Here is a 115,343-nt window from a genome sequence, read left to right as displayed (position 1 = left end):
TCATCAGGCGGATAGGCTTCCAGCCGAACTCATCCAGTACACTTATTGCCTCACGCTTCTTTCCCTGGTAGTAAACATCTCCCGCTCCAATCAGAGGGAGGAAAAGATTAGCAAGCGGAGCCAGGTCACCCGATGCGCCGAGAGAACCACGATCGCAAACGATAGGGATAATATCATTGTTGAAAAAGTCGATAATACGCTGAACCGTTATCACCTGCACGCCACTATATCCAAGAGACAGGGCATGCGCCTTGAGCAGCAGCATCAGTTTGACAATGACCGGAGATATCTCTTCGCCCACGCTACAAGCATGCGATTTTACAAGATTCTCCTGCAAACGGGTAAGTTCATCGGGAGATATATTCTTGTTGCAGAGCGAACCGAAACCTGTGGTAATACCGTACATCGGCGTTTTCTGCGACTTGATTTTTTCATCGAGGTAATCGCGGCATTTCTGTATACGGTCTTTGGCTTCCGGAGCCAATTCCAGTTTCAGATTTTTGTTTATGATTTGCTCCAGTATCTCGAAGGTTAGTTCACCCGAGCCGATATAATAGACATTCTTCATAGGTTTTACAGTGTTTTATTTACCTTTTCCAGCAAGGCTTGTTCTTTAGCTACAGCCGCCTTTTCCAACCGGCCGCATTCTTCTCTCATACGTGCGACATACTCTTCATCTTTCAATGCGGAGAGATTTATCTTCACGTTCAGTATCGCGCTTAGTACAGCCGTGCGTGCAGTCATCATACTCACGCAAGCATCTGTTATAGCATTCTGGTTGCCATGTTCGGCAACTTCCTCTATAATCTCCATTATAGCAAAAGCTTTACGTGCAACATCCATAGGCACTTCGGCAGCTATCGTAGTAGTAGCCTGTATTTGTTTGCTACGCTCGTCCTTTTCCTCATCAGTTTCTTTCGGAAGTTTGAATGCAGCAAAGACCTGGTCGTAGGCATCCGAATCGGCATCTATATCATGGATAAAAAGAGCGCGATAGTTGTTTGCCGATGCTGCAAGCTTCTTCATCATCTCTTCTTTATCTTCATACTTCTTCTTGCCAATGGTAAGGTTAGCAACCATTTCGGCAAGGGCTGCCGAAATCGCGGCATTCAATGCGGCAATACTACCTCCTCCGGGAACAGGATCATTGCCGGCGGTTTGGGAAAGGAATTCTTTAACTGATAGATTTACAAGCATGGTATCATTTATTTAGTTTGTTTAATATTTCGCTAACTCTGTTATGCACCCTTTCCGGGTATCGCATTTTGTTATAATAAGATGGATTATCTATTAATAGGATCAACTCTGCTATTTCGGAATCACCCAATTCATTTATATTTTGAATATCGATATTTTCATCCTTAATTTTTTTATGGATATAATAATTCAGGCATTCTTCCTGTGTTGCGTATTTCTCTACCATCGTTATAATCGGTATTATATCCCAAGCCTTTGTATAAAAAGGATATAATCCTGCATATACAAGTTCTCGGCAAGCACAATAACGATTCTCTCCGGCCTGATGATTTATAAAATGCATCCATGATTTTGGCTCTAAAGAATGAGGATGAATTATATTGTATATTGTATAAAACTTTTCAGGGAGTTGAGGACTATTTTTTATCTCGGAAATGAATTTTTCCCTTTCTGATTTATCTATAATGAAAAAACCTCTGAAATGAAAAAAGAAGAACAGACCAGTAATAAAAATTACTGATATCAAACAAAATATTTTTATTCCCTTTTTCAAATTAATAAATTATGAAACGACAACATTTCCTTTTTTTATTACTTTCTCTACAATATTCATCCCTATGTGATAAGGCAAAAACTTATATGACGGATATTCCAGAATAACCAGATCGCCTTGCTTGCCAACATCTATACTGCCGGTTTTATCAGCCCTTCCCACTGCTGCCGCTCCGTTTATGGTTAAGGCTGTTACAGCTTCTTCGGGAGATAGCTGCATATAGATACAAGCCAGTGCAAAGAGTAACGGAATAGAGTTCGTAAAACTGCTTCCCGGATTGAGGTCGGTAGCCAAAGCCACTGCACAAGCGGAGTCTATCATATAACGTCCCCGCGCATAATGTTCTTTTAGAGAAAATGCGGTACATGGAAGCAATGTAGCCACTACTCCGCTCTCTGCCAAATCCCCGATTCCATTATCCGAGGCTTGTAGCAGATGGTCGGCAGAAAGGGCTTTCAACTCGGCTGCGAGTTCCGCACCGCCCAGAGTGACAATCTCATCGGCATGTATTTTCAGTTTAAAACCCAGATTGCGGGCTGCAATAAGATATCTGCGTGACTGCTCTATATCAAATACATTTTTTTCACAAAAGATGTCGCAGCATTCAGCAAGGTCTTTTGCCTTTACTTCGGGCATTACGTCTTCAATCATATAGTCAAGGAAGTCGTTCTCCCGTCCTTTATATTCCGCAGGAGTAGCGTGCGCCCCCATAAAGGTGCTGACAATATCCACGGCATGTTCTTCATTCAGCGATTTCATGACTTCAAGTTGCTTCAACTCGGCTGCTTTATTCATACCGTATCCGCTCTTTCCTTCAACGGTAGTGACACCCATTGCCAGCATACTGTTGAGACGTTTCCGGCCTGAATCTTTTAATTCATCGAACGAAGCATTGCGCGTCGCTGTCATCGTGTTGTGAATACCACCTCCGCGCTCCATAATAGACATATAACTGTCGCCACGCATACGCCACGAGAATTCTTCTTCGCGGTATCCACCGAATACGAAATGGGTATGGGAATCCACAAATCCGGGAAGTACAGCCTTGCCCGTAGCGTCAACTACTTCATGGTCGGGAAAATCGGATAGAGGCGGACAATTGGCATCCTTTCCCACATAGGTGATAATGCCGCCGGTAATGATAACCGTTCCGTTCTCTATCACTGAAAGATCGGACATCTCCTTTCCTTTCTTTGCTGAAAATCCGCTACAAGTAACTAGTTGCGCTGCGTTCTTTATAATAATATTCCCCTGCTTCATTTTGAATCTTTAAATTTTGAAACATGAATTGAAAATCGGCATAAGCCAAATCTTTAAATCCTACTTTATTCCATCAGATGGGTTTCCAATACCTGCTTTGTAGAAAAGCCTTCCAAACCAAGGTAATAGGCAGCCGTATCTATCAGCGCATCCATAGGAACAAGGCCGATAATCTCTGCCCCTACAATGGTTACTCCGTAGCGGTTAGCCTCGATGCGTACCAACTCGTGTGCACGATAGATAGCTGTCTTCGTAAAATCGGTTAGGTTCATCGATACCTGTACAATACCCCTGTCGGTAAGCTCCACACCCATCGCCTTACAGAATCGAAGTCCACCACCGAGGAAACGTACTTTTTTGGCAATGGCATCGGCTATTTCCAGCTTATCTGTATTCAGGTTCACATTGTATGCTACTAACGGCATGCGTGCGCCTATAACGGTTGCTCCGGCAGTAGGATGCGGCTGTGCAGGGCCGAAATCAGGTCTCCATTCAGCCAATTGCATTTTATCTTTCAAGCCTTCAAATTCACCTTTGCGGATAGTAGCCAGGTTTTCGCGATGTGGCGCAGATGCAGCTTTCTCATACAGATAAACGGGCAGGTTGTATTTGTCGGATACTTCTTTGGATACTTCTTTGGATAGATTAATCGTCTCTTCCATCGACACATTGCGAATAGGGATAAACGGTACTACATCCACCGCACCCATACGTGGATGCTGCCCTTTGTGATGGTTAAGGTCGATAATTTCTACGGCAATGCCGATAGCTTCTATTATAGCTTTCTTTAAAGCTTCGGGTTCACCTACTACGGTTACTACCATACGGTTATGGTCTTTATCTGTACTGTAATCGAGTAGCTTTACACCTTCTTTTGCTCGGAAAGCATTCGCTATCTTTTCTACTTTTTCCAAATCGCGCCCTTCGCTGAAATTGGGCACGCATTCTACGATTTTGTTAGTGCTCATGGTATGTTGTTTTTATCCTTTAGGTTCTTTCCCCAATTTCTCATAATCATCCCTTGTCATTATAACAAGCAATTCATTCTCGCAGTCCCAGATACTTACATAATATCGGGACATTACAATATGCTGCTTCCAGCCGGCAAACTTCGCATATAGCATCAGTGTGCATATATCGGTAGCTGTGATAAATTCGTCTGTTCCTTCTGCATGAGAATGTACCGAAGCAACAGCCTCCTGCTCATCATCGAACATAATGGGAATAAGGTTGCGATGAAGTTTTTCTTTCTCTATCAGGTTATTATCTTTGTCGAAGACCATCAGGTAATCGTTCCCGAAAAGAACTGTACCCGTTACTTTGGGCGCTGTGAGAGCATATACGATCTTTTCTCCTCCTTTATTTGTGGGGATCAGATTCAGACTGGTATTGTTATAAGCCTTGAATAATGTATCCCGCTGCACTTCTTCGAAAGCTTTTGTGCGGATGGTATATAACTCTTTCTCAAAAGTCTTGAAATCTCTTTCTTTAAAATCTATAGTAGCAGTTTCGACTATACTGATATCGCCAAAAGACACAACACCAAGAACTCTCGGATTATTCCCTTTGGAAAAGACCAGGCATTTGGGTTTATTACCATCCATAAAGGAGAAGTAGCCTCCTATCCGGTGAGGTTCTTTATAGCTTTTGGAAAATATATCTGTTCCACTCCACGCAGCCTTTTCGAGCTGATACAGGTATTTTCCTTCTATAGTGATATCCATGGCCACTTTAGCCAGATCCAGTTGGGAGAAAGAGTTTAGTGAAATAAACAATAATATCAGAGTTACTAGTTTCTTCATTATTTACAAAGTTGCTTTATATATTCATCATCTGCCAGATAAGGCATCGTGATATGGTATCCGTCTTTATGGGATTGATTGAACGATTCGCAGGTTTCTATTGCATTTCCATTCCTTGCCCACGAACGGCGGGCAACACCTCCCATCACATCCCACAACATAGATGAACGAATAATATCGTCAATTCGTTCACTGCCATCGCAAACTAATCCGAATCCTCCGTTTATCGACTTGCCAATTCCGACGCCTCCTCCGTTGTGAAGTGCAACCAGACTCATACCACGGGCAGCATTTCCGGCAAAGCATTGCACAGCCATATCAGCCATTACATTGCTGCCGTCTTTTATATTTGCCGTTTCGCGGAAAGGGGAATCGGTACCGCTTACGTCATGGTGATCTCGACCGAGCATGATAGGGCCTACTTCACCATCGCGTACCAGTTGGTTGAATTTCAGGGCAATATTCATACGCCCTGAAGCATCCTGATAAAGGATACGCGCCTGTGTACCTACTACCAATTGATTTTTCTCCGCATCGCGAATCCAGTCGTAATTGTCTTTATCTTGTCCTCTTCGTGCAGGGTCTATACATTCCATTGCCGCATGGTCGGTCTTTATCAGGTCTTCATGTTTTCCGCTCAGGCACACCCAGCGGAAAGGACCGTATCCGTAATCGAATAATTCGGGACCCATAATATCCTCAACATAAGATGGCCATATAAATCCGTCTTTTTCATCTATACCGTTTTTAGAAATCTCTTTTACCCCGGCATCATATATTGCTTTCATAAAAGAATTACCATAGTCAAAGAAATAGGTACCTCGGTTTACGAGCTTACGGATCACTTCGAAATGGCGTCTTAACGATTCATCCACCAGCTTGCGGAAAGTGTTCCTGTCTTTTTTCAATAAACGTGTACGCTCCTCAAAAGAGATTCCGACAGGACAATATCCCCCTTCGTATGCAGCATGGCAGGATGTCTGGTCGGATAGTAGATCGATGTGTATCTGATTTTTTTGAGCATATTCAAGCAGGTCGACAACGTTGCCAAGATAGGCGATTGAGCAAGACTTACGCTCCCTTTTGGCTTTCTTAGCTAATTTAAAGGTTTCACCCGCATCCAAAACAATATGATGCACCCAACCCTGATTATAACGGGTTTCTATCCGAGAATAATCCACCTCAGCCGTAATAGATACCGCTCCTGCTATATCGGCAGCTTTTGGCTGAGCACCGCTCATACCTCCGAGACCGGAAGATACAAAGAGGTAACCATTCAGGTTTTTGTTCTGCGAAATACCCAGTTTCAACCGTCCGGCATTCAGCAGCGTATTAAATGTACCATGTACAATTCCCTGGGGCCCTATATACATCCATCCGCCAGCAGTCATCTGTCCATAATTAGCAACACCCATCTGTGCGGCAATCTCCCAATCGGCCTGATTATCGAACATGCCGACCATCATAGAATTAGTTATGATAACACGAGGTGCATCCGGTTTCGATTTGAACAAACCTAAAGGGTGTCCCGATTCTATAACGAGGGTTTGCTCCTGCGTCAATATCTCCAGATATTGCTTTATCAGGTGGTACTGCATCCAATTTTGACATACCTGTCCGGTTTCGCCATATGTAACCAGTTCGTAGGGATAAAGAGCTATATCGAAGCACAGATTATTATCTATCATCACCTGAAAAGCCTTTCCTTCTATACAGTTTCCCTTATACTCATCTATTGGCTTCGGATAAATATCTCCTTCAGGACGGTAGCGGTATCCGTATATACGCCCCCGGGTTTTCAATTCTTTCAGAAATTCGGGAGCTATAGTTTCATGAAGTTCATTAGGTATGTATCGTAAAGCATTCTTGAGAGCAATTCTTGTTTGGGCAGGAGTCAGTTTGTATCCCCGGTCGGGAGCACGGCGTATTCCTTCAATGAAAGAAGGATATGCAGGCAGCTGGTTATTGAGTCTGATTTCCATGATTGTTTATTCTATATTGTATTTTTCGAAGATAAGATTTATATTTTTCCCGATGAAAATATTTGATATATTTCTAAGCATGTTTAACGACAATTTTCATAATAAAAAAGCCTCAATTGAATATTTTAATAAAAATGAAGGCTGGTATCAGTAGATACCAGCCTTCAAATATATCAAAACGTCAAAATATCACTTGAGATTTTGTAGATATTCCGAGAGATTTATATCCCTGTCGAGATTCATCTTCTTTCGCAATCTGTATCTGTTTACCTCTACCCCACGTGTAGATATATTCAATAAAGGAGCTATCTCTTTCGTTGAAAGGTTCATATACAAGTAGGCACACAATATTTTATCATTCCGGCTCAGCCCCGGAAAGCGTTCATCCAGTAGCCTGAAGAAATCCTGATGCACAAGGTCGAAATTGGATTTAAATACCTCAAAATCCGTATCATGTTCTATATTGCTATTGATCTGACTTATAAGCCTTACTACCTTTTGTTTTATTATGTTTACTTCTTTCTCTTCATCTATAGATTTTGATATACTCAACGCATTCTTTTTAACATCTTCAAGAATTTCATTTTTACGGATTACATTCAGCATATATCCACTGAGTTCCTGTGTTTTATATCGTAATTCAGTTTTCAAGTTTTCGTTCTGAAGTTCATATATTTCCTGATCTTTCAGCTTGGTTTCCTCTTCATAACGCTTGGTTTGCGCTATCAATTCTTCACCTTTCTGGTATATTATCTTCTTTTGTTTACTTATTGTCTTTTTATACAGAACAAATAAGAAAATGATAATTATCAGGAAATAGAATATATACGCCAAAGAGGATCTATACCATGGGGGGAAAATCATAAAGCTAACAGAAGCTGTATTTGTCGAATCCGCACTCCCGTTTACAAATGCTTTTACTTCAAACACATACTTTCCTTCTGACAAATTGGTATATTCTTTCGATGCGATGGATGACGGCAGGCTCCATTCATCATCGACTCCTTTAAGCCTGTATACATATAGTATGTCCGATGTCTGTGTAAAGTCTGTTGCTGCAAAATTTATCTTTATTGAATTTAAAGAATAAGGCAAAGAAACAAGTGCAGTAGCCTGCCCTGTACTGATAATACTATCATTCCGGCTACTGGAAAGGTTTTTTATATAAGTCTTTATATTTTTTAACTTATAGATATCTTTTGTCAAATCTATCTTTATGAAAGCATTATCTACAGATATAACCGCAGATTTAGAATCGGGCAGATAAACATTCTCGTGATTAATTATCAGTTCATTGGACAGTCCCCAGTTGTATATGGAAGCATTATAACCATTAGGCGAATATTTCCTGAATTTCAGCTTACTGTCTGTCACAAACCATATATTCTTCAGTTTATCTACAAATAAAAACTCATAATACCGGGGACCTTCAAGCATTGATTCGAGTTGTGTATATTTGTCGAAACTATCTGTGATACGGCTATACTGGTAAATTCCATCCAGCCCGCAGATAATAAGATTATTGTCAACCTTCCGGAAAAACAGGTTTTCACTGGTTCTCGAACTACCTAATGTATATTCTTTTCTGTTGGTTATACCATAGAATACAGAATCGAAAGTTATCTTTTCCACTTTCTGTTTATCATTTACTAACCAGAAACTATAAGGATTTTCGTCATCTTCAATGAATCCCCGACTCGAATTGTTAAAATTCTCCACCCTATGCGATGGCGCCCATCTGCCATTCTTTTTCTCTATTATATCCAAGCCGAAATAACTTCCTGCTATCAGTTTATCCTTATCCGGAGCTATCGGATGAGTTTCCCATATCCCGGGTATATTTATCTTATATGTTCCGTTGGCATTTATAACCATAATTCCATTATCCCCGGAGCAGAAGAGAGAATTATCGTATTCCAACATCGACCAGATCTGACCTTCCGATCCCTTTATTAACCGGCAAGTGCCATCCGGTTCAGATTTATACAATCCTTGATTAGTACCCAGATAAAATTCATTTCTGTAAAGGGCCGAACAATATCCGGTGCCGATGGGAGAAACAGTGGCATAAAGGTGGCTTACCGGAGTATTCAGATCTATAAGGCCAATACCTTTGTCGAGCCCCAGCCAAAGATTATTGTCTTTATCGAAAAATGAACTCAGAATAGTATTGTTCTTCAGGCCATTATCAAGATTATAAATTTCTTTAAATCGAGGATTCTTTAAATCGAAAAGCAGAGTTCCGCTCTGGACTGAACCTAACGCAACCACCGAACCGAGTATAGAGGTACTGAACATCTGGTTGGTAGAGATAAAATCATCAGCGACAGAATGTACCCGTTGTATACTATTATTATCCAGTAAATACAGGCCAAATTGTGCAGTAGTCACCAATAACCAATTCTCATATGGAAGAATACTGACTAGCTTATGAGACAATAGAGAAGAAGATGTGGGTAAAAATTCCATCTTATTATCTTTATTCAAAAAAAAGATTCCTTCTGTAGTGCCTATATATAACTTCCCTCCTACTATGCCCGAACAATCTATCTTTTTATCTATAGCTATAGTTCTTATCCCGAGGCCGTCTTTATACATATGTATATGCATATCACTAATGAAATATATAATATTATCGTTCAGTAATATCTTCCACACTTCTCCTGTCCAACCGGTAATTTTTTCTGATAAAGATTTGTATTCCAAAAATCCCATCTGATTAGGTGCAAAGTAGCCAAACTCAGAACTTCCGCCTACAAATATTTTATTATTGACAATTTTTAACGAACGTAAAATCCTGTTCCTGATTGGATATAAAGACCAGTTAACTCCATCAAATTCAAGTAGTCCGTTATTATTCGCACAGTATATCCATCCGTTTTCAGATTGATCTATCATCCAGTTCTGAGGCCCTGCCTCATACTGCCCGCGTTCATAATTAATAACTTTCCGTTTCCATACAGGGTTTGCATAACTATATGCAGACACAAGAAAAGCTATGATTAGAATATATATATATTTCATGTCGATTTAAGATATATGCACAAAAAACCCTATTCCAAATAATTTTTTCAACTATTTGGAATAAGGTTTTCCGATGATGTACAACTCGTATTTACTCTCTCTCTCTCTCTCTCTCTCTCTCTCTCTCTCTCTCTCTCTCTCTCTCTCTAACAAAAAGTATTTAATCGCCAAATTATCAGCAAATAAAATGACAGAACAAAATGTCGTATTATTCAATTTTTGCCTCATTAATATATAAATCGTTATCTGTCAATTTGGTTACACATGTAATCATTATGACTGCCGATAGTCTTATTCAACGCTCAAAATAGTCGTAATTTGCAGTCATTAGCTATTCAAACAGATTTCCTTAAACCACTGTTTGAATACTATCGAATCCAAATATACAATATTAATTGTTAAATAAAACACAAACAACAGAATTATTTACATAACTAACTATCTATCAACAATAAATAAAACAAATGTAGTAGTATTGTAGTATTCATTTATATTCATTTTTGAGTTTTTGATGTATTAAAAAATTATAAAAAAAAATAGAAGGGGAGTATGTTTGCAAGAGATTCTTGAAAAGGCTCTAAAAACTATTAATTAAATCAACCTTAAATTAACAATCATGAAGAGAGAACCCATCTTTTGGAAAATTTTATTCATTCTTCCTCTATTTCTTTTTTCTTCGCTGGCTGTATTCGGACAAACGTCTGAAATAAAAGGAACTGTAACAGATGCAGCTACAGGAGAAACGTTAATCGGTGTATCAGTCTCCGAGAAGGGGACCACAAATGGTACTATGACCGATCTGGACGGTCAGTATTCTATTAAAGTTCCATCCGGAGCTACTTTGATATTTACATATGTCGGATATGTAACTCAGGAAAAGCCCGCTACGGGAGGCACAATAAATGTAGCCTTAAACCTCACTCAGCAGATGCTGGATGAAGTAGTGGTCATCGGATATGGTGTTCAGAAAAAAAGTGTGGTTACAGCCGCAATCAGTAGTGTAAAGTCTTCTGATATTGAAAAACTGACCCCTTCACGTATAGAGAATGTACTGAAAGGCCAAGTATCCGGTGTACAGGTTACGCAAGGCTCAGGACAACCGGGCAGTGGTTCTACTGTCCGCATACGTGGTATCGGTACTACCGGCAACAGTGATCCCCTATACATCGTAGACGGAATGGCCGTAGACGGAGGTATCACTAACCTGAACCCTTCCGATATTGCATCAGTGGAAATACTGAAAGACGGAGCATCGGCTGCTGTATACGGATCGCGTGCAGCGAATGGTGTTGTTCTGATAACGACCAAAACAGGAGTAGCAAGAAAACCTAAGATCAGCTATGACATGAGTTATGGATTCCAAAACCCATGGAAGAAAAAAGCTGTCCTCAACTCGGAACAGTACATGGTACTGGTTAACGAACTGTATTTAAACAACGGAGAAGCCCTACTCTACTCTTCCAAGGATATTGCCGATGCACGGGCAGGACTAACTCCGAATACCGACTGGCAGGAAGAGGTATTCAATAAAGACGCTCCGGTACAAAATCATCAGATCAGTATCTCCGGCGGAAATGACAAACTTTCATATTATCTGTCTTTCGGTTATTTTGACCAGGAGGGTATTATCGGCGGTAACTATAAAGCTTCAAATTACAAACGCTGGAGTGTTCGCAGCAACAACACTTACGAAGTATACAACGCGGAAAAAGAGCGCAGTTTCCTCAATAAATTGAAAATTGGTTCGAACGTTACTTATTCCCGAGGTAAAAAAATAGGGATAGGTACAAACGATGTATTCGGCACAGTATTGGGTAGTGCAACTACTTTACCCCCTAACCTGAGCGTATATCTGTCGGAAGATGACGGAAAAGCATTACTCGAGAAACATCCGTATGCAGTTAAAGCAAAAGACGGCCGTGTATTAACTCCGGCTCCGGCTTACTTCCAGGAAATTCGGAATCCGATTGGTTTGATGTTACGTCCTGACAAGAGCTACGATAATGAAGACAAATTCATCGGAACGTTCTGGGGCGAATTAAATCTGTATAAAGGCTTGACATTCAAAAGCAGTTATGGTTTCGACCTCGCATTCTGGGGCAATGACGGCTACAGATTCCCTTATTATCTATCCGATAACTCGGCTGCATCGAATGAAGACCCTGCCAAATCGGAAGTATGGTCGAGCATGAACCGTGGAGCTACATGGCAGATAGAAAATACGCTGAACTATAACTTCAAAATAGGAGAAGACCACTCCTTCACTATCCTTGCAGGACAATCGGCCCGGGAATACTCTGTACGTGCCGTTAGCGGTAGCGGATATGAGCATATCTCTTACGACCCTTCCATGATGGTGATCGACGCAACGCGTGGTGATGCTACTAAAGGTGGCCGCCGCAGTGGAGGTAGCGCATCCAGCACAACTCTGGCCTCTTATTTCGGACGTTTAGATTATAACTTTGCCGAGCGCTATATGCTTCAGGCAACAGTACGTCGTGATGGTTCCGACAAATTTGGTAGTAATAACAAGTGGGGAACATTCCCATCCTTTTCGGTAGGTTGGAATGTGCTTAACGAACCGTTTATGAAAGATATTACTCCAGACTGGTTCCACAATATGAAGCTGAGAGGCAGCTGGGGTGTCAACGGTAACCAGAGGATCGACGCCTATGCATACATGAGTCTGATGGATGGTGGGCAAAACTACTATTTCGGAGACAATATGTACTATGGTATAAGCAGCGGCCGCCTTCCAAATCCCGACTTAAAATGGGAAGAAAGCAAACAAACCGATATAGGACTCGATCTAGGCTTCCTGAGAAATTCCCTTACACTGACAGTAGACTATTACAAGAAACGCACTGTGGGTATGCTTCGCGAAAAGCCAACTCCCAGCTACGTAGGATTGAAACCTCCTTTCGCCAATTCAGGTACAATGGATAATTCCGGTTGGGAATTTGACGTGAGTTACCGTGGCGAAATACAAGACGTAAACTTTGGTGTAAAAGCGAATGCATCTTATATGAAAAATACATTGGTGGATTACGGTAATGCCAGCGGAGAGAATTCATGGGGAAATGTTGGCGCAGCCGGTGTTGAAAACTTCATCTATCAAAAGAACGGAATGCCTAGCCCGTATTTCTACGGATATCGTACCGATGGAATATTACAGACCCAGGAAGAAGCCGATGAATATAACTTCAAATACGGAGGGAATGCCAAACCGGGTGATGTACGCTTTAAAAACCTCAATGGAGATGATAAAATCGACGATGAAGACAGAGATATGATCGGTAAGCCAAATCCGGACTGGACATTTGGTCTTACTCTCAATGCAGAATGGAAAGGACTCGACTTCTATGCATTCTTCCAGGGAGTTACCGGAAATGAAATTTTCGATATATCAAAACGTTCGGATATTCCGCGACAAAACCTACCGGCATGGATGCTCGACAGATGGACCGGACCTGGTACATCAAACAAGATCCCTCGCCTTGTTGCAGGTGAAGACAACCGTAACTGGCGCGCATCCGACCTGTATATCAAAAACGGCGCATATTGCCGTTTGAAAAATATACAGTTGGGATATACAATTCCGGCATTCATTACACGAAAAGCCGGCATTGACCGCCTTCGTATATATGTAGCGGCCGAGAACCTGCTCACCTTTACCAAGTATGATGGTTTTGACCCTGAAATCGGAGATGGAGATATGGGGGTTGACAAAGGCATCTACCCACAAGCACGTACTATAACATTAGGCGCCAGCATTTCCTTCTAATTAAGAACCATGAAAACAATTACAAATATGAAACATATATTTTCGAAAAAAAGCAAATATACAATGCAACGCATTTGTACATGGGGACTAGGTGCTCTCCTTCTGGCGTTGCCCTCTTGTGGAGAAGACTTCCTTACCGTCTATCCTACAAATCAGGTTGCAGCAGGCGCTCCTGCTACAAAAGACGTGATTGAACAAATGCTCACATCTTCTTATCAGATTCTTTTGATGGATAACTATGCAAACGGGTCCATTGCCAGCGTGACTATTTTCGGAGATTTCCGTTCCGATGACATCTACAAAGGAGGAGGTGATGCTACCGACCAGCCGGCTTACTATTATATGTCACAATATAAAAGCAACTCTGTAGATATACCTACAGGATGGTGGAGCATCTATTATACAGGGCTACAACGTTGCAACAGTACACTGCAAGCCTGTGACAATGCAATAAGCGGATCAGCCGCAGAAATAAGCCGGCTTAGAGCAGAAGCACATACGCTGCGGGCATACTATGTACACCTACTTTGGAAAGCATGGGGTAATATCCCTTATTATGATGTTCCATTGGCGCCCCCTTATCTGGCTCCTCAACTTTCTGCCGACGACGTGTATCAGAAGATTATCGCAGACCTGGATGCCGCCATTAATACAGAAGAGTTGCCAATGAATACTACAGGGGCAAATGCATCACGTATCAACAAAGCAATGGCTATGATGACCAAGGCCCGTGTGGTTATGTATCAGAAAGACCAGACAAAATATGCTCAGGTGCTTGAAGATATGAAAAAGATCATTGGTAGCGGAGAATTCGACCTGATCAAAAAAAGTCCTGACACAAAACTCACTGATAATCCGATAGAATGGATGTTCCTTCGTGAAGGTGAATTTTGTAAAGAATCCATCTTTGAAAGCAATCAACTTTCCGAAGGTAAAACATGGGGAAATTCATGGACTGGATATGGAAGTTATCTGCCCAGGGTAATTTCCGCACGCTCTCTTAAAGATTCGAAAGGCATGTTTGCCTTTGGCTGGGGTTGGTGTCCTGTACAACCTGATGCTTATGCTATTTTCAATGAGGCTGGAGATTATCGTAAAGATGCAAGTGTTATCCAGTGGCCGAGTGGCACATACGAAGCAGGTTATCAAAATACCGGCCTGTTCCTGCGCAAATATACCGCACGTGTGGGATATAACCAGAATACAACGGGAGATGCCGACCTCAATTTCGACAACAACACGCGTATATATCGCTTGGCCGAAACTTACCTGAATGCAGCAGAACTTAGTTTCTACGCAGGAGGCGAAGGAGCGGCAAAACCCTATTTGGACGCCATCCGCGACCGGGCCTTCGGAGATGTGAATCATCGGATACCTGCTACCCTCAACAATATTAAGCTGGAGCGGCGTCGCGAATTATTCGGTGAAGGTAACCGCTTCTGGGATCTTGTACGTTGGGGAAGCGATGAAAAAGGCCGTGATATAAAAACTGTGCTTTCTGTAACCGACGATACATACAAGATGAACCGTACATGGGATGATACAAAAAAATATCTGCCATTGCCTAAAAACGAAATAGATGTAACCAAGGGTACAGAATTTGAGATAAAACAAAATCCCGGATGGGAATAATTATTCAAAATGAGAATCATTATGAAAACATTAAATAATTTCCACATTAAATATAAAAATATGGTGCGCAATATTACCACCGGGATCATAGCCTTGTGCTTTCTCCTTACGGCCTGTTCTCCCCAGGAGGACGACAGCTATAAACTCGGAGGCTCACAGGTAGAGATACCTCAAAACCTAAAGATAACCGCAGTTGACAATGATAATGAAGTAGTTATCACTTTCGACCCTATGACCATAATAGATGGCGATGATGTGCTGGCTGTGCAATTTTCGTCTGCCGAAGCAGGAATTAATTTTACTGTAAAAGATGCCAGTACAACCGTTCTGAAGAAAAAAGTATACCGCAGTGGCGAATACACCCTCTATGTAGCAGCAATAACCCGTGCAGGAACAGGCATACCTCGCGAGATACCATTTACTGTAGCTAAAAACCTGTTATTGGAAACATTAAGTGAGAGTGTATTACCCGAAGTGGTAAAATACAACATTACTGATGCTGCGCATCAGGAAACATTCTACAAGAACGAACTTTATATAGAAAAGAATAGTATAATCACACTTGCCGGAGCTATAGGTAATGAAGATGTTATTGTGAATCTCGATTTCTTCGAAAGAGAGAATGCTACTTCAGCCAAATTTATAGGTGAAAGTGGTGTGTATTCTATCTATTGGAATCCTGTACGCAAGAATGTTATTATCGAGCCTACGATTGCGATAGAAGCGCCTAATTATTATGTGTTTACAGGACCGGGCATCGGTTATCCAACCACTGTGTCATCAGAAGACATCAAAGCGGCCTATGGGGCTGGCGATGGCCGTTACACGACTGAATGGGATCCGGGTAAAAGTATCCGTAGCCGTGTGGTTATGCGTAGTACCGGTGAGAATACATATCAGGCGACTATCTGCATTAATGAAGGTGCAACTTTCAAACCTTTCTCAAATACCAACTGGGGTAATGATGTATTCAAAGCCGAAAATTGTACATTCACAGGTTCCGCTATATTTAAAGATGCAGGCGACTGGTCGCCTAATGGCAATCTGGATAAAAACGCTTATTATCGTATAACTGTGAACTCTTCAACGAAGGCCGTAGATATCAAGAAAGTGAGTGCAACAGGCGAAGTGTTACCGGATGATACAGAAGAACCGTCAAGTCCCGATACACCAATCGTTTCAAGTATCTTTAGCGTAACAAATGCTACAAGCAAAGAAATAGACGGAGAGGCAATCCTATCCATGTTCCATACTTTGAAAAATGGTGATGAATATACTCCTAGCGGAGGATTGGCTAAAGCCTTGTTTAATGTTGATTTCTTTACAAAAACAACAGATGGGAAACTGAAGTTCTTAGGAGAGGATGGTAACTACCGCTTATTATATAACCCTATCCGTAATAATGTAATCATAAGCGCGGAAGAACCTAAACATCCTGAATATATGTTCATATCAGGTGTCGGACTCGGTTATCCTACAAAAGTATCTGCTGCTGTAATCAGCTCGGTTTATCCAGACAAAGGAATCGCAACCCTTGATAACTGGGACTTTAGCAATGCAATGGAATTTATCCTCATGCGAAAGGTAAGCGACAATGTCTATCAGGCTACCGTAATGATGCCTTTCGAGAAAAAATATTGGTGGGACGGAGGACCTTATGCTTCATTCAAAATTTATACAGCTACTGCTGCTGAAGCTGCAAATGAAAAAGGTGCGAAATTCTTCTCCGAAGCAGGGGGTATTACAGGAACTGCTACCGGTATAGTTACAGAAATCCTTGACATTCCGGAAGATAACAATATGGATATTTTTGCAAAATTACCGGCTGCCACATTGCGTATCACAGTTGATATGAATGCAAAATCGATGAAAGTAGACAATATCGTATTACCATAAGTCCACAACTAAATCATTCTTCAGTAAGGTATTGAAAACCTTACTGAAGAATTTTAACCCAATAATAATGAAACATATATTTTTATTCATATCAGCCATTCTATTATGCTCATTATCCGCTTGCGCTAAAGATAATTTCAATGGAGAAGAAGAACCGGAGAAACCCGATGGATATGCTCCTGAAGGCTATAGTCTGGTATGGAGCGATGAGTTCGATAATACTTCCAACGGGCTACCGGATAATAAATGGTGGTTCGAGACCGGAAATAACGGTTGGGGAAATAACGAACCCCAATACTATATCGATAGAGTATTGGGAAATGATACCGTAGCTAAAGTACAGAACGGAATGCTGACCATCACAGCTCATAAACTGACTGTACCACATGAAGGGGCCGATATCATCTCGGCACGTATGAATACAGTAGAATCATGGAAATACGGCTACTTCGAAATGAGGGCTAAAGTACCCGGAGGAAAAGGTACCTGGGCAGCCTTCTGGATGATGCCGAAAAACTTTCAAAGCTGGCCTCTGGACGGAGAAATCGACATTATGGAATATGTAGGCTATCGTCCGGATGTAACACAGGCCTCGGTACACACCAAGGACTACAACCACGTAGCAGGTACAGAAAAAACAGCTACACGCACAGCTCCGGGAGCCGAGCGTAAATTTTATACTTACGGGCTGCTCTGGACAGAAGACAGGATAACAGCCTATATCGACGGTGTCGAATATTTTTCATTTGCCAATGACCATGCGAATAATAAAAACACATGGCCGTTCAATGAACCATTTTATTTAAAATTAAATCTGGCAATAGGCGGCAACTGGGGAGGGCTGGAAGGGATAGACCCTGATATATTCCCTGCCCGCTACGAAGTAGAATATGTCAGAGTATATCAAAAAGCAAAATAAATAATATGAATTATATGATCAACATACCAATCCTGTCGCTTACTATCGCTTCCTTATTTGCATGTAGTGATGGCTCCGAGAATCCCCCGGCTGAAGATCCGAAAGGCGACGTTTCAATGTATGTAACTACCAGCAACCGCTCGCAGGATTTCAAGAAACAGGCTGTGGATTTCAGCGATGAGCAGTCTGCGATGTCTATCACATTGAAACCCACGGAACGTTTTCAGACGATGGACGGGTTCGGAGCTGCCGTAACAGGCTCCAGTGCATTCAACCTATTGAAAATGACAGCTGAGAACCGTAAAAAATTTCTTACAGAGACATTTTCTCCTACAGAGGGAATGGGATACAGTTATATCCGTGTTGCCATCGGTTGTTCCGATTTTTCACTGAGTGAATATACCTGCTGGGACGATAAGGAAGCCGGATTTGGCTTGACTCCGGAAGAAACCGACTATGTCATCCCCGTATTGAAGGAAATAATCGCTATCAACCCTACTATAAAGATACTGGCATCTCCCTGGACTTGTCCCATATGGATGAAAGAACGGGTAGATGATAACCCATGGACAGGCGGACACCTGAAGAAAGAGTATTACGGAGACTATGCTGATTATTTCATTAAATGGATACAGGCATTCAAGGCTCAGGGGATAAATATTACATCCGTTACTCCACAAAACGAACCTTTGAATGATGGCAATTCGGCATCACTCCATATGGACTGGGAAGAAATGGGCGAGTTTGTCAATCTGCATCTTGCACCCAAAATCAAGGCATCGGGACTTGGAACAAAAGTCTATCTGTACGACCACAACTATGACGTAGCTGATTATCCCCTCAACATTTACAAAAGCGGAGTAGATAATGACGTAGTGGCAGGGGCGGCATTCCACGATTACGGAGGGCAGATAGATGCGCTTAACTACGTCCACCAGCAAGCCCCCGGCAAGGAGCTTATCTTTACGGAAACGTCCATTGGCACATGGAACAACGGACAGGATCTCTCCGTTCGCCTGATGGCAGATATGGAATATGTAGCTCTGGGTACAGTAAACCGCTGGTGCAAAGCCGTGATTGTATGGAATCTGATGCTCGACAGTGATATGGAGCCTAATCGTCCGGGAGGTTGCCAGACCTGCTATGGCGCAGTAGACATTTTCAGGGGTAACTTCAAGGACATAAAACGGAATTCGCATTATTATATTATTGGTCATCTGGCTTCAGTAGTGAAGCCGGGAGCTACCCGGATAGGTTCGGAAGGTAATACCGAGTCGGGCATTATCTATTCGGCTTTCGAAAATACCGATGGCACATATGCTCTGGTATTGATGAATAATACCAGCGGGAACAAAAAGATTACGGTAAACAGTGGCTCTAAAAAGTTTACTTACGAAGTTCCTTCAAGAGGTGTAGTATCTTATCGCTGGACAAAATAGAGCCTCTTACAGGCTATCCCTAAAGAAGTAAATTGTAGTAAAAAAAATAAGTTATGAAAGTAAGGAAACTAGGATTATTAGGTGCATTTATCCTGTCCGGGATATTCCCGGCGGGCTATGCCCAGAATAATATTGAAAAACGGGTCGAGGATCTGTTATCCAAGATGACGCTGGAAGAAAAAATAGGGCAAATGAATCAGGTCAGCTTCTTCGCTGTCGATGATAAAGCAATCGCCCAATACAGCGACGATGACATGGATACATTCCTCGTCAGGATGGGTATTGCCGGAGGACAAGGGCAGAAGAAGCCTTCCGAAATGACCAAAGCAGAGAAAATAGCCCTTATCAAGGCCGAAGCAGCCAAGATGCTGGATAATAATATCACCCAGCCGATCAGGGATGGAAAAATAGGCTCATTACTGAATATTACCGATCCGGTGATGGTGAATAGACTGCAAAAGGCAGCGATGGACGAGAGCCGCCTGGGAATACCTATGATTATCGGGCGTGATGTCATACACGGATTCAAGACAATATTCCCTATACCATTGGGACAGGCTGCTTCATTCAATCCGCAACTGGTAGAAGACGGTGCACGCATAGCAGCCATAGAAGCCCGTTCGACAGGTGTAAACTGGACTTTTGCCCCTATGCTCGACATCTCGCGTGATGCCCGTTGGGGACGTATTGCCGAGAGTCTGGGAGAAGACCCTTATCTGGGAGGGCAACTGGGAGCCGCTATGGTAAGGGGCTTTCAGGGCAACGGTAATCTGGGTGATCCTAACGCTATCGCAGCCTGCGTAAAGCATTTTATCGGTTACGGTGCAGCCGAAGGCGGACGTGACTACAATAGCACAAATATACCTCCGCACCTGATGCGCAATATATATCTGCCTCCTTTCCACAATTCCATCAAGGCGGGTGCGGCCACATTAATGACCTCGTTCAACGACAATGACGGAATCCCGGCATCAGGGAACGATTATATTCTGAAAAACATCCTTCGTGACGAATGGAAATTCGATGGTTTCGTTGTATCGGACTGGGCTTCGATAGGCGAAATGATCGCTCACGGGTTTGCCAAGAACGATAAACAGGCTGCCGAAATATCGGCTAATGCCGGTCTGGATATGGAAATGGTAACGGGTGCTTATCTCAAATACCTGCCCGAACTGATAAAAGAAGGTAAAGTGTCGGTAGCGACGGTCGATAATGCAGTCCGCAACATTCTACGCATTAAGTTCAGGATGGGATTGTTCGAAAATCCATACGTAGACACCAACAAGGCTTCTGTAATGTATGCAGATGCACATATGAAGGCCGCAAAACAGGCTGCTGTAGAATCTGCCATATTGCTGAAGAACGATAATAATACATTACCGTTGGCTGAAAGCAAGAAAATAGCGGTTATCGGACCTATGGCAAATGCTCCGCACGACCAACTCGGAACATGGATTTTCGATGGTGATAAGAATCATACAGTAACGCCGATAGGTGCCCTCAAAGGGGATTACAAGCATATCAGGTATGTGTATGAGCCGGCTCTGGACTTTTCGAGGGAGAAGAATACTGCTAATTTTGAGAAAGCAAAGCAGGCTGCAGCCTCTGCCGATGTAGCTGTCGTCTTTCTGGGCGAAGAATCCATCTTGTCAGGAGAGGCTCATTCTCTTTCAAATATAAACCTCATAGGAGTGCAATCAGAACTATTAAAAGCGGTAAAAAGTACTGGAAAACCGGTTGTTTTGGTTATCATGGCAGGTCGCCCTTTGACTATCGAACGCGATCTGCCTTTTGCCGATGCCGTGCTGTTTAATTTCCATCCGGGAACAATGGGTGGCCCTGCCATCTTCGACCTTTTGTTTGGAAAAGCGAACCCGAGCGGTAAACTCCCGGCTACATTTGTCCGCGAAGTGGGGCAGATACCTATGTATTATAATCACAACAGCACAGGACGCCCTGCTCCCGAAAAGGTAATGGGTTTGGACGAAATAGAACTGGAAGCAGGGCAGACTTCTCTGGGAAACACCTCTTTCTATCTGGATTCGGGTAAAGATCCCCTTTATCCGTTCGGATACGGACTCTCTTACAGTACGTTCGAATATTCGGGACTTACTTTGTCTTCGGCTTCTATCCCGATGAACGGAACACTGACCGCGAAAGTGACATTAAAAAATACAAGCAATGTAGATGGTACGGAAGTTGCCCAACTTTATGTTCAGGATATTGTTGGCTCTGTGGTGCGCCCGGTAAGAGAACTGAAAGGATTCCAGCGTGTCGCGTTAAAGGCGGGAGAAAGCAAAATAATAGAATTTAAATTATCGGCAGACGATCTGGCATTCTATGGTCGCGATTTGATTAAAAGAACGGAGGCGGGCGATTTTAATATTTGGATTGGAGGTGACAGTAACGCCTCGCTTAAGAGTACTTTTTCTGTGACAGAATAAAGTGGATTAACAAAAGGCATAGGAACACACATATATTTTTTCATAGTCATTTATCCTATGCCTTTTCTTTCATTAAAATCAAAAAAGTTTATCTATAAGATATAAAAAGCTCTGCCCTTAGTGAATGTTACAGAGCGGGCAAAAGTAACAGGTGTAGAAAAATGAAAAATGTGTTACATATGTCACCTTTTTTTAACAATTTAGGCCTGTTTAAATTTTATTCGTTCTGAAAATGAACGAATAAAGAGATATAACAAAATATTAAAGCAAAAGACCTTTACTTTATGAAAAGACTAATTTACACACTATTACTGCCACTTATACTGGCAGCTTGTCAACCAAAAGAAGCCACGCCGGACAATGCAGAACGCTTTCTCCGTGTAGAGGGGCCAAACCTGGTAAAGCCAAATGGAGAAAAATTTCTTATACAGGGGATTAATCTGGGTAACTGGCTCAATCCTGAAGGCTATATGTTTTTCTTCGGATCGGAAGCAGCCTCTTACAGGACGATAAACGAGGCTTTCTGCGAAATGGTTGGTCCGGATTTTACAAGCCGCTTCTGGAAAGAGTTTAAAAAGAACTATATCACGGAAGATGATATTAAATATATAAAACAGACAGGAATGAACTCCATAAGGATACCGTTCCATTACAAGCTGTTTACCAACGAGGACTATATGGGACTGGATTCTTCACACGACGGGTTCGAACTTATCGACCAGGTAGTGGAATGGTGCCGTCAGCAAAACCTGTATGTCATACTGGATATGCACGACGCTCCGGGCGGACAGACCGGGGACAATATAGATGACAGTTATGGCTTTCCCTGGCTAATGACCGACGAAGGCAGTAAGGCTCAATTTTGCGATATATGGAAAAACGTGGCTTCACACTATGCAAACGACACGATAATTTTAGGATACGACTTATTGAACGAGCCTATCGCACACTACTTTATGGAAGGTAATGCACACCTGAACGATTCACTGGAGCCTCTTTACAAAAGATGCGTGGAAGCAATCCGTACAGTTGACAAAAACCATATTGTCCTTCTTGGCGGTGCGCAGTGGAACGGCAATTTCAGTATATTCAAAGACTCTAAGTTCGACGACAAGCTGATGTATACCTGTCACCGTTACTGGTGCGATACATTACAGGCTAACATTCAGGACTTTGTACAATTCAGGGATAGTGTGAACTTACCTATATATATGGGTGAAACAGGAGAAAACACACATGAGTGGATAGCCGGATGGACCCGCCTGATGGAGCGCAATAACATAGGATGGCACTACTGGCCATATAAGAAAATGGTACCTAACAGTTGTATGGTAACCATACCTAAACCCGAAAATTGGGATCTTATATCGGAATATACCAAACAAGACAGAGCCACTTTTGAGAAGATACGCAAGGTTAGACCAGATCAGGAATTGGTAAAAAAAGCAATGACAGACTTGCTGGAAAATATGAAGTTTAAAAACTGTACCAAAAATGAAGGATATACCCGTGCAATGGGTATGAAACCATAAAATAAAATGAGGTTCTTCACTTAAAGTGATGGGTTCATGTTAGATGAAGATTGGGAAGGGATTGTCTATAGCGTAGGCAATCCCTTTTCTTATGAATATATTTGGAAAAGCTTTATCTATATATAGCTTTTAGCCGTTAACTATTAGCTTATAGCTCTTTGAAGTGTTAGATTTAGGATTTAAAAATTTAATGTTTAAGGATTCAATAATTAGAATGCGTAAAGGCTGTCACCTTTGTTACTTTTTATTGTCCTCTTGCTCTTTCTTGTGCGCCATCGACATGGCTATGGCAGCATATAATGTAAGAAGAGCGGCGATAAGGAGAGTTACTACCCAGCCATTTATATTCATAAACAGAAGGACAGTAGATGCAATCATAAGCAATACGGCGAATATCTGGATATTGAAAAGCCGTTTTCCGCGAAGGCTCTTGCCGGGATATGGAGTAATGACAGTAGTAGCGGCAAAACCGATTACACCTACAACCATTACATATTTGGCAATAGCAGGATCGAAGTAATAAATGATAGCAGCAAGAAGAATAAGGAGAGCCGATATCTGGAAAATGGAGTTCTTTAGTTTTGGATTTATTTTCATCAGTTGATTTATTCTACAAGGAAAACATCCTCATCGGGTTTCTTCATCAGGTAATTCTCCCTGGCAAACTTCTCAATACGGTCTTTATCCGACTGAAGTTCCTGCAATTTTTGCTTATCTTCGATTGTTTTATTGCGATAATGCTCGATCTGGCTGTTAAGTTCCATGATCTTGGCATCGTAACTAAAACGGGCAAAAATGCTGCTCTCGCTTATAAAGAAGCCAAATATAATGATAACCAGAATTATAAGTAGTTGAACTTTTGTATATCTGGATATAAGATAGTTGAATGCTGATTTCAGAATAGCCATACGTTGAAAAGAGATTAAGTCAATACTGTTTGATTAAACTCACATTGCAAAGATATATATTTGTACTTATATTCAAGTATCGATGGAAACAAAAGATAACATAATAAAGAAATACAGGAACTATTTATTGCTGGAAAAGTCTCTTTCGCCCAATTCGATAGATGCATATATGACCGATCTGGATAAGCTTTCCGGCTTTTTGGAAAATGAAGGGTTGAAAGCGGAAGAGATGAAACTCGACGACTTGCAGCAGTTCATCGCCCAGCTTTACGATTTGGGTATCAATGCCCGGTCGGTAGCCCGCATTATATCGGGTATAAAATCATTCTATAATTTTCTGGTCTTAGATGGCTATATGCAGGCAGATCCCACCGAATTACTGGAAACACCCAAGATCGGATTAAAGCTACCGACTGTGCTTTCACTTGACGAAATAGAAAAGCTGATGTCCGTAATTGATCTTTCCACAAAAGAGGGGCAACGCAACAGGGCTATTCTTGAAGTTCTCTATAGCTGTGGCTTGCGAATATCAGAACTTACGAATCTGAAATTCTCTGATCTGTTTTTCGACGAAGGTTTTATAAAGGTGGAGGGGAAAGGTAGCAAGCAACGACTGGTGCCCATCTCTCATACTGCAATAAATGAAATCGGAAAATATCTGTACTACCGAAGGGAAATGGATATAAAGAAAGGATCTGAAGACATCCTCTTCCTAAGCAAGAGAGGAACAGCCATTTCCCGTATCATGGTGTTCCATTTTATAAAGCAATATGCAGATCAGGCCGGAATAAAAAAGACGATTAGTCCCCATACTTTCCGGCATTCATTTGCCACACATTTGCTCGAAGGGGGAGCTAATATACGGGCTATCCAGTTGATGCTGGGCCATGAGAAAATCACGACAACCGAGATATACACCCACATGGACAGAGAATATCTCCGCCAGGAAATAATAGAACATCATCCTCGCAATAAAAAATGAACCTCCAAGGTTATTAATATATTTTTATTATATCTTTGTTCAGATGTTTAATTAATCACAAGCACAATTTTATGAAAAAGAGATTCTTTTCAGTGGCTGCAATAGCTCTTGCAGGAACACTATTATTCAGCTCATGTATTGGTTCATTCAATCTTTCGAAGAAAGTATTGGCATGGAATCAGACTATAGACAATAAGTTCGTTAACGAGGTTGTATTTGTAGCATTATGGATCGTACCGGTGTATGAGGTTTGTATGATGGCCGATATCCTTGTTATCAACTCTATTGAATTCTGGTCGGGTGAAAATCCTGTTGAAGCGGGGATTGTGAAAAAGGTTCAGGGTGAAAACGGGGTTTATACCGTTGAAACACTGGAAAACGGATACAATATCAAGAACGAAGAAGGACAGGAAATGGAACTTGTTTATGACAAGACTACCAATACCTGGAGTGCAGTCGCTAATGGCGAATCAACCAAGGTTCTTAAATTTGAAGACGAAAAGAATGCCATCGTTTATCTTCCAAATGGAAAGGAACAAAAGGTGGAACTTTCCAACGATGGAGTCCTTGCTTTCCGTCAATCTATTGAAAATGCAGTATTCGTTGCAGCAAAATAAGATCGGACAATTATTCTTAAATTATAGCCGCCCCATACTAAGTTGTAGTTGGGGCGGTTTCTTTATCCTTGATATTCTGATTTTTTAATCTCTTTGTGTAATTCCCTTCAGACAGTCTGTCCTGAACGGAGCTGCCGGCAATCCTTCCGAATTGAACAAGTTCACATCGGGATTATTCGACCAGCTGTAACGAACAGATACAGGCTTGGATATATTATCGGAATAGACAATAACCTTATCTCCTTCAATATAAGCCTTAGCCCACACAAACTTATTATCAGTCCCGGCAATGGCAAATCCCTCTATGTAGCCGTATTTACTTGTAGATTTGAGTCCTTTCCCTATATTGTTGAAGCTAATAATTGCCTTATCGCCATCTACCTCCATCGATTTAAACGTCGGGCCGGAATAGATTATGTCTGTTTTACCATAATCTTTATTCAAAGCGTTTAAGGCCAGTCGAAGTCCTACATCCTGCTTATTACGAGGGTGGATATCATTGGCTTCCCCTATATCTGTAATTACTGCCTCACCTGTTTTTGGTAGAGATAAAGTCATACTTTGGGCTTCCCGTAGTTCAGCCCAGTCACTATCCTGAGGCACATCGTCTTTTGCCATAAAATTGGCCAGTTGCACCCAATAGAATGGAAACTCATAGCCCCATTTTGTTCGCCAGTCTGTAATCATATTCGGGAAGAGCGTACGGTAATTATAAGCCTGTCCTGCATTATTCTCTCCCTGATACCAGATAGCACCCTTAATCGGATACTGAATAATCGGATTTATCATTGCATTATAGAGCAAGGATGAGTACATATTCGGAGAAAATTCTACATAGTTGAAGGCCTTATTACTTACCGCTACCTTATACAACCATTCTCCGGCCAAAGGGTATGATTTTCCACCGGCATCCAGAGTAAGGTCTTCAGGTTTTCCATATAAGCCACCGCCACCGGCATTATCCACAATTTTCACTGTTATGATATTTTGCCCTGCTTTAAGGACATTTGCCGGAACTGCGTACGAACGATTGATATTATATCCGTTTGTCTCTCCGACCTTAATCCCGTTTATCCATGTTACATCATTATCATCGATAGGGCCTAGCCGTATTGTTCCGGATTTTCCTTCAACACTCTCCGGAAGTGTAAGAGCGTATCTGAACCATAAAATACCATCTACGGACCCCAGTTCACCATCCCAAAGTTTCGGCACCTGCATTTTCTTCCACGTGCTTGTATTCAGAGTTGGATTGAACCAAGATTCTGCTACCCCCGGGTCATTGAGCATAGCCTGAGTAAATGCTTTTTTCCCCTCTTCGCTTTCTTTAGCAAATTTGTCAAAATCTGTGATATTAAGAGCCTTGTATCGTTCTTTAAAGATATCGCCCAGCTTACTAAAAGATTCGGGACTAGTCCATGTTTCTATATCTGTACCTCCCCACGATGAATTGATTATTCCAATCGGAACATTCAGTTCCTGATACAATTTGCGGGCAAAGAAGTATGCAACAGCTGAAAAATCGCCTACAGTAGCAGGAGAGCACACCTCCCATGAACCCTTGAGATCTGATTTAGGTTTCATATCCAGATCTTTCACAACATTAAATGACCGGATTTCGGGAAAATCGGCATTACTAATCTCTGATTTCGCATTCATTGAGCTTTTTACCTGCCATTCCATATTCGACTGTCCGGAACAGAGCCAAACCTCTCCGATAAGAATATTTTGAAAGGTGATACTATTATTTTTCCCTTTTACCTGCATGGTGTACGGTCCTCCGTGAGACACTGGTGTTAACAATATAGTCCAATTGCCGTTTTTATCGGCTTTTACCTTTTTTTGCTGATCGAGAAAACTTACTTCCACCGTTTCATTCTTATCAGCCCAGCCCCATACCTTTATGGGCTTATCACGTTGAAGCACCATATTGTCTGAAAATATGCGAGGTAGCTTTACTTCTGCATGCAAAACAGAAAAAGTAATGCTAAAAAAACAAATGAGAAAAGTCAGATTTTTTTTCATAATGTAAATTGATATTAGATAATGTAAAATAAGTATTAAATAATTATTTTACCAAATACATAATAAGCATATTTAAAGTAAATTCTGAAAAATATTTGATATCTGTATATATAAAGAATCAGACAAATTATAAAAGGTAATATTTTCAAAGTTAACAATTAGAACTCCGTTATACTTACTACTTATTCCAAAACTTCAAAGAGTTATCAGCTATATCCTATAGATAAAGATATTCAAGAAAGATAAACCTATTTTATATATAATCACCCTCATAGTAATTTTCCAGTCTGGCATATTCTTTCTAATTTTATTCCTGATAATTAAACAGTATGTTACGGGATTTTGCAGCTATAGATTTTGAAACGGCCAACGAGCAAATGTCGAGTGTTTGCAGTGTGGGTATCGTAATTGTCCGGAACGGAATTATCTGTGACCGCTTCTATAGCCTTATACAACCGGAACCAAATTATTATATTTACGGAAACAGCAATGTACATGGCCTTACATATGAGGATACTATAAATGCTGATGTTTTTTCAAAAGTATGGATGCTGATAGAGCCTTTAATTGGAGAATTGCCTTTAGTGGCGCATAATAAAGGATTTGATGAAACTTGCCTGAAAGCCGTATTTAAAACTTACCGGATGGATTATCCGGATTACAGGTTTTATTGTACACTGGCCGCATCGAGGCGTCAACTTCGCCACCTTTCCAACCATCAATTACATACTGTAGCCGAAGATTGCGGATATATACTTACAAATCATCACAATGCACTTGCCGACGCAGAAGCCTGTGCAGAAATTGCGTTACAGTTATTATAAAACCATGCATTTTGTGCATGATGATTATACCTCGAAATGAAAAGCCTAAAAATGTTTTTCATAAAAAGACAAGCTACATTTTTCAAAAAACCGTATATTTGATAAGAACTAACAATTGAATGTATGGTACCAAAATCAGATATGAAGCTGGCAGTCCTTATAGATGCCGATAATATACCCTACTCTAATATAAAAGGTATGCTCGACGAAATAACCAAATTCGGAATACCAACTATCAAACGCATTTATGGCGATTGGACAAAACCCTCTGTCTCGGGATGGAAACAACCCTTGCTCGAACATGCCATAACCCCGATACAACAATATAGCTACACTACAGGAAAAAATGCAACAGATTCTGCCATGATTATAGATGCAATGGACATATTGCATAGCAACAAAGTAGACGGCTTTTGCCTTGTATCCAGCGACAGTGACTTCACCCGCCTGGCCGTGCGATTGAGGGAATCCGGTATGTTCGTACTCGGATTAGGCGAAAAAAAGACTCCTAACCCTTTTATTGTAGCCTGTGACAAATTCATTTACATAGAGATACTTGAGAATTCGGATAATCAGCAGAACGCGCAATCACCGGGAACATCGACAGAAACCAAGAGTACTAATATTGAACCTGTAAACAAGAAACTTATCCAACTACTCAAAAGCACAATACGTGATGTAGCTGATGATGATGGTTGGGCATATCTCGGCGAGGTCGGTAACCTGATCATCAAGAAGCGTCCCGATTTCGACTCACGTAACTATGGCTTCCCAAAACTAACCCCTTTGATAAAATCGCAGAAAAAGATTTTTGAAATAGACGAACGTGATATAGATAAGAGCCGCACAAAGCTCATTTACGTGAAAGTGAAGGAATAAATATTCCTCCAAATTTTTACTGTTTTAATATTGTTGAGTAAAAATTACTGTTTTTATTCAATGGCTCATCGTTTATTTACTTATAATTTGTAACTGTCCTACAGACGAAGTAACATATGATTATCTTGTTAAAATCTGACATATCTGACGCTTTTGACACAGTTTTCAGAATATTAATTTCCGTTTTCTTAATCTGCTAATTTTGAAATTTTCTTCAACTCTCCCATATATTTCAAAGACCTCTTGTATTAGCATATTTACTCATTGACACATTGATCAATCAACCCATTAATGTAATATAGATAATTGGTTAACGAAAAAATACAGGATAAGGAATCTTAGTCGTAAAAATGGAAAACTGACCAAACTTCTAAATGTTATAATACTATAAAATATGTAACAGAATATTTAGACAGCCCCACTTACGGTAATATTTTCCGTATATTGTAAGAAATCAACAAAATATATCAAATTTTTAACATTAAGATGGATAGAGTATTGAAATCATATACTCTCCACAACTTTCTTTCCATTCCTCAGATAGCATCATTATCAGAGGAAATGGTAAGGGATATCGAAGTTGTAGGAAGAGTATTACCATTTAAAACCAACAACTATGTGGTGGATGAACTGATAGATTGGGATAATCTTGACACCGACCCTATTTTTACATTGAACTTCCCAAGGCGGGGCATGCTCGAGAAGAAGCACTACTCAGCAGTAGAAAGGCTTCTGAACGAGCATTCTGATGGAAAAGAACTAAATGAGAAAATACAGCAAATACGATTATCCCTCAACCCTAATCCGGCAGGACAAGAACACAACGTACCTTATCTGGGAGAAATAAAGCTGAAAGGTATTCAGCACAAATATCCCGAGACTGTTTTATTCTTCCCCAGCCAGGGACAGACGTGCCATGCGTATTGTACCTTCTGTTTCCGGTGGCCGCAGTTTTCAGGAATGAGCGGACTGAAATTTGCAATGAAAGAAGCCGACTTACTATTCAAATACCTGCGCCTACACAAGGAAGTCACCGATGTACTATTTACAGGTGGTGATCCCATGATAATGAATGCGTCCACGCTGGAAGCTTATATAAGACCTCTCCTCGAACCGGAATTCGATCATATCCGTACCATCCGTATCGGCACAAAATCTCTGGCATACTGGCCATACAGATATCTGACCGACAAAGACAGTGATGATATTATCCGCCTGTTCGAATTAGTGAACCGTTCGGGTAAGAGTCTTTCTCTTCAGGCGCATTTCAACCATCCGAGAGAGTTGTCTACCGAAGCCGTTAAGCAAGCCATTGCCCGCATTCGCTCGACAGGATCGCAGATACGCACCCAGTCACCTCTCCTGCGCAATATCAATGACAAGCCCGAACTATGGGCCAGGATGTGGCGCAAACAGGTCGATCTGGGATGTATCCCGTATTATATGTTCATTGCACGCGATACCGGATCGAAGCATTACTTCGAATTGCCACTGGAAAAGTGCTGGCAGATATTCCGTCGCGCTTACAGGCAGGTCAGCGGTCTGTGCCGTACCGTAAGAGGTCCCAGCATGAGCGATCATGCAGGAAAGATACAGGTGCTGGGCGTGCAGGAAATAAAGGGAGAGAAAATATTCGTCCTCCGCTTTATACAAGGCAGAAATCCGAAATGGGTGGATATTCCTTTCTTTGCCGAATACGACCCGAAAGCAACATGGTTCAATCAGTTAAAGCCTGCCTTTGGCGAAGAGAAATTCTTCTTTGAAGAAAAACGGGCTAAACTGGAGGATACTAAGCCATTCTTATTCGAATAGCTACTGCATAAATATATAAGGGCAGCTTCCGGTATAATCCGGGAAGCTGCCTTACTTTTATTTCGTTTGTACAGGGTACCTGTTTCCTTTATAGCTTTTGAGCATCGCCCGTGTAGAGCCAATATTCAATTTAGAGTCCAGCCTTACCGGCATACGGTTATTATCATTGGTAATATACACTTTCATGGCTTCTTTCTTATCGCTGAAAGCATCATCCATAATACTCAATGTAAGTCTTATACAGCTATAATTTTTATTATCGTTTGCCTCTACGGTTTCTATTCCCTCATATTCTATCACCATATTCACCTTCTTCTTTCCCGAAATAAAGTCGACTCTAACTGTCTCTCCTTTTTTCATTCCTGAATAATTGAGAGTACGGGCATAATACACAACACTCATCATATCATACATACAGGAGTTAGACGTTAGTGTCTCGTTAAATTTAAAATCACCGTTTTTATGCCTTATCGTATTTATACTTACTTTATCACCTGTATAGGTATATGTGACCTTTTCCTTTGTATAATCTTTCCCTTCCGCCGCATTCTTAATGTAAGCAAGAGGCACTAAATCTTTTGTCAGATAACACGACAAAGTATCACTCAGGCTGAATATTTTCCTTACAGTACCCGTCGACTGAGCCATCAATGTCATCTTAAGGGCATCGGTATTATTATACCTCTCAGCTACAGTCTTCAGTGTAGATATTCCGGCCTTAGTATGTATCAGGCCATATTTGAAGTATAAGTCATAAGTCATTTCTTCACCTGCCTGAAAGTAAATGTTATTTATTTTACACTTACCTTGCCCCTGAGTCTCTATGCTGACTAAAACCAATAACATCAGCACTATTCCTGTAATTCTTTTTACCATACTTTTATTATTTAAACCGATTGGCATTAGTATCCACTGTTCATGTTCTGTCCACTATTGCTTCTCGCCCCATATTGGGAATTATTGCTTCTGCTCGAATTCGGATCGGTCGAATTTCTCGATCGTTCTCTATTCTGCTGATTTTCTTGTTCTTCTTTTTCTTCGAGTTGTTTCCGTCTCGATTCTTTTTCCTGAGGCTTCTGCTTAGTTATTTCCAAAGGTTTCTGTTTCCCTAATGTGGCAGGGTCTATTACCCAGGCTTCATCGTCATAAACCTCTGAGAATGCCCTTATTTTATATTCCTTCGGAGAATAACAAACCATTTCCGGCTGTAAGCCTTTCTGGAAATCACCTGTATCCCATATTCCGTTATTATTGCTGTCGAGTACAATGCGTACATAATATGACCCCGGGTCAAGGTCTCTAAAGACTGCAATATTATCTATGACTCGTGTTTTACGAATTGGTTTATCCGACTTATCTAAAAGTTCCATAAAAGAAGGAATACTATCTATACCCGCAACCCTGATAGCAAGCTGTCCGTACTGATCTTCGGCCTTGACTTTAAATTTCTGGTCGATCTTATTATTCCATAGTCCGTATATACTGTATATAGAAGCCGAGTCTATTTGTATACGGTATTCATTATTATATCCCCATTTATTCCGGATAGTATATTTTCTCGGATTTACACTATCGGCTTCCAGTTGGAACGGAATATCATGATATACAGTATCCCTCAACTGCTGCAATTTTATTTTGTTGGATAAAGTGTCTGTAATAGGCTCCTCAAACAACAACGAAATACTTTTGTATGTATCCCATGTAGAAGAAAGGTTATTCACTATGTTCAGGAAAGTGATCTCAGGCTCGTCGCTTTCTCCTTCCTTTTTCTTTTTTTCTTTCTTCTTATCGTCTTTTACCGGTTTTCGGGTTCTGTCCATAAAGGTCAGGGTATCGGTTACCGGGAGGGATTGATTCAGCGTATCTGTCTTCAGGTAAGTAAGCCGGATAGACAATGTATCTATTGCCATCACCTCTTTATCCTTGATCCAGTATGTAATAGTATCGTTTTTAGGCGTCCTCTCCATTATGAACCAGTCTTTATTTCCATCAAAGTTCAACGGCTCCACCTGAGGCATCTCCGTAGGTGCTCCGAAGAAGAGGGAGAGTTTATTTTGAGTACGCTCATGTTTTTGCAGGAACTGCCGCTGAAAGCCGGATTTGAACGTACGTAATACTATATTGTCCGGCAAAAAGCGAGTATATTGTACTGCCACAACGGTATCTATCACTTTCTTTTCCTTGTCCACATAAGTGGTATCGAAGCGCGAAGCCCTTTCGGATGCCGGCTCTATGATGGTTTCCATAAAAGCAATGGCTTCTGACGGATTATCATATATATAGTCGCGGTTAGAATCATCCAGCGCATACAACTTATATTTGCCGGGAGCAACACCACGAATGGTAAAGTCACCGGATTCATTTGTACGGGAAATGCGTTCAAACTTAGTTTTGGTAAAAGCAGTATCATTCAGGTTAGAATGAAGACCGACATAAATACCCTTTACAGGCTCCAGATTATCTGCCGTCAATACTTTGCCCGATACGGCCATAGAGTCGACCACATCGCCTGTAGAGAAAGAGAAGGAAAAATTCTCTATCGGATTCTTCTCATTGTTATCTACAATAGAATTTGTAAAGTCAATTGTATATGTTGTATTCGGCAATAAAGTGTCCCTAAGCTCCACATTTACTTTTCTGTTTACCGTATTAATAACGGGAAAAGCCTTCTGGGGCGGGGTAATGATTACATTTTCCGAAGGTCTTTCTATGGTAACATTCTCATCAAACTCAATGACTATCTTCCCTTTTTTCACTTGAGTTGCATTAAATCCGGGATTACTACTTACCACCTTAGGGCCTTCCAGATCGTAAGCGCCTCCCGTTGGGGATGCCATATTGGCACAAGCTACTGCAATCAGGGAAATTGCAACTAAAATAAGCGAAAATAAGATATGCCTTTTCAAAAAATGTAACATCTGTTTTTCCAAGTTTTACGCAAAAATACAACGTTTTATACATAAATATGTCTCTAAGGACATAAAATAGCTTAAATCAATCTCCAATCAGAGGCCCCTGACCACGGAAAGCGGAAAAATACATGTGATCTATGCAACCCTCTAAAAGGTAACAAAAGTAACATATATTTCAGCTTTTAGCTGATAGCTATTAGCCGTTAGCTTGGCTATCGCACAAATAACTTTACCATAAATAGAAATACTGTTCTTAAAACTTACTACTTGTTAAAAAGTAACACAGGTAACACATATATCAGCGAACAGTTATCAGTGAACAGTACTCTCGCGCAAGGACGCTAAGTCGCAAAGTTCAATTTACAGCCCATTGTAATATTTTCATTTATTAACTATATTTTGTTAAAATCTGACACATCTGACAACTTTTCTTCTATTTTTTACTTGTGTTTTTTATATTCGTTAACAGTGTATGGTTAAAAAGTAACAAAGGTAACACTGAAAACAATTAATAATTAAGAATGAAAAATTAATAATTAGCTTGTCAGACAGAGTGAAGCATCTCTTTCATAAAAAAGTGACGAACTTAACAGGTTTTACATTCTCTTTGTAGGGGCGAATAAACATTCGCCCGATATTGATTGCGGGCGAATGTTTATTCGCCCCTACAGTTTTCTCAAAAGGTAACAAAGGTTACACCTTTTTCAATTAACTTGTATCTCGTATAATTTTCCGTTCTTCACTTAATTCTTACTACTTATCCCAATACTTCAAAGAACTGTCAGCTAACGGCTACAAGCTATTAGCTATATTCATAGATAAAGTTTTCCCCAAAACTCATAATTTTTTCCTAACTGAATTCGCAAGTATTATCTGGCTTTCATTTCCCATATTGAACAATAAATCAATAATGCTCATATTAGCTACAAATCCGAATTTTTGCTCAAAGACCTGATAATACGGTACAGGTGAGAAATCGGCATCCAACAGTTTCCAATCTTTTTTTGGATGGATCAGTTCTCTGAAATCAGACTCCGTATCCGTAAATTCGGTCTTATAAACCGCCGTATGCTGTATTTGGGGCAGATTTATATCCAACAAATGGAGAATCAGATTATTTAATTCTTCATTATAATCGAGCAGAAAAGAGAACTTTTTATGATAGAATGGATAGAAATCGTCCTGATAATATTCAAAAAAAGGTGTCGAATTATAAGCCGATACAATAGCATTCCAGTGCATATGCTGCCAGTTACCATGCTGGGCAATCCTGATATCTTTCATCAAAGTCTTATCTTTTGATGAATGTTCGACGGGAATAGACAGGGATATTCCACCATTTGCCGAAACAATGGTGCAACGGTTACGATATGTTTGCTTTATATAATTGTCGTTTTGTTCGATAAGAACACGGCCGGCAAGAAGAAACTTGGTATAATACTGAACCGGAGCGAGGTATGCAGAAGAAAGGTATATGCTATTTGATTTCATCGGTCACTTATTTTATAGAAGAGAAACAACGTTCCTTTCTTGTGCCGTTTTCATCCGAACTATACCAAATCAAACTGGCCTTACCTACAATACTACTGAACGGAATGAATCCGATAGACCTTGAATCTGTGGAATGAATGCTGTTATCGGACAACATCCAATAATAACTGTCTTCAAAAGTATATTCCATTTGTTTTATACCATCTATCAACAGTTCTCCTTTCTCTATTCTTACATCTTTTCCTTTCTGCTCCTGCAAAATCATCTGCTTATACATAATAAGGTTATTTTCATCCATATCTATTATTTTCCCTTTAAAGGGAATAAGGAACATATGGCTTATTAGCGTATCTTTTTTGCAGGGAACAAGCGTAAGCGAATCCGATAAACTTTCATTCAGCACAAATGCATCATACTTACTCAAGTGCGTGATTACACTATCACCCTGCGCCGTGCCTACGGGTATAAATATCTGCAACTCCTTAGCTATATCTTCCAGTTCTTTTTTAGCTAGTGCCTTAAAACTGTATTCTTCCATTGTATTCGGGCAGCCCGAATACGGCTTTCCATTGATAATAAACAAGCCATTCTCTACTTGCAGAGAATCTCCGGGCAGAGCGACGCAACGGCTAAGTAAAAAACTCCGCTTATCCAGCGGTTTATCTGTCTCCAGCGGATTATTGAAAAGCACTATATCATCCCTGTCCACACTGCGTGCAAAAAACCTTTTATACGGCGCTTGCAAAGCCGCAGAGTAAGACTTAATCCCGAATATTTTGTCGAAAGTGAACGGGATGCTCAATAAAGTTACCGGCATACGGATACCATAGGCCGTTTTATTTATCAGTATCTTATCACCCTTCAGCAGTGTCATTTCCATTTGTGCGGAAGATACAGAGAATGATTCAAGGAAGAATGTACGCACCAATAAAACAATGAGCAAAGTAACAAGAATTACTTTGCCCAAATAAACGTATATATTTTTCTTTTTTGAAGACATTGAATTAGTTACAGGTTACTTCGCCCTACGGGCTGTTACAAGTTACAAGTCAACAATATTTATCTTTACCCTCCCTGTAAGTCCCCCTGAAGGGATTTAGGGGGACTATTTCGTCTTATTCCCCGATGTAAATAATCTGTTCCAGCGAATCTTACCACTAAACCATCCTTTATCTTTATCCAGAGACAACCATATAAATAATGGTTTACCCACCACATGGTCTTCGGGAACAAATCCCCAGGCACGAGAATCGGCTGAATTGTCACGGTTATCACCCATCATAAAGTAATAGTCGTATTTGAATGTATAAGAATCGGCTTCCTGCCCGTTGATATACACTTTGCCGTCACGGTAGTCAAAATCATTATGTTCATAATTTTTGATGCAACGGATATAAGCCGCGACTTTGTAATCCACATCTGTATCAAATTTTATAGTTTCGCCGCGCTTAGGAATCCACAGTTTAGGAAAGTCTCCCGAATAGCAATCCTGAGTCCATGTAAGAGGATATACATAGTCGCCATTATTAGTATCACGCTTAATCCCCGCTTTTTTCTTAAACTCATTCATTGGGAATACAGCCAGCACAAAGGGTTTTTCCTTTATTTTGCTTACCATTGCTTTTGTCAGTGGGATCTGATACGCAAGCCCGAAACCTCCATTATTGTACTTAAATCCGAGACTGGCCAGTCTCAGGCTGTCTGCACCGTCTATCCCCATGGGATTAAAAGAATATACCATTTTTTGCCCCATACTGTTGGTATACAAATAGTCATCCTCGCTGGCGCCCAATTCTTCAAATATCTTTGGAGCTATCTCAGTACCGTCTGTCTGGATAAAATACAATAGCTGCATATTTTCCGGACTGACAATCGGTTTATCATTTATGTAAACAATATCATTTATAAGTTCTATAGTTTCTCCGGGCAATCCGACACACCGTTTTACATAATTTTCCCGTCTGTCTACAGGTCTGTATACTATATCTCCATATGTCCTTTTATCGCTCCATACTGCATCACGTCCAACCTTTTTAGCTATTGCATAATAATCTGCATTCTGATAATTAAGTGCTACCGTATCTCCGGACGGATAGTTGAACACGACTATATCATTGCGCTCTATGTGCCCTGTACCTGCAAACCGTTTATATTCCAATTGCGGTTTTTCCAGATAGGACTTAAATCCGCCAACAGGAAATGTATGCTGCATCAATGGAAGTGAAAATGGAGTCATCGGAGAACGCGCCCCGTAACTAACTTTACTTACACAAAGGAAGTCTCCGACTAAGAGCGATTTTTCAAGAGACGAAGTCGGTATCTGGTAATTCTGGAAAAAGAATGTATTAATGATCCATACACCTACCAATGCGAAAACAATAGCATCTACCCAGTCGAGCACTTTTCTCACATGCGGATTCTTGGCATTGCGCCATGCTCCCCACGGGATAAATTTCGTAATATAGATATCTATAAAAACGGGGATAAGAATCAATACTCCCCAATAGCCTGTCCAGATAACAAATAAAACACATAATACGCAGGCAAGGATGGCATATATCCATTGCCTTATACCGGGTTTCCGTTTTTGTTGTGCGCTATCTTTTCTCGTGTTATTTTCCATATTCTAAGTAAAAGCAGGTTTACAACCTTATTTTAAAATTTAAGCATATCATTCATTCCCAAAAAGCCTTTTTTACCTTTGGTAAATTCGGCGGCAACGACTGCACCCAAAGCAAATCCTTTCCGGCTTTTCGCATCGTGCTTGATGCTGATAATATCGGCCTCCGACTCATATATTATTTCGTGTATCCCGGGAACTTCGCCTTCACGAATACAATGAATAGCCAGATCTGATTGTTTTTCTTCAACTTCAAGATTCCACCGTTCTTTGCGGCTGATATTTTCAATGACACCTTCTGCAAGCGTTATAGCTGTTCCGCTCGGGGCATCCAGTTTATGAATATGATGTATCTCCTCCATCTTCACATCATAATCCGGATAATTATTCATTATCCGCGCCAGATACTTATTCAATACAAAGAATATATTTACTCCCAGACTATAATTCGATGCGTAAAAGAAAGTCTGTCCGCCTTCCGAACACGCTTTTTTCACTTCATCCATATGCTCGAGCCATCCGGTTGTACCTGCAACCACAGGGACTTGTGCGGCAAAGCATTTCCTATAATTATCTATTGCACTGTCAGGCGTAGAAAATTCAATTGCCACATCAGCACTCTTAAACGCTGGCGAACCGAAATCGTCCGGATTATTTATATCTATGATAGATACAATACTGTGACCTCTCGAAATAGCTATCTTTTCTATTTCATGTCCCATTTTACCATATCCGATGAGAGCTATATTCATATTTGAGTATTTGTTAAATTAATCGATAAAGCCTACAAATATACATAAAAACTTATTTCCATAGGATTTCCCTTTTAATTAATCCTTGATTATAAGCTTTTTTAAGGCCAGAGGCTTACGTGTTTGCCATCTAAGTAAATCGGTCAGAACAAGTTGCAATCCGGCATCCATCTTTAATTTCTAGTTTTCACTTAGTTAAGCCTCTTAACCTAGATACAAACAGTTAGTCGCCCCGATTCCCGATTTCTTACATCGATTAGTTATTGTTAACACTACGAAGCACTCGCTGCATCCTCTGGAAATCAGAAAATCTTTATCCCCAGATCTTTGATTTTCTTTATCTCCTTCACACTCTTCTTCCGAAAAACCAGAGCTGCAATACAAATACCAATAGCCAGACAAAACAATAGCGAAGAGGTAAGAATAAAGTTATATACTGTATTCTGCAACAAGGATGATCCTTCGATATCACTCCCCTCTTCGTATATCCTGATGCAACCAAGCATCGTACGATAGGCATACAACCCGGGAATCATCGTTATACAGGCCGGAAGCGTAAATACAACAGGCGGTGTATGTATGCGATGAGCACAATATATACCGGCAAGCCCGATGAATACAGTTCCGCAAAGTGTAGATGCAACTAAACCATAATCCGATTGCAACAGCGCAAAACGGATACAATGCCCTACTCCTCCCAACAATCCTGCAATAAGCAAAGCTTTTCGGGGAGTCTCGAAAAGAAGGGCAAAACCTATTGCCACAAAAAAGCTCAGAAAAGCATCTCTTACTATATCGACTATCATCTCTAAAAATTATTAATACCTATCAATGACATACTCATAAACATGCCGATCGCTATACATAGCAAAATAAAGCCGCCGAATGCTCCACGCGCAATACCTGTGGGTATATACCCCTCCAGCAAATCTATAATACAATTAATCAACGGGACACCCGGTATCAGAAACAACACGGCTGTTGCTACCGATATATCGGGCGATAAACCACAACCGAACAATACATTCATGCCGGAGATCGTTGTAGTCATAAAAGCAGAACTTACAACGGCAACCATCAGATTAAAACCCTTCTTTACCATTTCCTGGCGCACCGTAAGCCCTATAAGTGACGCAACAAAGGCAAAAGCCCCATCCACCCAGTCGCCTCCGGCAAGCAAACACAAACAACCGCATGCTACCCCTATAAAAACACGTATCAGCCATACAGGATGTTTCGGTGCCACTTTTATCTCATTCAGGCAATTTTCGAGCTCATCCAACGATATTTTATTCTCGAAAAGATCCCATGTCAGCAAACTGGTATTGGTCAACACACCGAAATGTGCCCCGTGATGCCTCATCCGCCTGTTTCCGGTTACTGTATTTTCGGGATTTTCACGATCTGTAACCGTTACTGATACAGCAGTAAAGGTGAGAAGCATCTCCACTTTATAACAAGTCGTTTCGGCAATACGCTGCACATTCCGGTTTATACGTTCACAGTGAGCTCCCGATTCCAGAAGAATTGTACTTACCTCCAAAATCAGATCGGCAAATTTTGTTGCGGACATGCCTTTGTCCTTTGGCCAAACATTTTCCATTTTGTTCGCTTTATAAAATTAATCTGCGGGAGAATAAATAATTCCGTCGATACCTTAAATAGAGATTTCTGTTATGCATACATAACTAAAACAATGCAACTTTGACTGTTACACAAAACCGGCTCTATCCGAACATGAATTTTCACTTCTCCGACTTGCCTCTAATCCTCGAAAGACAAAATCATACTATTACTGGCAGGTCTTCTGACTTACTCTTGCTCCGTGCAGCCTTCCCGATAGACAGTTGTCTGTCGACCAGTGGCATTGGGTATCGCCCGGAACAACATCAATGAATGTTAACTGATGACTGTTAACTGTTCACTGAAAAGAGTTTACAGCAGCGGGTCTGTTCAGGACTTGCACCTGATTCCCTTTTCATTACTTATCCGAAGATGCGGACTTGTAACACCAATAATTGGATACAAAGTTGGAATAAAAAATTGAAATAATAATATATTAAGAAAGTATTTTTTCTGTAACTATCGGTAAATCATCCGGAATAAAGATAAATTAATATTATAAATTAAACTATTTAGAAAACTTTTCAACAATATTAAAAATTTATTTATCTGATAATATGAAACTTAAAATTTATTTTGGAAAACTTCAGCATTATTTTAAGATAAATAAATCTCATTTTTGAAAACCATATAAAAAAAATAATCTACCTTTGTTGTCATATACGGTTCTGAAATAAAATCGGATGAAAAGGGAATCAGGTGTAAGTCCTGAACTATCCCCGTAGCTGTAAATTTCAAGAAAAAGTTAGGCTCTCACGCCACTGATCAACAGACAACTGAATATTGGGAAGGCGCCTAGCAGAGAAATGAGTCAGAAGACCTGCCGTGTATACATTCGTAGCTTTCGGGAGAAAAGCGATAGAATAGAATATGCGGTGACTTTACATCATTAATCTCTCTTCGCCTATTTTGGTCTCTATCCCCGTCAGTTACATTGAAACAATGTATCATTAATTAACAATTGACGACGCGAAAGCGTGTCGAATACTTTCTTTTACTTATAACATAATACAACCATGATCCAGACAGTCGTAAAAAGAGACGGGCGCATCGTCGGCTTCAATGAAGAAAAGATAATGGCAGCCATTCGCAAAGCCATGTTACACACCGAACAAGGAGAAGACTCTTCCCTGATAAGACGCATCACGGATTTTATCTCTTGCCAAGGCAACGAGCAAATGACCGTAGAGCAAATTCAGGACATGGTAGAAGTGGAACTGATGAAAAGTCCACGCAAGGAAGCGGCCAAGAAATATATCGCTTACCGCGACCAACGCAATATTGCCCGAAAAGCCAAGACCCGGGACATGTTTCTCGAAATCATAGAGACCAAATCGAATGATATCACACGCGAAAATGCCAATATGAATGCCGATACCCCGGCAGGAATGATGATGAAATTTGCAAGTGAAACAACCAAGCCTTTTGTCGACGACTACTTGCTGCTACCGGAGGTAAAAGAAGCTGTCCGCCGAAATTATTTACATATTCATGACAAGGATTATTATCCGACCAAAAGCCTCACCTGCGTACAACACCCGCTAGATAAGATACTTCAGCATGGATTCAATGCCGGACATGGCGAATCACGCCCGGCTAAACGTATTGAAACTGCAAGCATGCTCGGCTGTATATCTATGGAAACAGCCCAGAATGAAATGCATGGCGGCCAATCCATCCCTGCGTTCGATTTCTACCTGGCACCTTTTGTCAGACGCAGCTTTATTGAAGAGATAAAAGTGCTGGAACAGATAAATGGTCTTGACTATAAACATCTTTATGAGATTTCGATAGAAGATTATCTATCAAAAGACCTGACCGGGTTGCAGAATGACGAAAGAATTATCCAACATGCCATAAACCGCACAGTGAGCCGCGTACATCAGTCGATGGAAGCCTTCATCCATAACATGAACACCATACACTCCCGGGGAGGCAATCAGGTGGTATTCAGTTCTATTAATTATGGAACGGATACTTCTGCCGAAGGAAGATGCATCATGCGGGAACTGTTAATAAGCACAGATGAAGGCGTGGGCAACGGAGTAACAGCCATTTTCCCCATACAGATATGGAAAAAGAAGCGGGGAGTAAGCTATTTACCAACAGACCGGAATTACGATTTATACCAACTGGCATGCAAGGTGAGCGCACATCGTTTCTTCCCTAACTTCCTGAATCTGGACGCGACATTCAACCAGCATGAAGAATGGAAGGAGAGCGATCCCCGCCGTTTTGAGTACGAGGTGGCAACAATGGGTTGCCGTACCCGCGTATTTGAAAACCGTTTTGGAAAGAAAACATCGGTAGGCAGAGGCAACCTTTCTTTCTCTACACTTAATCTGGTGCGCATTGCTTTGGAATGCAGAAACATAGAAAACGAGAAGGAAAGGATCGACTGCTTTTACAGGAAACTGGATCAGATGCTCGATCTGGCCGCTCTCCAATTGCATCGCCGCTTCGAGTTCCAAAAGACAGCCGCTCCCAAACAGTTTCCTTTGTTAATGTCGGTGCTATGGGAAGGTTGCGAGCAGCTGGCAGGCGAGGATACAATAGAGAAAGTTATCAATCAGGGTACACTCGGCATAGGTTTCATCGGGCTTGCCGAGGCTTTGGTCGCCCTTATAGGCAAGCACCATGGAGAAGATGAAAATGCGCAGAAACTAGGTCTGGAAATGATAACATATATGAGAGACCGGGTAAATGAGTATTCCGATAAATATCAGCACAACTATAGTGTACTGGCGACTCCCGCTGAAGGACTTGCCGGACGGTTTACAAGGCGCGACAAAAAAGATTTCGGACTTATTGAAGGAATTACAGACCGGGAATATTATACAAACTCAAACCATGTACCTGTATATTATTCATGCAGCGCACATCAGAAAGCCAAGATCGAAGCTCCTTATCACGATCTTACACGTGGCGGGCATATATTCTATGTCGAAATGGATGGTGACGCAACTCATAATCCCGAAGCCATTATGACTGTCGTAGATATGATGGACAAATACAATATCGGCTATGCTTCGGTGAACCATAACCGGAACCGTTGCCTGAAATGCGGATACGAAAATGCAGCTACACAAATAAATGAGTGTCCTCGTTGCGGAAGCTTGCAAATAGACCGCCTGCAACGCATAACAGGCTATCTGGTGGGTACTACCGATAGATGGAATAGCGCGAAACTTGCTGAACTTAACGACCGCATCGTCCATGAATAATAATATATCAATACTGGATATCATACACGACACCACCGTAGATGGCCCCGGATTCCGCACGGCCATCTACGCTGCCGGATGCACACACCTTTGCAAAGGATGTCACAATTCCCATTCGTGGAATATCGACAATGGTAAAGGATACTCCATTGATAGCCTACTGGAGGAGGTTAAAGAAGCGGAGTTTGCAAATGTGACTTTTACAGGAGGCGACCCTTTTATGCAAGTAGAAGAATTTACAGAACTGGCCCGACGGATCAAATCTGAAACAGATAAAGATATCTGGTGTTACACCGGGTATATATATGAGCAAATCATAAGGTCAGAAAGGCTATCCCGGATACTTCCCTATATAGATGTACTTGTAGACGGGCGATATGTTGAATCACTGAAAGACGAATCCCTTATCTTCAGAGGCAGCAGCAACCAACGGTTAATCGATGTCGAAAAATCATTAAAAAGTGCAACGGTCGTTATTTGGAATAATCGCCGTATAGAATTATCGCATATACATATGCAAAATAAATTTTCTACTACCAGTCATATAGCTATTTAAGATAAAATAGCTACCTTTGTCACGGTTTTGGTGTCATCCTTTATGTTCTTAAAGGATGGTGAAAAGGGAACCGGGTGAGAATCCCGGGCAGACCCGCTGCTGTAAGCTCTTTTCAGTGAACAGTTAATACTAATCACTGATATTTTTGAACAAAACTTATAGCCACTGATTAACAGCCATCGATCATCAGTTATTTGTTATCATTTTTGTTAACTGTTAACTGCTTACTGTTGACTGAATATTGGGAAGGCAATTCAAAAATGGAGTAAGCCAGAAGACCTGCCAGAATTGATCAATTAAAAAGCTTTCGGGAAATAAGGCTTGAGAACCATAAAAAGATTCTCTCACTACAAGGTGAGGATTTATTATTATTTTTTCTGTTTCCTTAAGTTCCGAGAGCCATGTTTATTCTTTTTTAGAAGAAATTGGGCATGCTTTTTGTGATTTATATATGTGTCCAGTTTTAGATTATTGAAACGCCAAATTGAATTTAAATAATAACAAATGGAAGCATATAAAGATTTTAAAGGAACCAAGTGGAAAGAAAAAATCGAAGTAAATGATTTTATCTTAAAAAATTATACAGAATATACAGGAGATGAATCTTTTCTGGAAGGCGCAACAGAAGCCACTACAAAGCTATGGGATAAGCTAAGCGAAATGTTTAAGGTTGAAAAAGAAAAAGGTGTTTATGACGCTGAAACCCGAATTCCTTCACAGATCGATGCTTATGGCGCAGGCTATATAGACAAGGATCTGGAAAAAATAGTAGGAGTACAGACAGACAAACCTCTCAAAAGAGCCATCTTCCCTAACGGCGGGCTTCGCATGGTACAGCAAAGCCTTGAAGAATACGGCTACAAACTTGATCCGGTTACAACAGAAATATTTTCCAAATATCGTAAAACTCATAACGAAGGTGTATTTTCGGCATATACCGACAGTATCCGCCGTGCCAGAAGCAACGGCTTATTAACAGGCCTGCCCGATGCATACGGACGCGGCCGTATTATCGGTGACTATCGCCGTATTGCACTCTATGGTGTAGACCGGCTGATTGCCGAACGTGAAAAACGTTACAAGGAATGCGATCCTATCGTTATGACAGATGACTTGATCCGTCTTCGCGAGGAATTGAATTCTCAAATTCAGGCACTGAAGGCTTTGAAACGGATGGCTGCTGATTATGGATTTGATATTTCAAATCCCGCAACCAATGCACAGGAAGCTATCCAGTGGACATACTTTGGATATTTGGGTGCCATCAAAGACCAGAATGGCGCAGCAATGAGTCTGGGACGTGTGACCACATTCCTCGATATTTACATCGAACGGGATTTGAAGGAAGGCCTTATCACAGAGAAAGAAGCTCAGGAGATGATCGACCATTTTGTGATGAAACTCCGTATTGTACGCTTCCTGCGTACAAACGAATATAATGAACTATTCTCGGGAGACCCTGTCTGGGTGACCGAATCTATCGGCGGAATGACCAATAACGGGCGCACGATGGTAACCAAAAACAGTTACCGTATGCTACACACCCTCTATAATTTAGGCCCGGCACCGGAGCCGAATCTTACAATCCTGTGGAGCGACCGCTTACCCGAGGCATGGAAAAAATACTGCGCGAAAGTATCTATCGACACATCTTCTCTCCAATACGAAAATGATGACCTTATGCGTCCACAACTGGGAGATGATTATGGTATTGCATGCTGTGTATCGCCAATGCGTATCGGGCACCAGATGCAATTTTTCGGAGCCCGCGCTAATTTACCGAAAGCATTGCTTTATACTATCAATGGAGGCAAAGATGAGAAAACAAAGGCTCAGGTATTGCCTAAGCACTGGGTAGAAAAAATCTCAGGCGAATATCTCGAATTTGATGAAGTATGGGAAAAATTTGACCGTACCCTCGACTGGGTTGCCGAAACTTATGTGAAAGCGCTGAATATTATCCATTATATGCATGATAAGTACTCATATGAGGCTCTCGAAATGGCTCTGCATGATGTAGATATCGTACGTACGCAAGCCTTCGGCGTATCCGGACTTTCTATCATCGCAGACTCGTTTGCCGCAATAAAATACGGAAGAGTGCGTATTGTAAGAGATGCTGACGGAGATGCGGTAGATTACATACAGGAAAAGGACTATGTTCCTTTCGGAAACAATGACGATAATACAGACCAGTTTGCCATAGATATCGTGGAGACATTCATGCAAAAAATCCGTAAGCGCAAAATGTATAAAGACGCGATCCCGACTCAATCGGTATTGACTATCACATCAAATGTCGTGTATGGCAAGAAAACGGGAAACACTCCTGACGGACGCCGCGACGGAACTCCGTTTGCACCGGGCGCTAATCCGATGCACGGACGCGATACCAGAGGGGCAGTAGCATCATTGTCATCGGTAGCCAAACTTCCGTTCGAACATGCAAACGATGGTATATCCTATACATTCGCGATCACTCCAAGTACACTGGGTAAAAACCGGGAGGAAGAGGCTCAGAACCTTGCAGGACTGATGGATGGATATTTCTTGCAAACGGGTCATCACCTGAATGTGAATGTGTTCGACCGTCAACTATTGGTTGATGCGATGGAGCACCCTGAGAAATACCCTCAGTTAACAATACGGGTATCAGGTTACGCGGTTAATTTCACCAAGCTGACTAAAGAACAGCAGCTGGATGTTATTAACAGAACAATCACAACTACTTTTTAAGTCCATATAAATCTAATAAATCAGGCAGTTAGAAATTTTCTGCCTGATTTTCTTCAATATGAAAGGTCATATTCACTCGTTTGAAACATTCGGTACCAAGGACGGGCCGGGCATCCGCTTTGTATTCTTTATGCAGGGTTGCCCTTTGCGTTGCCTGTATTGCCACAATCCTGATACATGGAGGCCAAATGAAGCCAAATATGAGCTGACTCCCCAACAGGCTTTAGATGAAGTAATGAAGGTAAAAGCATTTGTAAAGGGAGGTGTCACCGTTTCGGGTGGGGAGCCGATGATGCAACCGGAATTTGTATTGGAGCTATTCAAACTATGTAAAACCGCAGGGATACATACCGCCATAGATACTTCGGGCTTCCTGTTTAATGACAAGACTAAGGAAGTGCTGTCCTATACCGACCTTGTACTATTAGATATCAAACATATAAATCCGGATAAATATAAAGAATTGACTGCAAGGCCTCTTGAGCCTACCCTCAACTTTATAGAATACCTCGCCGAAGTAAATAAACCGGTCTGGTTAAGGTATGTCCTCGTTCCTCACTTTACAGATAATGAGGACGATTTACATCGGTGGGCACAATATGTAAGCCAGTTCAAGAATGTGGAACGGGTAGATATCCTGCCTTTTCATCAGATGGGAATACATAAATGGGAGCAAATCGGACAAGAATATAAATTAAAGGATATAAACTCTCCATCAAATCAGGAATTGAATAAGGCGGAGGCGATTTTCAAAAGTTATGGACTCAATGTATAACCTCTATTCTTAATTTAAGAGACAAATAATGAAGAACTACAACACTCCGAAAGAAATCACAGTGGAGTTTGCCAATTCAGGTATTTATAAAAGTAATTTACCATTATCTAAATTCAGTCTGATAGCCATACTCGGAGGTGTATTTATCGCTTTCGGCGGATTGCTATCCGTTATGGTCGCAGGAGGAATGCCCGGAGCAGGTGCAGAAAATCCAGGACTAATCAAATTTATTGCCGGAGCGCTCTTCCCCGTTGGACTTATTATAGTATCCATCACCGGAGCAGATTTATTCACCAGTGACTGCACAGCGTTTACACTTCCCTTATTGGAGAGGAGATTAAAGGCTTTTACCTTTGTTAAACTTCTTATCCTTTCTTATCTGTTCAACTTTATAGGTTCCCAGGTAGTTGCCTACCTGCTCTCGTCAGGAATCGGACTATTTGATAAAGACCCCTGGCAACATTACCTGCATCATTACGCAGAAGTGAAAGTAAACCAAGACTTTATGACCGTCTTTATCAAAGGAATCGGTGCTAACTGGCTGGTTTGTCTGGGAATGTGGATGGGATATGCGGCAAAAGATATTATAGGGAAATGTATAGGTATATGGATTCCTGTCATGCTCTTTGTTACCCTGGGCTATGAACACTCCATCGCTAATATGTTCTTTATTCCTGCTGCAATTTATTCGGGTGCGGACATTCTCTGGAGCGATTTTATTCTCCAGAATTTAATTCCTGCTACACTGGGCAACCTTATCGGAGGGGTAGTATTAGTAGGATGTGTTTATTGGTACCTGTACACCAGAGAAAAATGATCTTTAATATATTAAGATAACAGGCCTTTACTTTAAAAAGTAAAGGCCTGCTTGCTATTATTATGATTAACGCTAATCAGTCGATCTTCTTTATAACATTCCTCGCTACCTCTATCTTATATCTCTTTCCTTTCATCTTCTCATCATTAATATTAGACAAAAGTGTTTTCACAGCCGAGGAACGGACTGCAACAAAAGAAATAAAATCCTTAACTTCTATCAGCCCCAGATCTGCTTTATCCAGCTTTCCTTTCTGTAAAAAGAAACCGACAATATCACTTTTATTCAACTTGTTTTTCTTTCCCCCACTCACATAGATTGTTTTGTATTCAGGCCTTCTCGGTAAAGGTTTTCCAGCTTTTAGCTCTAATATATCCGTATTTTCAGGAATGTAGTCCGGAGTTTTATCTTCTTTATACATTATAATATATGCTGTACCGGAAGCATGCATACGAGCTGTACGTCCATTACGATGGACAAATTCACTCTCTTTGGAAGGTAGATGGTAATGAATTACATGTTTCATCTCCGGAATATCCAGTCCTCTGGCGGCTAAGTCAGTTGTGACGAGATAATTCAGACTACCATTTCTAAATTGAATAAGAACTTTTTCCCTATCGTCCTGATCCATCCCTCCGTGATAATATCCGGTCTGTATCCCTTCCTTATTCAATAAATCGCTGATACGTTCGGCTACTTCCCTGTGGTTACAGAATATAAGCGCAGGCTCTGAATCGAGGGAACATATAAGCTGAAACAATGATTCTATCTTGTCTTTTTCCGGCGACAGGACAAGCTTAATAGAAAGAGTATCGTTCTTTTCTTCTTGTGTATAATCAAGAATCGCAGGCGATTCCATCTTTACAAAATCAGGAATTTCCACATCGGATGTCGCAGAAAGCAAGACCCTCTTCTGCAAATTTGGGAATTGGCTGATAATGGCATTCATATCATTCTGAAAACCCAGTTGCAGGGATTTATCGAACTCATCCAATACTAATGTTTTCACAGAACCGGGATTAAAGGATTTCCGCTCCAAATGGTCTTTCAGCCTACCCGGTGTCCCTATAAGTATAGCCGGAGGATTACTCAAATTATTAAGTTCGGTATCAATAGAATGCCCGCCATAACAAACATTCACTTTAAATTTTGTGCCCATCTTTTTCCAGACCTGCTCTATCTGGAGGGCTAATTCACGGGAAGGGACAATAACAAGACATTGCACACTCCTAACATCCTCTTTTAATAACCGGAGAACCGGCATTAAATAAGCAAGTGTTTTCCCTGAGCCCGTAGGGGATAACAGGATTGTATTTTGTTTATTGATAATTGCATCCTGAGCGGCAATTTGCATTTCATTCAGGGCTTCAATTCCCAAATTGGATAATATGCTGTTTGTTTGATCTTTTGTTTTCATTATGCAAAGGTAAGGTATTAACCAATCAATAAAAATTAATGGCATATTTTTCAATACTAAGTATATAGATAAAAAGAAGCAGCCCATCTTGTACGCTTAAGTGGCAAGATGGGCTAAGCTATTTCATTAATATACCTTTCTATTTTCCTTTCAGAAGAAACTCTTCGGCTCTTCCGGGACTCATCAGCTCCCACAATGAAGCTACAACCCATCCCGGAGCAAAGATGTCATTATAGAACCCTTTCCCGTTTTTACCATAATCCCAATTGGTATGCTGCACTACTTCGGGGTAATAACCGACCTTGGCAATACCGCACATATGCCCTTCATATGGAAGCAGTTGCCCCATAGACGAACGTATAACCTTTATAAAGCTTTCGAAACGAGGTTCTTTAAATTCTATTGAGAGCCAGTCTAATACTGAACCGAACTCAAAAATGAATACATCGATATGATTGTTCTCTACAGATACATTACCCCATCCGCGGGTCTTCAATCCGATATCTCCCAGCATTTGACCTTTGGCAAAAGGGACATCCCATATATAGTACCATGACAGCGTGAAATATGCAGCCTTCCGGCATAAACCGGCATAATATTGCCTTTCCTTACCCTCCGAAACAAGTGCTAGATAGTAAGTGGCAGTGGCTGCATACAAGGAAGCCTCCTTATCTTCACAATTGGCATCGAGTGTAGATGAGAAATAATCGGCCTTATCTATCAACTCTGTTTTCAGATATTCGGCTGTCTTTTTCGCACTCTTCAGATAGTTGGCATCACCAAAGTATTTATACGCCATTACCAGCGGAAGGGTTGCCGATGGAGTGCTACCGCCGCTCTTGTCGACAATGCTAAAATCGTCCTTAAATTTACGGGGAAAACTTCCATCTTCATTTTGTAAACGAAGAATCCTGTCTAAAATGGTTTTGATGCGGGCTTCCCATTCCGGATGTTTCCGCCCTTTTTCCTTCTCGTATTGCAGATAGTGAAACATAGCATATATGCCCTCCGACTGCCTGCGTATGCTGAAAACATCTGTTTCCTTTCCTGCATCCTGATCGACATATTCCCTGAAAAAGCCATTCTTAGTAAAACCATGTTCTAAATAGCTCGCAAATACTGAATTGCTATTATTCACCAGATCGGGCCGTCTATTGAGTTCTCCATATTCATAGGCATTGAATGAATTAAGTAATACCCGCCCGATAAATCCGACCTCCGCAATGCCATTCTTCTCACAGGTAGCAACCATAAGATGTGCTCCGGAAGGGAATTTCAGTTCTTTATCACCAACAAAGCTATCGGCAAAATACGAAACTATCGTTTGTTTCATCTTTTCGGGAGTAGAAGAGTATTGAGTATCGAGCGGCTTTGGCTGGTAGGTGTCGTAACTATATTCCCACACCTGCTTCACAAAATCTGAATAATCGGTAGCTTGCCCCATAAACACTTCCCATTCCAAATTGATAGTTTCCCCTTTCTTTATTTCCTGAAAAGCTTCTATAGGCGGAGCTAATGTCAGTTTCCTGATATAGCTTTTAGGAGTTTCCTGAAAAGGATAACCGAACGAAAGATTTGCATTGCTGTTTATTTCTTCAAACCCGGTATAGCCCAGAGAGGTTCTCCCCGAAACAATGACTTCTCCTTCTTTATGGGTAGTCAGAGCATCATACTTGGGAAGATCGATACGTGCTACTGACATATACATGCCGCTCTTTTCATTATAAATACCTGTAAGCGGGGTGCTCAGGCGGTCTTCCCTCACTGTCCAACCAGACGATGTATGGAATGAAGGAGCTTCCTTCGGAGACAGTAAATTGCGGCGGTACCAGAATCCGGGCATCAGAAACTGGCAATCGGAATGTAAATATCCTGTGGATATATTCTGTGAATATTTAAAGTATGTATCTTCATCGGCTGTAATAGAAACTTTGATCCGGATTTTATTATCCGTTTCATTTATTTGTCCCGATATATGTATAGGTAACGATTTGACGGGTTCCATACTATAGTTTCCGTTACCGGTTTCATTCTTCCTTAACTCATAGCTGACAGCAGGGTTACCCGGAACTTTTACGGACAGGCGTGCGTCTAACGTGAAAGGATGATGCGTTGTGGCATAACTTGCACATACAGTCAATAGACTGGTACAGAGAATAAATAATTTTGCTAACATATATCGATTATGAAGTTTGATTCCCCCGATGTCTTTCAAAGGAACTATTAATATTTCTTTTCTTTAAAAACAGGAATCCGGGCAGGTCGTGATGGGGATATGTTTCGCCCGCAGTATAACTTGTATATACAGCCCATAGACCTTTGCGAAAAGTAAATAATCTTGTTGACATAAATATATCAGTATGAAGTTAAATTGCCGGATTCGATTGCCTGCCAGGCCTTTCACGCACTTGCCTTCACAAAAAGCGAGTAAATCCCGTATAGAGTAGCATTATCAGCCGGTTATATTATTTTAATAGTCAGAATTGAAACAGGTATTTTTCAAAATATTTATACAAACAAATTGCCTTACAAAGATGAAAAATAGGGAACAAGCAATGCAACATAATTATTCCAATTGATACAACATTTGTTTCACTCACTCAATCTCTAGGCATCTGCTTCTTACTATTGACAAAATCTTTGGGTAAAATACCAAATTGTTTCTGAAAGCATTTGGCAAAATATGAAGGAGAATTGAATCCGACCAAATAACAGACCTCATTAATACGGCTGTTTCCGGCAAGTAATAATTCGGCCGCTTTTTTCAGGCGTTCGAGACGTAAATATTCATTCGGGTTCATATTCAGGATCCCCTTGATCTTCCTGTAAAAAACGGAGCGGCTCATATGCAGGGTTCCAACCATGTCATCCATATTAAATTCAGGATTATCAATATTGTCAAGTATAATTTCATTCATCTTTTTCAAAAAGTCTTCGTCTGCCTTGGTAAATGCCATGGAGTTGGCCGCCACAAGAGGTGAATTGACAAAAATTTCTTTCAGCTTTATCCGATTATGTATCAGATTAGATGCGCAGGCTCTCAAGTACTCTACCGAGAATGGTTTTTCAATATACATATCAGCACCGGCTTCCAGTCCTTCTATCTTGGACCGGAGATTCGTTTTTGCCGTAAGAAGAATAACGGGTATATGACTATAATCGATATTTGACTTCAATATGCGGCACAATTCAAAACCATCCATATGGGGCATCATAACGTCAGTTATAATCAGATTCACAATGTTAGAATCGAGCACATTTAATGCTTCGTTTCCATCTGTGGCCGTAAATATGGTATATGCCGATAGTTGCTTAACAATAAAAGCAAGCAATTCCGGGTCATCCTCTACAATCAGTATCGCCAATCTGGAAGAAGAATCTTCCGGCTGAACGATAACGGGAAGTGGAAGTGCTTTTTCATCATAAACGGTCATAGGTAATACCAGACAAAAACTGTTGCAATCTGCATAGTCTTCGATATACAGGCTCCCTTGATGAAGTTTTGCTAACGAACGAGATAAGGCCAGCCCGATCCCAGTACCCGGAAGTGGCTTAGAGGTTTCAATATTATTGAGCCTCACAAAAGGCTTAAAAACTTCTTCCCGCATGTCCGGCGAGATGATATTTCCATCATTCTTTATAACCACCCGCAACTCTCTTTTTTCATCATCAACATCCAGTTTTACCTCTATATACGTCTGCGCATATTTCATTGCATTACTGAACAAATTACTGATAATCTTGGTAAATGCTTCCTTATCTATATGAGCAAACAAATCCTTATCCGGCAAGCGGAGTACAAAATTCAAATTCATCTGCTGGGTAGATAGTTTAAATTGCAGATAACAGCCCCGCAAAATATCTGAGATATTACATTCGGTAAAACTAAGCTGAAGTCCTTTACTCTCTATTTTCTGGAAGTCGAGCAGTTGATTTGTCAGATTTAACAGGCGATCTGTATTATGATTCATAATATTCAAATCATCCCTGATCATATCGTCTATATAATCAGTTAAAAGAATATTTTCCAGAGGCCCTTTTATCAGCGTCAGGGGGGTTCGTATTTCATGTGCAACATCGGTAAAAAAACGGATCTTGGCATCGTATATCTCCAATGCTTTCTGTTGTTCAAATTTCTCCATTTCCCTTCGTTCACGCATTGTCGCCCGCTTCCTCATATTATATACAATATAGTAAACAAAGGAGCCAAATATGAGAACATAGAGGACGTATGCCCATGGCGACAAATAAAACGGTGGTAAAATCCTTATAAAAAGGATCTTCTCGTTCTCTATTGAAGGCATTGTCGGGTCAGATATTTTCAACCGAAATACATAATCCCCGTATTTGAGATTAGAATAATTGATCAGCGGGCTTTCTGTCATCAACAGCCAATCCTTATCGAACCCTTCGAGCTTGTACTTTAAAATATTTGTATGAGGAGACAGATAACTCAAGGCAGCTACCCTGAAGCTGAATGAATTTTGTTTCGAGTTGAGAATAAGGCTGTCTGTATAGATAATACTCCGCTGCAAAGGCGATTTCCTCTCCCCTACACTAACTCTTTTGTTATACAATAGAAAATCTGTTATAACAGGAGTCGGCTTATATTTACTTTCGGAAAAATCCTTCGGCTCGAATCTTATAAAACCATCTATACTCCCCATAAAAAGGCTTCCGTCCTCAGACTTAAATCCTGACCTGTAATTGAATTGATTACTCAGAATCCCATCTACCACTGTATAGTTTTTTATAAAATTATCAACCGGATTGAAGCAAATGAGCCCTTTATTAGATGTGATCCAGAAAAGACCTTTGTCGTCTTCTACAATCTGATATATAACATCGTTGGGCAAGCCGTTTCGCTCATCATATCTTATAAAAGTTTCTGTTGACGGATCGAACCGGCAAAAGCCACGGCCTTGTGTGGTGATCCATATCTGGTGACGGCTGTCTTCAAATATACTTGTTACCTTATTATACGGTAAACTCTTCTCATCCGTTTCATTATGCAGGTAGTTTTTCCATTTCTTCTTATTTATATCGTAACAGAAAACCCCATCGGAATAGGTTGCCAACCAGAGATCGCCGTGTCTGTCTTCTTTAATATCATATATGAATTTACCTTTCAGCTCCGGAATTACAAAAAAATCATCAGTCGCCCTGTTATATTTGAGCAGCCCGAATAAAGTGCCCAAATAGATAGTCCCATCAGATGTACGCAGCATGGCAAAAATATTGTCATCGTTCAATGAATTGGAGGTACTTCCTTTATTATAAGATTTTATATGCCCTGTATTTCTGTTTATTACTTTTACTCCTTTCGAGAATGTACCCACCCACAAGTTATCGCCATCGGGCAAAAGGCATTGGACATTGGAAAAGGCTCTGCTGGGTTCAAAAAACGAAATCTTATTTGTCTGTGGATTATAGTTGCTGAGTCCTCCGTCTTCTGTACTGATCCAGATAAGCCCCGATGGGTCTGCGCAAAACTCCCTCACTCTCTTTCCCCGCAGGCCGTTAGAAGTATCCGTAGGATAATATTTGTTGAAATGTGTGTATTGCTTCGGATAATAATTCAGGCCGCCGAAGTATGAACCTATCCAGATACCTTCTTCCCTATCCTTGCACAAACAATAAATAGCATTGTCTGACAAAGAATAGGAATCGTAAAAAGAACTCTCCAGATGCAGGTAATTATTGGTTCGTAAATTATAAATATATATACCCGATTCGGTTCCCAGCCACAACTCATTATCCGAATTTATCATTATATCGCGAATGAAAATCTTCTCGTTGTTATTATCTATCTGCAACAAATCGCGCACCTTCCCGGAAGAAAGGCTCAGTTCCTTAAGGCCTTCTTTTACCGAACCTACATACAAGCAATTATACGCTCCCGGGATAATCTTGAGAATAACGTCGTCGCGAAATACCTTTTCACCATTATCATCTGTAAACTCACGAATGGTTTTCAGATTGTCCTTTGAGTAAAACAGTCCTTCCCCATAGCTTCCCAGCCATAAAACGCCATTTCTGTCTTCCTTAAGGCATTCAATATTAGAGGATATATCATGGCTTTTGAGATCAAAGTTCCTGAGTAAACCCGACTGTACGTCATAACAAAAAATCCCCTGCGATTCGACTGCAATCCAAATGTACGACCCGTTGCCTTCTATCGCCGATATCGTCTTATTAATAACCACTTTATTATCCGCCTGTACCAGGAATTGACTAAATTGCTCTGTATATGGATCATACACATATATACCGGCATCGGTTCCCACCCATATTTTGCCCCTGTTATCTTCATGCAGAACCTTTATATAATTATTACCAATACTGTTTTTGTCGAGAATATCGCGTTTAAATGTGCGAAAAGAAAAGCCATCAAACCGGTTTAATCCATCTTTAGTTCCTACCCATAGAAAACCTGTCCGGTCTTGCAGTATAGCATTCACCGTATTTTGCGAAAGCCCTTCCCGTATTCCGTAATGACTAAAATAATATTGCGTCGATTGAGAAGAAAGACCCGTAATAACAAAGCACAGTGACAAGCAGAGAAAAAACTTCAGAGTATTCAATCTCATAATCCGGTATAGATTATATATTAGCTATTTACATTAATTTCATCCAGACTGAGGCAGATCGGTGAGAAATTTTTCCAATTAGGTGGTCCGGATATTTCTGCGTTTCAAATACAGATTGTTCTAAAAGAGTGATTGGGCCGTTGTCTTTTTCTTTTTTGATTTCTTTCTCTCTTTGCCTTTCATTCAGCCTACAGTATTATGGTATAAAAAATAAGACATGTGTGATAAATAAATTATGTATTTCCACATTATTATTTTCATTTGGTTAACGACATTCACATAAATGACTATATACAAATGTATCGTTATATATTATCCCAAAATGAAAATATCATCCCTTATAATGAAAGTTTCATCCCATACCAACGCCAGTCTATCAACTCTTCAAAATTGAGGGATTGATACATCAATAAACAGGTTAAATTTGATATTACCTTAGATCAACCTTTTATATTTTCACCAGATGCTTTATACAATGAGAGATTATCTTCTTTTATATCTCTCCGGGGACAAGTCTTGAGAAACCGCTTATAAAGTGATAAAAAGCTTATTTCTAGTTTCATTTTTCGGTCTGCCTGTATTACTGGAAATTTGTCAGGACAAAGATATCTATCCGGAGAATAACCATGATATTTCTTTATTAAATTTATAGAACAAATCACAATTTAATATTTCTGGAAAAAGTTTATCTATATAATTCTAACCAATAGCTCTTTGATGTATTGATCAGCAGATTTGCGAATTATCGAATTAGTATATTAACAAATGAATAAAAAGTGTTACGTTTGTTACCTTTTGAAAAAAGCTACAAGTAAACAAGATATAAGATACGAGTTGCTAACGGCTAAAGCTAAAAGCTAAAAACTGTTACCTTTGTTACTTTTTAACTATATAAAGTTAATTAATGCAAAACAGACAGAATAAAAATAATGAAAACGTGTCAGAAGTGTCAGATTTTAACGTTACAATGTTAACCAATGCTAAAAACAGAAGAAAACAACTCCACATTCCAATAATCCTTATATTAAGACAGAATGCTTTTGATATCTATCATTCTTTAGTATCTATTTGAAAACCGGAACTATGCTCATTGAATACGAAGGGGTGCCATTGCCTATTATAGGCCATCCTGCATCGTCCCATTTTACTCTATCCAACATTAAATTGCGCTGGCTACTACCATTGTCGATATAAGCATGATAGAGCATCCAATCTACTCCATTATCATCAGTTATAATCCTTGAATTATGTCCGGGTCCGCCAAATGTAGCATCTCCCCTCACTACAATAGGTTGGTAGTTAGAAGGATTCCACGCGTCGAATGTTTTCATGTCTGTTCCCGCCTTATTCAGATATGGACCTGACAGACTTTCGGATCTTCCGACCATTACTTTATATGAACTGGTCATACCTTCACAACATGCCCCGGTAGATACAAACAAATAGTAGTATTTCCCTCTTTTATGAATATAAGGAGCTTCAAATGATTTACCCGCAATCAGTGTTTTCTTTGTTAAATCTTTCACTGCCATGCCATCTGCCGTTAATTCTATCATGTATATTCCATAGAAGCTGCCCCAGAATAAATAGCGCTTGCCATCTTCTTCGACGAAACAAGGATCGATTGAATTATGAACCCCTATTTCAGTACTGACAAACAATTTTCCATTGGAATTGCCTGCAGGCGGAACAAAAGGTCCTTCAGGTTTATCTGAGACTCCCACGCCGATACCACATGTAGCACCTCCGCTCCACTTAGATATAGCATAATACATCACATATTTTCCATCATAATAATTAATATCCGGAGCCCACATTCCTGTATCGTTCACATCATCATCCGTGAAATCGGGCCTTTTATCAAATACCTCACTTTTACTGCCTCCGATGCGGGGCCAGTTTATCAGATCGGTAGATTTATAGCCCCTCACTCTTCCTGATGTCACATATAGGTAAAACTCTTTTCCTACACGGATAACTGTAGGATCAGCATAACTGCCTACAATGACAGGGTTTGTCAAAATAGCCTGATCTCCTTGTTTTAACGTCACAGTGTATTGTCTCGATGTGCCATCCTCTCCTTCTATACTATATGTGATTGGCTTAGTGAAATCATGCCTGGCGTTTCCGCTTTTTTGCACTACTCCATTTACCTTAACGACCGAACTTTTTTCAGATGTAGTAAATTCGGGCTGTAAAGAGGTAATATCTATATTTGACGGAATTTCATTTTCATTCGAGATTTCCCCGGTTTCAGTATTTATTGCCGGTTGATACTGCTCCATTTGTTTCTCAGGAAAGGTAAATGTCTGAAAACTATTCGATGATTTAGGTTTGGTTATTTTGACCGTATATGACTTTTGCTTAATATCGCCTACATAAAGATCATAGACACATTCCTTCGAAAAGTCATTTTTATTACCTCCGCTTTGCTGAACCTTACCGTTAAGCTTGAGTATCACATCTGCGTTATTAACTTTGAATTCTACTAGTAGTTCTTTAAGATTGACATATGTGGGGAGTTCTTCTCTATTACTGATGACATTATTCACATTATCGACATGAAGTATATGATTAACCGATTTTTGGTCCCATACAGAGAAGTTAGTAATTTCTCCTTCAGTAATTTTATTCTCCGAATCTTTACACGAATATATATGTGATGTGAAAACAATCAGAAACAGCTGATATATAAATATTCTTTTCATAGATTTTTCAATTATAGGCAGTTTATTTAAATCGAACTGAGCAAATCCTAATTTGCAGGATTATTTTTAAACTTATTTTTATAAGAATTAAACTTCTGGAAGTGGGTCTAAAGATACAAGTTATCGGTTCTTAGATTGAGATCGTAGTAGAAGTAATACTGGTATTAGTTTGAACATTCGTGCCTTCATAGGTATCACTTTATAAAATAAACAGATAAGAACATTATATGGGGTTACCAATTGTTTTATAAGTAACCCCATATTACTATATGTACTGTCCTTCTACCATTGGATTTGTTGGTCTTCGTCCGGAATCAATGTATTCAGGTCACGTTGCATGGACAATATCCCTGTTACTGTATATTTAAGCGGAGTACCGGAGATTGTCGTATAGTCTTCAAATGTATAACTCAATCCCAAAGTAATATATATATGCTTCATATATACCTTTGTAGCATCCATTTCTTCTTCTACAGTATAATATGGTTGCCCTTGTACATTTAAGTTTATTTCCGGATTATCCGTATAAATCTCCAGTTTCTTTTTCTGGATATCGATCATCTCATCTGTAAACCTGATAAATATCTTATATAGTTTCCTATCCAGGTAGTCTATATCCCTGATTCCGGCATAAAGAAAGATAGTATTTTCGTCCACTACATAAGTCCTTACCGACGACATATTCAATGCTGTCTCCATATCGGGAGCCAGATATATTTTGTATAAGGTCCCGCTGTATGTACCCGAATAATCATTGAACGGATTAATATGTAACATAGCCCTCTGATAGTACTTATGAGGGTTAGCCTGATAATTGTATGAAGGATCACTCAATATCCTCAAAGGTAATACCCATTTATCAGTCTGGTCCAAATTCCCTAATGTAAACTCAATGGGAACCGTGGTAGTATATTTATCCGCAGGAACGTCTATCGTTTCCGACATGCCATAATAGGTTGTCCCCAATTGTTTAAAATATAGTTCATTACGATGGCCATATGCTTCTTGGTTCAATACAGCCAGCGTATCAGGATCCAGACCGATATGTATAGTCCGGTTTTGAGAGTTCATTGTCGAACCACTGATAATGACGGGAAGATTATAAACCACTTTCCCCTCAGACTTATAGCGTACATACACAGGAGTTACCCCCAGACTGTTAGGAATGGCTTTGAAAGAGGCTGTCTGTATATATTGCTCATCTTTCCATTCATCGTTGCATGATACACAACACATTATTGTGAACATGGCTAAAAACAGATAATATATATATTTCATTTTCTTCGAATTATAAGAGTTATTCAGGATTAGTCCAGCCCGGATTTTGAATCAGTTTCGAGTTGCGTCTCAACTCGGTATGATGAATAGGTAAAAACCACATCTTACGCGCAAATATAGTAGGCAGCGAAGGCACTACGACAGGAGTATGGAAAGCCTCAGGCATATCCTTAGTTGCATATGCATTACATCCGTAAATCTGAGCTGCTTCTTCTACCGGAGCATCCATCCAGCGGCGAAGATCAAAATAACGGTGTCCTTCTGCAAACAATTCAATCTGCCGTTCACGTTTCAGCTTCTCACGAAATTTATCCTGATTGCCATAAACATCTTCTGCATAATCAGGAACTCCGGCACGAATACGAATTGGCTGTATACCTTTCTTTAATTCACTGGTAGTACGGCTTATAAGATGCGTTTTAGTTCCATCCCATGATGGTATATTATATTGTCCACTCAACTCATTCAACGCTTCTGCATAAATTAACAGTATCTCAGCATAACGAATGGCCGGGTCTACCTTTTTTGTAAACCGGGATTTATCATAAGCTGTAGAAGTTGTGTTGCTTATATCATACGGACTTACATATTTTTTGATCCCTATGCCAGTACGCAACCAGTAAGTAGCATTCGTGTACCCATTCCCACTTCCGCGGTAATAAAATACCTGCTTGTTACTCTCTTCATCTTTATCCTTTTCGGCATTCAGCAAATTCCAGGTACATCCGTTGTATGCTACGGATGCGTAGAAACGCGGTTCACGATTCACATATTGTTTTGATACCCCTACGCCTAAAGGACCTAGTTCCGGATAATTGGATAATTCTCCTGAAGTAACCAAGCCTGCTTCACGGGGACGACTATCGTAGCGGCCGGTATATCCCGGCACTGCCCCATACATAGAGTTCATACCCGGACAGTCTGTGCCATCTGCCATATAATAGGCATCGCATTGTTTCTGAGTCATACCATGAGAGCTATATCCTTTCCCATAGAGACGAGGTAACTGGTGAAGGACAAGAGTTGACACATCTTCTCCAGAGCCATTCTGACCACGGGTAAAAATAAGTTCAGGATTCTCATGAGCAAGAACATCTCCATTAAACAAGGCACGATACGATTCGAACGGGTCTATGTTTTTATAGCCATTCGGCCAATCCTGATTTACAAAATTACCATCATTGTAGGGGGTAATAGTGGCCGGATAAGCAATATCGCCACTACTCTTAGAATATGCGAAATACAAGCTATAATGGTTCATATCCATCACATCCTTGGCTGCAGCGGCGGCTTTAGCCCATTTAGACTCATCATAAGTCTCCGGAAGCAGGCGCTTACTTTCTTTGTCTATCAGAGCTGCAGCAACATCAGCCGGAGCTTTCCCATTATATAACGGACTGGCAGCAAATAACAGTACCTTTGCACGGAGCCCCAAAGCTGAACCACGGGTAGGACGAGCTAGCTCTTGTACTGCACGGGAGGTAGTTGGAAGCAGTTCAGCTGCTTTCACCAAATCCCCGATGATATAATCCACACATTCGTCATACGTATTTCTAGCTTGGGCCACTTCATCGTATTCTTTCATATAATCTACTGTTTCATCCGGTATAATAGGCACAGGACCATATAAGCGTAGCATGAACCAATATAAATAAGCTCTTAAGAAATAGGCCTGACCTTTTAAGTCAACAATCTCCGACGCGCTAAATTGTTTGTTTTTATCTATGTTATTCACAAAGATAGAAGCCTGACGGATTCCCCTGTAAGCATTCTGCCAGATATATTGGGTTTCATTATGATCGCCGCTTTCAGAGTAACGACCACTTTTCCATCTCATGTATCCATCCGATTCATCTCCGTAATACATATCGTCAGCAAAATTGAAAGGGATATTTTTTTTACTGGATACATCTTGTAAATAACCATTTCCTAAATAGGAATAAGCCTGAGCCAGCCATTCATTCGTATAGTCTCTGTTCTGGAAGACATCCTCTATAGACATACGTTCATCAAACAGATAATCCGAGTCCAGATAATCCGAGCATCCGCCAAGAGCCAAGCCCAATCCCGTTACTATAGATAAAATTATTATTATTTTCTTCATATGCATTTAATGTTTATAGATTAACTGATATTCCTAATGAAATGGTTTTGCTAAGCGGGTATTTTTTTCCATCAGAACTTCCCATTTCCGGATCCCATAACTTGAATTTGGAAAATGTGAGCAGGTTGGTACCTATAAAGAAAATGCGTACATTACTCATATGCATTTTATTCACTAAAGCCGTAGGAAATGTATAACCGATATCCAGCGTTTTCAGTCGTAAATAAGAGCCGTCTCTGAGCCAATATGTAGAACTTTGGTAATTATTCGAATTAGCACCATAGGTCAGACGTGGATATTCTGCATTCGGATCTTCATTATCGCCTAGTATCCAACGATTCGAGTTAGCCAAATCGCTCAATATATTACCCCACCCGTCACCTAAACTAAACATATGAACGGAAGAGCCTCCGATTTGGAAAGTCGACTTCCCAACTCCCTGGAAATGCATGCTCACATCCAATCCTTTCCACTTGGAAGAAATACCAAACCCATAAGTAAGGTTCGGTTTCGTTGTTGCACCGATAGCAACCCTGTCATTGTCATCAATTCTTCCATCACCATTAATATCCTTGTATTTTATATCACCGGGCATCACATCGCCAAAAGTTTGTGTCGGGCTGTTCCGTATCTCTTCATAATCTTTAAACAACCCCAAAGCAACCAGCCCGCGGGCTTGATTCACACGATGTCCTTTCTGTAGCTTATACCAATAAATAGAGTTTTCCTCATCCCTTTCAATTATCTCATTTTTGCTGTAGGTCATATTGCCACGTAAAGTAAAATCAACATTTCCGGCTTTTTGTTTGAAAACGAAGTTTCCATCAAATCCCCGGGCTTTCACTTCACCTACATTCGCATAAGGATTACTCTCTACGCCTACTGACCATGGGAGATACGCACGTTCCATATAGATGCCCTTACGATGTTCATAGAAATAATCGATTGTTCCAGACAATCTGTTTCCCAAAAAAGAAAGGTCTATTCCGAGATCCTGTTTGGTCGCAATCTCCCAAGAAACATTCGTAGAAGCTATCTCAGAATAATACTTACCGGCATATTCCCTGCTATAGCCGTAGTCTCCAAAGTTATAGGCACTGTTTGCCGTTGTATTAATCGTGTAGAGATAAGGGAAACGAATATCTTTATTGTCCTTTTTACCTAAATTGTCACTACCAGTTTTCCCCCATGAATAACGTACTTTAAACATATCCAACCAGCTGATATCTTTCAAGAAAGGCTCCCCAGCAATATTCCATGCTCCTGAAACAGCAGGAAAGAAACCAAACCTGTGATCTCTGTGGTAATTCTCAGATCCTGTATATCCAAAGTTGAAATCGACAAAATAACGACTCGCCCAATTATAATGGACACGACCGGCCAAACCTTGATTACGACGGGCTATACCTTGTTTAAGATCGTCTCCAATATCTACTGTTTGCGTTTTAGATGCCTGGGTGTATTTTAAAACTCCTCCAATATTATGGTTGTTAAATCTGCGATCGTAACGAAGTTCCCATTCAAAAAATTCATTCCTTTTTCCTCCGGCTCCAGAAGATTGTGTCATAGGAGACTCCTTTACAATCTCATTAAATACAAGATCTCCGTTTATATCCCGCGATTTTTCTGCTTTATGCATTGCAGGATATTTATATCGCCTGATCCAATTACTATTTTCGGTATCATATCCAAATCGTCCGGTAAAGAAGAGGCCTTTCGTAATAAAGTCCAGTTTCTGATCCAGAACCACGCTGGTCTGAATATTATTATCCCAGTTTTCCCTGTATCCGGTCATCGTGGCTTGCACCCATGGATTGAAACGGTCTCCGTTATCATTACCATAGGCAGGTACAAGTCCATTAGAGTACAATATAGGAGCCATGATCGGATTATATCCCATTAATGCTGTCCAGATAGCATCACTTCCTATTCCGGCATCATTTTGCTTGCGCAACGAACCTGAAACACCTACTTTCAACAAGGTAGTTTTTGTAATATCAATATCGACATTCATACGGTAAGTATATTTTCGGAAGTTGGCATTCGTATTATAGTCTTTCAATGACTTATCCACCTTATACATACCTTGCTGATCCTGATAGCTTCCCGAGACAAAATAACGCGCTGTTCTTCCTCCTCCACTCATATTCAACGTAGCACGAGAACTCCAAGATCCATCCCGCAAGAGAACATCCATCCAATCTACATCCGGATACAAATCCGGGTCCAGTCTTAAACGAAATATTTCCAACTCTTCGGGTTGATAGAGGACATCCTGATTACGTGTAGTCTTGGCTTCATTAGCCAGGGATGCATATGTATATCCGTCTGCAAAATCCGGCACCTTAGTAAGCATACTATAGAATCCTTCCAGCTTTGCACTAATATTAATTTTCCCTTCTTTCCCCCGTTTAGTATTGACCAAAATAACACCATTAGCTCCTTTACTACCATAAATAGCTGTAGCAGAAGCGTCTTTCAATACGGTAAAGGACTCTACATCTTCAACACTGACTTCATTTAAATCACGTTCGAAACCGTCGATCAGTACCAATGCCGCATTACTCCCGCCAAACGTAGAAATACTGCGTATCCAAAACTCGGAAGTACTACCTGGCTTACCGGATGTCTGCATTGCCATAATACCCGGTACAACGCCTGCCAGACCATCTGCTATAGATGAGGTCGGATTTGATTTCAGTTCCTCAACATCGACAGTTGTAATAGCCCCGGTCACAGCAATTTTCTTCTGGACTCCTGTTCCGGTAACAACTACTTCGTTAAGTACACTTCTGTCCGACTCCTTCATAACTATATTGACAACACGCTGTTCTTTCACTAATACCTCCGCTTTATCAAAGCCGACATAAGTAAAAACCAGTGTATGGTAGGAAGTCATATTAATCTTATATTTTCCCTCTATATCGGTAATAGTCCCCAATCCCGGCATATTACTTATGGATACACTCACTCCGATCATAGGTTCGTTATTCGTATCGGTCACGATACCTGTTACTTCTATAGTTTGCTGAGCCAAGGCACTGACCGAAAACGTGAGTACCAATATACATGTTAATAAAAAGTTTCTCATATCAATATGTGTCTATCATTTATTATTCTTCATAAGCAACTTTGCGGATACGACGATTATTGGAATCTCCGATATAGAAACATTGTCTTTCTTCATCATATGCTATTCCGGCCGGATAAGCAAAACGGGCATCCAGACGTAGATCACCATCTCTGTATCCACTGGCTTGAGGTGTACCGGCAAATGTGGAGACTCTTCCCTGAGGAGTCATAATACGTACCACATGATTCGCTTTATCACAGAAATAGAAATCATATTCGTCTTCCTGACCTTCGTACTCCGGATTTTTTACAAAGACTCCCTGCTGAGGCTCATTTACACGGGCATAACTACCTACTCCATCTGCATAGCCTGCAGTTTGATCTTTTCCGGCTATCAGATATGGTTCGGTAAAATTTTTGGTCGCCCAATTATAATCGGAACGCATAATATACTGCCTGTTATTCACTATTATATATGCATAGTTCCCCGTAGGATGAATGATAATAAAAATCCTTACCGATGCATTCGGAACCCTGAATATGTTCACACCTTCTTTTGTGCCTACCACACCTCTCCATACCATACCCGTATTATAGAATGCATAATAGTACTCTCCATTTATCGGATGTACAGCAGCAGCTCTGGTTCCACGACCGGCAGCCATTGGAGTCAGGCTTTTAAATCCCGATTCACGGGTGAGCAGATAATTTCCCGGCTGAGTATCATTAGATTGGTCATGTGTAACAATCATATCACCTCCCAACGTCCAGTTAATACAAGGAATTCCATTTTTATTAGGATTAGGTATACCTGTATTGAAAGTGCTTACGTATTTTTTCTCAAAATCAATAAGCCTGCATGATTTATCATAACCGGCTACATACAGATGGTTGTGGTTCAGAGGATCGAATACTAACCACTCCATTTTTTCGAATCCTCCACAATCGTTAAACGGGCCATCCTTTACATCAAACTTCGTATTATTTTCATATGTTTCCCCCAAGAAAGAACTGACAAGCATTTTCTTTTGATAGGCATAATGTTCTCCGGCCTCTGCATAAGCAATCTTTTCTCCACTCTCGTCAACGATACTTACTTCAATATCACCATCGTAAGCTTTCGCAGGGACAATGCAATATAAAGATTGGTGATTAACTCCGATTATCCTTGCATTTTGCCCACCAATAGTAACTTTGATCTTAGAGAGGTCATTCCCAAAGTTTTCACCGTAAATAATCATTTTCTGATTGGCTCCTCCCTCTTTCGGCGCGAAATCAGAGACCACAACAGGCTTCGAAGGATCGAAGGCTTGCGAATCCGTGTCGGATTTATCGTCTTTGCACGATACGCAAAGAACGATCAGCAGCATCAACCAATGCTGAATTTTCATTCTGTTTTTCATTTTCATAAGAATAGGTCTGAATTTAGTTTGTTAAAACATTTCACAATTGTATCCAAAGACAGCATGAGCTGTCTTGTCTGTATGTTTATCGTAAATTAAGTATTTGTTAATTTTCCTTATTCTCTGACTTTTTCCAATTCAATTAAATGGGCGAGACGTATTTCATCGGTATTTCATAGATTGTAATTTATCATTTGTTAACGTCACAAAGGAATGGGAATTTAAATTAGAAAGATGACAGAAAAGTAGCTATAAATAGCACATTTTTCCCATTCATCGTTTTAGACAGAAAATAGGACTAAGAAGGGAGCAAGTATTGCGTTTTCAGCTTCTTATAAATATCAGAAGTGGGAAGGAAGTATGGGTTTGGGTGTAGATAAACTCCGGTTATGAAATAGAAGTAAGTTTATCAGGAAGGAATGATGTGGAATCTCCAATTCGCTAAAAAGAACAATCCTGCCAATAATGATATTGGCAGGATTGTTTATCTAATGTCCTAGATTAAATTTATAACAGTAAATAACGGATGATTACTTAGTTGAAACAACAAGCTCCTTTCCTTCTTTCAATTGTTGGTGCGTAATAAAATAACCATCTATTTTCTTACCGCCATAGCTTATATCGGTAATCTTCTCTCCTGTACCTTTTCTCTTAATGGTAAAATTCTTTCCATCCAGATTAAACACTACCTTGTCAAATAATGGTACAGTGACTATATACTGCGGATCTGCAGGAGAATAGGTATATAGACCAATTGCATTCAGTACATACCACGACGACATTTCACCTGCGTCATCCATGCCGCAGTATGCTAACCGTTCGGGCCCCATACGATATTGTTCGTTCAGTATTTTATTCAGTATTTTTTGTGCTTTTTCCTGTTTATCAATAAAATAATACATATACGGAATACTATGTCCCGGCTGATTACCATGGCAATACTGGCCGATGAATGTAGTCAGATTATGGGCCTCATAGTTTTTCCATGGAATAACAAATAAAGAATCGAGCTTTGTCTCAAAGGCCTCTTTACTTGGGTATAAAGCAATAAATCCTTCAGGATCGTGCAAGGCAAAGAATGTTGACTGCCATCCATTGGCTTCACGGTACATGTATTCATAAAAAGGACGTTCTGGGCTGAAGGGGGTTATCCATTCTCCATTTTCCAGACGGCCGCGCATAAGTTGGGTAGACGGATCGAACAGATGTTTGTAACTATCTGTCCTTTTCATCAGTCTATCATAGTTCTCCTTATCTGCGAGTTCCTTAGCCAGCAATGCCGTAGCATAATCGTCATAAGCATATTCCTGGGTTTTAGTCACAGCCGCTTTAGCTACAGTCTCCAATTTGGGGCCTTTAATATCCATCTCGGATATCCATCCCCGCTCCATATATTCTTTTATATGCGGACGTCCACCCTTACCCTCAACAAAAGCATTGTTGAGAAGTAATTTGTATGCCGCCTGCACATCAAAGTTCCGTATACCTCTCAGATAACTTCCTGTAACAAATGTAGAGGCATGGTCTCCATGAAAGAAACTCGGCATGAACCCTCTGATCTCACCCCGGTCTGTAATAGAGCTGATAACATCGGCTGCAACATCCGGCGAGATCATTCCCAATAAAATCAGTTTATTACGGTAATCATCCCAAAAAGACGGATCACTGTAATAACGGAATCCTTTGTTTACTACTTCACCTCTGCCATTCACAAACTCTCCGTTGACGTCACTCAATAGTATCGGCCACAGGAAAGCACGGTAGAGAGTAGAATAGAATGTTTCCCTCTGTTCACCGGTACCACCCGATACCTGTATTTTCGATAGTAAGGTATCCCATGTATTTGTTGCTTCACTCCTCACCTGGTCAAAATCTTTGGCAAGCATCTCCGCCTCAAGATTCATTCTGGCATTTTCGATACTTACATAAGAAAAACCGACTTTCATCTCCAACGGGTCGTTTATATCCTTATTGTCGAAGAAATTGACAATGCTGACTTCCGTATCACCTTCTTTCAGCTTTTCCACATCTTTTATCTTATGGTTGGTCACAGCATAAAAGTAGAATGTAGGGCCAGTTTGCTGATAGCCTGTAAATACATTGTCTGACGTTTTTTCTATTTTCCAATCTCTTACATGTTCGTTAGAACGAGCCAGGTCTGCCAGCAGCCTTTTGTTCTTCCCTTTTTTATAGGTATATCTATGGAAAGCACATCGCAACGTAGAAGTCACTTCTGCATTTATATCATATTTTTGGAGATATACCTGATAGTAGCCCGGACTGGCCGACTCCTTGTCATGACTGTAAGCCGAGTAATAAGACTTAGGTGCAATCTCCCCGCTAACAGCAACAAGAGGAACATAGCACAAATTCCAATGCCCCTTGCTGGTATGGGCAAAAGCATATATAACCGTATCTTCATACTGGTAACCTGAGCCGCTTCGCCACATGGTGACAGGTGTTACCTGAACCATCGAATTCGGGACCGATGCACCCGGATAAACTTCGGCTCCCCATGCCCTGCGGGTTGGTTTATATCCAAGATCGATACTGTCCCAAAGGGTGGTAGTACCAATAAACGGATTGACATAACCGGTCAGACGTTTTTTACTCTCCTGAGCATAACAGCCAACTACAATCAGCATTATTGCTCCGATAATGATAAACTTATTTCTCTTATACATACTCTTTGATTAAAAACAAGTGAAAACCGAAGATTCTTTAAAGCCTGTTTAATTCTAAAAAAAATCCAAACAGGCTCTTTTACCTCTTACTTTAAAGCGAATCTGTATTTATGCTCTCCTGAGCCTACATTATATTTATTGTCTCCGGCATAAATAGTTGCAGTAGATCCTGCCGGAATTTTCACGGTCATTTCTATATTTTTCCCGTCAGCCTTCCATTCAGAGGATATTTTTCCCCGTACAGAATTATATTCGCCTTTTACCCATTCCAGATCGGCGATGAAATATGGCTTTATAATGATATTTTCGAATCCGGGCCTGGATATATCGTAATTAATTCCTGCCAGATAGCTGGACATCCATGCACTGATATCACCCATAAAGACATGGTTTAACGAAGCGTCGTGGAATTCGGGACTTAACAGCCATGTTTCGGCAAGTGTTGTATAACCCTGAGTCTCTACCCAGTACCCCCATGAGGGAGCTTCTGTTTTGGTTGCCATTTTATAGGCATCTTCCACATAGCCATATTTACTGAGCATGCGAAGAACTGTTTTGCTTCCAAGCAATCCGAAATCAAGGAAATGATTATTCTCCGCCACAATTTTTTGAAGATAATCGGCCACCGCCTGTTCTTTACCTTCCGGAACTATCTCCAGATAAAGAGCTATTGCCTGTGCTGTCTGAGTACCGTTTGCATAAACTGCCGTTTCGGGGTTGAAGAATTTGTCGTTGATTATTTTTTTCAGCGATTCCGCCTTTTCTTTATACATGCTTGCATCTTTGCCCAATATAGTTGCAAAACGTGCCATGAGCATATAATCGAGATAATAATAAAGCGTGGAGGTATAATCATTAGGGGTCTGAGCTTTGTAATATACCCAATCACCTAATCCGAAAGTAAGTAGCCCGTCTTTTTCCTGATTTTTCAGATACTCCAGATAGTTTAGCATTGTAGGATACAACCGTTCGATACAGCGTTTGTCTGCATAATAATCGTATAATGCATTCGGTACGATAAACAGTGCGGCATCCCACACAGGACCCGGCCAATCGCCAAAGCCCCATCCCGATGATGGTATGATACCCGATATACCTCCGTTAGGACGCTGGTTATCGATGAAGTCGTTCATCCATTTCTCATAAAATGTAATACCATCGAAATTGAGAAGAGCCAGATCCATAGCAATATGTGCATCGGCAGTCCATCCATTCTTCTCCCGTTGAGGACAATCGGTAGGTATGCTATGAATATTTCCCCGGTAACTTTGATTGGTTGCAGCCCATATTTTGTTAAGAAGCTTGTTGGAACTGCTGAAATATCCCACTTGCGGTATATCCGTATGCAGGAACAGTCCTGTGATATTATCTTCGGTAAGTGTTACTGGGCGGTCGGTTTTTACTTCTATATACCTGAAACCATGATAGGTAAATTGTGGCGTAAATTCTTCTTGTTTACCAGAGCCTTTCAGTATGAATATATCTGTTTGGAAAACCTCTCCCGGTTTCTCCGGACGATAATAAACATCAATATTGCCCGGTTGCAAGCGGCCATCGTCTTTCAGCAATTCTCCATGCTGTAGAGTAAAGGTTGTCCCTCTTTCTCCTTTTACATTCAGACGGCATACTCCTGCTATATTCTCTTTTAAATCAAAAACAAAGATAGTATCACCAAAGGATTTTAATAATGCAGGCTTTATTTCTTTTGTTATCCGGATCGGTGGCATCTGCTGGGAAACTATTAATGGAGCCGGACTGTCTGTTATTTTAGCTGCTATCCAGTTTTTTTCATCGAAACCTGTATTGTTCCAGCCTTCCTCTTCCAAACGGCCGTCGTATCTGTCACCACTATATATATTATTATAGATATACGGGCCTGTATTGGTCTTCCATGTGTCATCCGAAGCAATTACGTCCGTAGTACCATCTGCATAAGTAATCCTTAATTCGCATAATAAACGAGGACGGCCACGCCAGTCGGCCCTTTCAAAATCCCAAACAGCCTTGCTCTGACAATTATAGAAGCCATTACCTAATACTACGCCTATGGCGTTGCCGCCTCTGTTTATTAATGACGTGATATCGTGAGTCGCATATAATATGCGTTTGTTGTAGTGTGTATATCCGGGGTCCAGATAACTATTGCCTACCCTCTCCCCATTGAGAAACATCTCATAATAAGCAGTTCCTGAAATATAGAGAGTAGCATGGGCTATATTTTTTTCGACTTTGAATTCTTTTCTGAAAAGTGGTGCCGGCTCATATTCTTTATCATGGGTATCGGATATCCAGCGGGCAACCCAGTCGGATTGAGATAGTTTTCCCATGCCGAACATATTGATTGTAGAAATACAAGAGTCTCCCTTATTGCCCCAAACAGTGACGTCCCAATAGTAACGCTGATGTGATTGCAGCTTTTTATCTCCGGTGTATTCTGAAGAAAGAAACTGACCGTTAGTCATTCCGGAATCCCATATATCAGGAGTTCCGGATAGTAATAATGAAGAATCAGTTGCAATTCTGATGCGATACGTTTTCTGGAGGAAGTCTTTAGCATCATTGAGCTTCCAGTTAAACCGCGGTTGAGGTGTATCCAGACCTAACGGGTTATCGAGGTATTCGCATTGGGCACTTGTAATTGATACTGTTGCATCTTTCTGGCAAGAAGCAAATAAAAGTGCTATACATATAGCTAGTATATTCAGATGTATCGACCGGGTATTTGTCATGGTATTTTAGGTCTTCAGTATTTATACAATGAGTGACAGGAGATTTTTCCCGCTCCTGCCACTCTATTCTGTTTATTTAATGCTATTCAGTAGTTCTACTTTCCCCTCATTAATCTGCTTTAAAATCAACTCTCCGAACAGAGTGTTTTGCCAGGCAAACCAAGAACGGGTAAAGTTCTTCGGATCATCCTTGTGAAAGGATTCATGCATAAAACCAGTACCGGCATCGGTATTCATCAACATTTCTATACATGTCTTGATTTCTTCATCGTTGTGGCTGGTAAAAGCCTTCATCATAATACTCATTGGCCAAACCATATCGTAACCAATATGAGGCCCCCCAATTCCTTCTCCGGCCGTACCTTTGAAGAAATAAGGATTGTCTTTGCTCCATACAAATTTCCGCGTATTCTGATAGATAGGATCATTAACATCCACATCTCCTAAATAAGCCAAAGACAAAAGGCTGGGAGCATTAGAGTCGTCCATCAGGTACTGGTTGCCAAATCCATCTACTTCGAAAGCATAGATGGTACCGTATTTCGGGTGATTGTAAGTTGCATATTTCTTCAAGGCTGTTTCTACTTCCTGAGCCAGGTCGCGACATTCCTGAGCCTGTGCGGGACGGTTACTTACCTCGGACAATATCTCGGCAGCTTTTCTGAGCGATGTTACAGCAAAGAAGTTGGAAGGTACCAGAAACTGGAAGGTAGTAGCATCATCAGACGGGCGAAAACAGGAGACAATCAATCCTACAGGATTTACAGGATTACCTAATCCATCATTGTTTAAAGTATCTAACTGGCGTTCGGTTGTCCTTTGGAATTTGTAAGGCCCTACTCCATCTTTACGTTGTTGCTCTTTAAACGTTTTCAGAATATTTGTGATCGCTTGCAACCATTCTTCGTCGAATATACTGGTATCTCCTGTGGTTTTCCAATAGTGATATGCCAGACGAAGAGGATAGCAAAGAGAATCGATTTCCCATTTCCGTTCATGTAACTCCGGCTTCATATCCGTAAGGTCACTCATCCACTGGTGATCGGGATTAGGATCATGTGGATCTATAAAAGCATTGGCATAGGGATCGATTATAATACATTTGAACTGGCGGCGGATAACACCTGCAAGCATAGCCTTCAATTCAGAATCCTGATTTGCCAGTTGTACATAAGGCCAAACCTGTGCTCCCGAGTCGCGTAACCACATCGCATGAATATCACCGGTATAGACCACTGTATCGTCCTTGCCATCTGTTTTTCGGTAACGTACGGTTGTATCCAGCGTATTAGGAAAACAATTTTCGAACATCCAGGCCAACTTTTGGTTGGTGAGCATTTTTTTTACGCGGACAATTTCATTCTCCACCGCGTTCGACTTAAAAAAGCGGTCTTTTTGAGGAGGGCGGTTACTCTTGTATTTATTATCCACATTCAACATATTCTCAATATTCGTATTGTCTTTAGGGAGAGCCAGCGTATGCGAAGCCTGTACTTCCCCAGCCATAGAGAGTGCTGCCACTACACTGCACAATAGTGTAAGCTTTTTCTTTTTCATTTTGCTTGATTTGATTAATTGCTATTAATAAAGTTACTTATATTTTTTCAGATTAGCCATACGCCCGTATATTTCAACCATGGCAGCCTGTGTTAGCAACCATTTTTTTGCATCTTGATTTTTGCCGCTGAAATCTGTACTAAACAAACCGTTCTCATCCCTGGCATTATTCCACGCATAGTCTAAGCTTTTGTCGAATGCCTCGATATATGTTTTATTATTATCCAGATTATATAATTCAATAAATCCTCTTAACATGACTGCAGTAAACCAAACATCACCTTTCTTTATCATACGGAATTTCTCCCCGTCTTTTCCTGTGAAATCCGAAAAGAAATAGTTGTAACAGGCCTGTGCTATGTTTTGCGCTTCGACAAGATATTTTTTGTCATTTGTCAGTTTATATAATAATGCTGCCGATTGCATCATCTGCCCACTATTGTATGCGTATTTGGCTTTGCTTATTTTGCCGTCTAAACTGATATTATCAAAATATAAGTAGTCTGTATCCTGCAAATGGAGTTTAGTCCATTCATATAGTTCTTTTCCCTTATGGAAATAAGCGCTGTCATTTGTCGCCTGAAAAAGCTTAAATGCATACACAGCCCCGGGAGCATTGGAACATGTGTTTTTAGACTCCTTTTTTTGTTCGCACCAGTAAATTCCTCCATTCAGTTTTTCATCGGTTCCGCTTAAAATAAATTCCCATATCAGTTTGGCTTTATCAAGATAAGCAGGTGTCTTAGTCAACATATAGGTATCGGTGAAATCAATCCCCAACCATACATTATCATCATAGAAGCGGTCGGATACAGGAGCCGAACTGATATAAGAAGCATAGGCATAGGGCGTTCTCTTTGTATCGAAATATTCTTCAAGCCCCAGTAATACCTGCTTCTCCAGAATTTCGTGGTATTTGTTCTTATCGCCGGCTTCCATCATTACATTGACGGCAGAGAATGTGCCTGAATAGGGCCAAAGATATGAATATTGATTCGGTCTATTATTTTGTTCATCCGCAGCAAGATAAGTCGCAGTATACTTATTGTCGAAGGGGAAGGTCTCGTGCAATAAATGAGTATCGGGCGCTGAATAGTTTTTATAAAGAGAGTCCAGTGTAACCTGGGCTCTCTCTAAATTTTTATTTCCAGTACCTGTATCATTTACTCTGCCTGCACAACTTATCAGTGTGAAAACACTAAGAGATGAGAGAAGAGCATAGGAAATTCGCATAACGCTAGTTTTATTATGTTTTTATAAAATACCTTTCTTTTGCAGCAAAGCCATAGCTTCGATTGTAGTTGCAGCACTGATTGCTGAACGAAGATCACCCCATACCTCTGTTTCTGACGGTGTTAACCACCATGTATAACTGAATTTAATATCCGGAGTTTTTTGAGTCCCCTTAATCCACAGGTATTCCGCGTTATTTTTGAGGAATGCCACATAGCGGGCTTTATCCGACTGAGAAAGATCGGGGTGCTGAACCAGAATGGTGAAATAACGCACAAATATCCCTTTGAACAGGTTACAGTCATGGCCTCCTCCATCACCTGATTGCTCGCCATAATCCCTCATTATTCCATTTGTCGCATTTATATTATAAGTTATATGGTAATTGGTAATATTAAGTGCATCATTCCAGTATGTCTTATCACCCGTAATATCATATAACTCCAATGCTGCTCCCAGATATGTGCCCACATCGTAAGAATAATCACTATTGGTATCATTTACATTTTCAAATACCCTACCCGAAGAAATTATTGTACGATAATATTTCATCCAGTTATATATCCTTTTGGCCCATTCAAGATCGTTCAGCCCTTCTATTACTTCATCCGGATATTTCTTGTATCTGCGGGCAGCGATAATAGCAGCAGGGCCATTGGCAGGAATTCCTTTACCGTCACCTTTTATATCAGAATCTTTGCGCCATTGAATACCACCTCCTTCATAATCAGTCCATCCTTTGGCAATCCAGTTCCATAAGTCTCTTGAAGATGCTTCGTATCTTGTGTCTCCGGTAGCTTCCAAAGCTCTCATATGAGCTAAGCCATGCCAGCCCATATCATCATAATATTCATTCTCCCAATTATTGCTATACCAGTTTTTTTTTCTTACCCCTTCATACCAATCATAAATAGCCTGCTTGTATTTATTATCATTGGTACGCAGATAAGCATCCACCAGAACATCAAGGCCATGAGCTTCGGGCCAATAGTCGTTCCATGTAACCTGTCCATCATAAGTATTATTGAAGCAATGACTCGTCGTATTCCAATATCTGTTTACAAACGAAGTGGTACTACTATCTACTGCCGCAGTCCAGTTTACTGTATAGAACCCATCCCTTGTTTTTGTTTGTCCATCAATGTAACCATCATCATATTCGACGCAGGACGAGAGAATCAATGCTATGATAAAAGGAATTATATATATTTTTTTCATAAATATAGCTTTTTATTATTTACAAGAGCAGGCAATATACCTGCCCTTGTTTTAATTCTCAATATTTAATTTTTCTTTACAGTATGTGTGTAACTTGCTCCTCCCTGCATGTAAAGGGTAACTGTTACACTTGAATTATCCATTTCTCCGGCAAATTTCCATTTATCATCCCATTGAGTCACATTGTCCAATAGTTTAACATAGTAATATGATGCAGGCGAATTAGAACTTGGACCGCTATCTGTACCATTCAATGTACCAATCTGTCTTGTGCCCTTATCTGTTTCCAATTGGAATTTGTACCGTTCATCCCTACCCCAGCTTTCTTGTTTAAACTCCACATTACCTGTTCCTGACCAAACTCCTAATCCGACATAATTCATATCTATGGTAACCTTATTACTAGGACAGAACCATAATCCCATTTTTGTTATACGGGTCATTGTTGTTCCCTTGTTTGAGAAGTCGAGAGTTATACGATAAATGCCTTTTGTGTCCACTGTTGTGTTTTCACCATTATCTGCATCGGCCAGTTTTCCGGTAGCATCAATGTAATATATTTCCGGTTCGCCCGAAGTTCTGTCAACGAACGTATATGTACCCTGATTGTCAAGTTCTGTATACATTTCAAATTTACCATCACCCAAATTTTGCATTAATATAGCTTTAGACAGATCCGCTCCGTTTTCGGTAGCTTCACCGGTAATATATACATTATCAGGAATAACCTCAAATCCTTCGAGACGTGTTACTACCAACTTGTTCTTTTGTGCACAAACGGCTGAGCTGATTCCACGCCAGGAAACAACCGACCAATAAATTGTACCTGTTTCTCCGGTCGCAATTCCGGCAGCAGAAGATGCCCTGTTTATATCTACATGCGAGATATTAGCATACAGTTCTTTGCCATTGTTATCGGAGGCCAATCTATAAACAGGATTCTGAAGATCAGATTCTTTATAGAATACAACTTCGTATGCAACAAGTTGCCCGTCCTGAGCATGGCTCTGAGACCATTGGAAACGGAATGATGCTCCTTGTTGAGAGCTCAATTGCAGATTCTGATTGTCTACAGGCGCATATAAGTTGTCTACAGGTGTTACGTTCGGGTCATGGTATTCCATATCATCACTTTTGCAGCCAACCATTACAAGTACGGCAGAAAATAAGATAAGAGCTTTATATATTATAGTTTTCATATTATTTTATATTTTAATATTTATTTAAACAGCTTATAACTAATATTAATATCCTGGATTATTCGGCTTAAGGTTTGGATTTATATCCATTTGCGACAATGGTACAGACCATAGATAATCACGGGTATTATTAAATTTATATTCTCCTGCACGCAGATAACCGCCATCTATACTTGAAGAAGAGCCTCCAAACTTAAATCCATGCAGATATCCACTGAGAACCTGATCCCCTATTTTCCAGCGTTTGATATCGAACCAACGCAAACCTTCGAGAGCAAGCTCGACACGCCTTTCATTCCTGATAATGTCCTGCAACTGTTGCTTACTTTTTGCACCAGGATAATCCAGTGCAGCTGCAGTTGTATGCCCGGCCCGTGCACGGATAGGTTTAATAGTCAGCCCCCAGTCTTCCGAACTGATCTTATCTAATTCATTACATGCTTCTGCATACATCAACAGTACATCAGCATAACGAAACATGATGATATTTGTACTGTTTTTCATATTCGCTCCCATGTTCCAGTCATAATACTTGCGTACATAATATCCGGTTTTGGTTTGCAGGTCCAACATTCCTTTGTAAGAATCGCTTGTTCCTGAACCCAGTTTTGTTTTTATAATACTAACAGAGCCATCTTTATTGAGCCACTCATAATTATCGTACACTATCGTTCCCCACAAGCGTGAATCCCTGTTTACATACGGATTGTTTTCATCATATTCAGGGTCTTTATCAGCGCCTTTTACCGGAAGCCCATTCATTGTCAGATAAGAGTCTACCAGTTCCTGTGTAGGATTGTCCGCAGATATTTCTGCATATTTAGAAATCGGAGCCATACCCTTCATGTCGGTCCATGCCTTTAAATCGGGAACATATGTGATATCCAGAATAACCTCCCTGTTATATTCCTCTTCAGGAGTAAAAAGCCTGAAATAGCTTTGCATAGGATCCTTTGAATATTCAAACAACTTGTATTGCCCATACTTATCCTGCTCTTTTATAAGGCGCCCTGCATATAATTTTACCTTTTCGTAATTGTTTTCGTAAAGATATGCCCTTGCCTGAAAAGCACATACGGCACCGAGAGTTATACGTCCGTTTTCAGAAACAGGAAGATTATCGACCTTAGGCAGGTAGCCCCTGTTGAGGATATCTTCGAGTTCGGCATGTATAAACTCCATTACAGTCGCCTTTGATGTACGGCTTATAACATAAGAGTCGTCCAAAGACAGTTCGGAGGTAAAGAAAGGTATATCTCCATAGTAATTAGTCATTCTAAAGTAGATGAAAGCCCTTACAAAACGTATTTCGTCAATCATCCTGTTCTTTGCATTATCACTTAAACCTGGTACCCGGTCTATATTTTTGAGGAATACATGACATGTTTTGATTCCTGCGTACGAATCCTTCCATTCATTTTTGAACAGATCTAAAGAAGGGGTAGCCTGACCTCTGCGTATAGTGCTGGGATCACTTGAACCATAGGTATGAACCATATTATCACTAAGGTATTCATCCCGCCACATGATGCCGGCATTGTACATTTGGTTGTATGCCATATTTACGACCAGCATGGCCTTGGACTCGGATGTCCAGTATTTAGCATCCGTAAATTTATCGCGGGGTTCCCTGTCGAGGTCTTCACAAGAAGAGAATGACAAAATACCTGCGAGTATGGTTGCAATATATAATAAATTTCTCATATTCATATACTTATTTAAAATTCGATGTCAATACCAAATCCGTAATATTTAAGAGTAGGATAATTCCGCCCGCTGTTTGTTCCGCTTCGTCCCATGTTGTTGTCATACTCCGATGATTCGGGGTCGATGAACGAATTTGCAGACAAAGTGAATAAATTCTGAGCATTTACATAAGCTCTGGCTCTACCCAGTCCTATTTTTTGTACGATTTTCTTAGGAATAGTATATCCTATCTGGATATTTTTCAGACGGAGGTATTTTCCATCCAGAATAAAAATATCAGAACCGCGTTTCCAGTTGTTTGCAAAGGAATCCGAAGAATCGTCTGTCAAACGTGGATATCTGGCACCTGTATTTACAGGAGACCATGTATCGAGCTGGTGCTTATACATTACCGGATACCAGGCCCCGCTATGAAACGGTACATAGATATCACCGCGAAGCGCTTGTTTACGCTGGCCTACACCTTGTATCAGCATCGATAGGTCGAACCCTTTATAATCAACATTGTAGGTAAACCCGAAAGAATAGTGAGGGAAACCATCACCCAGGTAAAAACGGTCATCGTCATTTATTATACCATCGCCGTTACGGTCAACAAATTTCAGGTCACCCGGCTGGATATTTTTCACATTATCAGGGATGGCGGAATTTTTGATTTCATCATAGCTTTGGAAGAATCCATCCGTTTTTAATCCGTAGTATGCTCCTAAAGGCAAGCCTGCACGTGTAATATATCCGACATTACCATCGACTGTTTCAATCTGTTCTTGTGGGATATCAGTGACTTTATTTTTTGAGTTTGCTATATTGAATGAAAAATTATGATTGAAGCCTGCGGCACTTAATCTGTAATTCAGGGTAACTTCCCATCCGCGGTTTATCATTGACCCGATATTGACCCATTGCAATTCCGTGCCATACGTACTCGGAGTTATCGGCCTATCGAGCATATCCGTGGTTTTCTGATCGAAATAATCCAGATTAACGGTTAAAGAATTATTTAAGAACGTTAAGTCGGCTCCAATATTGAATGTTTTCACCTTTTCCCATTTCAGGTCAGGGCTGGCTTCTGCAAATCCGGTTCCCGACAGGGCATTATTGTTGAATCCGGCAACGTTTGGATAGGCTGTATATGTTGTAAAATACATATAGTCGGATATTTCCTGATTACCAAGGATACCCCATGAACCACGAATTTTGAGGTCTCCTATCTTGTCCCTGTAAAAGTCCATGAAAGATTCTTCGGATGGACGCCAGCCGAATGAAACGGAAGGAAATGTCCCCCAGCGGTTATCTTTAGGGAAACGGCTCGAGCCATCGGTACGTACAGTTGCTTCTGCATAATATTTATCTGCATAATTGTAATTTACACGGCCGAAAACAGATTGGATTACACGTTCTGTAGTACCATTTACCTCAGTTCTACTATCATTAAATACTGTTTGCGTCTCTCCTTCAGCAATCGGTATTCCCAGGTCGATATCAGTATATTTTGTTTTTACGTCTATTCCCTTGTTATTCAAATACTCCTGCGAAACTCCGGCCATTGCCGTTAGTGTATGTTTGCCAAACTGCTTATTATAATCGAGTAGAAACTGTGCATTTAAGAATGTACCTTTAAACGAATAATTTTCGGTATCGCGGTCTGTATTTTCAGTTCTCGCTATTTCTGAACTATTCTGTTTATAAAGATCATACTGGAGTCTGCGTATAAAACGGGAATTGGATGTCATATCCCAACCGAATACACCTTTGGCTTTAAGGTTATCGATTATCTTAAAGTCTAAACTAACACCGAGATTTACCAAGTCATTATTATGCTTGTTGTAGCCCCCCAATTCGAGAGCAGCGGCAGAATTTGTACTAATAGAACTTTGAATATATCTTCCCGATGCGTCTCTTGGTGCATTGTAATAATATTTCGGTGTACGGGCTGCATCGGCGATTTTGAAACCGGAATTCGCTTCATCCCCTTTTATATCATTTCTTGTATATCCGAGTATTACATTCAACTTCATACGTTTATATTCGGTAGTGAGATTGGTCCGCAGATTGTATCTTTTAATACCATAATCAGGGCCTATGAAGTTACTCCCCTGATTGTAATATCCACCGGAAACCATATATGTGGAATTTGTTGTTCCACCGGAAACACTCACATTGTAGGATTGCTGAAGAGCTGTTTTGAAAATGTAATCCATCATCCATTCAGCATCCTGATGATCTTTCAGGTCCTGAATTTGCTGAGGGCTATAAGCAAGGGAGTTTCCCCCATTTGCTAATGCCAGATTCATCATCGTTGCGTTTTGCCATCCCTCAAGTGGCGTATACAAAATTTCAGGAGATTCGAAACCAACCGATCCGCTAAAACGAACTGTCGGCTTAGCGTTTTTCTCTCCTTGTTTAGTTGTAATCAAAATGACACCACTGGCCGAACGTGATCCGTAAATAGCAGTACTACCGGCATCTTTAAGTACAGATATGTTTGCTACATCGGCTGGATTCAACTTGTTCATATTATCGATATCAGTGATCATACCGTCGATAACAACCAAAGGAGTATTATTTGTCTTGGTTTTAACCCCGCGAATATTTATATTCATCGTGTTGTCATTGGGGTTCATACTCCTCTGCTGGATTACAAGATTGGGTGATGCCCCTTGCAATGCCTGTGTCAGATTTGCAACAGGACGGTTTTCTATTGCTTTGGAAGTTATCTGGTCAACAGCTCCTACAACGTGTCTGCGCGTAGTAGTTCCATACCCGATAACAATTACCTCATCGAGCATTTTAGTATCTTCTTCCATTACAATATTGAAGAATGAGGTACTTCCGGCTTTTACTTCCTGAGTAAGGAATCCAACATACGAAAATACCAGAATATCGTTTTCATTACAATTGATAGTAAAACCACCATCGATATCCGTTACTGTTCCATTGGTTGTACCTTTTACAGTCACACTTACCCCTATCAGAGGTTCTCCCGCTCCATCTTTGATAATACCTTTTACGGCAGCCTGTGTCGATGGCGGAGTAACTAAATTGTCAGTTTGCTTTGCATACACTCCTCCTGTGATTAGGGACAGAACGAATGCCAGCAGCAAGCTAAAAATCAAAGATTCACACTTTTTGCAAGTCATACATGTTTGATTTAATTAATTATTCGATAAAATATTAGATTCTGTAAATAAATAAGATTATCGCTGAGTAAACGATAGAAAGAAACAGGTTAACTCGAACTTTCTTTTTCCATAAATATTAGCCTTTTTAGGATTATTAGATTAATGTGCTTTTTAAAAGTCTACTTTGGTATTTTTAAACTTTAATTAACACAAAAATAGACCCGATAACTTTTTTCTTTATACGAATTTACGACATAAAAATACTGGAAGTTGCTTTGGCGCTTGATTCGTACTTTTTAGTCTCAAATTCGTACTTTCGTGAATGTTAAAGCATTTAGAAGGGGTCTCTATATATCAGTTTTTATACTAAACAATATCTAAAAAGTACTATATTTGTAACACTTTGTGATCTCACTATACAATACTCCTCTCTTACTTTTAAAGATGGACTAGTTCGAAATAAAAGCCAATACCATGAAATACAATTCACAAATAAACAGGCTTGTATTGTTTACAATATCAATAATTTTATCCAACTCTATATGTGCTTACAGCCTCCGGCAATATTCAAGTAAAAACGGGCTTTCCAATAGTGCTATATTATCCATGTATCAGGATAAAGAAGGCCTCATGTGGTTTGGGTCATGCGAAGGTTTAAATATGTTTGATGGTCTAAAGTTTCAGGTCTTTATGCCATCAAATGAAGAGAATATCCTGTCCGGAAATATAATTGAAAGCATTCTTGAGGCAGAAGATAATACACTGTGGATACAAACAAATTACGGATTAGACCGTCTGGACAAACAGCTTAAGACAGTCCGCACCTTTAAGGAATTTAAGGGAAAAAACTGGGTTATTAAAAATACGGCAAACGATATTTTTGTTGTAAAAAATGACAATTACCTTTACTACTATGTAGCAAAAGAAGATAAGTTTCATAACATATATATAGAGGATCTGGTATTCGACGATATACTGCAAATTGTTATTGATAAAGAAAATACCTTATGGGTTTTCATGAAAAACGGTAAATATTTCAGTTACAACATCCATCCGGATGAGAATAGAAAACCAACCCTGGTCAAAAAGAACTATTTTACTAATAAAGAAAATATTATCTGGTGTTTTTATGAGGATGGTATCTTTTATTTTGTAGACGACACCTATGCGTTGTATGAGTTTGACCCGATTTCGAAGAATAAATACTATATACATGATATATCTGCCGAGGTGGTCAAATATGGAGATATATCCTCTATCATCAAGTATAAGGATAACTATTTCATCGGATTCAAAAATAGTGGCTTGATCATACTGCAACACATACCTGAACAAAAAAAACGGTTCTCTATATATGAAGTAGACATAAAATCGGGTATTTTTTGCCTGATGAAAGATAAGTATCAGGATATTGTATGGGTGGGTACCGATGGGCAGGGAGTATATATGTATTATACCGATTCGTATACAATAAAGTCAACATTGTTTCGGGATATCCCCCATAATATAAACAATCCTATAAGGACATTTTATCTCGATGATAAAAATACATTATGGATAGGGACAAAGGGGGACGGGATCGTTTCTCTTGGGGGCTATGATATTGCAACAGGCAGCCAGACTACATCGACTCATTTTCAGACAATGAATAGCCTGTTGAAAGATAACTCAGTGTATACGATAGTGCCCAGCAAAAAAAATATCTTGTGGATAGGAAGTGAAAAAGGAATAAATTATTATTCATATAAAGACAAGAAAATTAAGAATATAGATGTATCCATAGACGGGAAACCGGTACAATATGTTCATTCGATATGCGAATTTAACGACTCCACACTTTGGATAGCAACTGTAGGTGAAGGTATTGTGAAAGCCCGTCTGGGCGGAGACAACGATAATCCGGTGATAAGCAATGAGAAATTGTTTTTGTTTGATGAAGGTAAATTTTCTTCAAACTATTTTTTTACCACATATAAAGAAAACGATTCTATTATCTGGTTTGGAAACAGAGGATACGGCGCTTACAGGATTAATAACCATACTGAAGATGTTGAAACTTTTACCTTCGACCAAAACGATAGGAACCAGACATTGAACGATATTTTTTCAATTCTGAAAAACAAAGACGGCTATTGGTTTGGAACAAGCTACGGGCTAGCCCGGATGTATGATGATGGAAAGAAGCAGACTTTTGATAAAGAGAACGGATTTCCGAATAATGCTATTCACGGTATTCTGCAAGATTATTATAACAACCTGTGGCTAAGTACAAATCAGGGGCTTATCAAATTTAATATAGCACAAAACACATTTCAGACATACCGCCAACACAACGAGTTGGAAGTGACAGAATTTAGTGATGGCGCCTACTTTAAACATGAAAACACAGGTGTCTTATTCTTTGGCGGTATTAACGGATTTGTAACGATTATTGCCAATGAACCGGCAAAAGAGGATTATAGTCCGTCTATACAGTTCAATGGCTTATCCATATTCGGTAAAGAGAATAATATATTCGATTTTTTAGAAACTAACAACGGAGATAAGAATCTGAAACTCAACTACAAACAAAATTTCTTCTCTATATCTTTTACTGCCGTGGATTATATACATGGCAACGATTACACTTACTTCTATAAACTGGACGAATTGAGTACCGACTGGATTGATAACGGCACTTCCAATACAGCAGCATTTACGAATATTTCTCCGGGTAAATATACTCTGTTGGTGAAGTACAGGAATAATATAACCGGGAAGGAAAGCCCTGTACAATTTTTATTTATAGATATAGTCCCTCCCTGGTATCTTACTAATATGGCCTATCTGGTATATGCCATACTTTCCCTTTGCATTCTGTTCATTATCATACGCTTTTCTATCAAATGGTATAAGATGAAAAAGGATAATATTATAGAAAGGCTGAACCGTCAGCAACGTGAGGAAATCTATGAGTCTAAACTTCGCTTCTTTACTAATATTACGCACGAACTATGTACTCCTTTGACTCTGATATATGGCCCATGCGAAAAGATACTTTCCTATAAAAATACAGATAATTATATAAACAAATATGCAACCCTCATTCAGCACAATGCTGAAAAACTAAATGGGCTGATTTCCGAGCTCATCGAATTCAGGCGATTGGAAACAGGTAATAAGACCCTTGAGATAAGGAATCTTTCTGTATCGGAGTTAACCCGTAATATAACAGATTCGTTTACAGAACTAGCTGAAGCTAAAGGCTTCGAATATGAAGTCAGCATTGAAGAAAATGTTTTGTGGAACACCGATTCGGGATGCTTATCCAAGGTTGTAACCAACCTTATTTCAAATGCATTTAAATATACATCTGACAATGGGAAAATAGGTTTTGAGCTATTTGTCAAAGGGAGAAAACTTCATATTGCAGTCTCAAATACGGGAAAAGGCATTAAGAAAGAAGATATAGCCAAGATTTTCGACCGCTATACGATTCTTGACAATTTTGAAGGACTGAATAAGAATAAAGTGTCTCCAAGAAATGGTTTGGGACTGGCGATTTGCCATAATATGGTGAAATTACTTGAAGGTGAGATAAATGTATCCAGCACACCTAATGAAGTGACCGTATTTACGGTAATTCTTCCTGCTTTGGAAGCTACCGACGATTCATCGGCTTACGATAGTACAGAACTAAGCCTCATAGAAGAAACTCTGCCTGTTAATCCGGAAAATTCACCCGTACCAGACGATTATATACTGCCCGGATATGATAAAGAAAAGAGAACAATAATGATTGTAGACGATGATCCGTCTATGCTGTGGTTTGTAACGGAGATTTTTATAGAACAGTATAATGTAATACCCATAAATGATCCGAAGGAAGTAATACCTTGCCTGAAAAAGAACCTTCCCGATCTTATAATTTCGGATATAATGATGCCTGATATCGACGGATTGTCACTAACAGCCTCCATAAAGGCAGATAAACTCCAAAACCATATACCTTTAATTCTTTTGTCGGCTAAAAATACCGAGGAAGACCAGATCAGAGGTATTGATTCGGGTGCTGAAGTATATATCACCAAGCCTTTCAATGTGAAGTATTTGGAAAAAGTAGTTGAGCGGTTAATTAAAAGAAAAGAAGATTTGCAACAGTATTTCTCTTCGGCTTTAAGCTCTTTTGAAGTAAGTGAAGGGAAACTTACGCATGAGGAAGACCGGAGATTCATGGAAAAAGTCTATGAAATAATAGAAACGAATATAGCAAATCCTGATCTTTCTGTAGAGACTATCAGTTCTTCGCTGGGATATAGCACCCGTCAGTTTTATCGAAGACTAAAAGATATTACTCCCAAAAAAACAGTTGATATAATTAAGGAATATAAACTGGATGTGGTAAAAAGGTTGTTGATCAGTACGAATTTATCTGTAGATGAAATTATGGATAGAACAGGCTTTGCTAACAGAGGAAACTTCTTCAAGATATTTTTCCAGAAGTTTGAAACAACTCCTAAAAAATACAGGGAAGAGGTTCGTAAGAACGCAGAAAAATCTAAAGACATATAGGACGAGCCCGGCACTTATTTTTCTGAAAAAGTTTATCTATAGAATTATAGCTGATAGTCTCTCACTGTTGGCTAACAGTTCTTTGACATATTGAACAGATCCCTGCTCCCGAGGGAGGAAAGAAAGAGTGAAAAGTGGAAAATAAAAAGCTGGGAAAGGTGTTACTTTTGTTACCTTTTAGGAATTCATGTAGGGGTAATCCCTCGTGGTTGCCCATTTCTCGGATAACGGGCAGGCACAAGACCTGCCCCTACAAAAATGCAAAACCTGTTACCTTTGTTACCTTTTTTCGTCCTTGCAACAGATTTTTAAACACGGAAAACCAATGGCCAGCGGAGCCCAAAAGGAGTAGTACGGAGTTTTTATAAAGGAGATGCTTCGCTCGGCTCAGCATGACAGGGTATGACGGTTCTCTAAAAGAGAACGGCTAATAGCTGAAATATGTGTTACCTTTGTTACCTTTTTAATTATAAAATTTTCTGCGTTTACCCTAAATTTGTTTCAAGATGTATTTTACATCTACATAGTTGGTCAGCCATACCCCATTATCCGATTGATAAAACAGGATACCATCCTGATACATCTTTCCTGACATAATAGTAAGGATCACAGGCTTACCATGCCTAGCCCCGACCTTTATTGCAGTTTCTTTATCCTTACTCAAATGGACATGCCGGCGGCTACCTTTCACAATACCTTGCTCCATAATGGAAGACAGGAAGCGTGTAGCTGTCCCATGATACAGGTATTCGGGCGGTTCAACAGCAGATAAGCCTAAATCTATATCAATGGAATGCCCCTGATTTGCCCTGATTTTATTCCGCTTTTCATTAAATGAATAACGTTGTTTATCGTTGGTCTCAACAATCTCTATAAGGTCTTCCATCGAAAAATGATAACGGTGCTTTCTGCATTTTTCTATAAGCTCTTTTACATTGGCCCATCCATTTTCGTCAAGCTCTAATTCTATTTTTGCAGGATCATGCCTGAGTACCAGGCTAAGAAATTTACCAATCCGCTTTTTATCTTGTTCTGTCATCTCAATTATATTTTTCTGCCAACTCCTTTAAGTGCTTGCGATAGAACAGGCATTCGGCATCTTCTATGACCTCACTCAGATTGAAGTCTATAGCATATTGCCTGATAAAGTCTTTGACTTGTTCTTTGTTTAACGTTCGCTTATCGCTCAGGTAGTCGGCCATTTTTATTAATAGTTTTTCCTGTTTTTTTAATGTTTTTTCTGCTAGTTCTTCGGCTTTTAGCAGCAGTTCTTTTGCTTCTACATTGACAGTTTCACTGCTATTGTCGAATATCACAGAAGGTGTATTATTCATATTCTCATTACCAAAAAAAGCTCTTGTATTACCCATCCCGCAAATATAAATAGCATAGGTTGCCAATCGGGTAGCTTTCCCCAGATCGGAACTTGAACCGATGGTAACATTCTCTTCTCCAAAGATAATACGTTCTGCAACAAAGCCTCCCAATAATACAGCCAGACGGTTTATAATCTCCTTCTTGGATATATAATTCCATTCGGGACGAGACAGGACAAATCCATCGCTATTACTATCGGCCGTTACCGAAAATATCACTTCGGGTATTGTCTTCATTAATACAGATGAAAGAATTGCATGTCCGCTTTCGTGAACGGCAACAATAGCCTGTTCATCATTTTGTTTCTCCCGGCGTAGTTTGCCTAGTACGAGTGGCTGCTGATCTATTATGTGATGAATTTCCTTATTATCTTTCAGAAAATCAATCTGTAATGCTGTATTATCTTTCAACGAGGCTCCATCATTTATAGTAAACCGAAGCGAATCTGCTTCATATCCATTCAGATAGATTTCGTTCAGTATTTTTCCCAAACGCGTATTCACGATCTGATGAACAGTAGTAAACAATGGACGTGTCCCCTGCGTAGGATAAACTCCCTCTTCGTATATCAACTGCTCTACTTTAGTATCAAACAGCATTTCTATGTTATATGTATCAGCCACTTTTCTTTTCACCTTATCCAGTTCGAGACGGATAATTCCATAAAATGATTGTTCATCGAAAGCCGGATATATGATATGATTGTTTCCCAAACGCGCAATCTGTTCACTGCGAAAACGACTTAGTAAGGCTTGCTTTACTTCTGTAACGGTAATTTCAGTGGACTGGCGATGAAATTCATTTGCACTCATATCGGGATTAAGGTTGTGGCTCATCGTATATACCTCATCCAGATTCCCCATAACAAATATCAATGATTTGGTACAATCCACAGTCTTCGGTTTCAACGATGCTTTATACAAACAGATCAGGTAATCGACTGTCTGATCTCCATCCATTCCATTCAATTTATCCCGAAGATCGCTTTTTGCTATAAACAAATGATCTACCATATCGAAGATTGTATCCAGATCACCATCAGATATAAAGAACGTTTTTTCCTTTTTACCTCTCTTCTCTTCTTGTTTGTTGTGCAGACTAAGCGTTTCTTTATATATCTCAATATTTGCGGTTATGATGCCTTTTTCAACTTCCACCCCTTTATACAAAGCCAGATCGAGCTTCTTTATCAGTTTGTTGAACCAGCTCATATTGTAATCGAAGTTGACAATATCGAATTTCCCACTATCCAGCAGATCCCATACGGCACGGATTGAAGCCCGGTCTATTTCTTCCTGCTCTTCGTTGATCGTCCTTGCCAGCTGAAACTCATCCAGTCCGATAATAAAAGGTGCTCCATCGCAATTGGTATAAATATCTTTGAATGAATCCTGTATATCGAAATAGCGGCTTGTACACTCTCCCAGATCGAAGCGAAAATAATGTTCGGTGTACCCGAGTAATTCTGTCAACCGTTTGATCACAGAAGTCTTTCCTATTCCTGTCAATCCCCACAGGTTGATAATTACCGGACGGTCTTGCATTTCGGGAAAGAAAAACCATGAAGTAATTGCATTGGCTATCTGATCGATAACATGATCGATTCCGATAAACTCCTTTTTCAGTTGTATGATAGCATTGTTTAATATTTCTTTTTTATCAAACAAGTGTTTTTTATATTGTTCTGTTTTTATTTGTTCCATCGTTTGCTTTTCATTAGTATGGAAAATATTCGAAATACTTATTCCATATGATTTCTTCATACTTGAAAGCATAGCTTTCAGCATAATTTTCACCTCTGTCGCAGTCTTTTCGTCTTTTAGTATTTATCCTGTCATGGTGATGACCTAATTCGTGTAAGAATATGTGTAAAAGTAAATACGCTTTGATCTGATTTTCAGTAAAATTGCAAATAACATAATCTTTCTTTATTTTATATTCGACACCTAATTTTACAAATATCTCTTTATGAGCATTGAAATGACATAAGGCATATTCTACCGTCATATCTTTATTCCAGGCGCAGATAGCTATCACACCATTCCTATACCATCCATCTGTATAATAGCTTCCATGTGCCAGCAATACTGCATTAAATTCAACATCTATTTCTTCCCTGTTTGGAAGTATTTCTAAAAACTGTTTTATATCTCTCTTTTTTAGAAAATGTTTATAGCCTTTGCCCGGATTTTCAATATCTATTTGAATATCATCCTGATGCGTGTTCCAATAATTGGGAGTTTTTGCATGCCTGTTTTTCTTCTGCACACTCCCTTGTTTTACTCTGGTCGCTGTCCGTCTCGCAAACATAGTTGTCGTTTTTTAAGTCAACGGCTCCTGTATTACTTTCACAGGATTTCCCCGTTGAAGGGTATTATGATTATTCCAATTCTCCTGAGCTTTCTGCATGTTTTGTTCCATATTCCATGCAGCCAACTTAATTAAAAGACGTTCGGCCGCTAATTTCTTGTTTTGTAATTGCGAACGTTGATCGGAAGCTGTTACGCTCAAGCCGGAAGATATATGCGTTGCCCTTACTGCCGATTCGGTCTTATTCACATGTTGTCCTCCCGGCCCCGATGCACGTAATGTTTGGTAAGAAATTTCTCGTTCATCCACATTATGCTTATCGGGAATAGTAAAAGATCTGACGCCGACAAACCAATTCTTTCGTTTATGGTAAATGCGGTAAGGACTTTGAGCAATCCATTGAATTGTGCCTTCTCATTCTCTCACTATCTCGTCTGCTTTTAGTCCTTCTATAGAGATCACAGCTGAAAATAGTGTACGGTTTATCTCGCCAGGTTCTCTTTCTACAACTTCTACATCAAGACCTATCTTTTTAGCTTGTGTCAATATCTTTTCTACTGTTAAAGCCACTACACGGCCACATTCGGCAGGACCACGGCCTGAAGTTATTTGTAGGTATATTTTACAATTTCTCATCGTCTGTTTTGTTTAATAAAAGGGCCTGTACCCCTTAATCTTTATTCATTCTCACTATTCGTGGCATAAATTTTCCATGAATATCTACCAATGATTCCTGTGCAGGCATTACCCTCTCAATGTCTTTATAAGCCAATGGCATTTCTTCCACACTGCCGCCAATAAGAGTTACTCCGTTCTGCGATAGTAATTTTTTCAAAGCCGATTGTGTGAACTGTTCCTTCGCTTTCTGGCGGGACATCGCCCTGCCTGCTCCATGCGAGGCCGAATTAAGAGATTCTTTCTCTCCTCTTCCGCAGACTAAATAACCTGTTGTTGCCATACTTCCCGGAATAAATCCTGCCGCACCTTTACCAGCAGGAGTAGCACCTTTACGATGTACAATTGCATATCGGTTAGGAGCTATTTCTTCACGCCATGCGAAGTTATGATGATTATTTACATTGGCTATAACTCTTACACCCAAAGCCTTACTTAGATTGATATGTATTCGTTCATGACAGGCCTGTGCAAAGTCGCCCGCCAGATTCATACTCATCCAATATTCCTGTCCGGCTTCGGTATTAAGATTCAACCACGCAAAATGCTGTGATTCTCTTGGCAACCTGCATACTTCGCGTGCGATATCGCTGTAATGACGCGCGATAGCAGCTCCCATACCCCGCGAACCTGAATGAGAAAGCAATGCCATATAATTTCCTGCCGGAAGATTCAATACATTGTCGTTAATCAGTTCTATTTCTCCGAATTCCACGAAGTGGTTTCCTCCTCCCGATGAGCCTAGTTGACGGACAACTTTTCCATGCAGCATTTTTAGTAATGGAGTAAGTTGAAATTCGTTTCTGTCAAGTATATCATGTTCCTGAGGAAAGCCTAAACATCCATCTATACCGAAATGTGTGTATTCTTTCAATGCTTCCTTAATCTGATGTGAATAACGTTTCAGATAATCCACATTTACATCGAATACCGACAGACTCATCCGACAACCTATATCCACACCCACGGCATAAGGTATCACTGCATTTTCTACTGCCAACACCCCGCCAATAGGCAATCCGTATCCGGCATGTGCATCCGGCATCAGGGCTCCTGCAACTGTCACGGGCAGGCGCATAGCGAGTTCCATCTGCTGCTTCGCCAGGCTTTCAATAAACTTACCACCGTAAGTTTTGTATGGTAATGGTGTATCTAACAGGTTATAGACTGTAAATTGCTTGTCGATAATAGTTGGAGAAAAGTGTTCTGCCAATTTCCCCCATATCTCGTCTCTTTTATATTTTTCGGGATTATCCAATAAATCACTTAACACCCTTATGATCTGCTCTTTGCCATCGTGTTTACAGTGCTTGTTTATTATATTTATGGCAAGGCTACGTGCTATGTTGTTGGTATATCCCAGTTTACTTAATTCTTTTGGTTGTATGCCCATAATTGTTTTATGATATGAATACGCGCTGAACCGGACAAACAATATTTGCCGGAGGCAGGTCATATTCCTGAGTGACACATGGACAGATTTATAACTGCCAATGAATCAGCATTGATAATAAAAAATTAAAATTGTGATTGTGAAACTAACCCATGTCTATCAACTTTGCAGCCGTTGATTGTGATAGATCTGTTCAAATATTGTAAGGGTCATCATCCCGATAGCCCAAATTAGTTTCCTGTGCTTTTGTGTTCTATTTTTTGACCAACATAATTATACCCTTTCTCTAAAACTTTTAAGGGTTAGTATTCTTTTTTACGGATGCAAATATATAAAGACTTTTTCAATTAACAAATATTTAGAATAAAAAGATATATTATCCACAAAGCGTGGGTTAAAGGAATAATCATTTACTTCAATAAATATGGAGAACCGGAGACTTTCGTAAAGTTTAGAACTACGTCGAACAGATGATCAAATTATCAGCTTAATTATTCCAACCGTTCGAGATATTCGGTGGGGCTTTCACCATAAATATCTTTAAAACATTTAGCAAAATAGGATGGTGAAGAAAATCCGGCCTCATATGCCACTTCGGAGATCGACTTAATTTTGCTATTGAGCATTTGCTTTGCATATTTAAGCCTTACGATCCTGATTAATTCATTAGGAGAATAGTTTGTCAATGATTTTATCTTTCGATAGAGTTGCGAACGGGAAAGTTTGAGATGATCCGCCAACTCGTCTACACTCAATTCCGGGTTGGTAATATATTTCTCAACATAAGCTTGGAAATCATTGATAAAGTTCTGTTCTATCTCTCCCAACGATTCTTTTTTTGAATCATTGATCAGGTTGTTACCAAAGGCTTCTTTTATTTTCTGACGGTTCTCTATCAGTTTACGCACTCGTATTTTCAGCAGGTGTGCATTGAACGGCTTGGGTATATAAGCATCTGCTCCATTCTCAAATCCAATAGCCTTCTGTTCATCCAACGAACACGCTGTGAGTAAAATAATAGGTATATGATTTGTCGACACATTTTCTTTTAACAGACTACATAGCTCAAAGCCATCTTTTTCAGGCATCATTACATCACTGATAATAATATCAGGAATGAATTTTTTTGCTTTGCTAATGCCATCTGCTCCATTATCTGCGGTAATAATATCATATTCTTTATAGAGTATGTGTTTTATGAATTTACGCATATCATAATTATCCTCGACAACCAGTACTATTGGCTTATCTTCATTTCCTGAGATTTCTTGCTCCAGACCTGGTTCAAATTCATCTGTCTCTAATTCAAGCCTGGATTCAATAAATCCTGGAACATACAAATCAGATATCGTCAGATCGTCCAAAACAAGCGGCAACAGTACACAAAATGTAGTCCCCTTGTCTTCGTCGCTCCACACATCTATTTTTCCCTTATGTGCATCTACAAGCGCAGTCGTCAATGAAAGTCCTATACCTGTACCCTCATTACTCTGATCTACTTTATAAAAACGATCGAAGACATTTCTCAATATTTCGGGTGGTATATATGACCCGCTATTAAATACTGATAATTCGACATAATCCCCACTTTCCAGTATCTTCTTCTTTAACTCAACCTTAACCTCCCCTGATATGTTTACAAACTTCAATGCGTTTGATATGAGATTAAAGTATATCTTTTCTACTTTTTCCTTATCAAAAACCATATCAAACGAATTATCATCTGTCACAAAACTGAAATTTACCCGCTTCCGTTTGATCCAATCACTAAATAATGCATTTACATCTTCTATAAATTCTTTCAGGTTCCCTTCCGAAAAATGCATATTCATCTTATCATTTTCATAACTCCGAAACTCAATAATTTCAGAAATGAGATACAGTAAGCGGTTACTATTTTTCTTAACCAAAGTAAGTAGTTCGTGCTGATCCTTCGTCAGACATCCTTCGCTGAGCAAAGATTCTACAGGCCCCAATATGAGTGACAACGGGGTTTTGAACTCATGTGAAATATTAGTGAAAAAGACTAGTTTGGCATGCGTTGCCTCTTCCAACTGTTTCGATATAGTCAACAATTGCTCTTTCTGCTCCCTGAGTTCTTCTGCCTGACGTTTTATTTCTTCGTTTTGATGGGCAAGCAGCCGGTTTGCTTTACTTTTAGCCCGATAAGCTTGAAATGAAATGAGTAAAAAGAAAGAAATAAGAACAATGGCTATAATAGAAATATAAAATAAGGTTTTCTGATTGGTATACCTCTCCAGACTATCGTTTAGAGACGAATTTATCGAATCTATTTTCGACTGCTGTTCAGCGACTTGTTCAGTCTGCAACTGCAATACCCGCACGTTGCTTTTATCAACAACAGTAGTGTAGAGTGTGTTTTCCCTATCAAACGGCTGGCTTTTCAATATCTTCATTGCCAGATCAACAACCTTATCTCCTCCCGTAGGATAAATGAAAGATGCATCCTGAATATTATTCTGTATATTCTGAATGCCTCCGCCTTCACCGGATAGGGCATCAACCCCAATAATAAATGGAGTTTTACCGGTATATTTCCGGGATGCTTCGTATACTCCTGCTGCCATTGGATCATTCATGGCAAAGACCAGGTCTATATGATCATATTCACTTAAGATATTACTCATCTGAAGTTTAGCTTCCTCTTTCAGAAAATTACCACGGGCTTCAGCTATAATCCGTATATCAGGATAATTCTTTAACCCATCAACAAATCCTGCATGACGTTCAGCATCGGAAGTAGAGCCATTCCAGCCTCTTATTTCAACTATATTTCCTCTTCCATTGAGTATACCCGCTGCATAAAGCCCGACTTCTTTGCCAATCTGATAATTATCGGCACCTACATAAGCTGTATAATCCTCTGTATCTATTCTTCGATCGACCAATATAACAGGGATACCGCTTTTATAGGCTTTTTGTATTACCGGTGTCAGGGCTTTCGATTCGTTTGGTGATATAATCAGGAGATTTACATCTTGTTCTATTAGCCATTCGATATCCTCTATTTGCTTTTGTGTGTCATCCTTTACGCTCCGGATGATGATATTTGCATCCTTATGAAATCCGATTTCCCGTTGCATCTCATTATTCATCGTTTCACGCCACAGATCATCACTACACTGTGATACACCTATGGTATAGCGTACATCCTTGTCTCGCTTACAAGCGAAGAAAAGAAATAAAGGAATAAAACAGAGTAAGATTCTAATTTTCATGGCATCAAATATAGAACAAGGTAATAAAAATACAAAAAGCACTATTATATTTAATATGTAATGGTGCTTTTTTAACAGTATATAGGAGGGGTCAACCTCTATTGTGAAAGAGCTCTAAATAAGCATCAGCAAGTTTCGGCATTGCCCCATGTTGCAAACAGACATAGGCCGACACTTCTACTGCCAATTGATGGGCATCCTCTATACGCTCTCCATGTAAATATGCCGCAACAAAAGCTGCAGTAAAAGAGTCTCCGGCACCCACAGTATCTGCAACATGGACTTTCGGCGTAGACTGGTATGATGTCTGGCGGGGAGTAAATACGAAGCTGCCTTCAGTTCCTTTAGTCAGGATAAGAATATTAAGATCATATTCATCAAGAAGCCTCTTACATATATCCTGCTCCTCTCCATTCCAGTCGAAAAGGGCTGCGATTTTAATAACCTCTTCATCATTAATCTTCATCATATTAGCCATCTGCAACGATTCTTCTATGATCTCTCTGGTGTAATAATCTAAACGTAAATTGATATCGAATATCTTCAGACTATCTTCGGGCATAGCAGCCAGAAACTTACGGATAGTATCGCGCGAAACAGCACTTCGCTGGGCTAAAGAGCCAAAACATACGGTCTGTGTATTCTTTGCCAGATTCTCGGTACGGGCCGTAAATGGGATATTATCCCAAGCCACATTTTCACAAATCTCGTATTGCGGCACGCCCGATTTATTAAGCGTAACTTGTACTGTTCCGGTTGGATAGTCGGTTTTTTCTACCAGATAGTTGAGTTTTTTCTCTTCCAAGCTTGATAAAATCTCTTTGCCCAGAAGGTCTTCACCAATAGCACTGACCGCATATCCATTAAATCCGAACTGAGATACATGATAAGCAAAATTAGCGGGTGCTCCTCCCAGAACTTTACGTTCCGGGAATACATCCCAAAGGATTTCGCCTAATCCTACTACAATATTTTTCATTTTATTCTATCTATTATTATTTCAATTCTATATTATGCAGTTGCTGCACTTCCCTTCAGTTTAAACGACATAAACAACAGGTAAACAATGCCTATGCTCATTACAGCCAACGCTCCTGTCTGCGAAGACAGTGTGTCGGTAGCTAGTCCCATGAAGAAAGGAAAAACGGTCCCTCCGAAAAGTCCCATAATCATAAGTCCTGATGCCTCATTTTTCTTATCAGGATTGTGCAGCAAGGCTTGAGAGAAGATTATAGAGAAAATGTTTGAATTACCGAAGCCGATCAAAGCTATCGCAATATATAATGCAATCTTATTATCGAAAGTAAAAAATACAAGCATTGACAAAATCATACAAATGACGCTTATCCCAAAGAATTTTTTAGGAGAAAAACGTGCTAATATAATTGCTCCGCTAAAGCACCCTATTGTACGGAACAGAAAGTAGACACTCGTCGAATAAGTCGCGTCCTGAAGGGTTATTCCCAAACGTTCCATCAATATCTTAGGAGCTGTTACATTAACGCCCACGTCAATACCCACATGGCACATTATTCCCAGAAAACAAAGCAGTATAAATTTATTACCCAGCAATGCAAAACACTCCCTGAATGATGCATTCTTACTATCTTCCTTTTCTTCATATATCGACGTGAATCCAAGCCAAAGGATTGCAATAACAGCTATTACCATAAACAGAGGGAATAGTAAACGCCAATTCTCGAACATAAGTGCTGCCCGGGCCATTATGATAGGCGCTGTAAAAGAAGCGATCGCTTTTATGAATTGTCCGAAAGTAAGTGAACTTGCCAGTTTATCTCCCTTTACGATGCTCGACAGCAATGGATTTAATGAAACCTGCATCAAGGTATTACCAATTCCTAATAAGGAGAAAGAAATGAGCATAGAAATGTATGAATAAGTGATAATAGGTATAACTAATGATGTTGCCGTTATAATGAGGCTTAGAATTACAGTTCTGCGCCGGCCAATTTTACCCATCAATACTCCTGTAGGTACCGAGAAAAGTAAAAACCAGAAGAAAACCATCGACGGGAAAATATTCGCTTCGGTATCAGTCAGTACCAGGTCTGCTTTTACATAATTAGATGCAGCGCCCACCAGGTCAACAAACCCCATACAGAAGAAGGCCAGCATCACAGGCAATATGCTTGTATATATACTTTTTTGTTTCATTTCAGATTGCTATTATTTTAAATTATAGATATTGATATCTTCTACTTCAAATGCCCCCCCATCAGTTGCGAATACCAGCGAGTTATACGGCTCGGTAGGAAAAACAAGATTCGTTTGCACCAACTCTCCGTCATTAACAAATAATTCGGTAGAAGCTTTATCAACAAACAGTCTTATTTTATAAGAATCTTTGGCAACCAACGGTGCATTAATAAGTGCCGTAGCAAAATTATTGGAGAAATCAATCAGGCCGCTTTTCGCCCGGTCGACAGAAAGGGTATTTTTCTTCAGGTCGAATATGAAACGAATGTTTTCTCCTTTGATGTTTACCAATTTAAACTCAAAACTATTCACACCTCTCGGTTTTATTGAAAATTCGACCTCATAAGCTCCTTGGTTGTCTTTCAATAATTTCTCAAGGGTGTATGTTTTATTCACTTGTTTATTTCCCATCTTTTCTCCGTTTCTTCTTAGGTCTGCCATTTCTGCAATAGGAGGATTAGCCACCACTAAATGTTCACCGTTGTGTACCAGTCTCAGTTCGCGCACTAATGTGTTAGCACTCGAAAAGTTTAGCGAAGGAACAGAATTTGCATAATCCCAGTTGTTCATCCACCCCATAAACAAATGACGCCCATCTTTTGCCGGAACATTATTCCATGTCACTCCTGCGTAATTGTCCCGTCCATAATCGAGCCATAAAGGATAACTGAGATCATCGGCCCGGAATGTTTTACCATCGAAATTACCTATGAAATACTGGGTAGCACTGCCCCCATTAGGCCCTCCGGGGTTGATACTTACAAACAATACCCATTTCGTTTGTCCATTATATGTCAAAGGGAGCAAATCAGGACATTCCCATACCCCTGCATGCGAACCTATACCTTCACCAAATTCGCTTAGTTTATTCCATTCTTTGAGATTTTTTGAGCCATAAAATGTAATCGTTTGTGACGTGGCTAAAGACATCACCCACTGCCCCGAAGCATCATGCCAAAACACTTTCGGATCGCGAAAATCCGCAATATCAGGATCTGCCAATACAGGATTATGGTCGTATTTGGTGAATGTGCGCCCCTTATCCGTACTATATGCTATAGATTGTGTCTGAGTTTTCCCGGCTGAAGTATATATAGCCACCATTGCGTCTTTACCGAAGCCTGCCGTATTATTTTTATCAATAACGGCACTGCCTGAAAAGATTGAACCGAGCGAGTCGGGAGCTAAAGCAACCGGCAGATATTCCCATTTTTTAAGATCTTTGCTCACACTATGCCCCCAGTGCATATTTGCCCACTTCGATCCATATGGGTTATATTGGAAAAACAAATGATATTCACCATCGAAATAAACCATACCATTAGGATCGTTCATCCACCCGTACAGCGGAGTATGATGATATGATGGACGATATGTTTCATCATAATTAAAATTAAAAGAATCAGACTGCTTAATATCATTTAAATGCTTATCCGTCTTTTTTGCATGAGCAAATGTCAGAGTTACTTTTTTGCCTTTATATTTGTCAATGTCAATAGGAACCCAATAATCTATTTTTTCGGTCTGAGCTACTCTTATATACATAGGTACACCTATCCTTGCGCCGTCTACGACAAGTGTTATAACAGACTCGGGACTGTCGTCGTCGATAGGGACAAGAATATATTTCTTGTCGGCATCAAAAGTTAATTCATAATCGACCATAAATACACTTTTTTCCGTATTACTTTGTTCTATTTGGTCTACCAGTATATGACCCCATCCTCCGCGCTGATTATCAACAATACGGATAACCGCTTTTTGTCCGGTATATTCCTTCACATTCCATGTCATCCATTGCAATGTTTCGGTTTCTACAACAGAACGCGATCTATGAATACTTTTATTATTTATTACTAATTCGATATAAGTGTCCTGATTCATTCCTCCACCTAGCAGGAAATTGATATAATCACGCTCAATAGTAAATTCTTGTGATATAAGAGTTCCCCGGGAGTCATCTCCTCCGCTAAAACTATTAGCCAGATGTTTACCTTCAAAGCCTTCTACATTCTGTTGCCCGGCATAACTTCCTGTAGCAGGTGTTGCACCGAAAGCATCGCCTTCGACTGTCCACTTATTATAAGTCCCGGATTCAAAATCTTCTATAATAATATCTGATTTTGTGGCACAACCAATAAGGGTGAGAGCCAGAAGACCACTATATATTTTTAATTTATTATTCATTTATATCCTGTTTTGAAAGGTTTTACTTCAAACAAAGTTTCATGTCCAATTAATAATAACTGACTTTGAGATTGCTCACGTCGACAGTTCCTGAATAACTATTTATAGACCAAGGATTCTTTTGTATCCCATAAATACGGTTTGTATAAGCTACGTTATCATTGATATATACTACACAAACCGAGTTGTCTGTGAAGATAGTCACATTATACACATTATCAGCGGGAGTATCGAACAGATAACCGTCTATTCCGGCAATGAAACCTTTTCCCGCTTCACCTTCTTCTTCAAAGTTTATTTTTCTCTTATTGTTGTTATCTTCCGGACTCACAACAATTGTATAATACTTTGCAGAATCCGTACCACGGACAAAAGAAAAACCAAACTTGTCGGCATTGCTTGCCGTTTTCACTGTAAATGAAATTTTATTATGCGCATTCAAGCGGTTGAAGAGCGCATACGAATTGCCGGCCAGAGTATAACTTCCACCGTTTTCAGATACACCTTCACTCTTTTCCATTACTTTCACGGCAGATTCAACATTATATTTCTGACTAATACCATCTACCAACCCAAAAGATATTGTGCCATCCTGATGTTGAACAATTTTATGGGCAACTAAATTTCCGGCCCATTCCGGTTCATTATCGGCGCCAACATCCGTATTATCATTGCCCGGACGAGTCGGACACCATCCCCAGATATAGCGGTCTGTTCCGTCCGAGGCTGTTTTCCCTGCATAAAAGGCACGAGAGTCTAAAACTCCTTCTTTGCTGTCAGGAAAGGCAAGAGGATCTGATGATTTTCTCAACTCATCCAATGTGCGCCCTTTAAAATACTGAACTTTACGGGACCATTTGGACATATCCGAATAAACGAGATACCACCAGTCACCCATTTTAAATACATCGGGACACTCATAGAAACGATCCCAGTGCATTGGCATAAATACACCTGCATAATCCCAGTCTTTCATATCAGTGGATGTGTACTCGGCCAATACCCCTCTTCCATCTTTGGTGGTGGATACCAGCATATGGTATTTCCCGTCTTCCCCTTCAAATACAAACGGATCACGAAAATCGTTCTTGCTATAACCATCGGTATCACCTTTCAAATAGAAATTATGGTCTTTAGTCCAGTTCGTGAAGTCGCTAGAGGTAGCAACCATTACAACCTGACCATTTTCCGAAGACGTAGGCCTATATTTATTACCTGTATAAAAAGTATAGAACAATTTATCTACAGGATTATAAATAGTGCTGCCTGTACCAATCGCAGCATCCTGTTCGGCCAATCCACCACAAGAGATCAGTTCACCTAAAGCAGTGTAATTACCTGCATCTTTAGTACTTAACGCCCAAATCGGATGGTAAGTCCCTGCCTGATTAGGACGGAATTCTTGTAAATACATTATCTTAAAATCCTTTGCAACCGGATCATAGAAAGGCATAGGGTCTCCCACATAACCTGCATAAGGCTTATAATAGGTATCAAAACCCTTCGCATCAGTAGATTTAAAATAAGTAGCTGTTCCCTCCCAGTCTTTCTGAGTCAACACCGGATCATTATTGTCACTGCAACCTGCGAAAGAAGTCAGCAAGGCAGTTAAAGCAAGTGAATATATCATTGTTTTCATAGATTATGTTTTTTATTTACTCATTAAATAGTTGATTGCATTCTCTGTCATCCGGGCTACGTTTCCATGGTATTTATCCGCTGAAACATCTACACCAAAAGCATACCAGTCATAACATCCCGAACCGATACAGACAATACCTCCCCTGGTATCTGCCGGTAAGTATTCCCATGCTACGACAGCACCATCGCCACCATAACCTAAATCAACGCCTCCCGTTTTTTGTCTCCATATTTCATTGTCCGCATAGCCTCCCCAGTCAGAACCTATATGCCATTGTGCTGTACTATTCGTAATTCTATATCCGGTATCGCAGGTATATACATTGCTTGTTTCACCGTTCACCATCACCAGATTCTGATAAAGCGGATGGTTTTCATGGCCTTTCATCGAGAAACTCCATGGGCCACCGGTGATTTCCCCTGTTTCTTCGGACTGTCCCCAGCAGTTGTTAGGATTATTGCCATCCAGGGTCGCACCTATTTTTGCAGCATAGAAAGTTGCATAGCGGGTAAGTAACAAGTTCATTCCATTATTATAGAGTTCTCTCATCTTAACCAAAGCGTTGACCGCTGCAGGAGCTGCTGCATCAAATTTGGTCATTGAATCAATTCCTCCATCAATATGCAGATGCCACCACATGATCTTACATTCGCTCAAGTCTACTCTTCCGGCCTGTACATCTTCAAAAGAGACATATTGTGAATTTGCAATGTTATTGAGCATCCAGGTAGCTGCCTCTTTCTCTTCAGCATTCAGCAGATCCATCGATGCAGCTAAACCGACATATACAGCACTTGGTGCATCCGTAGGGATGACTGTTACGGTATAGACTGCTGATGCTGTATTATATGTCACTGTAAAATCGACAGGATTGGTAAAATCAGCAGCCAGTCCCGATGCCGGTGTTACAACAGCACCATCAGAAGTAGTTATTACCGGAACTAAATTCTTTACATCAACCGAGCCAGGAACACGTACTGTTATGTTACGTTTTACCTGGTCGATAACTCCGGCATATATATCATTCAATTTGAATGTAAGAATTTTGGCTTCATCATGCTTAATATTCACGGTATAGTCCATAAAAACATCGCCATTGGTAATTTTTATGACCTGAGGAAAAGAGAAATTCAGAACATCGCCAGCCTTTACAGACGCTTTTGCTCCATCGGAGAACTCGATAGCAGTAACAGTCATGGCATCTGTATCATATACTTCAGGCACTCCTACTGTTATCGTTTTTGCAGTACGGTCTATTACTCCCGGATAATTGTCATCCAGAGTAAAAGAGGAAATCCATGTATCTCCATCCAATTGGAGATCAGATTTATTGTCATCATTACATCCTGAAGCAACAAACATGATTGCACTGCCCAGAATAAGCAAGCTTATTTTATTTATTATCGTTTTCATATATTAGCGATTATAAAAAGATTATTATTACCATCCACCTATGTTCTGAGTATATTTTCCATTACTGGCACTCATTTGAGCAAATGGGACAGGCAGATATTCATTTTTATTCTTTGTAAATGAAGCGCTGGAATAGATAGTACAATCATTAGCCTCTTGCGCAAAAAACTTGTTCAATACCTCCGCGGCTTCTCCCCATCTAACTAAATCGAAGAAACGCTCTGATTCGAGAGCCATCTCCACGCGGCGTTCGAACTTCAATAAATTAAGAGCTTCCTGTTGTGAATAAGTTCCCGTATAAGTCTGAATATTGAAACGAACACCATATTCCATTTCATAATCTGAGATCATCGCAGTACTCTGTTTTGCCCGGCTGCGCACCTGATTTATCAGACTGATAGCTTCATTTACACGGCCATCGTTTAGCTGGATCAAAGCTTCGGCACGCATCAATAATACATCAGCATAGCGCAACACAATACGATTCATCGGCGAACCCCACCATGAACCCTTAATCAAATAATCGCCATCAGGATCAACATTATGTTTCAATGTTACATAGTAGCCATAAAGCCCATTACTACGGCTCCATGTGGTGGACTCATCCATCATATAATTTTTATTGAACTCGTAAGGAAATCCCGGCATACCCACAGTCAGGAATAAACGAGGGTCAGCATAATCGGAATTAGGATCATAGTCCTTATTGTTGAATGAATCGAAGAAAGGATAGCCGTTATTATCTGTTCTGAATGCATTTACCAGGTTCTGGCTCGGTTTATAAAAGTCACAGCCACCGTCAGTTACTCCCGGAATATTGGGAACAATCAAGCCATAAGACCAATTACAATTACCATTGTTAGTACCGTCATTCATTGAATATTGCATTGCCCATAGGGATTCCGGTCCATTTTCGTATTGGGGTTCGGGACGGAAATTGTTGTGGAAGTCCGGCTCTAACGCATAGCCTCCTGCCGACATAATACTGCTTTCTGTGTATTTCACGACCTGCAACAGATCTTCTGTTTTGATGCTTGTCACTTCGTGACTTTTAGCATTGTCCTGATGATATGCCTTATATAAATAGGCCTTTGCCAAATATGCAGCTGCCGCAGCTTTAGTAGGACGTCCCTTATCAGATTGTTTGACAGGAAGGTTATCATAGGCAAATTGAAAATCATCAGCAATCTGCTGCCAACCTTCATCATTTGTATAAGCTGTATTAGACAGATAGTTATATTCTTCCGGCGACAAACCGGCATCGTTAGCAAATACGATATTTTTGTATAGGCGTTTCAGTAAGAAATGACCATGTCCTCTCAGAAAACGCATTTCAGCAATACGTTGCTGTTTCAGTGAATAAACGCTCCCATCAACTTGCTCCAGCAACTGTAAAGATGTATTGACACGCGATATGCAATTGTAGAGGCGTTGCCACATATCGCTGATATTCCAGGCTGTAGTCATGATTCCCTGCGAAACATCCAATGCATGAAATACATCTCCGTCTTCCGTCCCGTTACCACCCTTATAGGCATCGTCGGAACGTACATCATAGTTCCACATAGAGAAGGAAGAATTAATATCTTCGGCGGTAATCCATACCGCATAAGCTGATATAACCAGATTATCAATATACGCGGGGTCCTTAAGTTGTTCATCACTGATAGTTCCCTGAGGCACCTGGTCCTCCAGGAAACCGGAGCAACCGCTGTACATAAGTGAAAGTCCTAGAATTGCTGTATATATTATTTTTTTCATAAGAGACTGATTTATTTTATTAAAAACCGACATTAAACCCAAAAGTCAAATTCATCGGAATAGGATAACCATAGTTTGCATTTTCAGGGTCTACACCTGTAAAAGTCTTACTTTTAATAGTCAATGCATTCTGTGCACTAAAGTAGAAACGAAGACGACTCATTTTCAATTTCTTAGCAAAGTCTTCAGGAACATTATAACCGAGTTGTATATTGCGGAGCTTCAAGAAAGAGCCATTCTCTACAAAATAAGTAGAGACGCGTTTTTCATTATTTAAATCACTGCGTGACAGTGCAGGAATATCCGAATTGGGGTTAGTTGGGGACCAGGCGTCAAGTACACGGTCTCCTTTATTCAAGAAACCGATATTAAGGCCGCTCCACAGATCAGTTTCTTTCTTCAAATCACTAATTACATCTACGCCTTGTACCCCTTGCCAGAACATAGTAAAATCAAAGTTCTTATACTCCAGATAGATATTAAGTCCATAGCTGAACAACGGAGTAGGGTCGTAAATCCATTGTTGATCTCTTTCATCAATCACACCATTATTGTCCAAATCGCGCCAGCGTATACGACCTAAACCAGCACCTTCCTGTGTTGCATGATTATCAATTTCTTCCTGAGATTTGAAAATACCATCGGCTACATAGCCTACCTGCGAACCATTAGCATGTCCAATCACACTCCGAACACCATTACCTCCAAAAGTTCCATTTGCTGCAACAGTAGCCGGCAATGCTGTAATTTCATTCCGGTAAGAAGATATATTTGCATTTAAATCGTACTTCAAACCAAAAGAAGTTTTATTACGATAGCCCAGATTGAACTCGAAGCCGTTATTTTTCATTTCGCCGGCATTAATCCATTGAGTACTGCCTTCTCCCATTGCAGCAATACCTGCCATCTGCACCAAAATATCCGTGGTCTTCTTATAGAACATATCGAATGATCCGTATAAACTTTGTTTAAGAACCGAAAAGTCAAGCCCGAGATTGGTTTGGGTCGTTGTTTCCCATTTTATGTCATCATTGCCTATTTGGTTACGCTTGAACCCTGACTGGAGAATACTTCCTCCATTGGTTCCGGCAATATCATAGGACGTTCCATAACTTTGTCCTCCCGATTCTGTTACACCATAATTAGGGACATAGATAGTATAGCGGGCAATGTTGGATATTTCCTGATTACCTGTCTGCCCCCATGAACCACGGATTTTCAAGTCATCGATCCAAGTGAGGTCTTTCATAAAGTTTTCACTGCTCATACGCCAACCCAACGAAAAAGAAGGGAAAGTTGCGTAACGGTTGTTTTTCCCGAAGCGGGAAGAGCCATCATGGCGTAGAGTCAAAGAAGCCAGATACTTATCATCATAAGTATAATTCAACTTTCCAAAGAATGAAACCAAAGAGAAACCTTCTCCCGAACCGTAAGCCTGTGCCGTACCCGAACCTGCATTTGGCCACATATAATCGGGATTTAAAATAGAAAAATCTTCTTTATAGCCAGAGAAATAGCTATCATCTTCACGGTTAAGTTCCGTACCCACCATCGCATCACCTCTATGTTTGCCTACTTCTATATTATAAGTGGCAATAGCATTCCACATCCATTTAGTCCAGTGTTCTTGTTTGGCTTCCACGGCATTCTTGTTGTTGGCAACATTTCCTTCTGTGATCGGATAAGTAAAGATGCGTTGTGATTTCTGAGAATAATCTAATCCGAATGTAGAACGCAGATTAAATCCCTTGAATGGGTTCAGATTTACATAAGCATCACCAAACATACGCCAGTATGTATAACGGTTATCTGAATTACGGTCTAATCTTGCAACCGGATTTTCACGGTCAGGGTAACCTCCTACCGGACCTGCATATTTTCCATTGATATCATAAACAGGAAGAGAAGGGTTAAACTGTAATACATTCTGTAAGAATCCTCCCGGAGCCTGTACTTCCGAAGTGCGGTTCAATGTGAAATGTTCTCCAACAGTTAACATTTTACCGATCAGGTTATATTCGGTATTCATACGAGCCGAAAAGCGTTCAAAATCAGTATCATTTATGATACCTAAATTCTTATAGTAACCCAAAGAAAAGAAAGAACTTCCTTTTTCCGAGCCATTGCTTACTGACACATTGTACTGCTGGATGAGGCCGGTACGGGTAGTTTCATCAAACCAATCTGTATCTGCTGCCGGAACTGTGTTGCCGGAATCAAGATACTTAGACATACTGATACTGTTTAGCTGCGGATAACCGTTTGTATCGTATCCCCAATTGTATTTATAACCCAAAGCATTGGTATTAGGATCCTGTCCTTCGTTTACATAAGCCTGCCACATAGCGCGTCCATATCCTTCGGCATTCAGCACTTTCATCTTATTGGTATACATGGAAGCAGCAACAGAAGCATCAAAATTAATCTTCAACTGCCCGTTTTTGCCTTTCTTAGTTGTAATGATAATAACACCATTTGCAGCACGAGACCCATAGATAGAAGCAGAAGCCCCATCTTTCAAAACCTGAATAGACTCAATGTCATTACCATTCAATTCGTGCATTCCCGATTTAGTAGGTACACCATCTATGATATAAAGAGGGTCGTTGTTGTTCAATGTTCCTATACCCCGGATACGGATGGTAGTATTACCGCTCGGATTACCATCAGCTGTAATATTCATTCCCGGAACCCGTCCTTGCAAAGCCTTCATCGGGTTATTCTCATTCTGCTTTGCAATTTCATCCATGCTGACTACAGAGATAGCACCAGTCAGATCGGCTTTACGCTGAGTGGTATATCCCGTTACAACTACTTCTTTTAACATTTCCTGGTCTTCTTCCAAAACAATATTCAGTATAGCCTCCGCCTTTACCTGAACGGCTTTAAATCCGACATAAGAAATAAGAAGTTCTGTCCCATCCTCAACTGATAGTGTAAAGTTTCCTTCAGTATCGGTAATAGTTCCATTTGTTTTTTTATTAGTATCCAGTACTGTAGCACCAATAATTGGTTCTCCATCAGTTTTGGAAACCACTTTTCCTTGTACTGTCAGGGTTTGTGCCTGAACAATCGTGCACATTAAAAGGAAGAGTGCACATAGAAGTGATTTTTTCATGCCTTCCATTCTTAGATTCTGTTATATTAATGTTTCAAATAGTTAAGTTTGATCGACGTCTATTAAGAAGATTATTATTAGTCTGTGACGTTAACACTCCTTCTGTCTCTGATCTCAGGTATAAATAGTCCCACTGTATGAGAAAAGGAACATTAAAAAGATTTTTCTTATTTTTTTCATCATGGTATGAATTTAGAAAATTGGTTATTTTTTACTATTACAAATTAATCTGCATACAAAGAACTTTTTATTAAACCATTAGGGCTATAAAAAAATGGTCAAAAGCTATCAAAAATGTTGCTTTTCATTGTAAAGCAATGGCATACTTACAAATAAAACACTCATTATCAAATGAATGAGTATACATTAATATGTGACTAACAATTGATAAACAAGGAGATTAAATTTAATATTGCAATTATGTATAATTGTGCGATATTAATAATCAGCCAATCTTAGTCCTATTTTGTACTTTATGTATATTTTTGTTGTATTATTATGACAGCATCAATAGATACATCCAATAAAGAATTTAAGAATACTCTCGACCTGATTGAACGAAGCAACCAGTCAGTGTTTCTTACAGGCAGGGCTGGTACAGGAAAATCCACTTTTTTGAGGCATCTCTGTCAGACAACAAGAAAAAAATATGTTGTGCTTGCTCCAACAGGTATAGCAGCTATAAATGCAGAAGGATCGACACTACATTCCTTTTTCAAATTACCTTTCAGGCCGATGGCTCCCGATGATGCCGACTTAAGCCTGATTAATGGTCGTATCTTCGAATTCTTCAAATACCGGAAAGAACATAGAAAGATTATTCAGGAAGTAGAACTTATAATCATTGATGAAATATCAATGGTAAGAGCTGATACGGTAGACTGTATTGACAGGATACTACGTGTTTATTCAAATAATATGCGTACTCCCTTTGGAGGTAAACAGCTCGTCTTCGTTGGAGATGTGTTTCAGCTCGAACCAGTTGTTACCCCCGATACAAGAGAGATAATCAGCAAATTTTACCACAATGCTTTTTTCTTTTCAGCTAATGTATTCCGTGAGATAAATCTTGTTCCCATCGAGTTTACTAAAATCTATCGCCAGACAGACGAAAAGTTTATTACTATTCTGAATAATATCAGAAATGGAAAATCGAACAATAATGACCTCACTTTGCTCAATAGTCGGGTAAACCCAGGTTTTAATCCCCGGGAAGAGGATATGTATATAACTTTGGCTACCAAACGCGACAATGTCGACTATATTAATGAAAAAAAGATGGGCGAACTCAATACTCCTGAGTTTATAAGTTATGGTATAAAAGAAGGAGATTTCCCTGAATCATCACTTCCTACCGCTCAGGAATTAGTACTCAAGGAGCATGCACAGGTTATGTTTATCCGTAACGATATGCAATGGCCCCGTCGTTGGGTGAATGGTACTATCGGTATTATATCGGGGATAGATGAAGAAGGGCATGTATATGTCCTCAAAGACGATGGCTTTGAAGTAGAAGTGGAACTGGAAACATGGCGAAATTACAGATACAGGTATAATGAGAAGGAAAAGAAGATAGAAGAAGAGATCATAGGAACTTATACACAACTGCCTCTGAAGGCGGCATGGGCGATCACTATTCATAAAAGCCAAGGCCTTACTTTTAATAATGTGATTGTGGATTTTAGCGGGGGGGTATTTGCCGGAGGACAAGCTTATGTTGCTTTAAGTCGTTGTACTTCATTGGAAGGCCTTATACTTAAAAAGAATATAAATAAGACAGATATATTTATACGTCCTGAAATTGTAGAATTCAGTAAGCAATTCAACAATCAGCAGTTAATAAATAAAGCCCTGAAAGAATCAGATGCCAATTATCTTTACAAAGAAGCAATAGAGCAATTTGATAAGGGAAATTTTGATGATTTCCTAAATCACTTCTTTAAAGCCATCCATGCCCGTTATGATATTGAGAAACCATTACAGCAAAGATATATAAGAAAAAAACTGAGCATTATAAATAAACTTAAAACAAAAAACAGGGAGTTACAAGACAGGATATATAATCAGGCTGAGACTTTAAAGAAATTGGCGCAAGAATATTACCAGATGGGTAATGAATGTATTGTCGCATACAAAGATTACCGTGCAGGACTGGCAAACTTTAATAAAGCACTAGACTTAGACCCTACTTATCTTGACGCATGGATTAGAAAAGGTGTTACCTATTATGATCAGGAGGATTATTATGAATCCATGAAGTGTTTCAACAGAGCTGTAGAATTAAGTCCATCATCTTTCAAGGCATTATACAACAGAGGAAAAAACAGGCTTAAGGTAGATGAACCGGAGTTAGCCCTTACCGACCTGATAAAAGCCTGCCAACAGAAGCCCCGCCATGCTTCCTGTCACGATTATTTAGCTGAAGCCTATGCAGCTATTGGTAATTTTGAATTATCAGATAAACATTACCAGATTGCGCAACAACTAAGAGAAAGTAAAAACAAGGATTAATAGTGTGTGACACACCAATAAATGTTTAACCTATGTTTACCCAACTAAAATTGCAAAATGCTGTAATTTATCCAATTACAGCGTTTTACAATTTTGTTTCAGTGGTGCCACCAGCACCACAACTTTATAATACTATATAGTGCAATGTATTTTATAAATCCTTTACAAGAGACAATTATAGCTATTATAGAATTCTATATAGTGCAAATATATGCATTTTTACGTACACATATACGTACACACTGAAATATTTGATTATCTTTGATAAAAATTACCTATTATGGCGTCAGTTAGTTTTTACACGAGGTCTATAATCAAAAAGGATTCTGATATAGTAATAAGCGTTCTTGTTCGGGACACAAACACCCTGATAAGATTAAGTACTGGGATATCTATCCCGTCCGATTTATGGGATAACAAAAAGGGTGCGATTAAAAACTATTATCATCATAGTAGTGATGTTGTGTCTCGCATGGATATTGCCAAGAAACAAACAGAATCAATAAGGGATAAAATAGAATTATTTATAGCTAAAAACCCCGACATAAAAACATCAGATGTTAAGGATATAGTAAAAGATACGTTTCAGGACAAAATGGCAAATACTATTCCTTTTCGCATGAATGAGTATATACCGTTTGTTATAGAGCAGATGAAAACGGGAGAACGAAAACTCCCATCAGGCGGGAATTATGCAAAAGGCACTATTAAATCATGGGGCGTATTCTGGAAGAATTGGCAGCGATTTCAAGATGAATATATAGAGCGCAATATATCATTCGGGGATGTATCTGTATCAATATATAACAAGTTGATAGATTATTTTAACGAACAAGATTTCACAGCCGACACTCAAAGAAAGCATATAACAACACTTAAAGCCATAATGAACTACGCTTATATGGACAAGCTGCATACGAATAGAGATTATACATTACCTCACTTCTCAAAGCAGATAAAGACAGCAGAAGGAGTGAGAGTATATTTAACGGATACAGAAATAGAGTCTATATTTAATCTGGAATTAACGGACGAGATGTTAGATAAAGTGCGAGATCTGTTCTTAATAGGCTGTTATACAGCTCAAAGAGTATCAGACTATGCAACTATAACAAAAGATAAGATAGTAGACCTAAAGAACGGATACAAGGCGTTTTCAGCATATCAGACAAAGACGAAACATAAAGTAACCGTACCATTTCTAAACGGCAATGCAGTAAATATATTAAATAAATGGAAATTCAACCTTCCAAGCATGGGAGGCATCGAAAGTACAGCAACGCTAATAAATAGACATATAAAGACTATTTGCCGAATGGCTGGCATAATTGAGCCGTTTACAACCGAAACTATGAGGGGAGGTAAGATAATAGTAGAAACAAAAGACAAATGTGCCTGTGTATCGTCTCACACCGCTAGACGATCTGCAATAACAAACTTTTTTAAGAATGGCTTATTAGATGTATCAGATTTAATGTTCTTATCTGGACACAAGACCGAAAAAGCCTTTAACGGATATATCTGCTTGTCCGATAGTGAAAGGGCTGAAAGGATAGCCGAGAAGTTAGGCAAAACAAACAACAATCTTTGAATATGTAATACCCTAATTGTCAATATTATACCCCTATACCCACCCCTGATGCGTTCGTGGTGGTGTCTCTGAGCTGTTTGAAAAATATTTTTTCTGAAGAATTCTACTTAATAGACATATCTTCGAGTTCCTTTATATTTTTTTGCTGCTGTTTTATGATAAGCTTTAAATCCGCAATTGTTTTTTTGCTGTCCTCTAATTCTTGTATTAATTTATCGAAGTCTATAAATGATTCATAACTATATATAACTTTTCCTCCATCCTGATATATCTCGTTTTCCGGCGTTGCCTTTCCTGTAATTAGACATTTTATATCAAAGTATGGATAATGTTCTATTATCTTTCGCAATTTATCAAAAGATAATCCGTTTCTTATAGAGCTAAAATACCCAGAAGAAACACCTATCTTACTACAAAAATCAGATTGTTTAATTGGATACCCATACCCGTTATATATCTTGAGCATTTTTCTTAATCTATCTTTCACCTCCATAACTGACTTTTTTTGTAAAATATAGCACTGCTGCGTTTTTATCGGCAAATATAAATTTTATTACTGATATTTGACCTATGGTTTGTATGAAATATAGTGCAGTTTGTAGAATTAAAAACTTTGCGTATATTTATTATACTGTCGTTTAAGGGTAAATGACAAACGGTTGCACACTCGCCAAAGTTCACAACCGTTCCAACCAAACAAATAACCTGCCTATATGGCTGAGGCTATATGTAACTGCAAATATAATGATTATAAGGCGCATCTGGCAATTATAACCGTTAATATTTACGAAGCATATAGATACCCTACTTTGCTATGCAGGCACATCCGTGTTTAATAAATGGATAAACAAACCAAATTCTTAACAGTCGATGAGGCTGCAAGTAAGTACCGTGTAGACAGATCAACACTATTTCGTTGGAGGCAAAACGGTAAAATCTCATCAATCAAAATCAGCCGTAAAAAAGTGCTATTCAACGAACAGACATTAGCGAACGAACTAGAAGTATTAACAGGAAAACCACAAACACAAACAGCATGACAGAAAAAACAGCGAGCCACGCCGATGAGGGCGCAGCTCAAAAAGGAAAACCAGAGGGAGATATATCATTGATTAACAGTAGTAAAGATAGTGAATTTGCCGATAATATGCAAATAGAAATATCTATACCAGAAGGCACAACAATAGACACAACGGTTAAATTTCCCTTAGATGGTGCAAACTCAGATATAAGGCAGATAGCCGAAACAATTTCTAATGTATATCAATGTCCAGCAGAATTTGTTTTTATGCCAATGATTAACGCATTGTCTATAATTGCAGGTAATAAAATTAGGCTTTACGATGGCAAATATACTAATACCCCTATGCACTGGATAGGCATACTTGCGCCGTCAGGAAGCAACAAGAGCAAGCCTGTAATATTTGCAATGCGTCCGATAGAAGATATAAACAAACAAAATTATGCCTCTTTTCAATCGGAGTTGCAAGAATGGGAGGAGAGCGAAGATAAAGGACAAAAGCCAATATTTAAACAGATATTACTTTCTAATACAACACCAGAAGCAAGGGATAAGGCTTTAGGCTTTAATAAAAACGGAATCTGTTTATATCCGAAAGAATTAGCAGCAAAAATTCAGGCGGTGGGTAGATATAGTAATGGTAATTCCTCTGAACTTACCGACGAGTTAGTTTTGTGGGACGGTGATGATATACCTATTAATAGATCCGGTGACGATCCCAAATTATTAACAGACCCTTTTCAATCTATTGTAGGAACTATTCAGCCCTCTATATTGGTAAAGAATTTCGGAAAAGATCATATTATTGATAGCGGATATATCCAGCGTTGGTTATGGATATACCCCGAAAATATAGACTATCCTGATTATATTGAGTCTAAAGTACCCGACAATATCAAGGAATGCTGGACTTCTGCTGTAAATGCCCTATATGACAAAGTAAATAGTTCTGATTTTGAAGATATTATTGTGGAGTTAAAAGGTGATGCAAAGCAGCTTTATATTGACTATTTCAATGAAATACAGTCAAAAAAGAGAGACAGAAAATCCGATTATGAAACCCCCATGACGTAAAAAAGACGCCAAAGATAATGTAAAAGTTAGCAAAGGCCCTTAGCTTTGGTTATAACCAACTAAAGATTAAGACTATGGAACAGATTACATTTACCCAGGTCGTATCCAGGGGATGCGGCATAGACGTACACAAGAAAGTAGTAGTAGCCACCGTGGATGGCGAAGGCATAAAGAAAACCACACGAGAGTTCTCTACTTTCACGAGTTCTTTGACAGAATTGAGAG

At 39.9% G+C, this 115,343-nt stretch carries 70 protein-coding genes, 1 pseudogene and 3 riboswitches (1 of these 74 running past the window's edge); of the genes and pseudogenes, 22 read left to right on the top strand and 49 right to left on the bottom strand.

From position 1 onward, the window contains the following. The 8 genes from hutH to IR083_RS16345 form a co-directional block, all read right to left on the bottom strand. Window positions 1-568, bottom strand: partial view of a histidine ammonia-lyase gene (gene hutH, locus IR083_RS16380; protein ID WP_194225139.1) — the start only. The gene continues 941 nt to the left of window position 1, outside the view; the window shows 568 of its 1,509 coding nt (coding positions 1-568); it begins with the start codon at window positions 566-568; the stop codon falls past the left edge of the window. A 5-nt stretch (window positions 569-573) separates the two neighbouring features. Next, window positions 574-1,197 carry a cyclodeaminase/cyclohydrolase family protein gene (locus IR083_RS16375; RefSeq protein WP_194225138.1) on the bottom strand — a complete coding sequence of 208 codons (624 nt, stop codon included), beginning with the start codon at window positions 1,195-1,197 and terminating at the stop codon, window positions 574-576. Window positions 1,198-1,201: 4 nt separating this feature from the next. Beyond that, window positions 1,202-1,723 carry a hypothetical protein gene (locus IR083_RS16370; RefSeq protein ID WP_194225137.1) on the bottom strand — a complete coding sequence of 174 codons (522 nt, stop codon included), beginning with the start codon at window positions 1,721-1,723 and terminating at the stop codon, window positions 1,202-1,204. A 36-nt stretch (window positions 1,724-1,759) separates the two neighbouring features. Beyond that, window positions 1,760-3,010, bottom strand: a complete 1,251-nt coding sequence (gene hutI, locus IR083_RS16365; RefSeq protein WP_194225136.1) for an imidazolonepropionase — start codon at window positions 3,008-3,010, stop codon at window positions 1,760-1,762. Window positions 3,011-3,075: 65 nt separating this feature from the next. Beyond that, on the bottom strand, window positions 3,076-3,978 hold the full coding sequence (ftcD, locus tag IR083_RS16360) for a glutamate formimidoyltransferase (RefSeq protein WP_194225135.1): 903 nt from the start codon (window positions 3,976-3,978) through the stop codon (window positions 3,076-3,078). Between the two features lie 12 nt (window positions 3,979-3,990). Beyond that, on the bottom strand, window positions 3,991-4,812 hold the full coding sequence (locus IR083_RS16355; protein WP_006798983.1) for a hypothetical protein: 822 nt from the start codon (window positions 4,810-4,812) through the stop codon (window positions 3,991-3,993). After that, window positions 4,812-6,794 carry a urocanate hydratase gene (locus IR083_RS16350; protein ID WP_194225134.1) on the bottom strand — a complete coding sequence of 661 codons (1,983 nt, stop codon included), beginning with the start codon at window positions 6,792-6,794 and terminating at the stop codon, window positions 4,812-4,814. Before IR083_RS16350 ends, IR083_RS16355 begins: the two co-directional genes overlap by 1 nt. A 189-nt stretch (window positions 6,795-6,983) precedes the next feature. Continuing rightward, window positions 6,984-9,818, bottom strand: coding sequence for a triple tyrosine motif-containing protein (locus IR083_RS16345; RefSeq protein ID WP_194225133.1), 2,835 nt, complete (start codon window positions 9,816-9,818; stop codon window positions 6,984-6,986). A gap of 616 nt (window positions 9,819-10,434) precedes the next feature. On the opposite strand from IR083_RS16345, the gene IR083_RS16340 reads away from it, so the two are divergent. From IR083_RS16340 to IR083_RS16310, 7 genes are all read left to right on the top strand, one after another. Further along, window positions 10,435-13,602 carry a SusC/RagA family TonB-linked outer membrane protein gene (locus IR083_RS16340; protein ID WP_194225132.1) on the top strand — a complete coding sequence of 1,056 codons (3,168 nt, stop codon included), beginning with the start codon at window positions 10,435-10,437 and terminating at the stop codon, window positions 13,600-13,602. 27 nt (window positions 13,603-13,629) lie between these two features. Then, on the top strand, window positions 13,630-15,234 hold the full coding sequence (locus IR083_RS16335) for a RagB/SusD family nutrient uptake outer membrane protein (protein WP_242052456.1): 1,605 nt from the start codon (window positions 13,630-13,632) through the stop codon (window positions 15,232-15,234). Between the two features lie 21 nt (window positions 15,235-15,255). Then, complete coding sequence (locus IR083_RS16330; RefSeq protein WP_194225131.1) at window positions 15,256-17,130, top strand: hypothetical protein; 1,875 nt, start codon at window positions 15,256-15,258, stop codon at window positions 17,128-17,130. 67 nt (window positions 17,131-17,197) lie between these two features. Further along, window positions 17,198-18,049 carry a family 16 glycosylhydrolase gene (locus tag IR083_RS16325; RefSeq protein WP_194225130.1) on the top strand — a complete coding sequence of 284 codons (852 nt, stop codon included), beginning with the start codon at window positions 17,198-17,200 and terminating at the stop codon, window positions 18,047-18,049. Window positions 18,050-18,063: 14 nt separating this feature from the next. Next, window positions 18,064-19,488: a glycoside hydrolase family 30 protein gene (locus IR083_RS16320; protein ID WP_194225129.1), complete on the top strand. Its 1,425-nt coding sequence runs from the start codon at window positions 18,064-18,066 to the stop codon at window positions 19,486-19,488. Between the two features lie 53 nt (window positions 19,489-19,541). Beyond that, window positions 19,542-21,932, top strand: coding sequence for a beta-glucosidase BglX (gene bglX, locus IR083_RS16315; RefSeq protein WP_194225128.1), 2,391 nt, complete (start codon window positions 19,542-19,544; stop codon window positions 21,930-21,932). Between the two features lie 284 nt (window positions 21,933-22,216). Then, window positions 22,217-23,464 carry a glycoside hydrolase family 5 protein gene (locus IR083_RS16310; protein ID WP_194225127.1) on the top strand — a complete coding sequence of 416 codons (1,248 nt, stop codon included), beginning with the start codon at window positions 22,217-22,219 and terminating at the stop codon, window positions 23,462-23,464. 237 nt (window positions 23,465-23,701) lie between these two features. Here the strand turns inward: IR083_RS16310 and IR083_RS16305 are convergent, their stop codons facing one another. Next, window positions 23,702-24,061: a hypothetical protein gene (locus IR083_RS16305; protein WP_006798971.1), complete on the bottom strand. Its 360-nt coding sequence runs from the start codon at window positions 24,059-24,061 to the stop codon at window positions 23,702-23,704. A gap of 8 nt (window positions 24,062-24,069) precedes the next feature. Continuing rightward, on the bottom strand, window positions 24,070-24,372 hold the full coding sequence (locus IR083_RS16300; RefSeq protein ID WP_006798970.1) for an FtsB family cell division protein: 303 nt from the start codon (window positions 24,370-24,372) through the stop codon (window positions 24,070-24,072). A gap of 82 nt (window positions 24,373-24,454) precedes the next feature. On the opposite strand from IR083_RS16300, the gene xerD reads away from it, so the two are divergent. Together xerD and IR083_RS16290 are read left to right on the top strand one after the other, a co-directional pair. After that, the gene (xerD, locus tag IR083_RS16295; RefSeq protein ID WP_194225126.1) at window positions 24,455-25,354 is read left to right on the top strand and encodes a site-specific tyrosine recombinase XerD; all 900 of its coding nucleotides are present in this window, start codon (window positions 24,455-24,457) and stop codon (window positions 25,352-25,354) included. Window positions 25,355-25,425: 71 nt separating this feature from the next. After that, window positions 25,426-25,971, top strand: coding sequence for a DUF3332 domain-containing protein (locus IR083_RS16290; RefSeq protein WP_194225125.1), 546 nt, complete (start codon window positions 25,426-25,428; stop codon window positions 25,969-25,971). Between the two features lie 84 nt (window positions 25,972-26,055). Here IR083_RS16290 and IR083_RS16285 read toward each other — a convergent pair whose 3' ends face one another. Beyond that, entirely contained in the window at window positions 26,056-27,996 is a 1,941-nt protein-coding gene (locus IR083_RS16285) for a sialate O-acetylesterase (protein WP_194225124.1), read from the bottom strand. Window positions 27,997-28,325: 329 nt separating this feature from the next. Here IR083_RS16285 and IR083_RS16280 point away from each other — a divergent pair, with 329 nt between their 5' ends. From IR083_RS16280 to IR083_RS16270, 3 genes are all read left to right on the top strand, one after another. Continuing rightward, window positions 28,326-28,820: a 3'-5' exonuclease gene (locus IR083_RS16280; RefSeq protein ID WP_006798966.1), complete on the top strand. Its 495-nt coding sequence runs from the start codon at window positions 28,326-28,328 to the stop codon at window positions 28,818-28,820. Window positions 28,821-28,943: 123 nt separating this feature from the next. Next, the gene (locus IR083_RS16275; protein WP_194225123.1) at window positions 28,944-29,699 is read left to right on the top strand and encodes an NYN domain-containing protein; all 756 of its coding nucleotides are present in this window, start codon (window positions 28,944-28,946) and stop codon (window positions 29,697-29,699) included. 486 nt (window positions 29,700-30,185) lie between these two features. Then, on the top strand, window positions 30,186-31,511 hold the full coding sequence (locus tag IR083_RS16270) for a KamA family radical SAM protein (protein WP_194225122.1): 1,326 nt from the start codon (window positions 30,186-30,188) through the stop codon (window positions 31,509-31,511). Window positions 31,512-31,568: 57 nt separating this feature from the next. On the opposite strand, the gene IR083_RS16265 is transcribed toward IR083_RS16270, so the two are convergent. The 8 genes from IR083_RS16265 to IR083_RS16230 form a co-directional block, all read right to left on the bottom strand. Beyond that, window positions 31,569-32,387 (bottom strand): DUF3108 domain-containing protein, encoded by an 819-nt coding sequence (locus tag IR083_RS16265; RefSeq protein WP_006798963.1) that lies wholly within the window; start codon window positions 32,385-32,387, stop codon window positions 31,569-31,571. Window positions 32,388-32,413: 26 nt separating this feature from the next. Next, window positions 32,414-34,429 (bottom strand): Ig-like domain-containing protein, encoded by a 2,016-nt coding sequence (locus IR083_RS16260; RefSeq protein WP_006798962.1) that lies wholly within the window; start codon window positions 34,427-34,429, stop codon window positions 32,414-32,416. 831 nt (window positions 34,430-35,260) lie between these two features. Further along, complete coding sequence (locus IR083_RS16255) at window positions 35,261-35,914, bottom strand: WbqC family protein (RefSeq protein WP_006798961.1); 654 nt, start codon at window positions 35,912-35,914, stop codon at window positions 35,261-35,263. Between the two features lie 7 nt (window positions 35,915-35,921). Then, window positions 35,922-36,881, bottom strand: a complete 960-nt coding sequence (gene lepB / locus IR083_RS16250) for a signal peptidase I (RefSeq protein WP_242052455.1) — start codon at window positions 36,879-36,881, stop codon at window positions 35,922-35,924. A gap of 138 nt (window positions 36,882-37,019) precedes the next feature. Then, a complete protein-coding gene (gene lepB / locus IR083_RS16245) occupies window positions 37,020-38,537 on the bottom strand; it encodes a signal peptidase I (protein WP_194225120.1) in 1,518 nt (505 codons plus the stop codon). Window positions 38,538-38,569: 32 nt separating this feature from the next. Then, a complete protein-coding gene (dapB, locus tag IR083_RS16240) occupies window positions 38,570-39,286 on the bottom strand; it encodes a 4-hydroxy-tetrahydrodipicolinate reductase (RefSeq protein WP_194225119.1) in 717 nt (238 codons plus the stop codon). 302 nt (window positions 39,287-39,588) lie between these two features. After that, entirely contained in the window at window positions 39,589-40,092 is a 504-nt protein-coding gene (locus IR083_RS16235; protein ID WP_194225118.1) for a threonine/serine exporter family protein, read from the bottom strand. Between the two features lie 2 nt (window positions 40,093-40,094). After that, complete coding sequence (locus IR083_RS16230) at window positions 40,095-40,889, bottom strand: threonine/serine exporter ThrE family protein (protein ID WP_194225117.1); 795 nt, start codon at window positions 40,887-40,889, stop codon at window positions 40,095-40,097. Window positions 40,890-41,065: 176 nt separating this feature from the next. Beyond that, window positions 41,066-41,317: riboswitch (cobalamin riboswitch) on the bottom strand. 238 nt (window positions 41,318-41,555) lie between these two features. Further along, window positions 41,556-41,752, top strand: a riboswitch (cobalamin riboswitch). Between the two features lie 173 nt (window positions 41,753-41,925). Between IR083_RS16230 and IR083_RS16225 the strand changes: the two genes are divergently transcribed. The 5 genes from IR083_RS16225 (at window position 41,926) to IR083_RS16205 (ending at window position 49,017) form a co-directional block, all read left to right on the top strand. Then, complete coding sequence (locus IR083_RS16225; RefSeq protein ID WP_194225116.1) at window positions 41,926-44,133, top strand: anaerobic ribonucleoside triphosphate reductase; 2,208 nt, start codon at window positions 41,926-41,928, stop codon at window positions 44,131-44,133. Then, window positions 44,126-44,689, top strand: a complete 564-nt coding sequence (nrdG, locus tag IR083_RS16220) for an anaerobic ribonucleoside-triphosphate reductase activating protein (protein WP_194225115.1) — start codon at window positions 44,126-44,128, stop codon at window positions 44,687-44,689. Before IR083_RS16225 ends, nrdG begins: the two co-directional genes overlap by 8 nt. An 11-nt stretch (window positions 44,690-44,700) precedes the next feature. Further along, window positions 44,701-44,991: riboswitch (cobalamin riboswitch) on the top strand. Between the two features lie 202 nt (window positions 44,992-45,193). Next, window positions 45,194-47,425: a formate C-acetyltransferase gene (pflB, locus tag IR083_RS16215; protein WP_194225114.1), complete on the top strand. Its 2,232-nt coding sequence runs from the start codon at window positions 45,194-45,196 to the stop codon at window positions 47,423-47,425. Between the two features lie 58 nt (window positions 47,426-47,483). After that, window positions 47,484-48,200: a pyruvate formate-lyase-activating protein gene (gene pflA / locus IR083_RS16210; protein WP_194225113.1), complete on the top strand. Its 717-nt coding sequence runs from the start codon at window positions 47,484-47,486 to the stop codon at window positions 48,198-48,200. Window positions 48,201-48,228: 28 nt separating this feature from the next. Continuing rightward, window positions 48,229-49,017, top strand: coding sequence for a formate/nitrite transporter family protein (locus IR083_RS16205; RefSeq protein WP_006798951.1), 789 nt, complete (start codon window positions 48,229-48,231; stop codon window positions 49,015-49,017). Between the two features lie 76 nt (window positions 49,018-49,093). On the opposite strand, the gene IR083_RS16200 is transcribed toward IR083_RS16205, so the two are convergent. The 16 genes from IR083_RS16200 to IR083_RS16125 all read right to left on the bottom strand — a co-directional run bounded on the left by IR083_RS16200 (window position 49,094) and on the right by IR083_RS16125 (window position 83,056). Further along, window positions 49,094-50,437 (bottom strand): DEAD/DEAH box helicase, encoded by a 1,344-nt coding sequence (locus tag IR083_RS16200; protein ID WP_410492888.1) that lies wholly within the window; start codon window positions 50,435-50,437, stop codon window positions 49,094-49,096. 136 nt (window positions 50,438-50,573) lie between these two features. Further along, window positions 50,574-52,610 (bottom strand): hypothetical protein, encoded by a 2,037-nt coding sequence (locus IR083_RS16195; protein WP_194225111.1) that lies wholly within the window; start codon window positions 52,608-52,610, stop codon window positions 50,574-50,576. Between the two features lie 424 nt (window positions 52,611-53,034). Continuing rightward, on the bottom strand, window positions 53,035-57,024 hold the full coding sequence (locus IR083_RS16190) for a two-component regulator propeller domain-containing protein (protein WP_194225110.1): 3,990 nt from the start codon (window positions 57,022-57,024) through the stop codon (window positions 53,035-53,037). A 1,064-nt stretch (window positions 57,025-58,088) separates the two neighbouring features. After that, window positions 58,089-59,732, bottom strand: coding sequence for a family 43 glycosylhydrolase (locus IR083_RS16185; RefSeq protein WP_194225109.1), 1,644 nt, complete (start codon window positions 59,730-59,732; stop codon window positions 58,089-58,091). 282 nt (window positions 59,733-60,014) lie between these two features. Continuing rightward, complete coding sequence (locus IR083_RS16180) at window positions 60,015-61,010, bottom strand: DUF4973 domain-containing protein (RefSeq protein ID WP_006798945.1); 996 nt, start codon at window positions 61,008-61,010, stop codon at window positions 60,015-60,017. 19 nt (window positions 61,011-61,029) lie between these two features. Next, window positions 61,030-63,114, bottom strand: a complete 2,085-nt coding sequence (locus IR083_RS16175; protein ID WP_194225108.1) for a RagB/SusD family nutrient uptake outer membrane protein — start codon at window positions 63,112-63,114, stop codon at window positions 61,030-61,032. A gap of 13 nt (window positions 63,115-63,127) precedes the next feature. Beyond that, entirely contained in the window at window positions 63,128-66,205 is a 3,078-nt protein-coding gene (locus IR083_RS16170) for a SusC/RagA family TonB-linked outer membrane protein (protein WP_194225107.1), read from the bottom strand. 22 nt (window positions 66,206-66,227) lie between these two features. Then, window positions 66,228-67,577 (bottom strand): IPT/TIG domain-containing protein, encoded by a 1,350-nt coding sequence (locus IR083_RS16165; RefSeq protein ID WP_242052454.1) that lies wholly within the window; start codon window positions 67,575-67,577, stop codon window positions 66,228-66,230. A 542-nt stretch (window positions 67,578-68,119) separates the two neighbouring features. Beyond that, the gene (locus IR083_RS16160) at window positions 68,120-70,273 is read right to left on the bottom strand and encodes a GH92 family glycosyl hydrolase (RefSeq protein ID WP_194225106.1); all 2,154 of its coding nucleotides are present in this window, start codon (window positions 70,271-70,273) and stop codon (window positions 68,120-68,122) included. A gap of 86 nt (window positions 70,274-70,359) precedes the next feature. Next, a complete protein-coding gene (locus IR083_RS16155) occupies window positions 70,360-73,002 on the bottom strand; it encodes an alpha-L-rhamnosidase (protein ID WP_194225105.1) in 2,643 nt (880 codons plus the stop codon). 72 nt (window positions 73,003-73,074) lie between these two features. Further along, window positions 73,075-74,559, bottom strand: a complete 1,485-nt coding sequence (locus tag IR083_RS16150) for a glycoside hydrolase family 125 protein (RefSeq protein WP_194225104.1) — start codon at window positions 74,557-74,559, stop codon at window positions 73,075-73,077. 33 nt (window positions 74,560-74,592) lie between these two features. Then, on the bottom strand, window positions 74,593-75,792 hold the full coding sequence (locus tag IR083_RS16145; RefSeq protein WP_194225103.1) for a glycoside hydrolase family 76 protein: 1,200 nt from the start codon (window positions 75,790-75,792) through the stop codon (window positions 74,593-74,595). Window positions 75,793-75,813: 21 nt separating this feature from the next. After that, window positions 75,814-77,010 (bottom strand): glycoside hydrolase family 76 protein, encoded by a 1,197-nt coding sequence (locus tag IR083_RS16140; RefSeq protein WP_194225102.1) that lies wholly within the window; start codon window positions 77,008-77,010, stop codon window positions 75,814-75,816. 65 nt (window positions 77,011-77,075) lie between these two features. After that, complete coding sequence (locus IR083_RS16135; protein ID WP_194225101.1) at window positions 77,076-78,209, bottom strand: SusE domain-containing protein; 1,134 nt, start codon at window positions 78,207-78,209, stop codon at window positions 77,076-77,078. A gap of 45 nt (window positions 78,210-78,254) precedes the next feature. Beyond that, entirely contained in the window at window positions 78,255-79,913 is a 1,659-nt protein-coding gene (locus IR083_RS16130; RefSeq protein WP_194225100.1) for a RagB/SusD family nutrient uptake outer membrane protein, read from the bottom strand. 14 nt (window positions 79,914-79,927) lie between these two features. Beyond that, window positions 79,928-83,056, bottom strand: coding sequence for a SusC/RagA family TonB-linked outer membrane protein (locus tag IR083_RS16125; protein WP_194225099.1), 3,129 nt, complete (start codon window positions 83,054-83,056; stop codon window positions 79,928-79,930). Between the two features lie 456 nt (window positions 83,057-83,512). On the opposite strand from IR083_RS16125, the gene IR083_RS16120 reads away from it, so the two are divergent. Further along, window positions 83,513-87,589, top strand: a complete 4,077-nt coding sequence (locus IR083_RS16120; protein WP_194225098.1) for a hybrid sensor histidine kinase/response regulator transcription factor — start codon at window positions 83,513-83,515, stop codon at window positions 87,587-87,589. Between the two features lie 490 nt (window positions 87,590-88,079). Here IR083_RS16120 and IR083_RS16115 read toward each other — a convergent pair whose 3' ends face one another. From IR083_RS16115 to IR083_RS16055, 13 genes and pseudogenes are all read right to left on the bottom strand, one after another. Beyond that, window positions 88,080-88,628, bottom strand: coding sequence for an RNA 2'-phosphotransferase (locus IR083_RS16115; protein WP_006798932.1), 549 nt, complete (start codon window positions 88,626-88,628; stop codon window positions 88,080-88,082). Between the two features lies 1 nt (window position 88,629). Next, on the bottom strand, window positions 88,630-90,729 hold the full coding sequence (locus tag IR083_RS16110) for a hypothetical protein (protein ID WP_194225097.1): 2,100 nt from the start codon (window positions 90,727-90,729) through the stop codon (window positions 88,630-88,632). Continuing rightward, window positions 90,683-91,276 (bottom strand): hypothetical protein, encoded by a 594-nt coding sequence (locus IR083_RS16105; RefSeq protein ID WP_006798930.1) that lies wholly within the window; start codon window positions 91,274-91,276, stop codon window positions 90,683-90,685. Before IR083_RS16105 ends, IR083_RS16110 begins: the two co-directional genes overlap by 47 nt. 12 nt (window positions 91,277-91,288) lie before the next feature. Next, window positions 91,289-91,912 (bottom strand): annotated as a pseudogene (gene prfH, locus IR083_RS16100) (peptide chain release factor H). A 34-nt stretch (window positions 91,913-91,946) separates the two neighbouring features. Continuing rightward, window positions 91,947-93,344, bottom strand: coding sequence for an RtcB family protein (locus IR083_RS16095; RefSeq protein ID WP_006798928.1), 1,398 nt, complete (start codon window positions 93,342-93,344; stop codon window positions 91,947-91,949). A 491-nt stretch (window positions 93,345-93,835) separates the two neighbouring features. Further along, window positions 93,836-96,583, bottom strand: coding sequence for a substrate-binding domain-containing protein (locus tag IR083_RS16090; RefSeq protein ID WP_194225096.1), 2,748 nt, complete (start codon window positions 96,581-96,583; stop codon window positions 93,836-93,838). Window positions 96,584-96,674: 91 nt separating this feature from the next. Further along, on the bottom strand, window positions 96,675-97,562 hold the full coding sequence (locus tag IR083_RS16085) for a carbohydrate kinase family protein (RefSeq protein WP_006798926.1): 888 nt from the start codon (window positions 97,560-97,562) through the stop codon (window positions 96,675-96,677). A gap of 32 nt (window positions 97,563-97,594) precedes the next feature. Further along, window positions 97,595-98,758: an MFS transporter gene (locus tag IR083_RS16080; protein ID WP_194225095.1), complete on the bottom strand. Its 1,164-nt coding sequence runs from the start codon at window positions 98,756-98,758 to the stop codon at window positions 97,595-97,597. A 12-nt stretch (window positions 98,759-98,770) separates the two neighbouring features. Continuing rightward, window positions 98,771-100,987 (bottom strand): GH32 C-terminal domain-containing protein, encoded by a 2,217-nt coding sequence (locus IR083_RS16075; RefSeq protein ID WP_194225094.1) that lies wholly within the window; start codon window positions 100,985-100,987, stop codon window positions 98,771-98,773. Window positions 100,988-101,036: 49 nt separating this feature from the next. Next, a complete protein-coding gene (locus IR083_RS16070) occupies window positions 101,037-102,626 on the bottom strand; it encodes a glycoside hydrolase domain-containing protein (protein WP_194225093.1) in 1,590 nt (529 codons plus the stop codon). Window positions 102,627-102,638: 12 nt separating this feature from the next. Beyond that, on the bottom strand, window positions 102,639-104,042 hold the full coding sequence (locus tag IR083_RS16065) for a DUF4960 domain-containing protein (RefSeq protein ID WP_194225092.1): 1,404 nt from the start codon (window positions 104,040-104,042) through the stop codon (window positions 102,639-102,641). 27 nt (window positions 104,043-104,069) lie between these two features. Further along, entirely contained in the window at window positions 104,070-105,803 is a 1,734-nt protein-coding gene (locus IR083_RS16060; RefSeq protein WP_194225091.1) for a RagB/SusD family nutrient uptake outer membrane protein, read from the bottom strand. Window positions 105,804-105,822: 19 nt separating this feature from the next. After that, the gene (locus IR083_RS16055) at window positions 105,823-108,921 is read right to left on the bottom strand and encodes a SusC/RagA family TonB-linked outer membrane protein (RefSeq protein ID WP_242052453.1); all 3,099 of its coding nucleotides are present in this window, start codon (window positions 108,919-108,921) and stop codon (window positions 105,823-105,825) included. 498 nt (window positions 108,922-109,419) lie between these two features. Here IR083_RS16055 and IR083_RS16050 point away from each other — a divergent pair, with 498 nt between their 5' ends. Together IR083_RS16050 and IR083_RS16045 are read left to right on the top strand one after the other, a co-directional pair. Further along, a complete protein-coding gene (locus IR083_RS16050) occupies window positions 109,420-111,432 on the top strand; it encodes an AAA family ATPase (RefSeq protein ID WP_194225089.1) in 2,013 nt (670 codons plus the stop codon). A 280-nt stretch (window positions 111,433-111,712) separates the two neighbouring features. Beyond that, window positions 111,713-113,023 (top strand): tyrosine-type recombinase/integrase, encoded by a 1,311-nt coding sequence (locus IR083_RS16045; protein ID WP_194225088.1) that lies wholly within the window; start codon window positions 111,713-111,715, stop codon window positions 113,021-113,023. Window positions 113,024-113,126: 103 nt separating this feature from the next. Here the strand turns inward: IR083_RS16045 and IR083_RS16040 are convergent, their stop codons facing one another. Beyond that, on the bottom strand, window positions 113,127-113,516 hold the full coding sequence (locus IR083_RS16040; RefSeq protein ID WP_194225087.1) for a hypothetical protein: 390 nt from the start codon (window positions 113,514-113,516) through the stop codon (window positions 113,127-113,129). 346 nt (window positions 113,517-113,862) lie between these two features. Here IR083_RS16040 and IR083_RS16035 point away from each other — a divergent pair, with 346 nt between their 5' ends. Continuing rightward, complete coding sequence (locus IR083_RS16035; RefSeq protein WP_194225086.1) at window positions 113,863-114,063, top strand: helix-turn-helix transcriptional regulator; 201 nt, start codon at window positions 113,863-113,865, stop codon at window positions 114,061-114,063. Beyond that, window positions 114,060-115,118 (top strand): DUF3987 domain-containing protein, encoded by a 1,059-nt coding sequence (locus tag IR083_RS16030; protein WP_194225085.1) that lies wholly within the window; start codon window positions 114,060-114,062, stop codon window positions 115,116-115,118. Before IR083_RS16035 ends, IR083_RS16030 begins: the two co-directional genes overlap by 4 nt. The last annotated feature ends 225 nt before the right edge of the window (window positions 115,119-115,343 follow it).

The sequence above is a fragment of the Dysgonomonas sp. GY75 genome (genome assembly GCF_015234155.1).
Lineage (GTDB): Bacteria > Bacteroidota > Bacteroidia > Bacteroidales > Dysgonomonadaceae > Dysgonomonas > Dysgonomonas gadei.
This window is presented reverse-complemented; position numbering and strand designations above follow the sequence as displayed.

Coding starts and splice junctions, on each gene's coding strand:
- IR083_RS16195 (WP_194225111.1), bottom strand. CDS start 52,610: ATGTTAGCAAAATTATTTATTCTCTGTACCAGTCTATTGACTGTATGT.
- IR083_RS16030 (WP_194225085.1), top strand. CDS start 114,060: ATGACAGAAAAAACAGCGAGCCACGCCGATGAGGGCGCAGCTCAAAAA.
- IR083_RS16350 (WP_194225134.1), bottom strand. CDS start 6,794: ATGGAAATCAGACTCAATAACCAGCTGCCTGCATATCCTTCTTTCATT.
- IR083_RS16225 (WP_194225116.1), top strand. CDS start 41,926: ATGATCCAGACAGTCGTAAAAAGAGACGGGCGCATCGTCGGCTTCAAT.
- IR083_RS16085 (WP_006798926.1), bottom strand. CDS start 97,562: ATGAAAAATATTGTAGTAGGATTAGGCGAAATCCTTTGGGATGTATTC.
- IR083_RS16135 (WP_194225101.1), bottom strand. CDS start 78,209: ATGAAAACTATAATATATAAAGCTCTTATCTTATTTTCTGCCGTACTT.
- IR083_RS16110 (WP_194225097.1), bottom strand. CDS start 90,729: ATGAAGAAATCATATGGAATAAGTATTTCGAATATTTTCCATACTAAT.
- IR083_RS16160 (WP_194225106.1), bottom strand. CDS start 70,273: ATGTATAAGAGAAATAAGTTTATCATTATCGGAGCAATAATGCTGATT.
- IR083_RS16105 (WP_006798930.1), bottom strand. CDS start 91,276: ATGTTTGCGAGACGGACAGCGACCAGAGTAAAACAAGGGAGTGTGCAG.
- IR083_RS16185 (WP_194225109.1), bottom strand. CDS start 59,732: ATGAAAAGAATATTTATATATCAGCTGTTTCTGATTGTTTTCACATCA.
- xerD (WP_194225126.1), top strand. CDS start 24,455: ATGGAAACAAAAGATAACATAATAAAGAAATACAGGAACTATTTATTG.
- bglX (WP_194225128.1), top strand. CDS start 19,542: ATGAAAGTAAGGAAACTAGGATTATTAGGTGCATTTATCCTGTCCGGG.
- IR083_RS16080 (WP_194225095.1), bottom strand. CDS start 98,758: ATGAAACAAAAAAGTATATATACAAGCATATTGCCTGTGATGCTGGCC.
- IR083_RS16150 (WP_194225104.1), bottom strand. CDS start 74,559: ATGAAAAAGAAAAAGCTTACACTATTGTGCAGTGTAGTGGCAGCACTC.
- IR083_RS16310 (WP_194225127.1), top strand. CDS start 22,217: ATGAAAAGACTAATTTACACACTATTACTGCCACTTATACTGGCAGCT.
- IR083_RS16170 (WP_194225107.1), bottom strand. CDS start 66,205: ATGAGAAACTTTTTATTAACATGTATATTGGTACTCACGTTTTCGGTC.
- IR083_RS16340 (WP_194225132.1), top strand. CDS start 10,435: ATGAAGAGAGAACCCATCTTTTGGAAAATTTTATTCATTCTTCCTCTA.
- IR083_RS16155 (WP_194225105.1), bottom strand. CDS start 73,002: ATGACAAATACCCGGTCGATACATCTGAATATACTAGCTATATGTATA.
- IR083_RS16190 (WP_194225110.1), bottom strand. CDS start 57,024: ATGAGATTGAATACTCTGAAGTTTTTTCTCTGCTTGTCACTGTGCTTT.
- IR083_RS16275 (WP_194225123.1), top strand. CDS start 28,944: ATGGTACCAAAATCAGATATGAAGCTGGCAGTCCTTATAGATGCCGAT.
- IR083_RS16355 (WP_006798983.1), bottom strand. CDS start 4,812: ATGAAGAAACTAGTAACTCTGATATTATTGTTTATTTCACTAAACTCT.
- IR083_RS16290 (WP_194225125.1), top strand. CDS start 25,426: ATGAAAAAGAGATTCTTTTCAGTGGCTGCAATAGCTCTTGCAGGAACA.
- IR083_RS16115 (WP_006798932.1), bottom strand. CDS start 88,628: ATGACAGAACAAGATAAAAAGCGGATTGGTAAATTTCTTAGCCTGGTA.
- IR083_RS16205 (WP_006798951.1), top strand. CDS start 48,229: ATGAAGAACTACAACACTCCGAAAGAAATCACAGTGGAGTTTGCCAAT.
- IR083_RS16075 (WP_194225094.1), bottom strand. CDS start 100,987: ATGAATAATAAATTAAAAATATATAGTGGTCTTCTGGCTCTCACCCTT.
- IR083_RS16260 (WP_006798962.1), bottom strand. CDS start 34,429: ATGTTACATTTTTTGAAAAGGCATATCTTATTTTCGCTTATTTTAGTT.
- IR083_RS16055 (WP_242052453.1), bottom strand. CDS start 108,921: ATGAAAAAATCACTTCTATGTGCACTCTTCCTTTTAATGTGCACGATT.
- IR083_RS16375 (WP_194225138.1), bottom strand. CDS start 1,197: ATGCTTGTAAATCTATCAGTTAAAGAATTCCTTTCCCAAACCGCCGGC.
- ftcD (WP_194225135.1), bottom strand. CDS start 3,978: ATGAGCACTAACAAAATCGTAGAATGCGTGCCCAATTTCAGCGAAGGG.
- IR083_RS16320 (WP_194225129.1), top strand. CDS start 18,064: ATGATCAACATACCAATCCTGTCGCTTACTATCGCTTCCTTATTTGCA.
- IR083_RS16065 (WP_194225092.1), bottom strand. CDS start 104,042: ATGAAAACGATAATAAATAAAATAAGCTTGCTTATTCTGGGCAGTGCA.
- IR083_RS16230 (WP_194225117.1), bottom strand. CDS start 40,889: ATGGAAAATGTTTGGCCAAAGGACAAAGGCATGTCCGCAACAAAATTT.
- pflB (WP_194225114.1), top strand. CDS start 45,194: ATGGAAGCATATAAAGATTTTAAAGGAACCAAGTGGAAAGAAAAAATC.
- IR083_RS16045 (WP_194225088.1), top strand. CDS start 111,713: ATGGCGTCAGTTAGTTTTTACACGAGGTCTATAATCAAAAAGGATTCT.
- IR083_RS16120 (WP_194225098.1), top strand. CDS start 83,513: ATGAAATACAATTCACAAATAAACAGGCTTGTATTGTTTACAATATCA.
- IR083_RS16255 (WP_006798961.1), bottom strand. CDS start 35,914: ATGAAATCAAATAGCATATACCTTTCTTCTGCATACCTCGCTCCGGTT.
- IR083_RS16265 (WP_006798963.1), bottom strand. CDS start 32,387: ATGGTAAAAAGAATTACAGGAATAGTGCTGATGTTATTGGTTTTAGTC.
- nrdG (WP_194225115.1), top strand. CDS start 44,126: ATGAATAATAATATATCAATACTGGATATCATACACGACACCACCGTA.
- IR083_RS16050 (WP_194225089.1), top strand. CDS start 109,420: ATGACAGCATCAATAGATACATCCAATAAAGAATTTAAGAATACTCTC.
- IR083_RS16060 (WP_194225091.1), bottom strand. CDS start 105,803: ATGAAAAAAATAATATATACAGCAATTCTAGGACTTTCACTTATGTAC.
- IR083_RS16140 (WP_194225102.1), bottom strand. CDS start 77,010: ATGAAAAAAATATATATAATTCCTTTTATCATAGCATTGATTCTCTCG.
- IR083_RS16070 (WP_194225093.1), bottom strand. CDS start 102,626: ATGAAAACAATGATATATTCACTTGCTTTAACTGCCTTGCTGACTTCT.
- IR083_RS16330 (WP_194225131.1), top strand. CDS start 15,256: ATGAAAACATTAAATAATTTCCACATTAAATATAAAAATATGGTGCGC.
- IR083_RS16235 (WP_194225118.1), bottom strand. CDS start 40,092: ATGATAGTCGATATAGTAAGAGATGCTTTTCTGAGCTTTTTTGTGGCA.
- IR083_RS16175 (WP_194225108.1), bottom strand. CDS start 63,114: ATGAAGAAAATAATAATAATTTTATCTATAGTAACGGGATTGGGCTTG.
- IR083_RS16285 (WP_194225124.1), bottom strand. CDS start 27,996: ATGAAAAAAAATCTGACTTTTCTCATTTGTTTTTTTAGCATTACTTTT.
- IR083_RS16165 (WP_242052454.1), bottom strand. CDS start 67,577: ATGAAAATTCAGCATTGGTTGATGCTGCTGATCGTTCTTTGCGTATCG.
- IR083_RS16095 (WP_006798928.1), bottom strand. CDS start 93,344: ATGGGCATACAACCAAAAGAATTAAGTAAACTGGGATATACCAACAAC.
- IR083_RS16125 (WP_194225099.1), bottom strand. CDS start 83,056: ATGACTTGCAAAAAGTGTGAATCTTTGATTTTTAGCTTGCTGCTGGCA.
- IR083_RS16270 (WP_194225122.1), top strand. CDS start 30,186: ATGGATAGAGTATTGAAATCATATACTCTCCACAACTTTCTTTCCATT.
- IR083_RS16145 (WP_194225103.1), bottom strand. CDS start 75,792: ATGCGAATTTCCTATGCTCTTCTCTCATCTCTTAGTGTTTTCACACTG.
- pflA (WP_194225113.1), top strand. CDS start 47,484: ATGAAAGGTCATATTCACTCGTTTGAAACATTCGGTACCAAGGACGGG.
- IR083_RS16345 (WP_194225133.1), bottom strand. CDS start 9,818: ATGAAATATATATATATTCTAATCATAGCTTTTCTTGTGTCTGCATAT.
- IR083_RS16305 (WP_006798971.1), bottom strand. CDS start 24,061: ATGAAAATAAATCCAAAACTAAAGAACTCCATTTTCCAGATATCGGCT.
- IR083_RS16325 (WP_194225130.1), top strand. CDS start 17,198: ATGAAACATATATTTTTATTCATATCAGCCATTCTATTATGCTCATTA.
- IR083_RS16040 (WP_194225087.1), bottom strand. CDS start 113,516: ATGGAGGTGAAAGATAGATTAAGAAAAATGCTCAAGATATATAACGGG.
- hutI (WP_194225136.1), bottom strand. CDS start 3,010: ATGAAGCAGGGGAATATTATTATAAAGAACGCAGCGCAACTAGTTACT.
- dapB (WP_194225119.1), bottom strand. CDS start 39,286: ATGAATATAGCTCTCATCGGATATGGTAAAATGGGACATGAAATAGAA.
- IR083_RS16090 (WP_194225096.1), bottom strand. CDS start 96,583: ATGAAAATTAGAATCTTACTCTGTTTTATTCCTTTATTTCTTTTCTTC.
- IR083_RS16130 (WP_194225100.1), bottom strand. CDS start 79,913: ATGAGAAATTTATTATATATTGCAACCATACTCGCAGGTATTTTGTCA.
- IR083_RS16180 (WP_006798945.1), bottom strand. CDS start 61,010: ATGAAATATATATATTATCTGTTTTTAGCCATGTTCACAATAATGTGT.
- lepB (WP_194225120.1), bottom strand. CDS start 38,537: ATGGAAAATAACACGAGAAAAGATAGCGCACAACAAAAACGGAAACCC.
- IR083_RS16300 (WP_006798970.1), bottom strand. CDS start 24,372: ATGGCTATTCTGAAATCAGCATTCAACTATCTTATATCCAGATATACA.
- IR083_RS16280 (WP_006798966.1), top strand. CDS start 28,326: ATGTTACGGGATTTTGCAGCTATAGATTTTGAAACGGCCAACGAGCAA.
- IR083_RS16035 (WP_194225086.1), top strand. CDS start 113,863: ATGGATAAACAAACCAAATTCTTAACAGTCGATGAGGCTGCAAGTAAG.
- IR083_RS16335 (WP_242052456.1), top strand. CDS start 13,630: ATGAAACATATATTTTCGAAAAAAAGCAAATATACAATGCAACGCATT.